Source organism: Streptococcus sp. FSL W7-1342 (genome assembly GCF_037966635.1).
GTDB lineage: Bacteria > Bacillota > Bacilli > Lactobacillales > Streptococcaceae > Streptococcus > Streptococcus salivarius_D.
Window position 1 is genome coordinate 691,006 of the sequence record NZ_CP150200.1, and the last position, 115,343, is coordinate 806,348.

Consider the following 115,343-nt stretch of genomic DNA (forward strand, 5'->3'; position numbering starts at 1 on the left):
TGACAGTGAGACATCAAGTAGTCAAGTTACTGCTACGAGCCAGACGGGGTCTGAGAGTGGTGCAGACTCAATGCGTTCAGAAGACTTAGATACCAATGAGACATCACGTTCGTCAGATTTAACAACAAGAGCGTCAGTACCGACAGTCTCAGTACAAGCAGCAGAGGTTACCTCAGAAGCTACAGCAGTAGCTAATACTGCTGTGGCGGTGAGTATTGAGGCGGATAAGAAGCGTCAAGAGCAAGAAGCCAAGCTTAACTCACTGTCTACTGAAATTGGAACTTATCTAGGAAGACTAGGCAATCGTGAAGGGGCGGAAAGTGCCCTTCTAAAAGGAAAGACTACGATTGAAGCGATTCAAAATGCTTTGACAGATCCAAACGCTGACCTCAACGCCCTTATCTCTGAAGCTACTAGAACACGTAATACTGTGGTCAATACAGTGTTACGCGCAAGTTCTGGTGCTCGTGATTACCGGAATGGAGCACGGATTACTGCTGCCAATACCTTACGTGCATCCTACGATACAAACGCTTCACTGGGAAATGCAACCTATGATCCTAAGGCGCATTTGATTGTAACCAATAAGAATCAATCCACCTACTTTAAAACAACTGGAGATGCCTCTTTAAGTAATGGGATTTTGACCTTGACGCCAAGTGCGCCAAGTCAGGCAGGTGCCTATACCCTGAACACGAAGATTGATATGAACGAAAGTTTCACTCTCACAGGAAAAATCAACCTCGGAGAGGCTTATGAAGGGCGCCCTAAAAACGGTCATGATGGTGGCGATGGAATCGCTGCGGTATTCTCAACAGGTGCCATCGGAGAAATCGGAAATGCCAACGGTAATGGATCAGGTGCCAGTCTTGGGATGGGAGGAGATAACCTCAAAGGTTCTTTCGGTTTCAAACTAGATACTTGGCATAATACGGGTAACCCATTACCGAATAATAAAGCTTCAGCCGATCCTAAGTATTCAGGGTATCAAAAGGGAGCTTTTGGAGGCTTTACTTATAACTATAATGGATCTAGAAATGATGCCAAGGGTTCTGTTTACCCTGTTATCCGTACCATTAAGAAGCTAAATGGGGAAGGCCCAACAGATAATTCATTGAAGGACTATAAGGTTGTCTATGATGGGGATACCAAGGTGATGACGGTCACCTATAATGGACAAACTTGGTCTATGAATCTAAACTATGATTCCATAGCTGTTAATGGTGACATGGAAGTTCTTGGACATCCAAATGCAAGTGTCATAAAAAACGAGAATAAGAGCAGAAGCCTCTTGCAAAATGCGGGTTATCCTGATGAAATGGCCTTTGCCCTCTTTGGGTCGACGGGTTCCGGTTATAATTTACAGCAATTCCAGTTGGAGAAGTTTGATTATTCAGCTCAGGGTGCCTACATTACAGTGAAATTCATCGATGCAGACACTGGGGAAGAGATTCCTGGAAAAGATGAAGTGTTGATTCAGAAAACTCCTGGAACAAATGTAGATTTGGGAGAATACCTTGCTATTAGTGGTTATACTCTAAAAGCGACAAACGTTTCTACGGCTAAGGGCTATCTTTTTGGTAACACTGTGAAAGTTGTTACGGGTAACCAAGGAATTACCTATGCTTTCCATAAAATCAGACAAAACGAAATTTACACAGCCTCTGCCAAAGCAACAACTGTGTACACGTTGCAGGGTGAAACAGCTTCGGATCTTTCTGATGTAAGTAAATTTGTGACGGTTGCTTCAAATGAAAGTACAACACCTGCTGCCTCTGGTTATAGTCTGGTTTGGTCAACACCGATTTCAACGACTACTTCGGGGAATCAAACAGCTGTTGCAAAAGTAACCTATTCAGACGGTTCTGTGCAAACCGTTAATGTGAATTATAAGGTTTTACCTAAGATTGAGGCTAAAACACCTATTTATGATTTTAAAGGTCAAAATCTTCACAATGGTTCAAATGCAGATGCGTATCTCTCATCTGATGTGACAGACCAATCTTACACAACCAAATGGACCAATAACTCTACATCTGAAACAACGACAACTCTACCATTGTCAACAGCAACGGCAGGTGAATTTAACTATACGATTACCCGAACCTATGATGTTGGTCGTTATGGGACAACTTCAAATAGTTCAGAGTTGTTGGTGAGTACAACTACTCTTAAACATAAAGTTATTGAGGTGAAGGGTGTTTCTCATACATTTGAACAAGATGTTGATGATGAGGATTATTATAATAGCTATACGCCAAGTGAATGGTATAGTGCAGATTCGGTTTCACAATCGGCCATCTTATCTGCAAATTTTGTCAGCTCAGACTTACCAGATATTAGTACTCCTGGACAATTCACTTATTCTGTTAGATTTACAACCTTACCTGACGGGACAGGCCTAAGTAGCACTTATGAATTGGAGGTACCCTATACAGTTACCCCTAATAGGGATAGTATGTCAGCCTCAACCAGCGCCAGTGAATCCGCAAAAACATCAGCATCAATGAGTGCCTTAGCGAGTGCCTCGGAATCAGCAAGTACCAGTGCTTCGGAAAGTGTGTCCACAAGTGAATCGGAAAAAACCTCTGAAAGTGTTTCAGCTTCACACAGCGCATTAACGAGTGCAAGTGAGTCCGCCAGCACGTCGGCGTCACAAAGTGCCTCAACCAGCGCCAGCGAATCTGCAAGTACGTCAGCATCGCAAAGTGCATCAACGAGCGCCTCAGAGTCCGCAAGTACGTCGGCATCCATGAGCGCTTCAACAAGTGCGAGCGAATCCGCAAGTACATCAGCTTCCATGAGTGCTTCAACAAGTGCATCTGAATCAGCCAGCACTTCAGCATCGCAAAGTGCCTCAACTAGCGCATCAGAATCGGCAAGTACCTCGGCCTCAATGAGTGCCTCAACGAGTGCTAGCGAATCCGCAAGTACCAGTGCGTCGATGAGTGCTTCAACAAGTGCTTCAGAGTCCGCAAGTACCAGTGCATCGATGAGCGCTTCAACCAGCGCCAGCGAATCAGCAAGTACGTCGGCATCCATGAGTGCTTCAACAAGTGCTTCAGAGTCAGCAAGTACTTCAGCATCCATGAGTGCCTCAACAAGTGCCAGTGAATCGGCAAGTACTTCAGCGTCACAGAGCGCCTCAACAAGTGCGTCAGAATCCGCAAGTACGTCAGCATCGCAAAGTGCATCAACGAGCGCCTCAGAGTCCGCAAGTACGTCGGCATCCATGAGCGCTTCAACAAGTGCGAGCGAGTCAGCAAGTACCTCGGCCTCAATGAGTGCATCAACGAGTGCATCTGAATCAGCCAGCACTTCAGCATCGCAAAGTGCTTCAACCAGCGCCAGCGAATCAGCAAGTACGTCGGCATCCATGAGCGCTTCAACAAGTGCTTCAGAGTCCGCAAGTACGTCGGCATCCATGAGCGCTTCAACAAGTGCATCAGAATCCGCAAGTACATCTGCGTCACAGAGCGCCTCAACAAGTGCGAGCGAATCGGCAAGTACGTCTGCATCGATGAGTGCCTCAACAAGTGCTTCAGAGTCAGCAAGTACTTCAGCATCCATGAGTGCCTCAACAAGTGCTTCAGAGTCAGCAAGTACTTCAGCATCCATGAGTGCCTCAACAAGTGCCAGTGAGTCGGCAAGTACTTCAGCGTCACAGAGCGCCTCAACAAGTGCGTCAGAATCCGCAAGTACGTCAGCATCGCAAAGTGCATTAACGAGCGCCTCAGAGTCGGCAAGTACGTCGGCATCCATGAGCGCTTCAACAAGTGCGAGCGAGTCAGCAAGTACCTCGGCCTCAATGAGTGCATCAACGAGTGCATCTGAATCAGCCAGCACTTCAGCATCGCAAAGTGCTTCAACCAGCGCCAGCGAATCAGCAAGTACGTCAGCGTCCATGAGTGCCTCAACAAGTGCGAGTGAGTCAGCAAGTACGTCAGCGTCCATGAGCGCTTCAACGAGTGCGTCTGAATCCGCAAGTACGTCCGCGTCACAGAGTGCCTCAACCAGAGCTAGCGAATCTGCAAGTACAAGTGCTTCCATGAGCGCTTCAACCAGTGCATCAGAATCAGCCAGCACTTCAGCATCGCAAAGCGCTTCAACGAGTGCCAGTGAATCAGCAAGTACATCAGCATCCATGAGTGCTTCAACAAGTGCCAGTGAATCGGCAAGTACGTCAGCATCCATGAGTGCCTCAACAAGTGCGAGCGAATCGGCAAGTACGTCCGCGTCGATGAGCGCCTCAACGAGTGCGAGTGAGTCAGCAAGTACGTCAGCATCCATGAGTGCTTCAACCAGCGCCAGTGAATCGGCAAGTACATCAGCATCCATGAGTGCTTCAACCAGCGCCAGTGAGTCCGCAAGTACATCAGCATCCATGAGTGCCTCAACAAGTGCGAGTGAGTCCGCAAGTACATCAGCATCCATGAGTGCCTCGATGAGTGCCTCAACGAGTGCGAGCGAATCCGCAAGTACCAGTGCCTCGATGAGTGCCTCAACAAGTGCAAGTGAGTCAGCAAGTACGTCCGCGTCCATGAGTGCGTCAACCAGCGCCAGTGAGTCCGCAAGTACTTCAGCATCGATGAGCGCTTCAACGAGTGCTTCAGAATCTGCAAGTACATCTGCATCGATGAGCGCTTCAACGAGTGCTTCAGAATCTGCAAGTACGTCAGCGTCGATGAGCGCTTCAACAAGTGCAAGTGAATCTGCAAGTACTTCAGCGTCAATGAGTGCCTCAACCAGCGCCAGTGAATCGGCAAGTACCTCAGCGTCCATGAGCGCCTCAACCAGCGCCAGTGAATCCGCAAGTACGTCTGCATCGATGAGTGCTTCAACGAGTGCGAGTGAATCAGCCAGCACATCAGCATCGATGAGCGCTTCAACAAGTGCGAGCGAGTCAGCAAGTACATCGGCCTCAATGAGCGCCTCAACAAGTGCTTCAGAGTCAGCAAGTACGTCAGCATCGATGAGTGCTTCAACAAGTGCCAGTGAATCGGCAAGTACGTCCGCGTCACAGAGTGCCTCAATAAGTGCGAGCGAATCTGCAAGTACAAGTGCTTCCATGAGTGCTTCAACCAGCGCCTCAGAGTCAGCAAGTACTTCAACATCGATGAGTGCCTCAACAAGTGCCAGTGAATCTGCAAGTACTTCAGCATCGATGAGCGCTTCAACCAGTGCAAGTGAATCTGCAAGTACTTCAGCGTCACAGAGTGCGTCAACAAGTGCTAGTGAATCCGCAAGTACCAGTGCCTCAATGAGTGCTTCAACAAGTGCATCAGAATCAGCCAGCACTTCAGCATCGCAAAGTGCATCAACAAGTGCGAGCGAGTCAGCAAGTACTAGCGCCTCCATGAGTGCATCAACCAGTGCTTCAGAATCCGCAAGTACGTCGGCTTCCATGAGTGCGTCAACGAGTGCGAGTGAATCAGCAAGTACGTCCGCGTCAATGAGTGCCTCAACGAGCGCATCAGAATCTGCAAGTACCTCAGCATCGATGAGCGCTTCAACAAGTGCTTCAGAGTCCGCAAGTACCTCAGCATCGATGAGCGCCTCAACGAGTGCAAGTGAGTCAGCAAGTACGTCGGCTTCCATGAGCGCTTCAACGAGTGCTTCAGAGTCTGCAAGTACTTCAGCGTCACAGAGTGCCTCAACAAGTGCGAGCGAATCCGCAAGTACGTCAGCATCGATGAGTGCTTCAACCAGCGCTAGCGAATCGGCAAGTACTTCAGCGTCCATGAGCGCTTCAACGAGTGCAAGTGAGTCAGCAAGTACGTCTGCCTCAATGAGCGCCTCAACAAGTGCAAGCGAATCCGCAAGCACAAGTGCATCCATGAGCGCCTCAACAAGTGCGAGTGAATCCGCAAGTACCAGTGCTTCCATGAGTGCATCAACAAGTGCGAGCGAGTCAGCAAGTACGTCCGCGTCCATGAGTGCGTCAACCAGCGCCAGTGAGTCAGCCAGCACGTCCGCATCGCAAAGCGCCTCAACCAGCGCCAGCGAATCAGCAAGTACGTCTGCCTCCATGAGCGCCTCAACAAGTGCGAGTGAGTCAGCAAGTACATCAGCCTCCATGAGTGCCTCAACCAGCGCCAGCGAGTCAGCAAGTACATCAGCGTCCATGAGTGCGTCAACCAGCGCCAGTGAGTCAGCCAGCACGTCCGCATCGCAAAGCGCCTCAACCAGCGCCAGCGAGTCAGCAAGTACGTCAGCATCGATGAGTGCTTCAACAAGTGCCAGTGAATCGGCAAGTACGTCAGCGTCCATGAGCGCCTCAACAAGTGCAAGTGAATCTGCAAGTACTTCAGCGTCGATTAGCGCCTCAACAAGTGCGAGCGAATCAGCCAGCACATCAGCGTCGATGAGCGCTTCAACAAGTGCAAGTGAATCGGCAAGTACTTCAGCGTCACAGAGTGCGTCAACCAGCGCCAGTGAGTCAGCCAGCACGTCCGCATCGCAAAGCGCCTCAACCAGCGCCAGCGAGTCAGCAAGTACGTCAGCATCGATGAGTGCTTCAACAAGTGCCAGTGAATCGGCAAGTACGTCAGCGTCCATGAGCGCCTCAACAAGTGCAAGTGAATCTGCAAGTACGTCAGCGTCCATGAGCGCCTCAACAAGTGCGAGCGAATCAGCCAGCACATCAGCGTCGATGAGCGCTTCAACAAGTGCCAGTGAATCGGCAAGTACTTCAGCGTCACAGAGTGCTTCAACGAGCGCATCAGAATCCGCAAGTACCAGTGCTTCAATGAGTGCCTCAACCAGTGCGAGCGAATCGGCAAGTACGTCAGCATCGATGAGTGCTTCAACAAGTGCCAGTGAATCGGCAAGTACGTCAGCGTCCATGAGCGCCTCAACAAGTGCAAGTGAATCTGCAAGTACGTCAGCGTCCATGAGCGCCTCAACAAGTGCGAGCGAATCAGCCAGCACATCAGCGTCGATGAGCGCTTCAACAAGTGCCAGTGAATCGGCAAGTACTTCAGCGTCACAGAGTGCTTCAACGAGCGCATCAGAGTCCGCAAGTACGTCGGCATCCATGAGCGCTTCAACAAGTGCGAGCGAATCGGCAAGTACGTCAGCATCGATGAGTGCCTCAACAAGTGCCAGTGAATCGGCAAGTACGTCGGCATCCATGAGCGCTTCAACAAGTGCAAGTGAATCTGCAAGTACTTCAGCGTCGATGAGCGCCTCAACGAGTGCGAGCGAATCAGCCAGCACTTCAGCGTCGATGAGCGCTTCAACAAGTGCAAGTGAATCTGCAAGTACTTCAGCGTCGATGAGCGCCTCAACCAGTGCGAGCGAATCAGCCAGCACATCAGCGTCACAGAGTGCCTCAACAAGTGCGAGCGAATCCGCAAGTACGTCAGCGTCGATGAGCGCTTCAACAAGTGCGAGTGAATCCGCAAGTACGTCAGCGTCGATGAGTGCTTCAACAAGTGCGAGTGAATCCGCAAGTACCAGTGCCTCGATGAGTGCCTCAACAAGTGCAAGTGAGTCAGCAAGTACGTCTGCATCGATGAGTGCCTCAACCAGCGCTAGCGAATCTGCAAGTACAAGTGCTTCCATGAGCGCTTCAACCAGTGCATCAGAATCAGCCAGCACTTCAGCATCGCAAAGTGCTTCAACGAGTGCCAGTGAATCAGCAAGTACTAGCGCCTCCATGAGTGCGTCAACTAGCTCATCAGAATCAGCAAGTACTAGCGCCTCCATGAGTGCATCGACAAGTGCGTCAGAATCGGCAAGTACGTCAGCGTCCATGAGTGCCTCAACCAGCGCTAGCGAATCTGCAAGTACCTCGGCCTCAATGAGTGCCTCAACGAGTGCATCAGAATCAGCCAGCACTTCAGCATCGCAAAGTGCTTCAACGAGTGCCAGTGAATCAGCAAGTACTAGCGCCTCACAAAGTGCCTCAACAAGTGCGAGCGAATCGGCAAGTACATCGGCCTCAATGAGCGCATCGACAAGTGCCTCGATGAGTGCCTCAACGAGTGCGAGCGAATCCGCAAGTACCAGTGCCTCGATGAGTGCCTCAACAAGTGCAAGTGAGTCAGCAAGTACGTCAGCATCGATGAGTGCCTCAACCAGCGCCAGTGAATCCGCAAGTACCAGTGCTTCCATGAGTGCATCAACAAGTGCGAGTGAGTCAGCAAGTACCAGTGCCTCCATGAGCGCTTCAACGAGTGCATCAGAGTCCGCAAGTACGTCGGCCTCAATGAGTGCATCGACAAGTGCGAGCGAATCCGCAAGTACCAGTGCGTCGATGAGTGCCTCAACGAGTGCGTCAGAATCAGCAAGTACGTCAGCGTCCATGAGCGCTTCACAAAGTGCCTCAACCAGCGCCTCAGAGTCAGCAAGTACGTCAGCATCGCAAAGCGCCTCAACCAGCGCCAGCGAATCGGCAAGTACGTCGGCTTCCATGAGCGCTTCAACGAGTGCGTCTGAATCCGCAAGTACGTCAGCGTCAATGAGTGCATCAACAAGTGCGAGTGAGTCTGCAAGTACGTCGGCATCAAGCTCAGTTATCACAAGTATGGGAGAACCTGCGATCCACTCCCTTGACAGTGTTGATATTAATAGTGTTATTGTTTCTGATTCGATTAGTGTGTCAGTATCGGCCTCGATTTCTCTATCAGTAAGTGCTTCAACTTCAGCAAGTATCAGTGCGTCACAGAGTGCCTCATCCAGCGCTAGTGAATCGGCAAGTACAAGTGCATCACAAAGTGCATCAACAAGTGCATCAGAATCCGCAAGTACATCAGCGTCACAGAGTGCCTCAACGAGTGCAAGTATCTCTGCATCTCAAAGTGTGTCAATCAGTGCTAGTGATTCATCACCTACGTCTGTAGCTAGTGCTTCAAGCTCTGAAAGTATGTCTCCTAAGGATCATACTGAAGCCAAACAACTTCCGAAGACTGGAGAAACTGAATCGTCGTTAGCTACACTCTTCGGTGCCTTAGCGACGGCAACTGGTCTTGCCTTTCTTGCCAAACGGAAGAAAGATGAAGAAGAGGACGAAGATTATTAGTATTTTAGGATTGTAATAGTCTTTACAATGCTCAGATAAGCACAGTAAAAAACACCTTCATGTTAGATATGCAGTCTAGCTAGGAGGTGTTTTTTGATTTGGAGATGTTGTGAAAGTTTCAAAAACAAACAGCAACAATAAAAAGGAGGTCAGCTTTAACTGACCTCCTAATTTAGTATTACATTTTACCTGGATGAGCGACGTTGTTGCTCTGTTAGAATGACTTCAAATAACAAGTTTCCAACCAAATTGAACATCTAATGCGAACGCAGATTTTCACGTTTTTTGGGGCATCATAGACAAAAATCATGTGATCACTGATTTTAGAAAGTAGGTGATTGCCTAAAGTAGTAATAGTTAAGACAGTTGCCCCATGTCTTTTGGCTTGTAAGATACTGTTATTGACATCCTTGCTTTTTCCACCGAGTGAGAAGACGATAATGACGTCCTGAGGTGTCACAATAACTTTAATACGTTCAATACTGAATTGTTCAAAATAATCGTTGGTCCAAATGTTGATCAGTTTCAATTTGCGGTTGAAGTCGGTCATAGGCATGTAACTAGATCCCACGCCGATACAGAAAATACGTCTAGCCTCAAGAATCTTATCTGCAAAGCTTTGGAAATCTTGCTCTGAGAGGATGGATAAGGTATGTTCGAACTCGACGTGGAGTTGTTCTTTGAGTTGTTCAAAGGAGTTATGTTCTAATTTGGCTTGATTCTTCTTAAGTTCTTTTGATAAACGCAGGTCATACCGTAGTTCATTATAGGTCTGGTAACCTAGTTTCTTGCAAGCACGGATAACAGTAGAAGAAGAAATAAAGAGTTCATTGGCAATAGCCTTGAGGGTAATATTTTCAACCTCTTCCTGACGCATGAGATAATCTATAACTTCCTCTTACAGCTCGTAAGTAGTGAATGGCTTAGATAGTTAGAATTTATTTTCAGTATGAGAAATTATCCTAAAAAAGACATCATCTCTACAGCCTGATATATTGCTTAAGTTAGTGTTTTTAAGTGTTTCAAGAGGAGAAGTCTTAAGAATCTGGTCTTTTTCCATTAGATTCTCTTGGATTAAGGTTAAAAGCAAAAAAGCTTATCAAGAATAATTCTAAATAGCTATAGTTTCCCAATTCTCTTTCCCTCAACGATAAAAAATGAATATTTTATATTTCTAAATACTCATCAAAAACTAATATTATTAAAACAACAAAAGGACTTTTCTAAAAAATATGAAAATTTATCGAATCTTATTGAAAAAAAGCTTTCAATGATTTAGAATGAAGCTATAAATGGGAAAAAGGAGTCTTTTTATTATGGACAAAAAAGTACATTATAAAATGCACAAAGTTAAGAAACAATGGGTAACCATCGCAGTGACAGGTTTGTCTCTCGGTGCAGTCTCAGCGGTTTCTTTAGGAACTAACGACGGTGTCGTTCAGGCAGACGAACATACGGATGCTACTGTAGCCATCCCCGATATTACTGTTGATACGGGTACTGTATCTAACGATACAACGGCTGCTCAGGATCCAACTACAGCAGTTGCAGCGACAAACGATGTCGCAACTGACCAAGCAACTCCAACAGCAACTTTCGATTTGACAACTGATACAACAAATACAGTTGCAGCGAATGCTGTTGATACGGTAGCGACTGTCGGTACTGATCGTGCGGCAACTACAAACGATACAACAGCAACCAATGATACAGCTGTTGATACAACAAATAACAATACTACAACTGACACAACAACAGTTACTGATCGCGCAGCGACAACTGAACGTCGTGCGACTGGTGCTCGCCGTGGTCCTACAGGAGGCCGTCGTGCTACCCCAGTTAACGGCAATACAAATAATGCCAACAATACTGTCACAGTAGTAAATAACGACCTTCCAGCAACTAATAATGTCGTAACTGATGGTCCAAGCCACATCAAAACTATTAATGGAAAACAATACTACGTTGAAGATGATGGCACTATTCGTAAGAACTATGTTCTTGAACGTATCGGTGGAAGCCAATACTTTAACGCTGAAACTGGTGAATTGTCTAACCAAAAAGAATACCGTTTCGATAAGAACGGTGGAACAGGTTCATCAGCTGACAGCACAAACACAAACGTTACTGTAAATGGTGATAAAAATGCCTTTTACGGTACAACTGATAAAGATATCGAACTTGTTGATGGTTACTTCACTGCCAACACATGGTACCGTCCAAAAGAAATCTTGAAAGATGGTAAAGAGTGGACTGCCTCAACTGAAAATGACAAACGTCCATTGCTTACAGTTTGGTGGCCAAGCAAGGCTATCCAAGCGAGCTACCTCAACTACATGAAGGAGCAAGGTCTCGGTACCAATCAGACCTATACGTCATTCAGCTCACAAACCCAAATGGACCAAGCAGCACTTGAAGTTCAAAAGCGTATTGAAGAACGTATTGCGCGTGAAGGTAACACTGACTGGTTGCGTACAACTATCAAAAATTTCGTGAAGACCCAACCAGGTTGGAATTCAACTTCTGAAAACCTTGATAATAATGACCACTTGCAAGGTGGTGCCCTTCTCTATAACAACGATAGTCGTACAAGCCATGCTAACTCAGATTATCGTCTTTTGAACCGCACACCAACTAGTCAAACAGGTAAACACAATCCTAAGTATACTAAGGATACAAGTAACGGTGGTTTCGAGTTCTTGTTGGCAAATGATATTGACAACTCAAATCCAGCGGTTCAGGCTGAGCAGTTGAACTGGCTCCACTACATCATGAACATCGGTACTATTACTGGTGGTTCTGAAGATGAAAACTTCGATGGTGTTCGTGTCGATGCCGTGGATAATGTCAATGCTGACCTTCTCCAAATTGCTTCAGATTATTTCAAAGCTAAATATGGTGCTGATCAAAGTCAAGATCAAGCCATTAAACACTTGTCTATCTTGGAAGCATGGTCTCACAACGATGCCTATTACAATGAAGACACTAAAGGTGCCCAATTGCCAATGGATGACCCTATGCACTTAGCATTGGTATATTCACTCTTGCGTCCAATTGGTAACCGCTCAGGGGTTGAACCACTCATTTCAAATAGTTTGAATGACCGTTCTGAAAGTGGTAAAAACTCTAAACGCATGGCTAACTACGCCTTTGTTCGTGCTCACGATTCAGAGGTACAATCAATCATTGGTCAAATCATCAAAAATGAAATCAACCCTCAATCAACAGGGAATACCTTCACGCTTGATGAAATGAAGAAAGCCTTTGAAATCTACAACAAAGACATGCGTAGTGCTAACAAGCAATACACACAATATAACATCCCATCAGCATATGCCTTGATGCTTACGCATAAGGACACTGTGCCACGTGTTTACTATGGAGACATGTACACAGATGATGGTCAATATATGGCTCAAAAATCACCATATTATGATGCTATCGAAACCCTCTTGAAAGGCCGTATCCGCTATGCAGCCGGTGGTCAAGATATGAAGGTTAACTACATCGGTTATGGTAATACTAATGGTTGGGATGCTGCAGGTGTCTTGACATCTGTACGTTATGGTACAGGGGCTAACAGTGCTTCTGATACTGGTACGGCAGAGACACGTAACCAAGGTATGGCAGTTATCGTTTCAAACCAACCTGCCCTTCGTTTGACAAGCAACTTGACAATTAACATGGGTGCGGCTCACCGTAACCAAGCTTATCGTCCATTGCTTTTGACAACAAACGATGGTGTGGCTACTTACTTGAATGACAGCGATGCTAACGGTATTGTTAAATACACTGATGGCAACGGTAATTTGACATTTAGTGCAAATGAAATTCGTGGTATCCGTAACCCTCAAGTTGATGGTTACCTTGCCGTTTGGGTACCAGTAGGTGCTTCTGAAAATCAAGACGTGCGTGTAGCACCAAGTAAAGAAAAGAACAGCAGTGGTTTGGTTTACGAATCAAATGCTGCCCTTGATTCACAAGTTATCTACGAAGGTTTCTCTAACTTCCAAGACTTCGTTCAAAATCCATCACAATACACTAATAAGAAGATTGCTGAAAATGCAAACCTCTTCAAATCATGGGGTATCACATCATTCGAATTTGCACCACAGTACGTTTCAAGTGATGACGGTAGCTTCCTTGACTCAGTAATCCAAAATGGTTATGCCTTTACAGACCGTTATGATATTGGTATGAGTAAGGACAATAAGTACGGTTCATTGGCTGACTTGAAAGCAGCTCTTAAATCACTCCACGCTGTAGGTATCTCAGCGATTGCTGACTGGGTTCCAGACCAAATCTACAACCTTCCAGGTGATGAAGTGGTTACTGCAACTCGTGTTAATAACTATGGTGAAACTAAAGATGGTGCAATCATCGATCATAGCCTCTACGCTGCTAAAACACGTACCTTTGGTAATGACTACCAAGGTAAATATGGTGGTGCCTTCCTTGATGAATTGAAACGTCTCTACCCACAAATCTTTGACCGTGTTCAAATCTCTACTGGTAAACGCATGACAACTGATGAGAAGATTACAAAGTGGTCTGCTAAATACATGAATGGTACTAACATTCTTGACCGTGGCTCAGAGTACGTACTTAAGAATGGCCTCAACGGTTACTACGGTACAAATGGCGGTAAGGTTAGCCTTCCAAAAGTAGTAGGAAGCAACCAATCAACAAATGGAGATAATCAAAATGGTGACGGCAGTGGTAAGTTTGAAAAACGTCTCTTCTCTGTAAGATACCGTTATAACAATGGCCAATATGCTAAGAATGCCTTCATCAAAGATAACGACGGAAATGTTTACTACTTTGATAACTCAGGTCGCATGGCAGTCGGAGAAAAGACTATCGATGGTAAACAATACTTCTTCCTCGCTAATGGTGTGCAATTGCGTGATGGTTATCGTCAAAACCGTAGAGGTCAAGTATTCTACTACGACCAAAACGGTGTCTTGAATGCAAATGGTAAACAAGATCCAAAACCAGATAACAATAATAATGCATCAGGCCGTAACCAATTCGTACAAATTGGTAATAACGTTTGGGCATACTATGATGGTAATGGTAAACGTGTGACAGGTCACCAAAACATCAATGGTCAAGAACTCTTCTTCGACAACAATGGTGTCCAAGTTAAAGGGCGCACTGTTAACGAGAATGGTGCTATCCGTTACTATGATGCTAACTCAGGTGAGATGGCTCGTAACCGATTCGCAGAAATCGAACCAGGTGTTTGGGCTTACTTCAATAATGATGGTACGGCTGTAAAAGGTTCACAAAACATCAATGGTCAAGACCTCTACTTTGATCAAAATGGCCGTCAGGTCAAAGGTGCTTTGGCAAACGTAGATGGCAACCTTCGTTACTATGATGTAAACTCAGGTGAGCTTTACCGTAATCGATTCCACGAAATTGATGGTAGCTGGTATTACTTCGATGGTAATGGTAATGCTGTCAAAGGCATGGTTAATATCAATGGTCAAAACCTCCTCTTTGATAACAATGGTAAACAAATCAAAGGTCATTTGGTTCGCGTGAACGGTGTTGTTCGTTACTTTGATCCAAATTCAGGTGAAATGGCTGTCAACCGTTGGGTTGAAGTGAGTCCAGGATGGTGGGTTTACTTTGACGGTGAAGGCCGAGGTCAAATTTAATCGTTTCTAAACTGTATGAACCGAGACAGTAGTCTCGGTTTTTATGGCATGTTTGGATTTCGTTAAGGATTTGGTGATGACTGAAACTAGTGATTTTAAAACTATTTTGAGTTAGTCATAATAGTCTGACAGTGGTCGTTACATCTGCAATCCCTTGAATAAGTCATCATGCAAAAAAAGTTATTAATTATTTACAACTTAATACGTGAAAGTTGAGAAACTAGGGAGTCTCATTAAATGGTTCCAATCTATTGATGAAGCATCAAAGTCATTCTATACTAAAAGCAATACTAGTTAACTCTTAGCATTTCATAGTTGAGGGCCAGGTACAGACTTTTTCTGTGCCATTCTCTTAGGTTCTTTCCTTATAAACTAAGGTAAGGTTCTAGCCTTTCAAAGATGAGAAGTAGTTGTGATAGTTTATAGTGTATTTCTTAAGAGAGTGTCTTTAGGGAGAAAAAACTCCATTAAAGACTCGTCATTTATCATATCGGTGTAGTCTCATTTTGATGCCACTTTCGTAAATTATTTGATAGATATTACACATTAAAACGCTATTTTTTCACTTAGGGGTTAAAATGATTAAAGTTCTTACACCTTACTTGTAAAAATTCGATTCTCGTATTATAGTATATATAAGAGATATCAAAAAATTTAATTTTTTGATAAAAGCTTGTTAGCTTCTCTGAGGGAAAATGGAATCTTAATAGAAAAGATTTCGATGAGAACTTAGCAAGTATAGGATTTTATTTCTCATAAAAAGAAGAAAGGGGGAGTATTTTTGAGAGCCTATAGGGAAGATGCGACCGAAGCAGCAGCAAGAACTGCCGAAGAGCATGTCGCACACGGATCAGGGAATACTGATTTAGTTGATACTATAGATCTTTCTAAATTATTGACTAGACCAAAACGTCACTCTGACCACCGTGCCCCCTCTCCATTAGATTTTGCTAGAGCTGATGAAGCTCTCTTTGATAATCATGCTCAATCGGAAACCGTGAGGATCCCATCTAAGCAAGAGATTATTTTTCAAGGAGCGGATTCGCAAACTCCAGATTCTGAAGTCATGGAAAAACATGTCTTTACGGGAACTAGAGATAGGAAGACTGGTTTAATCGAATGGGACAAGGACAGTTATACCTATCCTAAGATACCGGTACCAGTTGTCCAGGGCTATTTCGCTGACCAAAAGGAAGCGGGTTTTAACGTTGTCACACCCTATGTGCCAACGGTAACGGAACATGTGACCTATAGGAAATTGGGACGCATTATCCCTGTGACAGAAGATGGGGAATATATTCCAGGTGCTTTGACTAAGCAGTATAACAATAACAAAAAAGATCCACGAAAGGCGGGTGAGACAGCAACACCAGCTGTTCAAGATTATATGACAGATATTAAAAGTGTAGTACCGAACAAACCAGGAGGGGATACTCCGGTTGTGTATCGTAAAATTTTCAAGAAAGCCAGCATCACTTATATTGATGAAACTACCGGAGCTTACTTGGTTAGTGACCAGTTGACCGGTGAATTGGGTGAAGCGATTGAATACGGAACAGCAACACGTATCAAGACTTTCAAGGACATGGGATATGACTTGATTCAGGACGAATTCCCTAAAGATGCCATTTTTGATGACAAGGATATTGATGATCAAGAGTGGTTTGTCCTCTTGCAACACGATGTTGCCAAGGTAGGGCCTGACCATGAACAAGTCCCAGATACTCCAATCAATCCTAATAATCCAGATGGACCTAAGTGGCCATCTAAGTATGCTTACGAGAAAGAAGTAAGCTTCACAGTCTTTTACAAGAGTACAGATGGCAATGCGGATTTGCCAGATGCTGATGTGCAAAAGGCTTATTGGGTCCGTACCCTTACCTTTGACAAGGTCACAGGTGAGCTTGTTGATGAGACAGAGTGGTCACCAAACAAGACCAAGTATTATGACATCTATGCACCAGTTGTTTTAGGCTATTTTGCAGATAGAGTAGAAGTAAAAGGTAGAGAGGTTACTGAAGATAACATCGAAGAAACCATTACCTACGTTCCACTTGGTAAGATTATTCCTATTGATGCGAATGGATGCTTGATTCCAAACGTTCCAACGCCGACCTTCAACAACGATGCCAATAACCCAACTAAGGTTAGTGAGACACTTGTTCCCCACATTCCGGGTTACCGTCCAATGCAACAAAGTGTCATGCCTGAGAGCTTGACAGACGATATTCTTGTTGAGTACGCTCCAATCCTTGAAGATGTAACGCAACCAACCTTGCAAACGGTCTTCTTCAAAGGAGCTGGCGAAGCAACACCGTCTGTTAATATTCAGTCTGACTTCACCTTCACTGGTAAGTACAACCAAGCAGAAGACACTTACACTTGGGATCAAGACAGCCATACCTTTGCTAAGGTTAATGTCCCAGTTATCGAAGGTTACTATGCGGACAAGGCAGTGGCTGGTATGCAGGTCGTTACACCTGATAAACCAGAAGCAACAGACAGTGTTGTCTATAAAGAGCTTGGTAAGATTATTCCTGTTGATACCTTTGGTAATCCAATTGCGGATGCAGAGCCAGTTCATTATGCGAATGATCCTCATGATGCTACGCAAGTTATTGAAACACCAGCACCACAAGTTGCTGGCTACCAAGCTGAAAGTGAATTGGTATTGCCAATTGACCTCAGCATGGACCAAACCTTGGTTTACGAACCAATCTTGGATGATATCACGCAAGATACGAAACAAACGGTTACCTTCCAAGGTGCAGGCTACAAAGATCCAGTTATCAACATTCAAGATAGCTTCAGCTTCCACGGTAAGTTTAACCAAGTGGAACAAACAAGCACTTGGGATCAAGACAGCTTCACTTATGATGTTGTAGAAGTTCCAGTAGTTGAAGGCTTCTATGCAGATAAACGTCAAGCCGGTGGACTTGAAGTTCGACCAGACCTTCCAGAAGTGGAAGATACAGTTATTTACACAGAACTTGGTAAGATTATTCCAGTAGATGAGTATGGTACACCAATCGAAAATGCACCTACTCCAAGCTATAACAATGATCCAGAAGATCCAACCATGGCTATGGAAACAGTCGTTCCAGATGTTCTTGGTTACATTTCTGAAAAGACCTTTATTACTCCAGAACACCCAGGTCAAGATACCAACGTGGTTTATGCCAAGGATGAGCAAAAAGCTATTATCCTTTACATGAATGAGCTTGATAAGTCAGAATTGACTCGTGATGTTGTTGTCGGAAGCTCAGGTGAGAAGATTGACTACTCTACTGATGAACAAATCGCAAACTTGCTCAAACAAGGTTATGAACTTGTCAACGATGGTTATGCAGAAGCCTTTGACCACACTTACAATGGTGACTCTGACTTTGACCAAGTCTTCGAAGTGGTTCTTCGTGAACGTTTGGTTCTTATCGACCCAGATATGCCAGCACCAGTTGCAGGTGAAGTCGTAGATCCAAATGATGTGAATAGCCCAGTTTGGCCAAATAGCGTAGAGATGCTTGAAAACCGTGCCGATGTGACACGTACTATCCAGTATGTCTTCGAAGAAGGCGGCTTGGCTAGCGACGACTACGTTGAAGTTCTTGATTTCAAACGTTTGGCAAATGTTAACCTTGTGACAGGCGCTATCAATTATGAAGCATGGTCAAGTACTCAAGCAGGCTTCTCAGCAGTTCCTTCACCAGAGGTTGTCGGATTCACACCAGACCGTATGGAAGTCGCTGAAATGACAGAGGTTTCTGTAGAAACACCTGAAATCATGGAAGTGGTTACTTACCTCAAGGATGCTCAGAAAGCTACAGTTACTTATGTTGATGGTACAACTCGTAAGAAACTTGAAGTGGTCGACTTGCTTGGTAAATCAGGCGAAGTGATTGAATACTCAACAATCGAACGTATCAAGTACTATAGCGACCGTGGTTATACCCTCCTTGCTGATGGCTTCACAAACGGTGTAATCTTTGATGGCGATTCACATGTTGACCAAAACTTCATGGTTACCCTTCGTCATGGTACCGTTCAAGTAGGTCCAGATAACATCCAAGAAGCTGGTACACCAATCAACCCAGCAAATCCTGATGGTGCCAAATGGCCAGAACGCGAAAGCTACATCAAAGACGTAACCTTCACAGTTCTCTACACATCTAGCGATGGACAAGCAGAACTTCCTGCCAATAACATCCAAACTGCTCAATGGACACGTAGTTTGACTATTGATAAGGTTACAGGTGAAGAGCTTGGTTCAAGCTACTGGACTTCAAATAAAGGTCAGTTTGAAACAGTTATCACCCCTGAAGTAGAAGGCTACAGTGCTGATAAGGACAAGGTTGAAGGTAAGACAGTAGGTCAACGTAACCTTGAGGAAACCGTTGTTTATATCCCATTAACAGGCGATATCAATGGTAAACCTAAGAAAGACAAGGCAGACGATATCGTTGTTGAAGAAATCCAAGACCTAGAAGTTCTCGACCAAGTCGAAGAGCAAGTGGAATCTCATGATGGACCAGTTACTTATGGACCAGGCGATGACTTTGAAGCACCTGTTTCAAGTCAAGCTGAGGGTAAAGGCTCTAAACACAAGATGCCAATTAATCTCTCAAATGAGGAAGAAGCAAGTAAAGGTAAGATTGAAGAAACCATCAATATCGCTGGCTTCACCGTATCGGTAACAGGTCTAGGACTTGGCCGCAACGGACGTAAAAAGAAAAATAAAAAAGATCACAAAGATCAAAAGGACAAATAATATAAAGCCCTGAATGACTCAGGCATGCCCAGACAGAAAGAAAATCTCAAGTTGCGTTGTGCACTTGGGATTTTTTTGTGGATTACCTAACCGAGGTCTGTGGAAACTAAGTATTTTAAACGTAAAAGAAGGTGTCGAACATACGCTGCTATTGATAAAAGTGATGATAAAAACTATAATCTAGTTACAGGAGCTATGTACTAAAATGCTCATTCCATTGTTGTTAATGACTAGTTTTTCAACTTGTCGCTTATTTTAAAAAAGAGGTACTATGTCTATTTCGTTTACTTATTGTGGCGTTGCATGTGGCGTCATTTCCATTGATAATCAATTTCATATTGGAATTGATCCTGACTTATCTCCTAAGGGAACTTTAGTTCAGTTTAAAGGATTTGTCTCCGAGAAACAAACTGATGTTTATAAGGATGAGTCTCTTCTTAGCAAAGTTGATGTATGGCTAATTACTCATGGGCATCAAGATCATTTGGATGATGTAGGGAAAGATTATCTGAAAGAGAAGATGGTCATTTCTCCTAATAGGAAAATTTTAGATGGGGTGCCATGTTTAAATAATAGTGTTTTAAGATGGGGAGAAGGACAAGCATTTCAAGTCGCTGACTATTGTATCACCATAAAAGCATTACCGGCTTATCATGCCAGTAATTACATCATGCGAAAGATAGTTGGTAAGGTAAATGGCTATCAACTAACAATCACCAGTTCGTCAGAAACTAAAGTTATTTATTTTACCGGTGATACTGTTTTGTACCCAGACTTAACCCAAAATGTCCCTAAAAAAATAGATGCTATTTTTGCTAATTTAGGTGCTGTAAAATCAGGTTCATTTGGTGGCCCATTTACCATGGACTTAAAAATGTTAAACCGAATGAATAATCTCCTTCAACCTAAAAGGATTTATCCCATTCATATTGATGATTATAGTCATTACAAGACAACTAAAAAAGAAGTTGAATCAGCAGGTTATAGGGTTTTAGCTGTTGGTGAGACCATCGATATATAATTAAGTAGAATAAAGACTTTACATACTTTTGTATGGGAGTCTCACTTGTGGTAACATCACTTCTATACTACAATATAGGAAAACAATCATAAAAGGAGTATGCCATGTCAACTGAATATGAAAAGATGATTGCAGGTGACTTTTATAAACCTAGCGATCCTAAGTTACGTGCCCTAGCAGCCAGCTCAAGAGAAAAACAATGGGCCTTCAATGCTGAGCCTGACCGTCTCAAAAGGGCAGAGATTGTCAAATCTTGGTTTGGTTCGACTGGTGAAAATGTTGCCATGAATCCTCAGTTCGTTACGGATTACGGTGTTAATATCCATATCGGTGAAAATTTTTACTCTAACTGGAATTTGACCATGCTGGATATCTGTCCTATCACGATTGGTGACAATGCCATGATTGGCCCTAATTGTCAGTTTTTGACGCCCTTGCATCCGCTTGATCCAACCGAGCGTAATTCAGGCATTGAATATGGTGCTCCAATTACGATCGGTGATAATTTCTGGGCCGGTGGAGGCGTGACTATCCTCCCAGGAGTGACCTTAGGGGATAATGTAGTTGCTGGAGCAGGAGCCGTTGTGACCAAGTCCTTCGGTGACAATGTGGTTCTAGGTGGGAATCCGGCGCGTGTGATTAAGGAAATTCCTGTAAAGAAAGACTAAATATAGCAACTCAAGGATTCGAGGTCCTTGAGTTTTCTATTTTTTGAAAGAATCTATTGACTTGAGCTAATAATTCTTCTATACTGCTAGTTAGCTAACAATATAGTTAAGGAGTCATTTTTTTGGACCATTTTGGACGCTTGTTAAAACAAGCCAATAACAGTATGATGCGTCATTTTGACCAGTTTGCTAGGCAATATGATTTGACTGGAAATCAGATGGCTGTCATTGATTTTATAACCAATCATGCGGATCAAGAAGTCTTTCAACGGGACATTGAGCACGAATTTGAGATTCAGCGTTCGACAACGACAGTGCTCTTACAGCGAATGGAGAAGAAAGGCTTAATTGAACGCCACACATCTTCAAAAGATGCTAGGCAAAAGGCGGTCGTTTTAACGGATAAAGCCCTTAATATCGCTTCTGCCTGTCAATCTTATCTTCGAAAAGAGGAAGAAGAGTTTGCCCAGCAGTTTTCAGCTAAAGAGAGAGAAGTCTTTCTCAAAATCTTACAACACTACCGCAATATTTAAGTTTATCTAGGAGGAATAAATACTTATGTCAGAAGAAAAAATCTCCACCAAGGTCCTGTGTGCCATCTTTGCGACAGGAATCCTTTCATTTTGTGGAGTAGCTGGTGAAACAGCTATGAACATTACCTTTCCTGTATTGATGAAGGCATTCTCAGTCAATACGTCAACCGTACAGTGGGTTACAACCATTTATCTCCTAGTGGTCGCTTGTGTGGTTCCCCTATCTGCCTATCTCAAGCGCTCGTTTAAGATGAAAACCATCTTTCTGGTCGCCAACCTATTGTCTATTTTAGGTGTTCTCATCGACTTTATAGCCCCTAGTTTCGGCTTTGTTGTTTTGGGACGATTGGTTCAAGGGATGGGTGTTGGTTTTGCCCTACCTCTCATGTTTAACATCATTTTGGAGCAGGTACCAAGTCGTAAGATTGGTCTCATGATGGGAGTTGGGACACTAATTACAGCCGTTGCTCCAGCCATTGGGCCAACTGTTGGTGGTCTCTTGACAGCGCACTTTGGTTGGCGTTCTATCTTCCTCGTCCAGTTTCCTATTCTCTTGGCTTCACTGATTGCAGGGATTCGCTCAATTGAGCAAAAGAGTGAGGTGCAACGTGAATCTTTAGATTTCCTCAGTCTACTAGCTACTATCTTTCTTTTCTTGGGTTTGATTTTAGGTCTTCATGGGGTTGCTGACCATGCTTTCGTTAGTTTCTCAGTTCTTGGTTGGCTTTTGATTGGTATCTTAGGTCTTGTCCTTTTGATTTGGCGTTCAACAACATTGGACAAGCCTATTATCAATCTCTCCATTTTGAAAAATCGTAAACTGACAGGTCATATCATCGCTTTCTTCTCTTTCCAATTGGGATCCCTTGCGATGAGTTTTCTCTTGCCAAACTATGTGCAATTGGTTAACCACTCGAATACAACTTCTGCAGCTTTAATGTTGCTTCCAGGTGCTATTATCGGTGCAGGATTCGCTCCATTCTCAGGTATCATTTTAGATAAGATGGGAGCACGTAAACCGATTCTTATTGGGGCTACCCTTATCGTACTCGCTCAGTTGTTATTTAGCTTGTTTGGTCTCTCTCTTTCCAATACGTTGATCCTCGTCTTTTACATGATTTTCATGACGGGGCTTGGCGTTTCCTTTGGTAATGTCATGACCAATGGACAGAAACAACTGTCGCTAGATCAACGTGCTGATGCCAATGCCATCTTTAACACGCTCCAACAATTTGCAGGAGCAGTGGGAACAACCCTAGCATCTCTAATTGTTGCTATGAGTCAAGCTAATCACAAGGTTGACTTTGCACAAGCAACGGCTCAAGGTAGTCGAAATGGCTTTATGGTCTTATTTGCTCTATCCATTTTCCAACTCCTTGTCTTAGTTAGCGTTGTCAAAAAGAACGATTAATAACATGTTTAAAGCAAAGGAAACATGCTTTCCCTTGCTTTTTCTTTCCTTAAATGAAATACTAATCTTACTGCAAATTTTAGTGTTACTTTAAGGTTTATGACTTATAATAACCTTAAAAAATGAAGCAGTCTTCGATGAAGATACTAGAAAGAAGGGAAGGACCATGTCTTTACTTAAGAAAATTCATCCTGAGCAGCCGCTCAAGGAACTGAGATGGTTTGATATCAGTATTGTTACGCTGATTATGTTCGGTCAGTTTATTGTTCGTTCGACACAGATGTATTTGGCCAGTTTGTCTCCAAGCCTTTCTACAGCAATCAGTGAGACATCAACGAATACAGCCAGTGAAGGAGCAGCTTACTCTAGCAATTTCACCTTGCAGATTATTCTCCTAGCTTTAGCGATTATTTATCTGTGGATACGCCATTTTGACTTTAAACAATTACCTATACGTCTAAAGTGGTCTGTTCTCTTTTGGGTACCCTTTATTTTCGCTATCATGGGCTTATTTGCTGATATTGTAAGTACTTTGTCAGGACAATATAATTATTTTAGTCCTCAAGTTCTAGCCTTTATTAGCCCTATGGCTGTGATTGATAAGTTTATGGCTTTGTCACCTATGGCGATTGCTTATGGGTTGCTCAACGGTTTCTACGAGGAATTTTTCTTCCTAGGACTCTTGACCTCGGTTAAGGACAAGTATAAGTGGTTGGTCTTACTCTTTTCAACCATTGTTCGTGTGTCCTTCCATACCTATCAGGGCATGCTATGGGCTCTGGTTATCGGTGTGGCCTTTGGTCTCCTCTATTATTTCCTTTATAAATACAAGGTTAAAAACTTGCTTCCATTTTTCCTCGTTCATGCCTTAGCAGATATGTTTGGCTCGAGCTTAATTTATCTCTTGGTAAACTGGAATTATTAGTCAAACAACTCCCTTCGTTTAAGTACGAGGGGAATTTTTGTGCTCAATTAACCCAAGAAAAACTCTAAACGACTAGCTGATTGTAATGATTATTGATTAGGAAATGATTTGATTTTTATTAAAAATATGAGATAATAGGTTTGGACTAATTTTTAAACAGCAATTTTAGAGGGAGACAATGATGTCAAAACGACTATTTTCGGATGAGCCGAATGCCCCCAAACCCCTTAAGGAGCTTTTCTGGGAAAATGCAGAAAAAGCTCGTATGGGGGAATTTTGGAAAGACAAAAAGAGTTACAGAGAGCTCTCAGAAGCCACGGGGATTCCGTCAGGAAGCCTTCGGATGCTCTTTATGAACAAGCCTAAGGGAAATATTCCAAAGATTGTGACCATTACTAACGGTCTGGCCAAGGTGACTGGGAAAAACATTACACTTGGGAAGCTCTTAGCTCGAGACAATCAGCATGAGGTTTTTGAGTTTCCAAGAGATCCTGAACAGGTCACCGAAAACTTGTGGCACAACATTCGCAAGAAGCTGGAAATCACGGAAGATATGGATGAGGGGGAAGTCAGAGAACGCATGACAGTCTTTGTAGTCTCATCTGGTATGGCTCAAACCAACTATAACCTGATCAATCAAAGAGGAACGGTTTCGCTTGATACTTTAGAAAAATTTTCAAAAAGACTTAGAGTTGAGCCTTATGAATTGTTGGCTACCATCAGACGAAGGGAGATTATTGATAGGGATGACTTCACTATTCCTAAGGAAAATGTTAGCGACTACCACATCGATATTGGTAAGCTCAATACTTTCATTAAGCTCCAACCCTACTCGCCCAACGGTCAAGAGGTAGCCTCTGCAGACTTAAGCCCACAGAATCTTTATCATTATTATTCAAAGGGAACTATCGGAGATATGCCCATAAAAACGGCCTATAAGTTTAAAAGACTTGTGGATATCTATGAAGCAGAATATGGTCCCCTTGAACCTTCAAGTCGAGTTTTAGATGTCAAGGAACTAGAAAGATTCCTTTATAGTGGTATGATTACTGGTTATGCCATTGCTAAGACAGGGTTGATGAATGCGACCAATGGAAATCTCTATATCAGGGGCAAACGTCCTATCGAATCCATGCAACTGGATCGTGCCTTCGGTCTCTATAAACACCTAAAAAGACTGAAAAAGGACCAATAAATTCTTTACCTAACAAAAAGCCAAAATCAGAATGCTGATTTTGGCTTTTTGTTTGTTTTTTTATCTGTAAGACTAGTAAGAATAATTTTAGTCAATTTTCGGACTTATTTTACAATTGTTTCGCACGTCCATTTTCATCAAAGTGATAAGTCACACCATTGATGGTACGTGTTTGGTTGGTTACGAGCTCACCAGAGTTTTCATCGTAATAACGAGTACCCTTGTAGTCTGTAACGAAATTGCCTTTAATTTGCTTACCTTGATAATCAAAGTAGAGGTGTTGACCATTGATGACTTGATCAAAGATAAGAGCCTTTCCATCGTTACCGAAGTAGTACCAATTGCCCTTCCAATTGAAGAATTGATTGGTTACAGCAGCCCCAGTCTCAGCGTCGAAGTAGTAGACAGGATTGTCATAGGGTGAACGGTTATAGTTGAAGAAACTATAAGGTTTCACCAGCTCTCCTTTAACTTGTTCGCCCATTCGGTATTTTGTTGCGACGGGATTACTGAAATAGTAGAGATTACCATCTATTTTGGCAAGTCCTAATACTTTATTTCCTTCATCATCTAGGTAGTACCAGTTACGTCCAGATTTAACAAAACCTCTTTGTCGTACAGCAGCCCCAGTCTCACTATCATAGTATGGTTCGTAACCGTAAGGTCCGAATTCTCCTCTTAAAACTTCCCCATATCCTGTAATAAAATAATCCTTACCGTCAATTTTTTTATAACCAGAACTTATCTTATTATCATCGTCAAGATAGTATAATTTACCACCAGCCTTTATAAATTGCTTACGAGGGGCTTCGTGACGAGCACCAGAGTCTTTATCGTAGTAGTAGCCTTCTGCGATTGCGTCTTTAGCTTGTACACCATTATAGTCAAAGTAAACGTGTACCCCATCGATGGTTTGTGAGCCTTTAAGGATATTACCTTCTGCATCTGCATAGTACCATTTACCATCATGGCTAAAGTATTGACCTTTTACAAGAGCTCCAGAATTTTTATCATAGTACTTAACTGGGCTAGTATAGGAGTTTGCTTTAACCGCATGCCCATTACTATCGGTAAATTCTCCTTTAATTTGATTACCATAATATGGATCAAAGTGAACCTGTACCCCGTCGATGGTTTGATCGCCTTTAAGGATTTTTCCTTCTCCATTAAGATAGTACCAGTTATCGTTGATGTAAACGTAGCGATTGGTACCAAGGTCTATTTTAGCACCAGAATCTTTGTCGTAGAAGTAGCCGTCATTACCAAAGACACCTTTGGCTTGTTTACCATCATAAGGGTCAAAGTATACAGGAACATTGTTAATGGTTTGAGAACCTTTAAGCCGTTTACCGTCATTGCCTACGTAGTACCAGTCTTTGTCGACTTGGACATAACTATTGATTACGAGAGCACCAGTAGTACTGTTATAATATTTTTTGTTACTTGCGAAATTTCCCTTAACCTGAGCGCCAGTTTTTTCGTCAAAGAAGTATTCAATGTTGTCGATGACGGTCGCTCCTTTAATAGCCTTACTATCTGCTCCAATGAAGTAGGTCTTGTCATTAACGGTAACGAAACGATTAGTAACTAGATTTCCAGAGTCTTTATCGTGAAATTGATTTTTATAGTCAAAATCTCCTTTAACTTGTTTACCTCCATATTCAAAATAAACGTGAGCTCCATCAATAATGTGTTCACCGGTTAAAATTTTTCCATCGTTACCGACATAGTACCAATTGTCTCTGATTTGAACATAACGATTGGCACCAAGATCAACACGATTACCGTCCTGATCGTAAAAGTAACCATCATCGCCAAAATTGTCGAAAACTTGGCATCCCTCGTATTTATCAAAGTAGACTTGTTTACCATCAATTGTTTGAGGACCAGTTAACCGAACTCCTTGGTCGTTAACATAATAACGTTCATTTCTATGTCTGTAGGGGTTGTAGGCAATGATATATTGGTTAGTAGCTAGAGCACCAGAATCTTTATCATAATAGCGTTCATTATTGTCAGTACTATCTTTAACAAAATAGCCTTTAACTTGAACACCTCCTCGGTCGAAGTAAACCTTAACGCCATCGATGGTTTGTGGTCCCTTTAAAATAGCACCATCATTTCCAGCATAGTACCATTCCCCGTTTAATTCGAAATAGCGGTTTGTCCCAAAATCAACTTGTTTACCGTTTTCGTCGTAATAACGGTTATCAGAAGCAAATCTACCCTTAACTTGTTCACCATACTGATTAAAATAATGCCATACCCCATTAATTTCCTTGGGTCCGATTACTTTATTTCCATTTTCATCTAGGTAATAGGTGCTACTGTAACTATCAACGAATTTATTAGTAACAAGAGCACCAGAATCTTTGTCATAATAGTGACCGTCCCAGGTAAATTCTCCTTTAACCTGAACACCACCTTGGTCGAAGTAAACCTTAACGCCATCAACAGTTTGTGGTCCAGTCAGGTCTTTACCGCTAGCATCTTTGTAATGCCAATAGCCGTATTCGTCTCTATAGTATTGACCACCTGTGATATTAGTTTCACTGTTCGAAGTTTCGTTAACTGAAGCTGTCTCACTGGCAGCTCGGTCTGTAGATACAGCTTCGCGTGTTTGGCCTGTGGCTGATTCTGTTGGAGCTTGACTTTCACTTGCAGTTGTTGAGGCGGTTTCACTGACAACTTCAGAGCTTGCTGTAGAAGTTGTGGCTTGTTCTGAGACATTTGTGGTGTTTTCTGTGCTAGCCACATTTTCAGTAGTAACAGGTGCTTCAACAACCTTTGTTTCGACAAGGTCTGCGGTAGTTTCCACATTGGCAGTGGTAGCAGCAGTCACATCAAGGTTTGTTGAGCTATCAGCTTTAGCTTCCTCAGCGAAGGCAGGCTTTGCGATGAGGGTAAAACCTGCAAGAGCAGTTGCACATGAGAATGCAATCAGACGTTTTTTGGGCTTAGATCCAGTAAAAGTAGAATGTACTTTCATACTTTTTCCTCCATTTCCTAAGTCCTATTATAGCGCTATTTTAGAGACTTTCAAGAAAATATAAGAAATTTAGACAAAAATAAGAAAACGATTACATGAAAAAGCGACTGAATGGAAATGTCACAATTTTAGCAGTCATAAGAGTTTAAAAAAATCCAGGACTTGAGTCCTGGATTTTAGGAGATTATGAAAAAGAAAAGTTTTAGGATGATTATAGTATATAGAGGAGATCCTAAAGTTTTCTTAAAGTAAGGGATACCTTAAACTTTAGTCGCATTACCATTTTCATCAAAATGATAAGTTACACCTTTGATAGTACGTGTTTGGTTGGTGACGAGTTCACCAGAGTTTTCATCGTAGTAGTGACCATCTGGTGCAAAAGCGCCTTTAACTTGTCTACCATGATTTGTATCGAAGTAAAGTTTTTGCCCATTAATTTGAACGGCACCGGTAGCTGCTGTACCATCGCCGTAGAAATAGTGCCAAGCTCCTTCCGTAAAGACAAAGCGGTTTTTGGCAGCCTTACCAAATTGATCGAAGTAGTAGATCTTACCATCAATGTAATTAATGCTGTCTTGCCACATGTCACCTAGTTGGGTGTATTTATAGGCACCTCCTTGACGGAAGTAATATAAGTCACCATTGATTTCATGAAGTCCAAGGACTTTTTCACCTTTCTCGTCAAGATAGTAAGTTAAGCCTCTGTTATCTTTGACAAACCCAGCTTTGGTTACTTTGCGACCATTATCTTTATCGTAGTAGTACTCAGGCATATATACGCCATCTCGACCAAAATCACCTTTGGCTTGTACCCCTCGATAGTTGAAGAAGACATCTTGTCCATCGATATTTCGAGGTCCCTTGACTGGTTTACCATCTTTACCTACATAAAACCAATTACCCATGAAGTCAATATAACGATTGGTTACAAGGTTTCCTGAATTAACATCGTAGAATGCGTATAAATCACCGTAAGAATTACCATAAGCCCCTTTGACCTGTTGACCGTTGTCACGGAAGAACACTTTTTGTCCATTGATAATTTGAGCTCCAGTAAGGTTGTCTCCATTTGCGTTTTTATAATACCAGTTTCCGTTATCATCACTATAATAACCATTTGGGTTAGGAGCATCCGTACCGACACCATTTTCATCAAATCGATAGGTCATACCATTAATTGTTAGAGTGGTGTTAGTGACGCGTGCTCCAGAATTAGGATCATAGTAGCGAAGAATACCATTGTCGAGAACAAGCTCTCCTTTAGCCTGACGACCATTGGCATAGAGGTAAACGATTTGACCATCTATATTGGCTTCACCATTCTGAGGACGAATAGCATTTCCATCTTCACCATAGTAGTACCAGCCATCATTTTCTTGGACATAGCGGTTTTTAACGGCTTGACCAGTAACTGAGTCAAAATAATAGCGACGTGTAATATTAATAGGAGTACCATAACCGTAAGAACGTGGTGAATTTTGACCTTCTTCTAGTAAAATACTGATTCCCTTTTGTAGGACGCCGGTATCAACAGGAGAGGCAGCTTCACGTGCTTTGAAATAGTAGATGTTACCATCAATTTCACGTATTCCTGTAAATTTAGAACCATCGTTCTTGATGTAGAAAGTTTGGCCTTTTTTATTCTGAACTAGACCTTCTTTTCGGACCCTTGCACCAGAGTTAGGGTCGTAATAGAAGGTTTGATCTGGATAACTATAAGATTCTCCACTAAAGTCACCTTTGATTTGAATACCATCATTATTAAAATAAACTTCTTGACCATTGATAGTTTGTTCGCCTGTTAGTGGTCGTCCAGTAGCATCTAAATAATACCAATTGCCCTTGTATTCTAGGTAACGATTGGTTTGAAGTTGACCAGAATTATCATCGAAATAACGACGTAGATCACCAGACCAATAGAAATCTGGCCCTTTAATTTGTTTACCATCTTCGCGGAAAGAGACACGTACACCATCAATGGTTTGGTCTCCAGTAAGGTTTTTACCGCTGGCATCTTTATAGTACCAGTTGCCTTGGTCATCACTATAGTACTGACCACCAGTGACGTTTGTTTCATTAGGTACTGAAGCAGTTTCACTGGCAGCTCGGTCTGTAGTTACAGCTTCTCGTGTTTGGCCTGTGGCCGATTTTGCAGGTGCTTGGCTTTCGCTTGCAGTTGTTAAAGCCATTTCACTTGCAGTTTCAGAGCTTGTAGCAGAAGTTGTAGCTTGTTCTGAAACATTTGTGGTACTTTCAGTGCTAGCTACATTTTCAGTAGTAGGAGGAGCTTCAACAACCTTTGTTTCTACGAGGTCTGCTGTAGTTTCCACATTGGCAGTGGTAGCAGCAGTCACATCAAGGTTTGATGAGTTTTCAGCTTTAGCTTCCTCAGCGAAGGCAGGTCTTGCTATGAGGGCAAAACCTGCAAGGGCAGTTGCACATGAGAATGCGATCAGACGTTTTTTGGACTTTTGTCCAGTAAAATTAGAATGTACTTTCATACTTTTTCCTCCATTTCCTAAGTTCTATTATAGCGCTATTTTAGAGAGTTTCAAGAAAAAATAAGAAATTTAGATAAAAATAAGAAAACGATTACATAAAAAGAGAGTGAATGGCAAATGTCATAATTTTAGCAGTCACAAGAGTTTAAAAAACAAAAAAATCCAGGGCATAGGCCCTGAATTTAGGAGATTATGAAAAAGAAAAGTTTTAGGATGGTTATAGTATATAAATTAAATCCTAAAGTTTTCTTAAAGTGGTAGAAATATTTTGTCTTTCCTTTTTAATTCACTTTCTCAGTAGCCACACCATTTTCATCGATGATATAAGTCTTGCCGTCTTTTTCGAGAGTGGTATTCGTCCACATAGCCCCACTGTCTTTGTCAAAGTAGTAAGTTTTACCATCAATCTCTACTAGGCTACCTTTGACTTGCTTACCATTTTTATCAAAGTAGAGTTGAACACCATCAATGGTTTGACGGCCTGTTAGGAGTTTGCCCTCTTTGTCGTAGTAGTACCAGTTCCAGAAATCATCACGAACAAATTGGTTTTTAGCCGTAAATTCAGTCACAACTCCCTCATTATCAATTGTGTAGGTCTTATCATCGACTTTCAAAGTGTCGTTAGTAAGGATAATAGTGGTGTACATACCAGCATATCTTTCTGTTCGATATGATTTTGTTAGACGATAGCGCTTGCCATCGATTTCTTTCCATGTAGGCTTATCAACACTTTTTACCTCAGGTTGGAAGTAGTGCAGTTGACCATCAGAGCCTCGTTGGATGCCCTCGAGGAGGACACCGTTTTTATCAGTTCCATAGATTCCAGAGAAACTAGGCCCGCCCCAAAATGTTTTTTTTGAAAAAAGGGCTCCAAAATAGTTTTTTTCTATTTTACTATCTGTGACTAGATAAAGTTTGCTGTCATAACCTATGATACCATCAACAACTTGACCCTTTGAAGCAAAGATATATTCTTTTCCATCGATAATTTGTTTACCAGTTAAGACTTCGCCGTTAGCATTGGTACGGTAGGTAGAAGTGTTTGCATGGAACATTGAAGGAGTTTCAACAATGCCATATTTGTTCTTGACCAATTGTCCTTGGTAATCAAAAAGATAAATCTTCCCATCAATTGTGACAGTATCATTTTTAGCCAAAAGTCCATCAGGTTTGAAATAATAACGTTTACTGTCAATGGTATGCCATCCAATAAATGCAGCACCATCTTCGCCTAAGTAATTAGTATAAGTTGTATATTGAGGTTCTGTCCTATAGCCATTGAAAATTGAAGTGTGATGCCACTGATTCGTTAATAGAGAGCCATCATTCTCATCGAATCGATAGTATTTTCCACCAATCTCTCGTTCTTGTCCTTTGACTTGTTTGCCATCTTTATCAAAATAAAGGATGACACCATCAACATTTTGCCAACCAGTCAATTTTTCACCGTTGGCAGTGTAGTAATACCAATCTTTTTGGTTGTCAGATTGGAAATGACCACCCGTCACGACCTGAGTAGGTAGTTGTGTTTTTTCGGTAAGGATACCATCGGCATCTGCTAAATAGGTTTTACCGTCTACTTCAATACTTGTATCAGTTACTTTACGTCCATTATCTTTATCGTAGTAGTAATCCTTGCCATCAATGGTTACCTTTTCACCCTTTGCTTGGATGCCATTGTTATGGAAGTAGAGGTTAAAGCTATCGATGGTTTGTGGGCCAGTTAGTTTGTGGCCCTCGCTGTCTAGGTAATACCAGTTACCTTGCTCATCAGAAGTGAATCTGCCACCTTGTGAAGGTGTTTCCTGTGAAGTAGTTACGTTATCGCTTGTTTCAGATGAGGTTTCAACACTTCTATCGGTTGTAGCTGTCTCACCAGATTGAGCGGCTTCAACCTTTTTATCAGTCTCGTTAGCAGGCTGTGTAGTAGTCGTTTCTGTAGGCTGACTAGTCGCATTAGTATATGCAGTGTCAGAAGATACTGCTTCACTAGAAGCTTTCTCAACAGTAGTGCTTGCTGGAGCTACTTCGGTTCTTGTAATGAGGCTAGCACTTGTCTCAAGATTGCTGTCAGAGACGACATTTTCAGGACTGGTAACGGCAGTCGTTTCAGGCTTGACTTCATCAGCTCCGACCTGTCCTAGTCCAATTAGTGAAGCCCCGATAGCCAAACTTGAGGCAGCGATTGTGATCCAATGTTTCTTAACTTTATGAAGTTTGAAACGAACTTTGTTTTCCATAATTTTCCCCCTTGTATGGTGACTTGGTAAATTCATGCTGTGACATTTAAAACAACATGAACACCAAAAATTAATTTACGATTATATTTTAATCCTATTTTCTAATAACTTCAATAGAAAACTCATACATACTCATAGTTTAAATTAATAGTGCAATAGAGACGTTTGAGAGAAGTAGATGTTTGCACAAAAAAATCCAGGACCTGAGCCCTAGATTTAGGAGATTATGAAAAAGAAAAGTTTTAGGATGGTTGTAGTATACAAAGCGATTCCTAAAGTTTTCTTAAAGTGGAAGAAATTTTTTTCTTTCCCCATTAATTCACTTTCTCAGTTGCCACACCATTTTCATCAATGACATAGGTTTTGCCATCTTTTTCAAGGGTTGCATTGGTTGTGATTGGAGAACCGTAAAGATGTTTCTCTAATGAAGTTGATTTTTCGAAGTGATAGAGCTTACCGTCAATTTCCTTCCAAGTTGGTTGGTAGTCAGAAATTACTCTTGGCTCAAGATAGCATAGGTAGCCTTTATCAGTGCGGTAGAATCCTGTTCGAACGATTCCATTTTCGTCTGAAGCATATGCGTAATTAGTGTCATTACGCAATAATTCCGCGTAAGAACCGAAAAGATAGGTCTTACCGTCTATAGATGCTGTTCTATTATAGTAGTAGTGCTTTTCGCTTGGATCTAGGTAATAGGTCTTACCGTCAATTTCTCTCCACCCGGATAATAATTTTCCTTCTGAATCTGCAAGATATAAACTATTATATGATTTAGCGGAACCATTAACAAGAAGTTGGCCATCTTGATTGAAATAATAATAATTTCCGTCAATTAAAAGGACATTATCTTTAGCTTGTAGACCGTCTTCTTTAAAGTAAACACGGTGACCGTTTATTGTGTACCAGCCGAAAACTTGTGCTCCATCATTGCCAAAGTAGTGAATATATGAACTAAAGGAATGGAATGCATTACGAAGGAGTTCGCCACTGTTCTTATCGAAATAGTAGTATTTTCCATCTATAAGGATACGCTCACCTTTGATTTGTTTCCCAGTGCCATCAAAGTAGAGTTGAATACCATCAATAGTCTGCCATCCGGTAGCTACTTGTCCTTTATCTTTGAGGTAGGTCCAGTCACCATCTTTATCTTGAACAAAGGTATTTCGAAGTGACGATGTCACACGTCCTTGGTCATCAATTTCGTAGGTCATTCCATTGAGAGTTAGACTACTATTGGTCCACATAACCCCACTATCCTTGTCAAAGTAGTAAGTATCACCATCAATGTCTACTAGGCTACCTTTGACTTGCTTACCATTTTTATCAAAGTAGAGTTGAACACCATCAATGGTTTGACGACCAGTTAGGAGCTTGCCATCAGTATCGTAGTAGTACCAGTTCCAATTGTCATCACGAACAAATTGGTTTTTGGCCGTAAACTCAGTTGCAACTCCCTCATTATCAATCGTATAGGTCTTGTCATCGACTTTCAAAGTATCGTTAGTGAGGATAATAGTGGTGTACATACCAGCGTGGTGTTCAGGAAGATACCATTTTGTTAGACGATAGCGCTTGCCATCGATTTCTTTCCATGTAGGTTTATCAACACTTTTTACCTCAGGTTGGAAGTAGTGCAGTTGACCATCTAAGCTTCGTTGGACGCCCTCTAGGAGGACACCGTTTTCATCAGTTCCATAGATTCCAGTGAAATTAATTCCACCCAAAATTTCGTTTTTAGAAAAGAAGGCTCCAAAATAGTTTTTTTCTATTTTACTATCTTTGACTAGATAAAGTTTCCCGTCATAACGTACAACACCATCGACGACTTGACCATCTGAAGCAAAGATATATTCTGTTCCATCGATAATTTGTTTACCAGTTAGGACTTCTCCATCTGCATTAGTTCGATAGGTATATTTTAATCTCACTTTAGCCCCTGGCTTATCAACAACGCCATAAGCATCTTTGACTAATTGTCCTTTTTCAAATAGATAGTTTTTACCATTGATTGAATAGATGCCATTAGAAGCATAGATACCGGTATCGGTGAAGTACAAGTGTTTTCCATCAATATCTTGCCAACCAGTCACAGCAGCGCCATCATTTCCGAGATAGTATGAACGGTAGTCCTTTGATGCAGGACTAATTCCACCAACATTGACTGAGGCCCATTGATTTTTAACCATACGTCCATTGTTTTTATCAAAGTAATAGGTTTTACCATCAATCTGAACGATTTTATCTTTTGCTTGACGACCGTCTTTATCGAAGTAAAGTTGGTAACCATCAATGGTTTGAAGTCCCTTAACAGCGTGGCCCTTTTCATCACCATAATAAAAATTAACATTTTCAGGGAAGGTGAAATCTACCTTATCCCAAATAAAGGATTTTCGAGCTAGACGTCCTCTCTCTCCAAAGACATAGGTTGTGCCCCCTACATTAACAGCAACATTCTTAAGCAGTTCGCCATTTTCATCAAAATAGTGAATGAAACCAGCTGCTGTTTTAACGAGACCTGTGGCACGTATGCCATCTCGGTTGAAGTAACTAGTATGGTATATGTAGTTTGTTTTATACCGTGAGATAATCTGTTTTTCAGACCAATTGCGGTAAGAATTTTTGAGAAGGGCACCGGTGTTTTGATCTAAGTAATAGGTTTTTCCATCAACTGTGATTTCTTGACCTTTGAGTTGTTTCCCATCTTTGTCAAAATAGAGTTCAACACCGTCCACATATTGGAAACCAGTCAATTTTTCACCTTGTTCAGTGATATAAGACCATTCCCCCTTATCATTGGCTTCAAAATGTCCACCAGTAATGTTTGTAGGCAGTTTAGTTCTCTCTGTCACAACCCCATTCTCATCTATTTGATAATGTTTTCCATCTTTATCGAGGTAGCAATTGACTAGGAGCATACCAGTATGGTCATCTAAATAATAGTTCTTTCCATTTACCTCAACAAATTGGCCTTTGACCTGTTTTCCATCTTCTTGGAAATAGTATTCGCGATCTTCTACATTATTCCATCCAGTGAGATTTTTTCCGTCCTTGGTATAGTACCAATTGCCTTGATCGTCGGATGTGAATTTACCTCGAGTGATAGAGATTTCTTGTCCTGATAATGGATGCTCACTAACCTCAGTAATCTCTGACTTATTTTCATTTGTATTTTGCTTGTCGGTGACAGGTTCAGCACTTCTATCAGCAATAGTTGTCTCACTAGATTGAGCGGTTTCAACCTTTTTATCGGCCTCGTTACTAGGCTGTGTAGCAGTCGTTTCTGTAGGCTGACTAGCGACATTAGTAGATGTAGTGTCAGTAGAGACTGCTTCACTAGAAGTATTCTCGACAACAGTACTCGTTGGAGCTACTTCGGTTCTTGTAATGAGGCTAGCACTTGTCTCAAGATTGCTGTCAGAGACGACATTTTCAGGACTGATAACAGCAGTCGTTTCTGGTTTAACTTCATCGGCTCCGACTTGCCCTAGGCCAATCAGTGAAGCCACGATAGCCAAACTTGAAGCAGCGATTGTAATCCAATGTTTCTTAACTTTATGAAGTTTGAAACGAACTTTGTTTTCCATAATCTTCCCCCTTGTATGGTGACTTGGTAAATTCAAGTTGTGACATTTAAAACAACATGAATACCAAAAATTAATTTACAATTATATTTTAATCTTATTTTCTAATAAACTCAATAGAAAACGGATACAAAAACGCCATACTCTTATAAAAAGATACTTATTTTTATAAGAGTTATAGTCTATAAAATAGTTTTCCTAATTTATTTATTTTTTCGTCTATAGATATGATTTAAAGAATAATTGTCCCCATACAGTTTGGGAAAAAGACTCTTTTTTTAAAAAATTATCCTGTGTAAAATAAAGGACATAAAAACATGAGAGGTGATTGCAATGACAAATCGTTATGACTTAAATAAAAATTTGGCACAGATGCTTAAGGGGGGCGTCATCATGGACGTTCAAAACCCTGAGCAGGCACGTATCGCTGAGGCAGCGGGAGCCGCTGCGGTCATGGCCTTGGAACGCATTCCGGCTGATATCCGTGCAGTGGGTGGTGTATCACGTATGAGTGATCCTAAGATGATTAAGGAAATTCAGGACGCTGTTAGTATTCCAGTGATGGCCAAGGTGCGTATTGGTCATTTCGTGGAAGCACAGATTTTGCAGGCAATTGAGATTGATTATATCGACGAGAGCGAGGTATTGACACCAGCCGATGACCTTATTCATGTGGATAAAACCAAATTTGATGTGCCTTTCGTCTGTGGAGCTAAGGACCTTGGTGAGGCTCTTCGACGTATCTCAGAAGGGGCATCTATGATTCGTACCAAGGGTGAACCTGGTACTGGTGATATTGTCCAGGCTGTTCACCACTTGCGACTCATGAATCAAGAAATTCGCCGTATTCAAAATCTTAGAGAAGATGAACTCTATATTACTGCTAAAGACTTGCAGGTGCCGATTGATTTGATCCGTTATGTCCACGAACATGGCAAGTTGCCGGTTGTCAATTTTGCGGCAGGTGGTGTAGCGACGCCAGCGGATGCTGCGCTTATGATGCAGCTGGGTGCTGAAGGTGTCTTTGTTGGTTCGGGAATTTTCAAGTCTGGAGATCCGAAAAAACGTGCGGAAGCTATCGTCAAGGCAGTGACTAACTATAATCGTCCAGATATTTTGGCGCAAGTGTCAGAAGATTTGGGTGAAGCCATGGTTGGTATCAACAAGGATGAAATTGACATCTTAATGGCAGAGCGAGGAAAATAGATGACAAAAATCGGAATACTGGCTTTACAAGGAGCTTTTGCAGAACATGAGCAGGTCTTGAACGGACTTGGAGTTGAAACAGTTCAAATCAGAAATCGACAGGATTGGGAAGCACACGCTGATTTAGATGGGCTCATTCTACCAGGGGGAGAGTCGACAGTCATGGGAAAACTCTTGCATGATTTAGACTTGTTTGAGCCGATAAAGGCGAAAATTGATTCGGGCTTACCTGTATTTGGAACCTGTGCAGGTCTGATTTTGTTAGCCAAAACCATAGTAGGGGACCAAAGAAAACATTTGGCAAGTATGGACATCACTGTAGCCAGAAATGCCTATGGTCGCCAATTGGGCAGTTTTGTCACAGATGCTGAATTTAAAGGAATAGGGGAAATCCCAATGGTCTTTATTCGTGGGCCAATTATTGAAGCTGTTGGAGCAGAAGTGGAGATTTTAGCTCAAGTCAAAGGGGCAATTGTGGCAGCTAGAGAAAAGCAGATGTTAGTGACCTCTTTTCATCCAGAATTAACGGGTGACGAAAGGGTACATGCTTATTTCCTAGATATGATTAATCCGGCAAAAGAAGAAAAGCTTTGATTCAAATTTCATAAATTCATTTACTTCTCCTTCACGCAAAAAAATCCAGAACCTAGGCCCTGGATTTAGGAGATTATGAAAAAGAAAAGTTTTAGGATGGTTATAGTATATAAAGCAAAGCCTAAAGTTTTCTTAAAGTGGAAAAAAGTTTACTTGTGATATGAAAAAGGAAGTTGACAGTTGGTCGACTTCCTTTTTAGCGATTCCTAAATCAAAGTAATTATGAGATATCAATAGTTGTTATTTGAATTATTTTCTTATACTTCATCAGGTCCCATCAAATGTCCATTACCGTCAGCATCGAATTTGAAGGCACCAGTGTTTGTTCTAACAATGGTATTTTCAGCGCGTGCCCCATTCTTAGCATCGTAATAGTGGACAGTTCCGTCATCGTCAAATTTGAATTCACCTCTAAGTTGTTTACCGTTTTGGTCGAAGTAAACATGGATGCCGTTTAAGGTTTGAGGTCCTGTCAGTTTATCCCCTTTAGCATCAACATAGTAGTAGAAATCTTCACGATCTAAATCTTTACTTTCTCTTGGGTACTGTCCATCCTGATCTACGAGATCATTTCCAGGAATGGTAATAGTGAAGTGGAAGATGCGATCACCATCGAGATTTCGGTAATTCCAGTTGTAGACATGAACAAAGCTATCAGTGACGAGAGCACCAGAGTCTTTATCATAATAGTGTCCATCAGGGGCGAAGCGTCCCTTGACTTGTGCGCCATTAGGAAGGAAGTAAAAGCGACTATTTCCAAAGGTTTGAGGTCCTGTTAATGGCTTACCATCAGCATCGAGATAGTACCAGGCAGTAGTATAGACATTTTGATTGTTGATGTCATCACGACCAATATAAGTTAAGATTTCTTTAAAAGCATTGGTTACGAGAGCACCAGAATCTTTATCATAGTATTTACCATTTGGTGCAAAATGTCCCTTGACTTGTATACCAGTGAAATCATCAAAGTAGACTTTAACACCATTGATAGTTTGTTCTCCCTTGAGTTTATCACCTTTATCATTGACGTAAACCCAGTTGCCATCTTCAGTTTCAAGATAGCGTTTTGTTACAAGTGCACCAGAGTCTTTATCAAAATAGCGACCATCCTCTGCAAAACGTCCTTTGACTTGTTTGCCATCCTTGTCAAAGTAGACTGGAATGTTGTCAACGAAGTTGAGACCGATGAGGTTTTTACCGTTTGCATCCTTGTAGTACCAGTTGCCCTCGTTATCACTATAATAGTGACCACCAAAAACTCGTGGTGCCTTGTCTAGGGAGATTGTAGGAGTGACGGGAGTGTCTGTTTCTTCACCAGGTCCCATCAAATGTCCATTACCATTTGCATCGAATTTGAAGGCACCAGTGTTGGTTCTGACAATGGTATTTTCAGCGCGTGCACCGTTTTTTGCATCGTAATAATGAACGGTACCATCTTCGTCAAATTTGAACTCACTTCTAAGTTGTCTACCATTTTGGTCGAAGTAAACATGGATGCCGTTTAGGGTTTGAGGTCCTGTCAGTTTATCCCCTTTAGCATCAACATAGTAGTAGAAATCTTCACGATCTAAATCTTTGCTAGAAAGTGGGTAATGACTCATATCAATAAAGTGTGATTTACCGTCAGATCCTATAGCAGAGTCGTTCGGAATAGTAAGCATAAATTTAAGAACACGATTTCCGTCTTGATTTTGGAAATTCCAGTTATAAATATGAACAAATCTATTAGTTACAAGCGCACCAGAATCTTTGTCATAGTAATGTCCATCAGGAGCAAAACGTCCCTTAACTTGTGCCCCATTAGGGAAGAAGTACATGTTTGTACCACCAAGATTTTGAGGACCTTTAAGTGGCCGTCCGTCGGCATCAAGGTAGTACCAATCAGTAGTATAAATGTTTTGACCGTTGATATCATCACGACCAATATAAGTTAAGAGTTCTTTAAAGGTCTTGGTTACAAGAGCACCAGAATCTTTGTCATAGTATCGGCCATCCTCTGCAAAACCACCTTTGATTTGAATACCGTCTTGGCTAAAGTAAACAGGAACATTATCCACATAGTTCAGACCGACAAGATTTTTGCCGTTTGCATCCTTGTAATACCAGTTACCATTATCATCACTATAATAATGTCCACCAGAAATATGAGGTGCATTTTCAAGTGTTACAGAAGGTGTGACTGGCTTTTCATTTTCATCGATTGGGGTAGGTTGTTCACTGTTTTTTGTAGGTGTTTTTGTTTCTTCGACAGGAACAGGTTCAGTGGCTTTTTCTACCGAAGTTTTTGTAGCAGAGGCTTCTGAAGTTGCTGTTTTAATTGGTGTAGTTTTATTTGCCTGATTATCTTGATTGCTAATTTCTTGTTCAGAAGTGATTTCTACTGGTGATTCGCTTGCTAATTCAGATGATGCGACTTCACTGCTAGGAGCTTCACTAAGAACTGTACTTGTACTAGTAGGTAGCTCAGTATTAGTTGAGATAGGATTTGTAGTAGGCGCTTTGACCTCTACATTAGTTACTACAGTTTCTTGTGCAGGTGCAAGAATCTCAGTTGGTTGACTAGAAGTTTCAGGTGTTTTCGCTTCATCCGCAAATGCAGGTCGTGCGACTAAAGTAAAAGTAGCTAGAGCGGTTGCGCAGGATAAAGCAACAAGGTGTTTCTTTGGGTTAGTCCTTTTCGTAATCATGATAAATTCCCCTTCATCTTAAAATCTTTTCAGTTTAAAAACTGAAATAATGCAAAAATAACTTAATTACAATTGATTGATGACTTAAATCTCTGTAAGGTAGCCGTTTTCATCAATATGATAATTTTTTCCATCAATATTGGCATTACGATTACGCCACATTTGACCATTGTTTGGATCGAAGTAAAGCTTATGTCCCTTGTAGTCTACAATTTCTCCCTGAACTCTTATTGGGAGACCAGCTGCATCACGGAAGTAGTAGTATTCACCCCAAACTTGTTGAAGTCCAGTTACTGCAATACCGTCTTTATCGAAATAGAGCCATCCAGGAATATAACCATGTGAATATTCAAAAAGCATATTCTTGTCGTTATAAATCATACGATTTTTGACAAGTTCACCAGTATAAGGTTCAAAGTAACGGATACCTTCTGGGAACCTAATAAATTGCCCCATAACATTGGTTTGGCTGTCATTGTTGTTGAATCCGATTCCTCGAGCTTGCCGTCCGTATTCAAAATAATAATATTCTTTTTCGCCTTTCTTTTGCCAGCCTGTAACGTATTGTCCATCATCGCCGAGGTAAAATGTTCCGAAATCCATGCTCTTATAGCCACCAGGAATTCCCCCTAGAGATCTGACATAGCGGTTTCGCCAAAGTTCACCATCATGTCCAAAGTAGTATGGCTTGCTATCAATGTAAACTTTATGGAAGTCATCCCAATCTCCTTGGTACCAAGGAATGGAGACTCTATACGCAGTGTCAGGATAGAAATAGTAACGGTTTCCATTAATATCTTGCCAGCCTGTTACAGCTACACCATATTTACCAAAGTAACGGTATTCATCGTGAGGAAAATCAGCTACCTTGACAAACTGTTCAGTTATCCTATGCCCTAGATTCTGGTCGTAGAAATAATAATGGTTATTACGTTGGACAGACTCACCTTTGGCTTGTTTACCATCTTCATGGAAATACACGTGCTGATTGTCAACAACGTGTGCGCCTATAAGGTCTTTACCGTCTTTTTTGTAGTGCCAACTACCTTGTACGTCACTATACCATTGACCACCTGTAATATTTTCTTCAGGATCTTCGTCTTGAATTTCTGTGTTTTCATCGTTATTGAAGGAAGAAACATCAGTCTTAAGTCGATTTTCTGAGATGTCCTCATATCTAGCGTTTTCCATACTAGCAGTTTCACTTACTGTAGCTCCTGTTTTAGAAGTAGGTATTTCTGATCTTGTTGAATTTGTTTCAGAGATAACTGTACTTGAAGCCTCTGAAGAGGGTTTAGCTGTTTCAGGAATAGCTGTAGTATCAGTGGTAACACTTGTAGCTTCGCTATTGATAATGCTTGTGCCTGTTGGTGCATCTGTTGTAGTTGCTGTTGGATTTTCATCAAGTGTCTTAGTCTCAACAGTAGCCACTACATTTTCTATAGCAGGTGCGACAACTTCGGTCTTAGCATTCGTATCAGATGCTTTTACTTCTTCCGCAAATGCAGGGCGAGCAACTAGGGAAAAAGCAGCTAGTGCGGTTACACAAGAAAGTGCCACAAGGTGCTTCTTGTACACGTGCCATGGATAATTCATTTCAGTATTCATAATAGACTCCTTTCATAAAATGAACACCGATGTTTGGGTGGTTATAAAGGAGCTCGCCGTTAAAATAGTGTTAAAAGTAGGCAAATCTGTTAAAACGACTGAGTCCCATATCTAAATCTCTCATGTCATGATCATAAGAAGATTTTATAGGGGAGCACGTCAAACGTGTGGCAAGGAGAATATGCTTATGCTGTGTAATTCATATCTAGAAACAAGTGTCTTCACTTATTTATCCTAATACTTTTATTTCTCTCCTTTCGTTTTATTATTGAATCCAGCCTATGGCATATGTCTTTAAATACAAAAAACTAGAACTTTTAGTTTGAAACATTCTCTCTAAAGCTCTAGTTTTGTATTATAGACAGATGTGTGTATGAAAAGAGCCTTAGATTATCATGCCAAAGTGCCTAAGGACCAGTTTTCATGCATAAAAAATTATTTTGACGTTAGAATTCTAAAGCCAAGTTCCTAATCCTAATCCCTCTGTAGTACACTTTCAACGTTTTAGTAAAACGCTTACATGCTCACCTATCTTTATTATAATACTTTTTTAATTACAAACAAGTTTTTTTACAAGATAATCGTAAATGTTAAAAAAATGTCATAATTGGGTTCTGTTTGAATGACAGTGATTGATTATATGAAAAAGGAAGTTGACCAACTGTCGACTTCCTTTTGTGTGAAATAATTGAAATCCATAGTCACTTGTAAATGACTATCGAAGGATATGGCCAACCCCGTCATTATCGAAGTAATAAGTAACGTGATTGATTGTCAAGGTTACATTATCAGCACGATTACCAGAGCCAGGAAGATAATAGTAAGTCTTACCACCTAAAATGATGAGTTTATCTTTAGCTTGTATACCCTTATATTGTCCGTAATCATCATCGTAGAAGTAGACATGCTTTCCATCGATGACTCTTCTACCAGTCAGAATATTTCCCTTACTATTTGCATAATACCAGTTATTCTTATGTTCGAAGTATTTTCCGGTTACAAGGGCACCAGTCTCTTTGTCATAATAATGATCACCACGGTATGGATAATTAAACTCACCTTTCACTTTTTCGCCGTATCTAAAATAGTACTGAATTCCGTCCAAATATTTAGTACCGTGAAACTTCTTTCCTTTTTCATCAACATAAAACTCTTTGCCGCCATCCTCAACCAATCTATCTGTTACTAAAGCACCGTTATCTTTATCGTAATAGTGATTATCAGGAGCAAAATGGCCTTTGTATTGGACACCATTGGTGCCGAAATAAACGTTGACGTTATCAATGGTGTGGGCACCAAGGAGGAGGTAACCCTTGTCATTGACATAGTACCAGTTACCTTCGGAATCACTGATATAGCGGTTTCGTTCAGTTGATTGACTTTTAATGCTGAGGACACCAGATTGGTCTGCCACATAGGTCTTACCATCGAAATCAAAAGTTGTATCTTTGACTTTTCGACCGTTATCTTTATCAAAATAGTAAACCCTTCCATCGATATCAACGAGCTCTCCCTTAGCTTGTCTATGAGTTCCTAAATGGAAATACATGTCGTAGCCATCAATAGTTGCAGGGCCAACGACAGGAAATCCATATTCATTATAGTAACGCCAGTATCCATCTTTATCTTGGACAAAATAAGCAGTCTTTTGTCGAAGGTCCTTAAAATCACTAGAAATGAATTTACCAACCCCATCATTATCAAATTCATAGATATTTGGAAATTCTCTCGTAATATAGTGTGTAGGAATATTCAATCGTTTATTTCTAGCAATAGTTCCATCATTGTAGAAGTAATAGTTATTGAAAAATCTGTGCACGACCATATTTCCATCATCTTGGAAAAAGTACTTATTACCATTGATGGTTTGCCATCCTGTGACTGGTAGGCCATCGGCACCAAGATAATACCGTTCGAGTTCAGGATGTTCATTGTTATCATAATTTGCATAAGGAGCAAAGTCAAATCTTATTTCTTTAGCATAGTTTTCTTCAGGAATGAATCGTCCAGCTTTGAAGGTGACGAGGCGGTTCGCCACAAGGGCGCCGTTATCTGGGTCGTAAAAATAGGATTTACCATTGACCTTACGGCGTTCCCCCTTGACCTGTCTACCATTTGAATCAAAGTAATAGGTCAAACCATCAATAGTTTGTGGTCCAGTCATAAGTTTTCCATCTTTATCCATATAGTACCAGTGATCACCATTATCTTGTAGAAAAGCGGGATGGTTATTTGCCACTGTAACGATACCATTAGGATCAATATTGAGTTTGAAATCACCGTTGTTGAGATGTGTGTCTTTAACTAATTGTCCTGCATTTTCTTTGCCAGCATCTCCAAACAGATAGAGCTTGTCACCAACCACGTTCAAGCCGTAGCTAAGTTGGCCGTTTCTATCAGGATTAAAGTAATAGGTTTGTCCTTTGATATCTTGTAAGCCAGAAACTCGCACGCCATCGCTACCTAGATAGTAAGTTTGACCATTTTCTTCAACAAATTCATCATGGAGCATACGTGCACTATCTGTAAAGTAATAGAGTTTTCCATCAATGGTTTCGAAACCAGGATGTTCTCGCTCTTTTTTGAAATAATAGCGTTCTCCATTAATATCTTGCCATCCCATAAGCTTATTACCGTTGTTATCGTAGTAATAAGTTACGTAATAAGGATGTCTTGTGGTAATAAGACTACCTAAATAGTTTTCTGTTTCAATGCGTTCTTCTTTTTCGGTAACAAATCCATTCCTTTTTTCAGTAAAGGCAGAACGGTCAGTTCCTCTTGTGGTATTTTCGATTGGGATATCACCGACAGGTGACGCATTCTCAGCTGTAACACTCTCACTAGTCGTTGCAATTACCTCAGAATGTGCAGTTTCAGAATGCGCTACTTCCGAACTAGCTGTACTTGTCACTTCAGAGCTTGGTTTTTCAGAGACTGTTTCTGTTGAAGCCACTTCAGAGGTAGCTACTGGTGCTTCTGATACTGTAGCAGTCTCGCTAGAAGGGGTAGCAGGTGTATTTTCTGTAGGTTTAGCTGTGGCTTCACTAGTCGCTGGAGCCTCAACGTCAATAGCACCTTCTTTGATGATGGCTTCAACAGTTGCTTCATTAACAGGGGTAGGTTGTTCTTCAGCTGAAGCGTAGCTGAGGCTTGCAAAACTCAATCCCAAAGCAAGTCCTGTCACTGCAATAGTTACCCAATGTTTTTTAACTTTGTGAAGTTTAAAATGTACTTTCCTTTCCATGATAATTCTCCTTTCATTGAAAGATAAATTGGAATTATATGTGTGAAATAAATATTATTCGTAAATATATTTAATAACCCTTCCATCACCGTTTTCATCGAAATGAACAACCTCAGCTTTCACCTTGTAACGAATTGAGTGATTAAAAGTAATGTCAACATTTTTAACACGTTTTCCAGTTTTTGGGTAATAATAATGGTAGTAGTAGTCATTTCCCGCCCAAATTGTTCGCAATTCATCGTAGCCTAGTCTACCATCATCGTGAAAATAGTAGTAATCATCTCCAATCTTTTGTTCACCCTTATAACATTTACCATCACTACCAACATAGTAACGATAACCGTCAATGTCAACGAATTTGTCACGTCCTAAGTCAACAAGTTCACCAGTATTCTTGTCATAGTAATAACCATCATCAGCAACAATACCTTTAGCTTGTTTACCATCTTTATCAAAGTAAACCTTTACATTATCGATAGTTTTGTGCCCAGTTACCTTTTGACTATTTTCATCGACGTAGTAACAACTATTAGAATATTTTTTACCAAAATATCTAGTAATTGCACCAGTTGAGGTGTCTGCTAGACTAGGGTATCTATCGAATTGAAATACTTGAACATAATTATGGTCAATAGGCTCATTACCTAGGTCGGTGATAAAATGCCAAGGTTTTATTTGAACATAACGTTTTGTGACTAAAGCTCCGGTGTCTTTATCGTGATATCTACCATCTGGTGCGAAATCCCCTTTTAATTGTGGTCCATCAGGGTAGAAGTAGTAGTCCTCACCGTTAATAGTCTGATAACCTGACACCTTGTAGCCACTATTATCTAGGTAGTAGCGGAATGTAGTTGAGATACCATTAGCACGCCATTCACGAGCGATTCTTACAGTACGCTCTCTGAAAGTATTTCTTGCTAAGTTACCTGTATGTTTATCGTAATATTTACCGTTTTTTGCGAAACCTCCTTTTACTTGCTCTCCATTTTCATCGAAGAATACTGTTTCACCATTAATAGTATGCTCCCCTTTTAAAGCGATTCCTTCGGAACCAAAATAGTAAAATGGTTTTGTATCGTCGCTAAATCCATTGTGTTTAGAAGGAACGTATAAGTTCCTAGCTAGATGACCATTATCATTCATATAATGGATATTGTGGTAGTCATCATAGAACAGTCCATTTTTTTTGATATCATCTTTCTTTTCAGTAATGACACCTTCTTGATCTGAAATATAAAGTTTATCGTTCACTTCAAAAAGTGTTCCAATGACACGCTCACCATCAATTTTATCGTAGTAGTATTTGTTTCCTCCTTGTTTAATAAACTCACCTTTAGATCGCTTTCCGTTATGGTCAAGATAATACCATTTACCATTTATCATAACTGATTGGTTGACTCCTAAATTAACACGAGCACCGGTATCTTTATCATAATAGTAACCATCGTCTGCGAACTGGTCTTTGATTTGTTCACCATAGACATTGAAATAAACAGCAACACCATTTATCGTTTGGGGACCGTGAAGGAATTTTCCGTCATACCCTGCATAATAGGTGACTTTTTTAATTTTAGGGTTAAGATAGTCATTCTCTAGGTGATAGATAGTAACGTATTGATTTTTGACCATCATTCCTTGGTAGTCATAATAATAGCTGTTTTCAAATTCGTCGGTAACAATTTGGTTGCGATAGTTTAAAGCATATGGTACTTCAGAGAGTTTACCTTCATTATCAGCTTTATAGGTCTTACCATCGATTTGAATAAGAGAGTTGATAACCATTTGTCCATTATGCAAATCATAGTAATGTTTTGGTAGACCTGAATTTGAGTAGCTAGCTTCACCTTTTAGTTGACGACCATTACCGTCAAAACAAACATGATAACTATCGACAATTTGGTTTCCAATGAGTTTTTGACCATTTTCATCGACATAGTACCAGTTTCCATTGTCTTCTACATAAGCATTGGTAACAAGTTCACCACTATCCTTGTCATAGAAGTGACCATTCGGAGCGAAGTGTCCTTTAACTTGGACTCCACTGTCCTTAAAGTAAACTTTGACGTTATCAATGGTTTGTTCGCCAATGAGTTTATTGCCATCGGAGTTGTAGTAATACCAGTTGCCTTTATCATCGCTGACATATTGGTTATGGAATCTAGAATCACCTTGGATAGTAATGTTACCCTCTTTATCTGCGATATAATGGATACCGTTTAACTCAAAGGAAGTGTCCTTGACTTTACGGCCATTGTCTTTGTCAAAGTAGTAGATTTTATTATCAATATTAATGAATTCGCCTTTAGCTTGATGTCCTTCTGGACGAGATGATTCATGGAAGTAGAGTTCAAAGCCATCAATAGTCTTAGGTCCAGTGACTGGAAATCCGTCTTTGTTGAAGTAATACCAACGACCTTCGTAGTCCATCATAAATTGATTTTTTGGATATTCTATATTATTTTCTGAAGGAAGAGTATAGTAAATTGGGAACGGATAAGTCACAATGTTTAGTTGTTTATTGAGATAATCAGCCACCCCATTGTGGTCTGAATAAAATACATATGGCATAGACTTCCGAAGACCCTTTTCGATGATAGGAAATTGTTTGTTTTTGGCTAAGGCCCCTTTGTCATCAAAGTAGTAGCGTTTGTGATCTAATTCCATTAGTCTATGAACAGCAACTTGGCCATTGTCATAGATGTAATAGTCATCACCTAAAATTGTCTGACGACCTTTCTCAAGTGTGTTACCATTTTTATCGAAATAGTAACGTTCTAATCCAGGCATTACATAATAGTTTGGTTCGATATAAGCAGGTTCATTGAAGTAAACAACTTTACTATAGTTTTCTTCTGGAATATAGTGGCTGTCTTTGAATGTAATAAAACGGTCTGTTACTAGCTTGCCATCGTTTTCATCGTAAAAGTGGAGTTTATCGTCAACTTTCCTAAGTTGCCCTTTTACCATAGTGCCGTCATTGTTAAAGTAATATTGGAAACCGTTGATTTCTTTTGGTCCAGTAACCAGCTGCCCTTTTGTATCTACATAATAGGTAACACCATTTGCATCTGAAACGAAACTCTCTCTTTTATCTGTCTTTTTTGTGATACCTTCCGCTTCAACAGTGATGGTGAAATCGCCATCTTTTTGTGAGGTATCTAAAGTTGTTTTATCAGGAGAAGTACTTATGATGAGGTTTTCGTTGTTTGTAGGTGTATTTGTTGCACTTACCTCAGAATGAACAGTTTCAGAATTAGATGCTTCCGAACTAGCTGTGCTTGTGACTTCAAAGCTTGGTTTTTCAGAAACAATTTCTGTTGAAGCCACTTCAGAGCTAGCTACTGGTGTTTCTGACACTGTGGCAGTTTCGCTCGAAGCGGTAGCAGCTGTATTTTCTGTAGGTTTAGTTGTGGCTTCATTACTTGCTGGAGCATCGACGTCAATAGCGCCTTCTTTGATGGTGGCTTCAACAGTTGCTTCATTAACAGGGGTAGGTTGTTCTTCAGCTGAAGCATAGTTGAGACCTGCAAAACTCAATCCCAAAGCTAGTCCTGTCACTGCAATAGTTACCCAATGTTTTTTTACTTTGTGAAGTTTAAAATGTACTTTCTTTTCCATGATAATTCTCCTTTCATTTTAAACTGTCATTATTGAGAAGGAGTCTTTATAACTTCATTAACTAATGAGTGTTCCGTTTCCATCAGCATCAAAATGATAGGTTTCCCCTTTAATAGTAATGTCAATATTTGACAAACGGGCACCTGAGTTAGCATCGTAGTAGTGGATTTTACCATCGACGGTGACTAGTTCACCTTTGGCTTGTTTACCGTTACTGTGGAAGTAGACTGGAACATTGTCAATGGTTTGTTCACCGGTCAAGGCGTACCAGTTTGGAACAAAGTAATACCAACTACCTTCCCATTCATGGTATTGATTTTTAAGAGCAGCGCCTGTTGCTTCATCCAGATAGTAGATGTGGCTACTGTTAGGGATAGTATCACTGTAATACGCATAGATGAGCTCACCTCTACTTTGCATTCCGTAGTAGTATTTACGAGTAGGAAGTCCAAAGTAGTAGAGTTCGCCATCGATAACTTGAACGGAGACTAATTTGTTTCCCTTACCGTCTAAATAATACCAGTGATTATCTTTGGTTTTAACGAAACCAGCTTTTGTGACTTTTTTACCATCAAATCCGATATAGTCTCCACTATCTCCGTGGCCTGTGAATTCTCCGAAGGCCTGATGACCATCTCCAACGATAAGATTCACTTCTTCACCATGAACAATATGTGTTCCTGAGTAAACTTTTCTACCATCTTGACCAACATAATAGCGTTTGCCATCGACTTCGACGATTTGGTCTCGGACAGCAGCACCTGTGTCTTTGTCATAAAAATGATCAGCATTGGCAAAAATACCTTTGGCTTGGACACCGTCTTTATCAAAATAGACTTCTACACCACCTATAGTTTGAGCACCAATTAATTTATCGCCCTTATCATTGACATAGTACCATTTGCCATCTTTTTCGACATAACGGTTGGTAACGAGGGCTCCACTATCTTTATCATAATAATGGCCGTTTGGCGCAAAGTCCCCTTTAACTTGAGAATAGTCATCACGGAAGTAGACATTGACATAATCTATCACTTGTTCACCCTTTAAAGGATAACTAGATTTATCAACATAGTACCATTTACCTCCAGCAGTAACATAACTATTTTTGGCTGTAACTGGAGTCAATTTACCATTTTCATCTGCAATTGATGTTGGGTATCTATCATCTACAGCAATAAAAGTGAAAGCATTGGTGAGGATAGCACCTCTTACGCCGTTAATGTATTTAGAAAACTGAGCATAGTACCAGTTTCCATCAACTTGGAACAGTGGGTTTGGGCTGCCAGGGACATCATCTCTTAGTGAACCAGATTCATCAAAATAGTAGAGTTGTCCATTAATACGCTTGAATCCATGAACAACATGTCCATTTTCATCAGCATAAACGGAAGGTGTCCAGAGGTATCCTCTCAGGTACATGTATCTGATTTTACCCCAGCCATTATAGACTTTTTGTCCCTGTTCATTGTAATAACTTTCAGTACCATCAGGATTCTTGAATTTAGAATAATAGACCATGTCTGGTTGGAAGTAGTACTCTTTACCGTCGATGGTTTTAGGGCCAGTGTAAATATTACCGTCATTGTCATAGTAGTAATAAATGTCGTCGCTGGTTCCGTTAATGTAGCGAGTACTATGGTAGAGGGCAATCTTATTATTCCAAAGTTCGCCATTTTCAGGATGGAAATAATATCCTTTTCCATCAACAACCACTCTTTGTCCTTTTGTTTGAAGCCCCTTGTCATTAAAGTGGTAAGTTTTGTCTCCAATTTCTTGAAGGCCAGTCACTTTTTCACCTGTCTTATCTACATAATACCAGTGGTTATCGCCAGTAGTAACAAAAGATTCAGTTGTTAGATGTCCAAGTTCACCATCATAATAATGTCCATCTTGGGCAAAGTTTCCTTTGACTTGTTTACCATCCTTGTCGAAATAGACATGCTGTCCATCAATGAGGTTTGGACCAGTCAGATCCTTGTCATCTTTTTTGTAATGCCAATTGCCTTGATCATCACTATACCATTGACCACCCGTGATATTCTTTTCAGCAGAAGGAACTTGAGAATTAGGGGTATCAGTATCACTAGTTGTTGGTGACACATTCTCAGGTGTAACACTCTCACTAGTCGTTGCACTTACCTCAGAATGTGTAGTTTCAGAATTAGCTACTTCCGAACTAGCTGTACTTGTGACTTCAGAGCTTGGTTTTTCAGAAACAGTTTCTGTTGAAGCGACTTCAGAGCTAGGTGCTGGTGTTTCTGACACTGTGGCAGCCTCGCTCGAAGCGGTAGCAGCTGTGTTTTCTGCAGGTTTAGCTGTGGCTTCATTACTTGCTGGAGCATCGACGTCAATAGCGCCTTCTTTGATGATGGCTTCAACAGTTGCTTCATTAACAGGTGTAGGTTGTTCTTCAGCTGAAGCGTAGCTGAGTCCTGCAAAACTCAATCCCAGAGCAAGTCCTGTCACTGCAATAGTTACCCAATGTTTTTTAACTTTGTGAAGTTTAAAATGTACTTTCTTTTCCATGATAATTCTCCTTTCATTTTAAACTGTCGTTATTGAGAAGGAGTCTCTATAACTTCATTAACTAATGAGTGTTCCGTTTCCGTCCGCATCAAAATGATAGGTTTCCCCTTTAATAGTAATGTCAATATTTGACAAACGGGCACCTGAGTTGGCATCGTAGTAGTGGATTTTACCATCAACGGTGACTAGTTCACCTTTGGCTTGTTTACCGTTACTGTGGAAGTAGACTGGGACATTGTCAATGGTTTGTTCACCGGTAACTTTATCACCATTGACATCAACGTAATAGAAATAGTCCTCACAATCGAAGTCTTTGCTTGAAAGTGGGTAGTGACTAATGTCTACTGGTATTGTGTTATCATTGAGACCAAAAATAAAATTATGTGGGTACTGGATAAAAAAGTTATCGACAGGATTACCGTATTTATCTTGAAATTTCCAGTTATAGATATGGACGTAACGGTTTGTTACAAGTGCACCAGTATCCTTATCATAGTAGTGTCCATCAGGAGCAAAACGTCCCTTAACCTGTGCTCCATTAGGGAAGAAGTACATTTTGACATAATCAAGTGTTTGAGGTCCTTTTAGTGGTCGGCCTTCCCTATCAAGGTAATACCAGTCCTTTGCATATAAAATTTCGCCATTTATGGTACTACCAACGGAAGTCAATACTTCTTTAAAAGTATTGGTCACTAGTTCACCAGAGTCTTTGTCATAGAATTTACCGTTTTGAGCAACCCTTCCTTTGGTCTGAAAACCCCAAGGATTATCAAAGTATAGTTTTTGACCATTAATTTCAACTTCTCCTGTTGCAGCTGTACCATCTTTTGTAAAATAATACCAAGTTCCAGTTCCATTACGTTCGAAAAAGCGATTTTTCAAGATTTTACCACTATGATCAACATAATAGACCTTATTATTTTCATAGATAAAACTATCTCGTAACATTTCTCCAATGTCATAGTGTTTATACGTATTTTCTGGACGGAAGTAATAGAAATCGCCATTAATTTCCTGAAGCCCAAGAACTATTTGTCCTTTATCATCAAGGTAGTAGGTTGAATCATTTTCATTAACAAAGCCTGCATGGGTTACTTTGCAACCATTGTCTTTATCATAGTAGTACTTAGGCATGTAATAATATTTGGAGATAAACTTCGGATCTCTTACAAATCCTCCTTTAATCTGTTTACCATCATGGGGATCGAACATAACATCTTGTCCATCAATAATGTAGGCCCCTTTTAGTGGGCTACCGTATTTATTAACATAGTACCAATTACCATTAACTTCAACGTAACGATTGGTTACGAGATTTCCTGTATTGATATCGTAGTAACCTTTAAGGTCATTATATATATCTAAATAGGCCCCTTTGACTTGTTGTCCATTATCCCGGAAGAATACTCTTTGTCCCTTAATGATTTGGGAACCGATAAGGTTTTCTCCGCTTGCATTCTTATAATACCAGTTACCTTGTTCATCGCTATAGTAGCCGTTAGGGTTTGGAGCATCTTTACCAATCCCATTTTCATCAAAGTTATAAGTCATCCCATTGATCGTTAGGCTTGTATTTACAACACGAGCTCCAGAATCAGGATCATAGTAACGGAGGACCCCATTATCAAGAACAAGCTCTCCTTTAGCTTGACGGCCGTTTGAGTAGAGATAGACGATTTGTCCATTAATAAGGGTTTCCCCATCTTTAGGACGAATAGCATTTCCATCATCACCGTAGTAGTACCATTTATCATGTTCTTTAATTGTTTGTTTTTTGACTAACTGACCGGTTTCTGAGTCAAAATAGTAACGACGTGTAATGTTTGTGGGTGTTCCATATTTATTAGAAGTTGGAAGAGTCTTTCCATCTTCTAGCTCTATGCTGATTCCTTTTTGCATGACACCAGAGTCGATTTCGAAATAATAAAGATTACCATCAATCATACGAGTTCCTGTATATTTAGAACCGTCATTATTGATAAAAAATGTTCTTCCTTCTTTATCTTGAACGAGACCTTCTTTTCTAACCCTAGCTCCGGTGTTAGGGTCATAATAGTGCATCTTATCAAGATTACCGGAATACTTTTCACTAAAGTCTCCTTTGACTTGAGTTCCGTCATAATCAAAATAAACTTCTTGCCTATCAATGGTTTGTTCCCCCTTGAGAGGAATACCATCCTTGTCAACATAGTACCAGTTTCCCTTATATTCTAGATAACGTTTGGTTTGTAGTTGACCAGTATTATCATCAAAATAACGGTATAGTTTGTAATTTACGATTTGTGGTCCTTTAATTTGTTTTCCGTCCTCCCAGAAGGAGACTCTTACGTTATCAATCGTTTGATCTCCAGTAAGTTTTTTCCCATTAGCATCTTCATAGTACCAATTCCCCTGTTCATCACTGTAGTAGTGACCGCCAGTGATATTATTTTCAGCAGAGGGAACTTGAGAATTAGGGGTATCAGTATCACTAGTTGTTGGTGACGAATTCTCAGTTGTAACACTCTCACTAGTCGTTGCACTTACCTCAGAATGTGTAGTTTCAGAATTAGCTGCTTCCGAACTAGCTGTGCTTGTGACTTCAGAGCTTGGTTTTTCAGAGACTGTTTCTGTTGAAGCCACTTCAGAGCTAGCTACTGGTGTTTCTGACACAGTTGCAACCTCGCTCGAAGCGGTAGCAGCTGTGTTTTCTACAGGTTTAGTTGTGGCTTCATTACTTGCTGGAGCCTCAACGTCAATAGCGTCTTCTTTGATGATGGCTTCAACAGTTGCTTCATTAACAGGTGTAGGTTGTTCTTCAGCCAAAGCGTAGCTGAATCCTGCAAAACTCAATCCCAAAGCAAGTCCTGTCACTGCAATAGTTACCCAATGTTTTTTAACTTTGTGAAGTTTAAAATGTACTTTCTTTTCCATGGTAATTCTCCTTTCATTTTAAACTTTTTACATACTGCAAAATAAGGGCTGTCATGAGAGTTTATGAAAAGTGAGCATTGGGTAGAGTCCCTAACGATGTAAGTTAATCTTTTTATGACAATCCTTATTTCTCCAAGTCTCCTCAATTTCGGTATTACGAGACTGTTCAAGGCAAACATGAGTTCTGACGAAATGATTCTAGAAAAACGAGAGCCGTTCGGAATTTTCCTCCTTTCTAAGCATGGAAGATCTCGTTTATTTTGGGCTTCTAAGACACAAAAAACTAGAGCTTACTAGTATGAGGCGTCCCCTCTAGAGCTCTAGTTTGAAATGATGCTGTATTCTTTTTATGAGCCCTAGTTTGATGGTTCAAAGTGACTCAGGAATGGTTATCCTACTATAATCCTTAGTTAGGCATTAGGTAACTAATGTCAATCTTTTAGATAATCCCCCAAGTGTCCTTTAAAGCAAAATTAAAACGCTTACATATTCACCTAGCTTCATTATAATCCTTTTTTAAGAATAAACAACAGAAACTAACGGAATTATCAAAAATGTTAAAGAACTGACATAAAAGATTCTATATTTAGTTTCGTTAGTCAAATAAGAATTCACCTGTGTAAATCATTTATATTTTTAATTTTTGTTCCTCATAGACAGGACCTGGTCTTAGCCAGATGAAAAACTAGAGTCTTTCTATCTAAAATTTTCTTTTCAGAATTGTCTTTTTTAGGGCTGCTTCTCTCATAGTTTTGCTATCTCTTAAGCTTAATTGAAGCTTGCTTTAATGTTGAAAAGCCTTTGAAGATAAGCGCTTGAAGGAGTTTGAGAAGCAAAAAAACTCTATTTAGGACCTTACATATGGTGTAAGGTCTCATTTTTACTAATCAAAGTTAATAATAGGAAGCGTCCGGCAGAGATTTATGAAAAGAAGATGACTTTTTCCTATTTGTAATTTGTCTGAATATATCATAGAGTAGAGTCAACAACAGAAAAAGGATGATTGATATAGATGGAAAATAAGGTACGTTTTAAACTACACAAGGTTAAGAAAAACTGGGTAACTATCGGGGTGACCACTCTCTCAATGGTTGCCTTGGCAGGCGGAAGCCTCCTAGCTCAAGGTAAGGTAGAGGCCGATGAGACAAGCACGCCAAATGGTGATGGCTTGCAGCAACTGAGTGAGGATGGGACTGCCAGTCTAGTGACGACAACAACTGTTACTGAGCAAGCTAGTGCTCAAGCAAGTGTGTCAGCAGTAGAAACAGCCAGCGTAAGTCACGAAACAAGTTCTCAGGTGTTAGCAAGTGCAGTCAGCCAAGAGGCAACTGTCCAAGCACAAAACAGTCAAGTTATCGGTCAAGAAGTGGCAGTTTCTTCGCAAACTCAAGCTAGTCCCCAAGAGACACAGACTACGGAACAGGTGTCACAAGGTCAGACATCAACTCAAGTAGCTGGGCAAACAAGTGCTCAGTCTACTCCAAGTGTGACAGAACAAGCAAGACCTAGAGTCTTGACCAATGCTGCACCAGCAATCGCCACACGCGCTGCTGACAGCACTATTCGTATCAATGCTAACCGCAACACTAACATTACGATTACGGCCAGTGGTACGACACCAAATGTCACCATTATCACTGGGCCAAACACTCCTAAGCCAAACGTGACGGTGACAAGTCCAAATGGCACAAGACCAAATGTGACCATTGTAACGCAGCCAAATCAACCAAACAAACCTGTTCAACCAAGTCAACCGTCTCAACCTAACAAGCCAGTCCAACCAAGTCAACCAAGTCTTGACTATAAACCAGTAGCTTCCAACTTGAAGACGATTGATGGCAAGCAGTATTATGTTGAAAATGGCGTTGTGAAAAAGAACACAGCGATTGAACTTGATGGTCGTCTTTATTATTTCGATGAGACTGGGGCTATGGTGGATCAAAGTAAACCTTTGTATCGTGCCGATGCTATTCCAAATAACTCTATCTATGCGGTTTATAACCAGGCTTACGACACGTCAAGCAAGAGTTTTGAACACTTGGATAATTTCTTGACGGCTGATAGTTGGTACCGTCCAAAACAGATCTTGAAGGACGGGAAAAATTGGACAGCTTCAACTGAGAAAGATTATCGTCCCCTTTTGATGACTTGGTGGCCAGACAAGGTGACACAGGTCAACTACCTCAACTATATGAGTCAACAAGGCTTTAGTGATAAGACCTATACGACCGACATGATGAGCTATGACTTGGCAGCTGCTGCCGAAACGGTTCAACGAGGAATCGAGGAACGTATTGGTCGCGAGGGCAATACCACTTGGCTTCGCCAGTTGATGTCAGATTTCATCAAAACACAGCCTGGCTGGAACTCTGAGAGTGAGGACAATCTCTTAGTTGGTAAAGATCACTTGCAAGGAGGAGCACTGACCTTCCTCAATAATAGTGCGACAAGTCATGCCAATTCAGACTTCCGCCTCATGAACCGCACACCGACTAACCAAACGGGGACACGCAAATATCATATTGACCGTTCAAATGGTGGTTACGAGTTGCTCTTGGCAAACGATATCGACAACTCTAACCCAGCTGTTCAGGCTGAACAACTAAACTGGCTCCACTACATCATGAATATTGGTTCTATCCTTGGCAATGATCCAAGTGCCAACTTTGACGGTGTTCGTATCGATGCGGTGGACAATGTGGATGCGGACCTCTTGCAAATTGCTTCTGACTACTTCAAGGAAAAATACCGTGTGGCTGACAATGAAGCCAACGCCATTGCTCACTTGTCAATCCTTGAAGCTTGGTCCTACAATGACCACCAATACAACAAGGATACCAAGGGTGCTCAGTTGTCCATTGACAATCCACTACGTGAAACGCTTTTGACAACTTTCTTGCGTAAGAGCAATTACCGTGGCAGCTTGGAGCGCGTCATTACTAACTCTCTTAACAATCGTTCAAGTGAGCAGAAACACACGCCACGTGATGCCAATTATATTTTCGTGCGTGCCCATGATAGTGAAGTGCAAGCTGTTTTGGCCAATATCATTAGTAAGCAGATTAATCCAAAAACAGATGGTTTCACCTTCACTATGGATGAGCTCAAACAGGCTTTTGAAATCTACAATGCGGACATGCGCAAGGCTGATAAAAAGTACACCCAGTACAATATCCCAGCTGCCTATGCCACAATGTTGACCAACAAGGACAGTATCACTCGTGTTTACTACGGTGACCTCTTTACCGACGATGGCCAATACATGGCTGAAAAATCACCGTACTATAATGCCATCGATGCCCTGCTTCGTGCTCGCATCAAATATGTAGCAGGTGGTCAAGACATGAAGGTTACTAAGCTTAATGGCTATGAAATCATGTCATCTGTGCGTTATGGTAAGGGTGCAGAAGAAGCCAACCAACTTGGTACTTCTGAAACACGCAACCAAGGAATGCTCGTCCTTACAGCCAACCGACCAGATATGAAGTTGGGAACAAATGACCGTCTAGTGGTCAATATGGGAGCTGCCCACAAAAATCAGGCTTACCGTCCATTGCTTCTCAGCAAATCTACAGGACTTGCGACCTACCTCAAGGATTCTGATGTGCCAGCTGGATTGGTTCGCTATACGGACAATCAAGGGAACTTGACCTTCACAGCAGACGATATTGCTGGTCATTCAACCGTTGAAGTTTCTGGTTATTTGGCAGTTTGGGTGCCAGTGGGTGCTTCAGAAAACCAAGATGCCCGCACCAAGGCTTCGAAGACTAAGAAGGGTGAGCAGGTCTTTGAATCATCAGCAGCTCTTGACTCACAAGTCATTTACGAAGGCTTCTCAAACTTCCAAGATTTCGTTAAGACACCAAGTCAGTACACCAACCGTGTTATTGCTCAAAATGCCAAACGCTTCAAAGAGTGGGGAATCACTTCCTTTGAATTTGCGCCACAATACGTGTCTAGCCAAGACGGCACTTTCTTGGATTCTATCATTGAAAATGGCTATGCCTTCGAGGACCGTTACGATATTGCCATGAGTAAGAACAACAAATACGGTTCACTCAAAGACCTCATGGATGCTCTTCGTGCCCTTCACGCTGAAGGTATCTCAGCCATTGCTGACTGGGTTCCAGATCAAATTTACAATCTCCCTGGAAAAGAAGTGGTAACAGCTTCACGTACCAACAGCTACGGCACACCACGTCCAAATGCTGAAATCTACAATAGTCTCTATGCAGCTAAAACACGTACCTTTGGAAATGACTTCCAAGGCAAGTACGGAGGTGCCTTCCTTGATGAATTGAAGGCAAAATACCCAGCTATCTTTGAGCGCGTGCAGATTTCAAACGGCCGTAAATTGACTACAAATGAGAAAATCACGCAATGGTCAGCCAAGTATTTCAATGGAAGCAATATCCAAGGTACAGGGGCTCGCTATGTCTTGCAAGATAACGCAACAAACCAATACTTCAACCTGAAAGCAGGTCAAACCTTCCTTCCTAAACAAATGACAGAAATCACAGCAACTGGTTTCCGTAGGGTGGGAGATAAGGTCCAATACCTCTCAACGAGTGGCTACCTTGCCAAGAATACCTTCATTCAAATCGGTGCCAACCAGTGGTATTACTTTGATAAGAACGGTAACATGGTCACAGGTGAACAGGTCATTGATGGCAAGAAATACTTCTTCCTAGACAATGGGCTTCAGCTACGTCATGTTCTTCGCCAAGGCAGTGATGGTCACGTCTATTACTACGATCCTAAAGGGGTTCAGGCCTTTAACGGATTCTACGACTTTGCAGGTCCTCGCCAAGATGTTCGCTATTTTGATGGTAACGGTCAAATGTATCGTGGTCTCCACGACATGTATGGCACAACCTTCTATTTCGATGAAAAGACTGGTATTCAAGCTAAAGACAAGTTCATCCGCTTTGCGGACGGTCGCACACGTTACTTCATTCCAGATACAGGAAATCTCGCAGTTAACCGTTTTGCGCAAAATCCTGAGAACAAGGCTTGGTATTACCTCGATAGCAACGGTTATGCCGTGACAGGCCTCCAAACCATTAACGGTAAACAGTATTACTTTGACAATGAAGGTCGTCAGGTTAAGGGACACTTTGTCACTATCAATAACCAACGTTACTTCCTTGATGGCGATAGCGGTGAAATTGCCCGTTCACGCTTTGTGACGGAAAACAACAAGTGGTACTATGTCGATGGCAATGGTAAGTTGGTTAAAGGTGCTCAAGTCATCAATGGAAATCACTACTATTTCAACAATGATTATAGCCAAGTCAAGGGTGCCTGGGCCAACGGCCGTTACTATGATGGTGACTCAGGTCAGGCCGTAACCAATCGCTTTGTCCAAGTCGGTGCCAACCAATGGGCTTACCTCAACCAAGATGGTCAAAAGGTAGTTGGTCTCCAGCATATCAATGGTAAACTTTACTACTTTGAAGGCAATGGTGTCCAAGCCAAGGGTAAACTCCTTACCTATAAAGGTAAGAAATACTACTTTGATGCCAATAGTGGTGAAGCTGTGACCAATCGCTTTATCCAAATTTCTCGTGGTGTTTGGTATTACTTTAACGCCTCAGGCCAAGCCGTAACAGGTGAGCAAGTCATCAACGGTCAACACCTCTATTTTGACGCTTCTGGCCGTCAGGTCAAAGGCCGTTACGTCTGGGTTAAAGGCCAACGCCGTTACTATGACGCCAATACTGGAGCTTGGGTCAGAAAACGATAAGTAGGCAGAAAAAAAGTATTTTTGGGACTATCCCAGAAGCTTATAGATTGAAAATCAGTAGTTTTCCACATAATTTCAAAACTTTTAAGTACTTGAAGTATTTTCTTTCAAGTACTTTTCTTTTATCATTTTCCCTCGAAATGTCTAGTGGATTGTAAGTAAACAATGAGTTTGATTAATAGAATCGTCAATAAACTACTTACTTTCGTTTTAAACTATACTCAGTCTTTAATGAGGGAGGCGTTAAAATTGCTAAAAGTTGCGATTTCTGTGTGAATTTAAGAAAATCCGAACGTTTTTTTGGTAACGTTTTCTAACATATAAATGCTATAGGCATATATCTTAGGCTTGTTTCTTCAAATGGATTATGGGTAGAAGGTTAGTCTTATGAGACTAGGGTTATGCATCTGTAATTGTATTCGCTTCCAAAATCCCTTAACATAGTATAGAGAAATAAAGTTATATTGAAAGGTGTATGTTATGGAAAAGAAAGTTGGATTTAAGTTGCACAAGGTCAAGAAAAACTGGGTGACTATTGGAGTTAGTACGCTGTCGATGGTTGCACTTGCGGGTGGAGCACTTTTAGCGGACCAATCGGCACAAGCAGACGAAGTGTCACTTCCTAATGGAGATGGTTTTGAACAAACAGATGCAGGCATTGAGTCAAGTGCTTCATTGATTAATGAAAGTTATTCGCCAACCTTGACAGAAGATGCCGGCCATTTGTCAGCAGTATCATCTAACTATGGCAGTCAAACAAGCTCAAGCTACGAGTCTTCATCATCTGCCTCAACAGGAGGCTCATCACAGACTGTGGTAGGTGGTGGAGCTGGTCAAGTGAGCTCGTCACAATCTTCTCAAGTAGTAGGAACACAAAACTCTAATTCATCACAAACGGGTTCTGCTTACCAATCAAGTAGCAGCTCAGCATCAGTAAGTGCTAGTGCGTCAAGTTCGTCAAGCTCATCAAGTTCAGCTTGGTATTCTTACTCGTCGTCATCATCTTGGTCATCATCATCGTCAGCTAGCGGTTTTGCGACAATTACGACAAGTTCGTCTGACTCAAACGGCATTCATTGGAATGGTGGTCGAAACACGACGATTACCATCACGGCTTCAGGAACAACTCCGAATGTGACTATCGTTTCGAACTCTAATAAACTGTTTCCAAATGTGACAGTAGGTCAATCAAACGGTTCAAATGCTAATGTCACTATCATTTCACAAGGAAATCAACAAAATAACTCAGGTTACCAAATCATCTCAGGCGAGACTAAGCCAAGTGTTGATTCGAACAATGCCAAGTCTTCATTTGTCCGTGTAGGCGAGAACCAATGGTATTATTACGACCAATATGGCCAAAAGGTCAAAGGTGAAAAGGTCATCGATGGTAAGGCTTATTACTTCCTTGAAAATGGTCTTCAAGCTCGTGACTCACTTGTTAAAGGTAGCGATGGCTACACTTATTATTACGATAAAAATGGTGTGAAAGCTATCAACGGTTTCTACGATTTTGCAGGTTACCGTAAGGATGTCCGCTATTTTGACTGTTATGGTCACATGGCTACTGGTCTCCTTGAAATGGGTGGCACAACCTTCTACTTTGATACACAAACAGGTATCCAAGCTAAAGACAAGTTTATTCGCTTCTCAGATGGCCGTATCCGTTACTTCATTCCTGATACTGGTAATATGGCTGTAAATACCTTTGTTCAAAATAAAGAAAACCAAGCTTGGTACTACCTAGATGAACATGGTTACGCTGTGACAGGAAAACGTATCATCAATGGTAAAGAATATTGCTTTGACTCAGAAGGCCGTCAAATCAAAGGTCAGATGATGCAACAAGGCAACAAGCAATACTACATTTCTGCCCAAACTGGTGAAATGGCTGTTTCACGCTTTATCTTTGAAAATAACAACTGGTATTATGCGGATGCTTTTGGTTGCCTCGTTCAAGGTGCAAAAGTGATTGATGGTAAACTCTATTACTTCAACAAAGACCACAGTCAGTTAAAAGGTGGCTGGGCTGAAGGACGTTACTATGATGCCGTCACTGGTCAAGCAGTAATCAACCAATTCATTCAAATTGCGGCTAACCAATGGGCTTACCTTAACCAAGATGGTCACAAAGTAACAGGTCTTCAAAATATTAACAATAAAGTTTACTATTTTGGTAGCAATGGTGCTCAAGTCAAAGGTAAATTGCTCACTGTCCAAGGTAAGAAATGTTACTTTGATGCCCACACAGGTGAGCAAGTGGTAAACCGCTTTGTCGAAGCTGCACGTGGCTGCTGGTATTACTTTAACTCAGCTGGCCAAGCAGTGACTGGACAACAGGTCATCAATGGTAAACAACTTTACTTCGACGGTTCAGGTCGTCAAGTTAAAGGACGTTATGTTTATGTTGGTGGTAAACGACTCTTCTGCGATGCCAAAACTGGTGAATTGAGACAGCGTCGCTAATTAATATGTACTTTAAAAATCTAGAGCGAATTTTTCCTTTTCCTATATAAATTACTATTATTATTTTCCTATCAGAACTCTAGATGATTAAATAGACAAAAAAGCCAGCATTAGCTGGTTTTTTTAGTGAGGATAGCGTTTTGCTGTTTGTTTAGGTGATTTTTCACTCTTAAATCCTAATAATTTTGTCCCTCTCATATTCAAAAGATGGAGCCATAGCCGTGTTATAATGGGTATTATATTTGTATGTAGAAAATAGAGTTATGGGGAACTATCTTCGTTTAACTCGAGGTGTAAGTGACTTCTTAAAGGAGAGAAATCATGCTTATCTTGGCTTGGATTATCATTGTCATATTATTTCTTTTAATTTCGAATTATTACTTTTATAAAACAGATTCCAGAACACGTAAAAAAGCATTCCTCTATGCAATTATTGAGACCATAGGTGCCTTTTTTACTAGGTGGTAGTACATGGAAAATAATTAAAAACACCAATCAAGAGTTTTTCGGACTACCAAACATGGGAAGCAGGTAACCTCCTAACCCATTAGCCACACATACTTTCACAGTCATTCGCTAATGCCTCCTACCAAAGCCTTTATTTCATCTTAGAAATAAAGGTTTTTTTATTTAAAAATAAATTAAGATTGTTGGGGTGCAAGGAGTGCTTGGAGGGGCTATAACCTAATGATACCGTTAGTTACCAATTCCTCGTTTCGTCTACCATTCATTTGAGCCTGATTTCTTAGAAAACCAGGGGCTATACATTAAGCTGACATTATAGTTGTGTAATTGTATTCCCTTGTCAAATAGCTTATGATAGAAGTAATATAAGGGAAAAAGGTATATAATATGGAACAAAAAGTACGCTTTAAAATGCATAAAGTGAAGAAGAATTGGGTGACAATTGGGGTAACAGCACTCTCAATGGTTACTGTTGCTGGTGGAACCTTGTTGGCGGATCAACAGATTCAGGCCGATGAGCAAAATCCTGCGAATCAGTCGGGTGATAGCAGTCAGGATTTGCTTCAAGAAACACCTGCCACAACTAATGATGCAGCAACTACGGTAGCACCAACTATCGCGGCAGATGCCAATACTGCTAGTGTCAATATCCCTGTCGCAGACGCCACTAGCACGACAACAGCTGTTACAGATAGGGCAGCAGCACCTACCACAAACGCAGCGACAGTTGACACCAACTCAGATCAAGCAGCACCAAGTACAAATGTACAACCAGCTGCAACTGATACGAGTGCTACAACTACAGATACAACTAACAATACTACAACAGCCACTACAGACCGTGCAGCAACAACGGATACGGAAAATACAGAAGCCCATACACGTAGTCGTCGTGCCTTGGTAGAAACTCGTGAAGCCAACACAAACACATCGACTGGTATCCAATGGATTAACGGCAAACAATACTATGTCAATAGTGACGGTAGTGTACGTAAAAACTTCGTTTTTGAGCAAGATGGTAAGTCTTATTACTTTGATGCTGAAACAGGGGCACTTGCGACTAAGTCTCAGGATGAATTTTCAACAGAACCTATCAAGGCAACCGTAGATTTTTCATCTGGAAACCAGCTCTACAAAAACGATGACAAGTCTTTGGACCAACTCGACACCTTCATCACAGCGGATGCTTGGTACCGTCCAAAGAGCATTCTCAAGGATGGTAAGACTTGGACAGCTTCAACTGAAGCGGACAAACGTCCTCTATTGATGGTTTGGTGGCCTGACAAGTCTACTCAGGTCAACTACCTTAACTACATGCAAAATCAAGGTCTTGGAGCAGGGTCATTTTCAACCAACTCTAGCCAGGAAAGTCTAGACCAAGCTGCCAAGATGGTTCAGACTAAGATTGAAGAACGTATCGCTCGTGAGGGCAATACCAACTGGTTGCGTACAAGTATTGACCAGTTCATCAAGACTCAGCCAGGTTGGAATAGTAGCACTGAAAATAGTTCATATGACCACTTGCAAGGTGGACAGTTGCTCTTTAACAACAGTAAGGGTGATACTGGCAACCGTACCAGCCACGCCAACTCTGACTATCGTTTGCTTAACCGCACACCGACTAACCAGACGGGTACACGTAAGTACTTCAAGGACAATTCTATCGGTGGTCTTGAGTTCTTGCTTGCCAACGATATTGATAACTCAAACCCAGCTGTTCAGGCAGAGCAACTTAACTGGCTCCACTTTATGATGAATATTGGAAGCACCATGGCCAATGACCCAACAGCTAACTTTGATGGTTTGCGTGTCGATGCCTTGGACAATGTGGATGCCGACCTTCTCCAAATCGCATCAGACTACTTCAAAGCAGCCTATGGTGTGGACAAGTCTGAAGCCAATGCCATCAAACACTTATCATATTTGGAAGCTTGGTCTGCCAACGACCCATACTACAACAAGGACACTAAGGGAGCACAACTTCCGATTGATAATGCCCTTCGTAACGCCCTTACCAACCTCTTGATGCGTGATAAAAATACACGTATGCAGCTTGGGGACATGACTGCCTTCATCAATAGTAGTTTGAATCCACGTGGTGCCAACGATAAAAACGGTGAACGTATGGCTAACTATATTTTCACTCGTGCCCATGATACAGAAGCTCAAACCATTATTCAACGTATCATTCGTGATCGTATTAACCCAAATTTGTTTGGTTATAATTTCACTCGTGATGAAATCAAGAAAGCCTTCGAGATTTACAATGAGGATATTGATAAGGCTCACAAGACTTATGCGTCATACAACTTACCATCTGTCTATGCTCTCATGTTGACCAATAAGGATTCTGTAACACGTGTTTATTACGGAGACCTCTACCGTGAAGATGGTCACTACATGGCTAAGAAGACACCGTACTTTGATGCTATCGACACCCTCTTGCGTGCTCGTATCAAGTATGTAGCTGGTGGTCAAGACATGGAAGTTAAGAAAGTCGGAAATGACGGACTCTTGACATCTGTTCGTTATGGTAAAGGTGCCAATAATAGAACTGATTGGGGAACTTCGGAAACCCGTACGCAAGGTATGGGTGTCATCATGACCAATAACTATGATTTCCGATTGGGTAGCAATGAAACCGTAACGATGAACATGGGTAGAGCTCACCGTAATCAGCTTTATCGCCCATTGCTTTTGACGACAAAGGATGGTATAGCAACCTACCTCAACGATTCTGATGTGCCTAAAAACCTTCTTAAACGCACCGACTGGAACGGGAACTTGACTTTCAATGCCAACGATGTTTTTGGTGTGGAAAATGTCCAAGTCTCAGGTTACCTCGGTGTCTGGGTACCAGTCGGAGCTAAGGCTAATCAAGACGCACGTACACAGCCAAGTAACCGTACAAATAGTGACGGTCAAGTTTACAAGTCTTCAGCAGCCCTTGATTCTCAAGTTATGTATGAAGCCTTCTCAAACTTCCAAGCCTTTGCGGACGATCAACCAGAACTTTACATGAACCGTGTCTTGGCTAAGAACACTGACTTGCTCAAAGCTTGGGGAATCACGTCAGTCGGACTTCCACCACAGTATGTTTCAAGTAAAGATGGCACTTTCCTTGACTCAACGATTGACAATGGTTATGCCTTCGATGACCGTTACGATATGGCCTTAAGTCAAAATAACAAGTACGGCTCACTTGAGGATCTCCTTAACGTCCTTCGTGCCCTCCACAAAGACGGTATCCAAGCCATTGCTGACTGGGTGCCAGACCAAATCTATAACCTCCCAGGAAAAGAAGTGGTTAATGCGACTCGTGTTAATGGTTATGGTAACCACCAAATAGGCTACCAAATCATTGACCAAGCCTATGTGGCTAATACTCGTACAGATGGTACAGACTATCAAGGTAAATACGGTGGTGCTTTCCTTGATGAGCTTAAAGCTAAGTACCCATCTATTTTCAACCGAATGCAAATCTCAAATGGTAAGCAGTTGCCTACGAATGAAAAGATTACCAAGTGGTCTGCTAAGTACTTCAACGGAACTAACATCCTTGGACGAGGCATCAACTATGTCCTTCGTGATGATAAGACCAACCAGTACTTTAATACTTCAGCCAACGGCCAACTCTTGCCAACACCACTTCGTAACACTGGTGCCATCACAAGCACTCAAGTCTTCCAACGTCGTGGACAAGACGTTTACTTCCTTCGTGATAACCAAACCGTTAAGAATGAATTTGTTCAAGACGGAAACGGTAACTGGTATTACTTCGGTGGTGACGGTAAGATGACCAAGGGTGCCCAAAACATCAATAACAAGGATTACTATTTCTTTGACAATGGTATCCAATTGCGTAACGCCCTTCGTCGTGCTAGCAACGGCTATACCTACTATTACGGTCTAGACGGCGCAATGGTTAAGAATGCCTTCGTTGATTTTGATGACAAACATAAGCAGGTTCGTGCCTTTACGACTCAAGGAACAATGGTAGTGGGTAACCTTCATTGGAGTGGCCACCATTTCTACTTTGACCGTGAAACTGGTATCCAGACTAAGGATCGCGTTGTTCGTACCGATGATGGCAAATTGCATTACTATGTTGCTGAAACTGGTGACATGGGACGAAACGTCTTTGCGACAGATAGCAGCACAGGTAAACGTTATTACTTTGACGCTGACGGTAATACTGTGACTGGTTCACGTGTCATTGATGGTAAGACTTATTACTTTAACCAAGACGGTAGTGTCGGTACGGCCTACAGCAATCGTGCAGATTCTATTATCTTTGAAAATGGTAAGGCTCGCTACATCACACCAGCAGGGGAAATCGGACGTAGCATCTTTGTTTATAACCCAGCAACTAAGGCATGGAACTACTTTGATAAAGAAGGTAACCGTGTCACAGGACGTCAATACATTGATGGTCACCTCTATTACTTCAAGGAAGATGGTAGCCAAGCTAAGGGCGAAATTATCGAGGAAAACGGCATTAAGTATTACTATGAGCCAGAATCAGGTATTCTTGCTAGCGGACGCTACCTCCAAGTTGGTGATGACCAGTGGATGTACTTCAAACAAGACGGTTCACTGGCTATCGGCCAAGTTCGTGCTGATCATGGATACCTTAAGTACTTTGATAAAAATGGTATCCAAGTTAAGGGGAAAACTGTTGTCGAAGATGGTAAGACTTATTACTATGATGCCCACAGTGGAGCTCTTGTCACAAGCAGCTTTGCTGAGATTGCACCAAACCAATGGTCTTACTTCAATACTGATGGCCAAGCCCTTAAAGGCAAGTGGACGATCAATGGCAAGGAATACTACTTTGACGAAAATGGTATCCAATACAAAGGCAAGGCCATTAAGGTCGGTAGTCGTTACAAGTACTATGACGAAAACGACGGTCAACCTGTAACTAATCGCTTTGCTCAAATCGAGCCTAACGTCTGGGCATACTTCGGAGCAGATTGCTATGCCGTAACAGGCGAACAAGTCATCAATGGCCAACACCTTTACTTTGATGAAAATGGTCGCCAAGTTAAGGGTGCCTACGTTACAGTCAACGGCCAACGCCGTTACTACGATGCTAACACTGGCGAATATGTCCCAGGAAGATAAGCAGTAGTAGCTCATGTGACTGACCAGAGAACACACAGCCGAGAATGAGGGAAAATTCTCAAGAAGAAAGATCGTGAAAACGGTCTTTTTTTGTATCCCTATTTCGATTTTTTTCGAAATAGCCTTGACAGTGCTTTCAGAAAAGCGTAGAATCTATTTCGAAAAGTATAGAAATAGGTATTCTGACCTAAGTCGTATTGATGCTCCGTTTCAATGAAAGGATAAATCAAATGGAAACATTCCTTTTTATGGCAATTCTTACCATGTTGGTTATCGCCGTCATTAGTTTTATCGTTCTGAAGAAAAGATGGCAATTTTCAATCAAGCTCTTTTTAGGCGGTCTGATTGGTTTTGCCTTACCTGTCATGATGATTGAAGGACCTATCAATGCCCTAGTTCTTTCAAGCTTTGGTCACTCTTCTAAATGGTTCACCATTATTTATGGAGGGCTTATGGCTGGCCTTGTTGAAGAAACAACTCGCTATTTGGTTTTTAAGGTACTTGCAAAGAAAAGAAGTTTGATGACGTCTGATATTGTAGCCTACGGTTTTGGACATGGTCTTAGTGAATTTATCTTCCTTGGAGTGATGGGCTTACTCACTAACATCATTGTTTTGCAGGCCATCCATTCAGGTCAGGCCAGTCAGTTACCTTCAACTCTTGTTAGTCAGGTAAACCAATTAACGGGCTTTGCTGTGGTTATGTCTCTCTTTGAAAGACTAGTTGCCTTGGTGTTACAAGTCTTGCTTACAGCTTGGGATTTTCTAGCAGTCACTAAGCATAGGCTTTCATTCTATTTCTGGGCGATTATACTCCATGCTGCCATTGATTTTTTGGCAGGTGCTTATCAGCTAGGGATAGTCAGCAATCTCTTACTAATCGAACTTATTTTAGCTATTTATGTGTTAGGTATTGGACTTCTGACACGTCGGATTTGGAGAAAGGAGGAAACTCATGGGCTTATCTGAAACCTTAAAAGCCATCTCTGCCCCTGTGAGGAGAGAAATTTTAGACTATCTAAAGTCTGGACCAAAGTCCGCTGGTGAAATCAGCCAGCAGTTTGACTTGGCTCCCGCAACAGTTTCCCATCATTTGTCTACCTTGAGAAAAGCGGGACTTATTGAAGAAGAAAAACAGAAGAATTTTATCTACTATAGTTTGAACTTGACCGTTTTTGAAGAAATTTTAACTTGGATTCAATCACTTGGAGGAAAAGAAGATGAAAAATAATATGCAAAGAGTCATTGGTAATATAATGATACTTACACCGGTTATTATCGGACTAGTCTTTTACAAACAACTACCAAATCAGATTGCAATCCACTTTAATGTGGAAGAGCAAGCCAATGGTTTTATGAATCGCAATTTAGCAATTGTTGCACTTCCTTTTCTTGCGTTAATCATATATAATCTCTGTTTTTCATTCTTTAAACAAATAACGATCCCATTCTTAAAAGAGTTTATGCTATGGTTGGTCCCAATTTCTGCTGTGCTTATCCAAGGTCTTATATTGACTGTTGCCTTAGGAGGTCATGTTCAAGTTCGCTTAACTGTGATTTGGTTAGTGGCACTTATTTTTCTAGTGATTGGAAATTATCTTCCTAAAAGAATAGGTCTGGCTACAAAAAATCATAACCAGAGCAGTAAATCAGTAGTGAGAAAGTTGGGATACCTAATGGTTGCGATGAGTCTTGTCTTGCTAATAAGTCTCTGCTTTAATCCCTATACTACAATTATGATTTTAGGCATTTTTATAGTTCTTATCTTGAGTATCTTGTTACCCAATTTTCGCAGTTTAAGAAAGTAATCGTCTGATTACTTTTTTGTCCGTTTGTGTCATATATTGGACAGTATATGGCAGAAAGATATTTTTGCTCTTGAATTTGATATGCTAGATGTGTATAATGATGTCACAGCGAACTATTAAAGGAGGTCGGTGCTCATGACAATACAAAAATTAACCAATTTAATTCACTTGCTCGACCTTATCTTGCTACAGATTATTGGAGGTAATTTAGTTGACAAAAAGCAATAACACGCAAATTACGGATATCTTAAACACTATCTATAATCTTATTGTAAATCCAGAAACAACTGAAAATGAGAGAGAATTGCTCGTAACGTTTAAAATTGAAATAGAAGTTGGAAAGAAGGATAATGATGAACTTCTTGCAGAATTATGCAGAGCTATTCAAGTTCTAGCAGTCCGCAATCTTTCTAAAGGGATTTCACTGAGTTCAGGAGTGAGTGACTTGAGTAAGACTCTCACAGAATTCCAAGAAAAATCAGAGCGTAACATTAATCTAGCAATAGGATTAACATCACTCGGCAGTTTGTCTTTTAAATGATTTATCTGCTTGTGATGATTAGTAAAATGACCAAAAAGATCAACTAAATTCAACCTGCTAAGTTGGATTTAGTTGATTTTTTATTGTTCTTATCTTGAGTGTCATGATATTTAATTTTAGCAGTGTAAGAAAATACAGAGAAGTAATCGGCTGATTACTTCTTTTTGTCTCCCAAAAACATCTTGCTAAAATCGGTGTTCTAATGATATAATACAAGTATATTAATCTAATTTTCTAAGGAGTATCTATGAAAAAGCGTAAGAAAATTATTCTTGGTTCCATAACGGGAGTCTTGGCCTTGGCTCTTGCAGGAGGTGGTTTTTGGGCCTATAAAACCTTTGTCCCACAAGAGACACCGATTGACAAGAATGCTACGATAGCCTCAAATTTTTATCAGGCTGTCAACAAGGAATGGCTCCTAAAAGCAAAAATTCCTGTTGATTCTCCAAGCATTGATAATTTTTATACTTTAGATGAAGATATCAAAGGAAAGCTAAAGAAGGATATCAAAAATTTAGGGGAGGGCAAGGAAACGTCGGATATTACAGGAATGTCTGAGTTTATCACCTTCTACAAGGCTGCTAGTGATTACAAACAACGTGAGAAAGATGGCCTTGAACCTCTCAAACCTTATCTAAAAGAAATTGAGGATATCAAGGATCTGAATGATTTGGCCAGTAAATCTGCTAGCTTGACTGATAAAGGGATTCCTCTTCCATTTGGTTATGACGTAGGAACTAACGCAGAGAATACCAGCCAAAAACAAATCCAATTGAGTCCCCCAAGTATCTTATTGCCAGATGTGTCTATTTATAAAGACGAGGCCAGCAAGAAACAATATTTGACTCCAATTGAAACAGCCACGCAAAAAGCCTTGGAAATGCTTGGATATAGCGAAAAAAATAGTAAACGGATTGTCAAAGAAGCACTGGAGTTCGACGAAATCATTGCTAAGTACAGTCTCAGTAACGAAGAGATGTCTGAAAGTAAGAATTTGGTTCACCCTAAAACAGCAGAAGAGATTAATGCCTACTCTGGTTCCTTCAAATTATATGATGTCATTAAAGGCATTATGGGACGTGATTTAGAAACCATCAATGTCCCTAATACCAAGTATTTTGAGAATTATAGTAAGGTCGTTAATCAGGATAATTTTTCTAAAATCAAATCATGGATCTTGGTGCAAGAAGCTATGGCAGCGTCAAATTCTTTGACAGAAGATTACCGTTTGAATTTTGCATCGATTAGCATGGCTATTATGGGTACACAGAAGCCAGTTTCTAAGGAAGATACGGTTTACGAGATGAGTGTCCATCTGTTTAGTGATGTCATGAGTGTCTATTATGGACGTAAATACTTTGGTGAGGAAGCCAAGACTGATGTGACAGGCATGATTGATAAAATCAAAAATGTCTATCGTGGCCGTCTCCAAAAGAATAATTGGTTGACGGAAGGTACACGCAACAAGGCCATCGAAAAGTTGGATAAAATGAAGGTTTTCGTAGGTTATCAGGAAGATGTCGATCCTGGTACTAAGGAACTACATCTTGACCCTAACAAGTCCTTCTTTGAACTGTCAGAAGATATTGCCCAGTTCGGAAAACGTTATACCATTGATCATTTTGATGATCCTATTGATAAGAATAAATGGTCTGGTTCTGCTTTTGATATCAATGCCTATTACAACCCAGAAAGTAACAGTATCAACTTCCCGGCTGGTATTTTGCAAGCTCCGTTTTATGACAAAAACCAAAGTACTGAAAAGAACTATGGTGGTATCGGTGTCGTGATTGGACATGAAATTACCCATGCCTTTGACTCCAATGGAGCCGATTATGATGAGAATGGTGACATGCATAACTGGTGGACAAAAGCAGATACTAAAGCTTTCGACAAGAGGATCAAAGCCTTTGAAGACCAGTGGAATGGTTTGGAAATTTACGGGACTAAGGTAAATGGAAAACTCACAGTCACTGAGAATGTCGCAGATGCTGGTGGTCTCTCATCCACACTACAAGTTCTCAAAACAGATATGACAAAACCTAACCTCAAGGATTACTTTGAGAACTACGCAGATATCTGGAAACAAAAGGCTAGCCTACAGTACAACAAATATACCATGGTGCAAGACGTCCACGCACCAAATGAGCTACGTGTTAACCAACAACTTAAAAACCTTCCTGAGTTCTATGAGACCTACCCTCAAATCAAAGAAGGGGATGACATGTACTTGGCACCAAGCAAACGCATTAGTTTGTGGTAAGATGTGTTGCTATTTTGTAAATCAACAAGAAGAGAATTTGGAATGGAAACATCCCAGGTTCTCTTTTTATGTTGTCGTTTTGGGGAATCATTTTCTAGTGTTATAATGGTGCTATTAAGGAAAGGATTCAAGAATGAAGCATAAAAGGAATCTGATAGAAGATAATAAAAGAGGTGAGAATCAGAGCTTTCTCTACTTCCTACACGAGGAGAAAAAATTTGACGTAAAAGCACTTGATGATTTGTGTCACTACATCATAGAACTGGATACAATCAGTCTAGAGCAGTTGAGAGATATTCATTATATTGAAAATCAAATACTACGCCATCTCGTGTATCATTTTGATGAAAATGATTTAAGTAAAATCTCAAATCTCCCTTTTGACTATTGGGAGTATATAGAGCCCTTTGAACGCTTGGTGGCATGTTTGTATGAGGGTGAAGGTAAGGAAGAATAGTTGATGTTGTATTAGTTTTAACTTAATAGACCATCAGTGAAGGAGTATAGATGAAACATCGTATTGCAATTTTGTCAGATATTCATGGAAATACAACAGCTCTTGAGGCAGTTATTAAGGATGCTCAAGAGTTGGGTGCGACAGAGTATTGGTTAATGGGGGATATTTTGTTACCTGGACCAGGTAGAAATGAACTCTTTGAACTTCTGTCTTCTATTCCTCTAACAGCCACTGTTAGAGGAAATTGGGATGATTGCGTTTTGGAGGCTTTGGATGGGGAGTATGGTCTGGAGGACCCTCAAGAAATTCAGCTCTTGCGACTTACCCAGTACTTGATGGAAGAACTGGATACTGAATATGTTGATTGGATACGTTCTCTACCTCTGGTTGTGAAAAAGGAAGTCAATGGGATTCGTTTTTCTCTGACGCATCACTTACCGGAGAAAAACTACGGAGGTGAGTTACGACCAGCTAACGATACCAGTCATTTTGATCAGTTGCTAGATGATCAAACAGATATGGCGATTTACGGTCATGTGCATAAGCAATTGCTTCGCTATGGTAGTAAGGGGCAACAGATCCTTAATCCTGGTACGATTGGGATGCCCTATTTTGACTGGTCACCCCTGCAAAATCATAGGGCCCAGTATGCCTTAGTCGATGTAGAAGAAAATGGTCTTACTAATCTCCAATTTCGGAAGATTGCCTATAATTATGAGGCAGAGTTGCAGTTAGCCAAAGACAAACAGTTGCCCTATATCGAGCTTTATCAAGAGTTACGAAGAAATGACACTTATCCAGGTCATAACAAAGACTTAATTGAGCGTTTAAACCAGCAGTATGGCTATGCTAAAGATGTTAAGGAATATTTTGATTTGAAGTAGATTTTGCGAGGTAGCTTTTTTAGGGCTACCTTTTTTGGTGTCAATTACTAATCGAAACACCAAAAAAGCCACTGGCATACAAAACCAATGGCTTTTAACAATTTATTTCTTCTTCCCTAGTACAAAATAACGGCTAGGAATTTGTTGTGTCAGGCTGACTGCGATTGCGATGGTAAATGAGGCCAGGAAACAAGCCCGTAGGAAGCTTAGGCCTAGGTGAGAATTTCCAATCAAGAGGAAGTAGACCGCACGGTAGAAGCTCATCCCTGGAATGAGTGGGAACATGCTTGAGGCTAGGAAGACTGTAGCTGGGCATCTACGGTAGTGGGCCAAAAAGCGTGAGGTGAATGTGACCAGAAGGGCTGGAAAGAGGATGGCAAGGACCTCGTGATGGGTATTGTTCCAAATCAAGAGGTAGAGGAGCCATGAGCCTGCACCTAGGGTTCCGAGGTCTAAGAAGTATTTCTTTGGTACTCGGTAAAGCACGGAGAAGGCTGCTGTCCCTAGTCCTGCCATGAAGGTCTGAATCAAAACCTCTTGCCATGAGGTGGATGGTGTTGAGAACATGCCTGATAATTGTTCCGCAAAGGGAAGAAGTGAAATCATGGCAAGGACACCGACAGAGATAGACAGACAAGTGGAGACCCCTGACAGCATTAGGGCCAGACCACTGTAGTAGTTGTTCTGGGTGAATTCTCGTATGGCATTAACAAAGTAGGCCCCAGGAATCAGAATCATCAGGGTTCCTAGGATAATCACACTGCGATGTTGCCCAATTCCTAGATAGTAGAGAACATTGGCTGATAAAGCAGCGATGGCACTTGAGAGGATAATCTGCAAGAAACTGGTATGAATAAAACGTGAAAAGAGCTGCATACCAATCCCCACAAAAAGTCCCGATATAGCCGCAGCAGTTCCATCAATCCAGCTACTGCCCAGAGCTAGCGAGAAGCTCCCAGCACCAATGACACAGGCTATAATGTCCTCTAAAGGACGATAGAAAGTCTTCTGCTCAATGGTTTTCAGCTTTTGGAAAATGCTAGAGACAGGTTGATTGGGCTGCTCTGCCAGTTCGCGAGACAGGCGGTTCACTTCCTCGAGTTTTCCCAGATGGATAGAAGGAGCTGAGGTAGCTAGGACACGAGACTCCTTAAGACCTGAGCGGTTGAGTCCGGAGATCATGACCCCTCGATTGACCACGTAAGTGGAAAAGTCTCTGATACCAAGAGACTTGGCCATGTGTCCCATAGTGTCTTCAATACGGTAAATCTCAGCACCGCTCTCCATAAGGACACGGCCAGCCTGAAGGACGGCATCCATTTCGTTTTTAGTTTCTGTTTCTGTCTCTCTTTGGAAATCGATGGTCATTTGAACCTCCTTATCGCTTAATTCGTCATTCTATTATAAGGTTTGAATGGTGGTTTTTCAATAGCTTTGGCGACTAAAATAGGACTTTCTATGAGATTTTTCTTCTACTTAATGATAGAAGTCAGGAAAATGGAGGTCTTGCCTTTTGCCTTGCTATTGATAGAGGCAAATGCTACAATTAAATTATAAAATGTATGCGTTTACATATTTTTACGCTGTCTTTCTCAAAAAGCCTTGAAGTCCTTTATTTATAGGGAAATGAGCAATCATAGAAGGAAGCCAATGTAAGTGCAAATAGTTGATACCTTTGAAAAGGAGGCAATCCCATGAAAAAAATTATCAATAAACCTGAAAATGTTGTGACAGAGATGCTAGATGGCTTGGCTTATGTTCACAGTGATTTGGTGCATCGTGTTGAGGGTTTTGACATCATCGCAAGAAATGAGAAGGCTACTGGTCAGGTTGGTCTCATTTCTGGTGGCGGAAGTGGTCACGAGCCAGCCCACGCTGGTTTTGTAGGTGATGGTATGCTTTCGGCAGCCATTGCAGGTGCTGTCTTCACGTCCCCAACGCCAGATCAGATTTTGGAAGCTATCAAGGAAGCGGACCAAGGGGCTGGTGTCTTCATGGTTGTTAAAAATTACTCTGGTGACATCATGAATTTCGAGATGGCTCAAGAATTGGCTGAGATGGAAGGGATTGAAGTAGCTAGCGTTGTTGTTGACGACGATATTGCTGTGGAAAATAGCCTTTATACACAAGGTCGTCGCGGGGTTGCAGGTACTATTTTCGTTCACAAAATCCTAGGTCATGCGGCTCGTGAAGGCAAGTCTCTGGCTGAAATCAAAGACTTGGCTGACAAGATCGTTCCTAACATCCACACCATTGGTTTGGCCCTTAGCGGTGCAACGGTTCCTGAGGTTGGTAAGCCTGGTTTTGTCCTAGCTGAGGATGAAATTGAATATGGTATTGGTATTCATGGTGAGCCTGGCTATCGTAAGGAGTCTATGCAGCCATCTCGCCAGTTAGCTGAAGAATTGACAGGGAAACTCCTTGAAGCCTTTGAGGCTAAGGAGGGTGAACGCTATGCCCTACTCATCAATGGTATGGGTGCGACACCTCTCATGGAGCAGTATGTCTTTGCTAACGATGTAGCAAGCATTCTTGGAGATGCTGGACTAGATGTAGCCTTTAAAAAATTAGGTAACTACATGACATCGATTGATATGGCAGGTCTCTCATTGACGCTCATGAAGATTGAAGATGACGCTTGGCTTGAGGCTCTGGAGAGTCCTGTTAAGACCATCGCTTGGTAATCTGACATGAAAACTAGAAATTAGGTATATTATGGATAAAACAGTTGCAGTAAAATGGATGCAAGGCTTTGATCAAAAAGTTGAAGCAGAAAAAGACCACTTGTCTGAATTAGACGGTCCTATTGGAGATGGTGATCATGGTGCTAACTTGGCGCGTGGCATGGCGGCAGCCATTGAGGCTATTAACAGCACTGAACCACAAAGTGCAGCAGAAGTGTTCAAGGCGGTGTCTATGGCCTTGATTAGTAAGGTTGGTGGTGCCTCAGGTCCACTTTATGGGTCTGCCTTTATGGGCATGATGAAGGCTGAACAAGCTGGTCAAGATTTGGCAGGAGTGCTTGAGGCAGGTCTCGAGATGATTAAAAAACGTGGCCATGCAGAAGCCGGTGAAAAGACCATGGTTGATGTTTGGCATCCGGTTGTTGAAGCTGTCAAACAAGGACAACTCACCAATGATGTCATTGATCAAGCTGTTCTTTCAACCAAGGAAGTTGCAGCTACCAAGGGTCGTGCCTCTTATGTAGGTGAGCGTTCAATTGGTCACATTGATCCAGGCTCTTATTCGTCTGGGCTACTCTTCAAAGCCTTGCTAGAAGCGGAGGGCTAGGATATGCCAGAACTTGGAATTGTGATTGTGTCCCACTCTGCGGATATTGCTAAAGGTTTAGTGAGCCTGATTCGAGAAGTCGCTCCAGATATCCCTTTGACGGCTACAGGTGGTCTGGAAGATGGTGGCTTGGGATCTAGTTTTGACCATGTGCAAGTGGCTGTGGACAGTCAGCCAGCCAACCGACTCTTGGCTTTTTACGACTTGGGCAGTGCACGTATGAATTTGGAAATGCTTGAGGAATTTTCAGACAAGGAAATCCTTATTCAACAGGTACCTCTCATAGAGGGGGCCTATGCGGCTGCAGCCTTGCTTCAGGCAGGAGCGAGTGAGGTTGAAATCTTATCTCAGATTAATGAATTGACTATTCAAAAATAGAATAAAGGAAAACTATGACAAATCAAATTAAGTACAACTGGGCTAGTCTTGGAACTGGCGTTATTGCTAACGAATTGGCACAAGCCTTGGGAGCTCTTGGCGGGAAACTCTATTCCGTTGCCAATCGTACCTACGACAAGGGAGTAGCCTTCGCTGAAAAATATGGCATTGAAAAGGTTTATGAAGAGATTGACCAAGTCTTTGAAGACCCTGAAGTGGATATTATCTATATCTCAACGCCTCACAATACGCATATTAATTACCTTCGCAAGGCCCTCGCAGCTGGCAAGCATGTCCTCTGTGAAAAATCCATCACTCTAAACAGTGAGGAATTGGCAGAAGCTATTCAACTCGCCGAAGAAAATCATGTGAAACTGGCAGAAGCCATGACCATTTTCCATATGCCTATCTATCGAAAACTCTCTGAAATCGTGGAAAGTGGTAAGCTAGGACCTCTCAAGGTCATCCAGATGAACTTCGGTTCTTATAAAGAATATGACATGACCAACCGCTTTTTCAATCGTAATCTGGCTGGTGGAGCTTTACTTGATATCGGTGTCTATGCCCTTTCCTTTGTACGTTGGTTTATGACGTCGCAACCGACAGAGATGGTCTCACAGGTCAAGCTAGCTCCGACTGGTGTTGATGAACAAGCGGGTATTCTCCTTACCAATGCAGAAGGGGAAATGGCGACGGTGACGCTAAGTCTTCACGCCAAACAGCCTAAACGTGGCACCATCGCTTATGACAAGGGCTATATCGAACTTTATGAATACCCACGTGGGCAAAAGGCGGTCATCACCTATACGGAAGATGGCTCACAAGAAGTCATTGAGGCCGGAGAAACCGCTAAAGCCCTCCAGTATGAGGTCCTCGATATGGAAGCAGCTGTTGCAGGCGAGGATGATCATACCTACCTCAATTACAGCCGAGATGTCATGGATCTCATGACACAACTCCGTAAAGACTGGGGTTTGACCTACCCAGAAGAAGAGTAGGAGTTTTGAAAACAGAGTAAAAAATTAGACTTATGTACTGACTCCAAATAGATATGCTGTCAATTAAAGTGAGTTTTTAGCTCTATATTCCATAGAACTAAGGTCGTTTAATTGATTCTATATAAATACATTTATGTCAAAGGAGAAAGACTATGAGAAATTTTGCAAGTCCGTCGCGTTACATTCAAGGTGAAAACGCCTTATTTGAAAATGCAAAAACCATTTTGGAACTAGGAAGTCATCCTGTACTATTGTGTGATTCAGTAGTTTATGACATTGTGGGTCAACGTTTCGAAGAATACCTCGTTCAAAATGGACTTACAGTTGTTCCAGTCTTCTTTAATGGTGAAGCTTCAGATAATGAAATTAATCGTGTGGTAAGCCTGGCCAAAGAAAAGGGCTGTAATTTAGTCATTGGACTAGGTGGCGGTAAGACTATTGATAGTGCTAAAGCCATCGCAGATCTTCTAAAATCACCAGTAGTGATTGCTCCTACCATTGCATCTACAGATGCTCCGGTTTCAGCCTTGTCTGTTATCTATACGGACGAGGGTGCCTTTGAACGCTACATCTTCTATTCTAAGAACCCAGAATTGGTTTTGGTTGATAGTAAGGTTATCTCTCAAGCACCAAAACGTTTGTTAGCATCTGGTATTGCAGATGGCTTAGCAACTTGGGTAGAAGCTCGAGCAGTTATGCAAGCAAATGGTAAAACCATGCTAGGCAAACACCAAACACTTGCTGGTGTTGCCATTGCTGAACGTTGTGAAGAAATCCTTTTTGCGGATGGTCTACAAGCCATGGCTGCCTGTGAAGCAAAAGTGGTAACGCCAGCCCTTGAAAACATCATTGAAGCCAATACCCTTCTCAGTGGTATCGGATTTGAAAGTGGTGGCTTGGCTGCGGCTCACGCCATCCATAATGGTTTCACAGCCCTCACTGGCGATATTCACCATTTGACTCATGGTGAAAAAGTAGCCTACGGAACTCTTGTACAATTGTTCCTAGAAAATCGTCCAAAAGAAGTTTTGGATAAATACATTCGTTTCTATCAACAAATTGGCATGCCAACCACTCTTAAAGAAATGCATCTAGAAAATGCAAGTTACGAAGATCTTCTCAAGGTTGGTCAACAAGCAACAATCGAAGGAGAAACTATTCATCAAATGCCATTTGAAGTGAAGGCTTCTGATATTGCTCAAGCCATCGTTGCTGTAGATGCTTATGTTCATGGATTAGCCTAAGTAAATTTGGTCTTTTGTAGGGGAGGTGCCACTATTCCCGTATAGGAATATTATCCCCCTCTGGCACTTATCCAAACAGGATAGACAAATTCTTATAGGAAAGGGTTCAGTTCTATATCTGATAGGACTGAGCACTTTTTACTATTTAAAATCCAATAATTTAAAAGTTCCTCAAAGCGGTTTAAGAACTTTTGAAAACATAAAACATTTTCAAGAAATCCTGATTTAACAGTCATTTCACTTGTGTAAGCGTTTCAAAAAGTGTATACTATAAGTAGAAAGATAGGAAAAGGAGATGGCTAGTGGCTAGTATAACAATTGAAGCGAGCAAGGTAGCTAGAAAGAGTCCTATTCGTGTAGACAGTAGTCTTGTGGGGACAGTTTCTGGGGTGGAAGCAGTGAATGTTTCCCTACCATCATCAAAAGCTCGTTTAAGTGTTGGAAAATTGGGTTACAAGTCTAACACTATTACTGTAGAGGACGGACAAACCGTTCGTGTTACTAGCAATTTTCTAAATCGTTTCATAGCGATAGCGCCATTATTACTCTATCTTGTTGGAGGCCGTTACCTCCCACTTGTTGCAGTCCTATCTACTATAATTTTGCTTTTTAGCTTACCTTTTCTCAAGTTAGAAATCGTAGGCTGATTAGAATCGGGAGTGGCTTAGCCCTCTGTTTGATACCTTTAACTCACTTTTTCATAATAATGCTAGGCCACTCCCTTTTCATTGGGAACGGGTCGAGAGGAAAGAGTGGGTTATCAAAAAGGGAACTCGATAGAGTCTCCCTTTTTTCTTTCTCCAGCTAAATGCAATTCTAAAAGACCTCAGTTAGTAAAACTGAGGTCTTTGATGTTTCTAGTGATCTATTATTTACGATACAATTTGTCGTATTGATAGTAAGGGTCGAAGGTCACATTGATACCAAGCTTACGGAGAACATTTTTATCTTCATCAGTAAGGATGATGGTTGAGTGGGCTTCAGAACCCTTGAGGTTACCAAGTTCCTCCATGGCACGCGCTGCATCCGCATTGTTAGCAGCTGTGATAGCCAAAGCAATGAGGATTTCGTTTGAGTGGAGGCGAGGGTTACGGCTACCTAAATGGTTAATTTTCAGACCTTGGATAGGTTTAACCACTTCAGGCTCGATAAGTTTAGTATCCTTATCAATACCTGCAGAAGTCTTGATAGCATTGATCAAAGCAGCCGCAGTTGGACCAAAGAGTTCTGAATTTTTACCAGTGACAATTTGGCCATTTGGCAATTCAAGGGCAAGAGCAGAACCACCTGTTTCTTCAGCCTTAGCGCGTGCTGCAACGACCACTTGGCGATTTTCAGGAGTGATGCCAAGATCGTTCATGAGCAACTCAATTTTCTTGACAGCAGTTTCAGGAACACGTTCATTTTTGAAATCAAGAATAGTTTGATAGTAGCGACGGATGATTTCTTGTTTAGAAGCTTCTTTGGCGGCCTCATCATCCGTAATGGCAAAACCAACCATGTTAACACCCATATCTGTAGGTGAAGCGTAAGGTGACTCACCAAGGATGCGTTCAAGCATACGTTTGAGGACTGGGAAAATCTCGATATCACGGTTGTAGTTTACCGTAGTCTTGCCATAAGTTTCCAAGTGGAATGGGTCAATCATATTGACATCATCAAGGTCTGCAGTGGCAGCTTCATAGGCCAAGTTAACTGGATGATGAAGTGGCAAATTCCAAACTGGGAAGGTTTCAAATTTAGCATAACCTGACTTGATTCCATTGATTTGGTCGTGGTACATGTTAGACATACATGTCGCCAATTTACCAGAACCAGGACCAGGAGCAGTAACGACGATAAGGTTACGGCTAGTCTTGATATAGTCATTTTTCCCCATACCCTCAGGAGAAATGATATGGTTCATATCCGTTGGATAGCCCTTGATAGGGTAGTGGATGTAAGACGTAATGCCATTTTTTTTCAATTGGTTACGGAAAGCATCAGCTGCAGGTTGACCAGAATACTGCGTAATAACAACAGAACCCACATAGATATTGAGCTCGTTGAATTTATCAATCAGACGAAGCACCTCTTGGTCGTAGGAAATGCCAAGGTCACCACGAGCCTTAGAGTGCTCGATATTGCTTGCATTGATGGCAATGACCACTTCAACCTGATCTTTGAGCTCTTGAAGGAGCTTGATTTTATTGTCAGGTTCGTAACCAGGAAGGACGCGGGCAGCGTGGAAGTCTTCCAACATCTTACCACCAAACTCCAAGTAGAGCTTGCCGTCAAACTGGTTAATGCGCTCCAAAATATGGTCGCGTTGCAGATTCAAATACTGTTCAGAACTAAAAGCTTGTTTCTTCATAAATAAAAATACCTCTGAGAAAAATTATATCAAATGCCGAGGGTAAATGCTATTGGCGAGAGACGATTTATGGGAGAAAAAGAGGTGAAGTCAATCATGAAACGTATTTTTTTATGATAGTCCTTTAGAGTTATTATTTAATTGGAGTTTTCATCTCAGCAGTTAGATTTTTAGATAACAATCACTTTAGAATATTGAATTTCATAAAGGTTTCACATTTGTCGTCTATAATTAGGATAAGAAAAATGAAGAGTCCTCATTTATCTTTGGTGTAGCTGAGGGCCAATGTCTTAAATGGAGGTGGAAGATGGTTCTCTTACAACAGGCAGTTGCTTATATTTTCCGCAAAAAAACGCGGAATTTTATCCTTTTTCTTATTTTATTTTTGATATTATCTTGCTTGTATTTTTGTTTTTCTCTTATGCAAGTTGGTGGAGGAATGGAGGCACAAATCAGGAAGTCAAGTGGGGCAAGTTTTGATCTGGTAAGTAAAGAAAGAGGGAGTGCCTTTTCCTGGAAAGAGGGGGCAAAGATTAGTCATCTATCTGATGTGATTTCAACGATACCTCAATATGTAAGTCCGGTGCGACTTATCGATAAGAAGGTAGTTACAGGAAAACAAACGGTGGAACGTGATGATCTTGATAATGAGGCTAATCAAGCCTTAGGAGCCACTTTTACTAAGGAAACAGGCCAAAGTGTTGATTTTAGGAGTGGTGCTTTTCAACTCATTAAGGGGAAGCACATATCTGCTAAAAGGCAAATTATGATTCATGAATCGCTTGCTAGGAAAAATAAGCTAAGCGTCGGAGATAAGCTGACCTTGTCCAATTTCCAGATGACTGAAAGTGGAGCTAGGGAAATGACCTTTGATATCGTTGGTATTTTTTCTGGCAAGAAGGAGGAGACATTTACTGGAATGTCCTCAGATTTAAGTGAAAATCAAATCTTCCTCCATTATGACGATAATAGCCAACTGCTTAATTTGACTGATAAGTTAGTGACAAAATTATCCTTTGGTATTAAGAATCCAGATAGAATCAATCAAGTCATTAAACAAGTGGAACAATTGGATATCGATTGGAATCGTCTACGTTTAGACGAGGACCGTAAGGCTTTTGACTCCTTGAAGGAATCGTCTAAAGCGCTACAAGGAATCGTCAGAACGATGATGATTAGTTTAATTGTTACAGGAGCAGGGATCCTCTCATTTTTAATGGCACTATGGACGCGTGAGCGAAATCATGAGATAGGTATTCTTTTAGCAATTGGGAAGAGTAAGGGACGCATTTTTGCTCAATTTCTTATGGAGATATTGTTGGTGTCCCTTATGTCTTTGCTACCTGCCCTTGCTATTGGACGGCTACTAAGTCGACTGTTTTTGCAAGAATTTATAGGACAGCAAGGACAGCAGCAGACTCTTCAGTTATTAGATCAAATACCTCAGGGACTACCTTTAGGCCAATCTTATCTAAGTCTTCTAGTCTTGGTAATATTATCGCTCGGTGTGACAACAGGTCTCATTTGGCGCAAAACTCCAAAAGAAATCTTATCTAATATGAGTTAAGGAGAAAGGAACACTATGTTAGAACTCAAAGATGTTACGTATAGTTATCAAAATAAAAGTGAAGCTATCCTCTCGAAGGTGAATTATCGTTTCGAGAAAGGTAAATTTTATAGTATTATTGGGCAATCTGGAGCGGGAAAATCGACCTTACTTTCACTTTTGGCAGGTCTTGATTATCCCAAGAAGGGGCAGGTTTTGTTTAATGGAGAAAATATCAAGAAAAAAGGCTCTAGTTATCACCGTAGACACCATGTTGCGCTTGTTTTTCAAAATTACAATCTCATTGATTATCTTACACCTTTAGAAAATGTACGACTTGTTAATAAAAATGCCGATAGGAAGATACTTTCTGAATTGGGATTAGATGAAAAACAAATTAATCGAAATGTCCTGCAACTTTCAGGTGGGCAACAACAACGTGTAGCTATTGCGCGGGCTTTGGTTTCAGAGGCTCCAATTATCTTAGCAGATGAACCGACTGGAAATCTAGACGAGGAAACTGCGAAGGATATTATTGCTATCCTTAAAAGAATGGCCTTAGATCGCCAAAAATGTGTCATAGTTGTTACGCACAGTAAGGAAGTTGCTCAGGCATCTGATGTGGTTTTAGAGTTGAAGAAGAAACAACTCATAGAAAAGAAAAAATAAAGAAAGGACTCTTATGTTTCGAAACGCTTTTGCATATATTACACGAAAATGGTCAAAGTCACTATTACTGTTAATTATTATTCTTTTGATGAGTACTCTTAGTTTGTTAGGACTTGCTATGCGAAGTGCAACCCAAGAAGCTGCATCCAAGAGTCTAGGGTCAATTTCCAATAGTTTTTCAATGCAGATTAATCGTAACACGAATCCTGGAACTCCTCGTGGGGCTGGAAATCTTAAGGGAGAAGATATTAAAAAGATTAGTGAGACTAAAGGGATTGTTTCGACTATAAAACGGATAAATGGTATTGGTGATTTACTAGATCATGAGATTATCGAAACAGAGCAAACGCTACAAAATCAGTCGCCAGAACGTGCTAAAAATTTTAAGTCTACCTTGATGTTGACAGGAGTCAATGACTCATCAAAAGAAGACAAATTTGTTTCAGGTGCTTATAAACTAGTTGAAGGAGAACATCTAACCGATAAGGATCATAATCAAATCTTGATGCACGAAGATTTAGCTAAAAAGAATGGTCTTAATGTAGGAGATAAAGTAAAGCTTAAATCTAATCTCTATGATGCTGATAACGAAAAAAGGGCTGATGAAACAGTAGAAGTGACTATCAAAGGTTTATTTTCTGGTCAAAATAAAGCAGCCGTTACCTATGCTCAGGAGTTGTATGAAAACACCCTCATCACTGATCTAGATACAGTAGCAAAACTCTATGGTAATACCGTAGAAACTGCCACTTATGAGGATGCCACTTTCTTTGCTAAAGGTGATCAAAATATTGATTCCTTGATAGCAAAGATTCAAAAGTTGGACATTAACTGGACCCTCTACGATCTTGTTAAGAGTTCATCAAACTACCCTGCTTTACAGGAATCTATTCTTGGGATGTATCGTGTGGCAAATCGTATGTTTATTGGAAGTCTCATTTTTACAAGTTTATTGCTAACCCTTCTGTTGATTTTATGGTTAAATGCTCGTCGTAGAGAAGTTGGTATCTTTTTGGCCTTGGGACTTAAAAAGACACAGGTTGCGGGTCAATTTTTAATGGAATTACTGATGATTGCCTTACCAGCCTTTCTTTTATCATATGGTTTAGCGAGTTTCTTTGCCGAAAAAGTTGGTAAAACAGTCCTTTCCAATGTTACGGAAGGTATCAATAAGCAAATGACAAAAGAATCTCTAGCTGCAAATCTCGGTGGAGGGGCTGAAGCAGAGAGCTTCAGTAAGACTCTGACTCAGATTCATATGACAGTCCAACCTAAGCAACTTTTGGTAGTCATTCTAGTCGGTGGCTTTATCTTAAGCTTGGTATCCTTGATTTCTTCTCGCTGGCTTCTTCACAAGAAACCCAAAGACCTCTTAGTTGATGTTGAATGATAAGTTTGCTGCACCTATAAAAAACGGTATAATGAAAGAAAGCGACTATATATAGATAAAAAGGAAAGTGTATGAAGATACTAATCGTAGAAGATGAAGTCCTGATTCGAGAAGGGATGAGCGACTATCTCATGGAATGTGACTATGAGGTCTTTGAAGCAGGCGATGGACAGGAGGCCCTGGACCTCTTTCACAGAGAGGCGCCAGATCTGGTCTTGCTGGATATCCAGCTCCCTATCCTCAATGGCTTGGAAGTACTCAAGACCATCCGAAAGACTAGCTCAGTCCCTGTCCTGATGCTGACGGCCTTCCATGACGAGGACTATAAGTTGACAGCCTTTGGAGAGTTGGCAGATGGCTACCTGGAAAAACCCTTCTCCTTGTCCCTCTTGAAGGTCCGTATCGAAGCTATTTTTAAAAAGCTCCAGCCTTCCCGGGTCTTCACCTATGGAGAGGCACGGGTAGATTTTGAGAGCTACACAGCCAGCCTAGCAGGCCAAGCCATTTCCATGAATGCCAAGGAGTTGGAAATCTTGGAATACTTGCTCCAGCATGAGGGCAAGGCCCGGACCCGCTCTCAGATCCTCGATGCCGTCTGGAAGGAGACGGAGGAGATTCCTTTCGACCGGGTGATCGATGTCTATATCAAGGAACTACGAAAAAAACTGGAGCTGGACTGTATCGTTACGGTACGCAATGTCGGCTATAAATTGGAGAGACCATGACCAAACGGAGTATCTTTGCAAAAATCTTTCTGATCACCTTTGCCCTTTTTAGTAGCTTAGTTATCCTTCTCCATGCTTCGGTTTACTTTATTTTTCCATCGACCTATATCGAGTCCCAGCGCCAGACGATTTTGAAGAAATCGCAAGCACTGGCCAAGAGTTTCCAGGGTCAGGAAGAAGGGACCATTGAGTCGGTCATCGACCTTTATTCCAAGACTAATGATATCAAGATATCTATCAAGGGCAAGGAAAAACAAAATGCCATAGAGGTCAAGGATGACCTACTCGTAAACCCTGACAGCCAGAATAATTCCCTGGTCATTGAAGAGCGAAAGATTCAGACCAAGGAAGGGAAAGACTTAACCTTGCAATTCTTAGCGACTGTCGATTCGCAAAAGGAAGCGCGGGACATCAGTCTGGGCTTTCTTCCCTATAGTCTCCTTGCTTCCTTTGTTCTATCGCTGATTGCCTCCTATCTCTATGCCCGCATGATTTCCGCTCCGATCCTTGAAATCAAGCAGATGACCAAGCGGATGAAGCGGCTGGATCGGACAGCCAGTCTTCCCATCCATTCGCAGGATGAGATCGGCGTCCTCAAGCAACAGATTAACGATCTCTATCACCATCTTTTAGAGGTGATCGACAATCTAGAGCAGCAGAAACAGGAAAATCTGAAGTTGGAGCAGATGAAGGTCGAATTCCTACGGGGGGCCTCGCATGAGCTCAAGACGCCTCTAGCTAGCTTGAAGATTATCCTAGAAAATATGCGAGATAAAATTGGTCGCTACAAGGATCGGGACCGCTACCTATCGGTCTCCCTCGACATCGTCGATGAGATGAACCAGATTGTCCTAGAGATCCTGTCTTTATCTTCTGTTCAAGAATTAGGTGGTGATAAGGAGTGGATTCAGTTAGATGATGTGGTAAATCGGATACTCACTCAAAATCAAGTGTTGGTTGAGAATCGCTCCCTATCAATTGACAATTATCTTCCGGCAACTAGTATTTTCATGAATTTAGCTATTTTGAAATTGGTTCTCTCAAATATCATCAGTAATGCAGTCAAGCATTCTGATAAGGGTGGAGTGATTCGAATAGGTTTAGAAAATGAAGGAACTGATTTTGTCATTGAAAATACGAGTGTATCTAAAGAAAATATTTCAACTAAAGCTCAGTCTAAGAAAGAAGGAGGATTAGGCCTTTTTGTGGTCAAATACCTTTTAGAGCATGAGGAACTTAGCTATAGATTTGAAGAAAGTTCTACGGGGAGGCGCTTTGTTATGGTCTTGCCCAAAAAGTAAAAAGCGATGGTTAAGGTATTAACCATCGTTTTTTGTATTGTTAAAATAAGCAAAGGCTAACCTTACATTTCAACTCTATTATTTTTCAATATTACCAAAAGTTTAAGGAGTCTGGAGTATAGGTTATTGAAATGTTTTAAACAACAAAAGAAAACGCTTGCATAACTTCTAGAAAAACGTAAAATAGAACTATCAGACTCACGATAATAATAACTACGAGGAGTAGAATTATGCAAAAATACTGGTGGCACAAGGCTACGATTTATCAAATTTACCCCAAGTCATTCATGGATTCCAACGGTGATGCCATCGGTGACCTCAAGGGGATTACAAGTAAGTTAGACTATCTTCAAAAGCTAGGAATTACAGCTCTTTGGCTTTCTCCTGTTTATGATAGCCCAATGGACGACAATGGTTATGATATCGCTAACTATGAGGCTATTGCGGACATTTTTGGGGATATGAACGATATGGATGAGCTTTTGGTGGAGGCCAAGAAGCGTGATATTCAAATTATCATGGATCTGGTGGTGAACCATACTTCTGATGAGCATGCTTGGTTTATCGAAGCGCGTGAAAATCCAGAAAGTCCTGAACGAGATTTCTACATCTGGCGAGACAAACCTAATGAGTTAGTGTCTATCTTTAGTGGCTCCGCTTGGGAATATGATGAGACCTCAGGGCAATATTATCTGCATTTCTTTAGTAAGAAACAGCCAGACCTCAATTGGGAAAATCCACAGTTGCGCCAGAAAGTTTATGACATGATGAATTTCTGGATTGATAAGGGAATCGGTGGTTTCCGTATGGATGTGATTGATATGATTGGTAAGATCCCAGATCAACTGATTGATACAAACGGTCCAAAACTTCACGATTACATCAAGGAGATGAACCAGGCAAGCTTTGGAAAGCACGACCTTCTAACCGTTGGTGAAACCTGGGGAGCAACACCTGAAATTGCTAAACAGTATTCAAATCCAGATAATCAAGAACTTTCCATGGTTTTCCAGTTTGAACATATTGGACTTCAGCATAAGCCAGATAGTCCTAAATGGGAGTATGAGAAGGAGTTGGATGTTACAGCGCTTAAGGCTATTTTTAATAAATGGCAAACCGAGTTAGAGTTGGGACAAGGGTGGAACTCACTTTTTTGGAATAATCATGATCTGCCTCGTATTCTCTCAATGTGGGGAGATACTGGTGTCTATCGTGAGAAGTCAGCTAAGGCCTTGGCTATCCTCCTTCATCTGATGAGGGGAACACCTTACATTTATCAGGGCGAAGAAATCGGCATGACCAATTATCCATTTAGAACTTTGGAAGAATTGAATGACATTGAATCTCTCAACTATGCCAAAGAAGCTCTCGAAAAAGGGGCATCGATAGAAGTTATCATGGACCAAATCCGTCAGGTGGGTCGTGACAATGCTCGAACACCAATGCAATGGGATACTTCTAAAAATGCTGGATTTAGCATATCGGATAAGACTTGGTTACCTGTTAATCCAAACTATAAGGACATAAATGTTGAATCAGCCCTTGCCAATCCAGAATCGATTTTCTATACCTATCAGAAGCTCGTTGCGCTTCGTAAAACTCAAGATTGGTTGGTAGATGCTGACTTTGAACTCTTGGAGACAGCTTCAAAAGTATTTGCTTATATTCGTAAGACTAAAGATAGTAGCTATCTGGTTGTAGTCAATTTATCAGACCAAGAACAAGACTTCTGTTATGATTTCGAAAGAGCAGAAGTTGTCATTGCAAATACCGAATTAGAGCCAATTACAGACCAAGGCAAACTCCAAGCCTGGGATGCCATTTGTGTGAAGATGAAATAAAAAGTGGTTGTCAACCTACAGTTGACGACCACTTTTTAGTCTATTGAGTAATCATGGGTTAGTTGGCAGTTGGATTGTCTTTTCCTTCGTACTACCCCTTAAGGTTAACTTCGTACCCAACATGGTAAGAGTTGGAATTTCTCGTGGGGACAAGACTTGCTTATTGAGGACGTCCATGGCAGTTCGCCCCATTTCTTCAGTGTAGACAGTGACACAAGATAGGGGAGGAAATACCTGTTTTGCCATGATTGTATCGTTAAAAGAAATGATTTGAATCTGATCTGGAACAATGAGGCCAGCTTCTTGAAAAGCTTTGAGTGCTCCAATAGCTAAGCTATCACTTGCGGCAAAAAAGGCATCTGGAAGTTTCTCCTCTGTCTCCAGTTTAGCTTTGATAAGTTCATAACCAGATAGCGCACTAAAGTTTCCTGTCAAAATGAGATTAGCGTCGTAAATTCCCTCTTCAATACAAAAATTGCGATAGGCACGCCGACGTGAATCAGGAATAATTTCTTGCAAGTCGGTTGTCTTCTCCTCACCTGTTAAAAGTCCGATTGATTGACACCCTTGTTTTTTTAAATATTGGAGGGCAGTCTGAACAGCATTTTCAAAGTCAGTTGTCACACAAGGATGTCCCTGAAGTAGGGTATCACTATCTACAAAGACCAGTGATTTACCCAATGATTCCAATTCAGTAATCTGTTCACGACTAAACTTTCCGATACAAAGTATACCTATGACTTCTTCAGCGAGACTAAAAGGAATGTCATTGAAATAACGTAGAATCTCGTAGTCGAGTTCCTGAGCCCTTTTTTCAATGCCGAGTCGAATATTATAATAGTAGATGTCATCTAATTCGTCTTCTTCACTGACCCATTGGATAATGGCAATCTGGTGTTTCTCTTTCTTAAAATTACCGCTTTTTTGGTGTCTAGTGTATCCCAATTCATCTGCCGCAGTTAAAATACGGTGCCTGGTTTCTTCAGTAACGGAAAGGCTTTCATCTTGGTTGAGAACACGTGAAACAGTCGCGATTGAGACCTCTGCTAATGAAGCAATGTCTTTTAATGTAGCCATATTGTTCTCCTTTCATCCAAAGTATATCATAAATTCTAAAATTTTACCTATTTTTTACTAAAAAAACAGTAAAAATATTGATTTTCCTTGTGAAAGGGGTTACACTGTTAGTGTAAAAAAGAATAAGCGAGGAAAATTCTATGAAAACAACACAACTAAGAGAAGCTTTTAAAGAAGTCTTTGGAGTAGAAGCAGATCATACTTTCTTTTCACCTGGTCGTATTAATTTGATTGGTGAGCATACGGACTACAACGGTGGTCACGTCTTTCCAGCAGCCATTACCCTAGGTACTTACGGAGCAGCCCGTAAACGTGATGATAAAGTTTTGCGTTTCTTCTCAGGTAACTTTGAAGATAAGGGCATCATCGAAGTACCACTTGAAAATCTTCGTTTTGAAAAAGAACACAACTGGACAAACTATCCAAAAGGTGTTCTTCATTTCTTGCAAGAAGCTGGGCATACAATTGATTCAGGTATGGATATTTACGTTTATGGTAACATTCCAAATGGATCAGGTTTGTCATCATCATCATCTTTGGAATTATTGATTGGTGTTATTGCTGAAAAACTATTTGACCTTAAATTGGAACGCCTTGACTTGGTTAAAATCGGTAAGCAAACGGAAAATGACTTTATCGGCGTAAACTCTGGTATTATGGACCAATTCGCTATTGGTATGGGAGCTGATCAACGTGCGATTTACTTGGATACCAATACTTTAGAGTATGACTTGGTGCCGCTTGACCTTAAAGACAATGTTGTAGTTATCATGAACACTAACAAACGTCGTGAATTGGCAGATTCTAAATACAATGAACGTCGTGCTGAATGTGAAACAGCTGTATCTGAACTTCAAGAAAAACTTGATATCCAAACACTTGGTGAATTGGAGCTCTGGACATTTGATGCATACAGCTACTTGATTAAAGATGAAAATCGTATCAAACGTGCCCGTCACGCAGTTCTTGAAAATCAACGTACACTTCAAGCTCGTAAAGCTCTTGAAGCAGGAGATTTGGAAGGCTTTGGTCGTCTTATGAATGCTTCTCACGTATCATTGGAACATGATTACGAAGTTACAGGTCTTGAACTTGATACTTTGGCACACACAGCATGGGAACAAGAAGGTGTTCTTGGAGCTCGTATGACAGGAGCGGGATTTGGTGGATGTGCCATCGCACTTGTAAATAAAGATAAAGTTGAAGATTTCAAAAAAGCAGTTGGTCAACGTTATGAAGAAGTCGTTGGTTATGCACCAAGCTTCTATATTGCTGAAGTAGCTGGTGGTTCACGAGTACTTGATTAATGAGAAAGAAGTAGAGATTATGGCTGAAAATTTAGTAAACGCTTTTGTAACTTTGGTTATTGAAAACAGTGACTATGAGGAATTAGACCGTATCTATTTGACAAACAAAGTTTTTGCTTTGGTTGGAGAGGGAGTTGCTGATGTTGAAACTGAAAGCTCTGAATTGATTGACCTTAAAGACCAGTTGCTTCAAGCAGGTGTTAAAGCTGGTTCTGTAGGTGAACTTAATGAAGAACAAGATATCATCGGTGCTCAACTCATGGACTTGATTACATCAAGCCCTAGTGCTGTCAATCGTAACTTCTGGGATACCTATAAATCAAACCCAGAGCAAGCAATTGCTGACTTTTATGTACAAAGTAAACGAAATGATTATGTAAAAGTTAAAGCTATTGCACAAAACATTGCTTATAAAGCACCTACTAAATACGGTGACTTGGAAATTACGATTAACCTTTCAAAACCTGAAAAAGATCCAAAAGCCATCGCTGCAGCTAAAAATGCGGTAGCTTCTGATTATCCAAAATGCCAACTTTGTATGGAAAATGAAGGTTATCTAGGTCGCATCAATCACCCAGCACGTAGTAATCACCGTGTTATTCGTTTCCAAATGGAAGGAAATGACTGGGGCTTCCAATATTCACCATATGCTTACTTTAATGAACATTCTATCTTCTTTTATGGTAAGCACGAACCAATGCACATCAGTCCATTGACGTTTGGTCGTCTCCTATCAATTGTTGAAGCATTTCCTGGTTACTTCGCAGGTTCAAATGCCGATCTTCCAATTGTAGGTGGTTCAATTCTTACACACGAACACTATCAAGGTGGTCGCCACACTTTCCCAATGGAAGTAGCAGGCATTAAAGAAAAAGTTAGCTTTGATGGATACTCTGATGTTGAAACTGGTATTGTTAATTGGCCTATGTCAGTTCTTCGTTTAAGAAGTGAAGATAAGGAAAGACTTATTGCTCTTGCAACCAAAATTTTAAATTGCTGGCGTGGTTATTCAGACGAAAAAGCTGGAGTCTTAGCTCAGTCTGATGGACACCCTCACCACACCATTACCCCAATTGCTCGTAGAAAAGACGGCAAATTTGAATTGGATTTGGTTCTTCGTGACAATCAAACTTCTGAAGAACATCCAGACGGTATCTACCACCCACATAAAGATGTTCAACATATTAAGAAAGAAAACATTGGTTTGATTGAAGTTATGGGATTGGCCATTCTTCCTCCTCGTTTGAAAACAGAACTTAAAGATGTTGAAGATTATCTATTAGGTCAAGGTAACCAAGTTGCTCCAATTCACCAAGAATGGGCAGATGAACTCAAAGCTCAAAATCCGAATGTTACGGCTGAGGAAGTGACAGAAGTTGTTCGACAATCTGTTGCAGATATCTTTGCTCGTGTACTAGAAGATGCAGGTGTTTATAAGACTAATAGTGAAGGCTTAGATCAGTTTAAAGCATTTGTAGATTTTGTAAATTTAGCTGATTAATTGTTTTTTCTGAAGAAAGGAGATAAGAAATGGCAATTTTAGTATTAGGTGGAGCTGGTTATATCGGTTCTCACATGGTTGATCGCTTAGTTGAAAAAGGTCAAGAAAAAGTAGTAGTAGTAGATAGTTTGGTAACCGGTCACCGTGCTGCCGTACATCCAGATGCTATTTTCTACCAAGGCGATCTCTCTGATCAAGATTTTATGAGAAAGGTCTTCAAAGAAAATCCTGATGTTGATGCCGTTATTCACTTTGCGGCCTATTCATTGGTTGGTGAATCAATGGAAAAACCACTCAAATATTTTGATAACAATACAGCTGGAATGGTTAAATTGCTTGAAGTTATGAACGAATGCGGTGTTAAATACATTGTCTTCTCATCAACAGCAGCAACTTACGGTATCCCAGAAGAAATTCCAATTCTTGAAACAACACCACAAAATCCTATCAACCCATATGGTGAGAGCAAGCTTATGATGGAAACCATTATGAAGTGGTCAGACCAAGCTTACGGCATCAAGTATGTCCCTCTTCGTTACTTTAATGTGGCGGGTGCCAAACCTGATGGTTCTATCGGAGAGGATCACGGTCCTGAAACCCACCTCTTGCCAATTATTCTCCAAGTAGCTCAAGGTGTTCGTGAAAAAATCATGATTTTTGGTGATGACTACAACACTCCTGATGGAACAAATGTTCGTGACTATGTTCACCCATTTGACTTGGCTGATGCTCACCTCCTTGCTGTTGAATATCTTCGTAAAGGTAATGAATCTACAGCCTTTAACTTAGGTTCATCAACAGGTTTCTCAAACCTTCAAATTCTTGAAGCCGCTCGTAAGGTAACTGGTAAAGAAATTCCAGCTGAAAAAGCTGATCGTCGTCCTGGTGATCCTGATACATTGATTGCTTCATCTGAAAAAGCACGTACAGTTCTTGGATGGAAACCACAATTTGATAACATCGAAAAAATCATCGCAAGTGCTTGGGCATGGCATTCTAGCCATCCAAAAGGGTACGATGATCGAGGATAATTAAAATAATAAACAAAGGGTCAAAGAGTATATATAATTATTGTACTCTTTGTTTTTTGAGGAAATAATATGAAAATAAACTGCGAAATTATTGGAAAAGTTGATTCAGGCGATGTCAGTAAAATTTCAATGGAAAATAATAATGGTGTTGTCATTTCCACACTCACAACAGGTGCCACACTTCAGGAGTTTTTGGTTCCAACGGAAACTGGTGCTCTTAAAAATATAGTACTTGGTTTCAGTGATTACGAGGATTACTATAAGAATAATTTATGTGCCTGCCAGTCCATTGGTAGGGTTGCTGGAAGAATTGGGAAAGCTTCGTATACTCATAATATGGTTCTTTATAGCCTTCCTAAGAATGAGGGAGAAAACTGTTTACATGGCGGTCCAAAAGGAATGCAGGTTCAAAATTGGAACTATGTCACAAACCTGAATGATGAATATGTTGAGACAAAATTTATTAGAAGACTTTATTCAAGTGTAGATGGCTTTCCTGGTGATGTTACAGTCTCTATTAGTTATAGACTTAACAATAATAACCGCTTAACAATACTCTTTGAAGCCTTCGATGTTACAGAGTCAACAGTCTTTAATCCGACAAACCATGTTTACTTTAATCTTAGCGACAAACAGGATTTATCAAGTCATGAGTTACAAATCTATTCAGACTATCGTTTAGAGTTGGATTCTGAGTTAATTCCAACAGGACAAAAAATTAATGTAGATGGAACGAATTATGATTTCAGAAAGACAACTGACTTGCTACCTCGAATTGAAGCAAATAATGGTTTTGATGATGCCTTTGTAGTTGGAGGGGAAACTTGTGATCATGTGAAAGAAGTAGCTGTTCTCCATGATAAAGAGAGTGGAGATGGTATCGAAATCTTCTCAAACAGAAATGGTTTAGTTATTTATACTATGGATATTATAGAGGATAATATTTACTTTGCGAGAGATCGAGGAACAATTGCAAAAGGACGAGAAGCTATAGCTATGGAAGCTCAAACACTCCCAGATGCCGTTAATCATACAGATTTTGGAGATATCATCTTGGAGGAGGGTCATAGTGTAAGCTATGAAATCGGTTTCCAATATTTTAATTCATCAAAATAACCATATTTTAGTAAAAGTTTAGTAAAAAACCACTAAAACTATTGACGATTTAAACTAATACTTATATAATGTAAGCGTATTCAAAAAAAAAACAACTAACAGGAGGTTTTCGTAATGGGAAAATCTAAAGGTCAAATGAAGTCTCGTCTATCCTATTCAGCTGGTGCTTTTGGTAACGACGTCTTCTATGCAACGTTGTCAACATACTTTATCATGTTTGTGACAACTCACTTGTTTAACACAGGTGATCCAAAGCAAAATAGTCACTACGTACTATTAATTACTAACATCATCGCTATTTTGCGTATCTTGGAAGTATTTATCGATCCATTGATCGGTAACATGATTGATAACACTCATACTAAGTATGGTAAATTCAAACCATGGGTAGTTGGTGGTGGTATCATCAGTTCTATCGCCTTGTTGCTTCTCTTCACCGATTTAGGTGGTTTGAATAAAACAAATCCTTTCTTGTACCTTGTACTTTTCGGAATTATCTACCTTGTAATGGATGTCTTCTACTCAATTAAAGATATCGGTTTCTGGTCAATGATTCCTGCCTTGTCTCTTGACAGTCATGAACGTGAAAAAATGGCAACTTTTGCCCGTATTGGTTCTACGATTGGTGCCAATATTGTAGGTGTTGCCATCATGCCAATCGTTTTGTTCTTCTCTATGACGAACAGTAGTGGTTCTGGAGATAAATCTGGATGGTTCTGGTTTGCATTTATCGTTGCTCTCATTGGTGTGATTACATCAATTGCTGTTGGTATTGGTACACGTGAAGTTGAGTCAAAACTTCGTGATAACAAAGAAAAAACTAGCCTTAAACAAGTCTTTAAAGTTCTTGGTAAAAACGACCAATTGATGTGGTTGTCTCTCGGATATTGGTTCTATGGTCTTGGTATTAATACACTTAATGCTCTTCAACTTTTTTACTTCACATTTATCCTTGGTGATCCAGGGAAATACTCAATCCTTTACGGATTGAATACAGTTGTTGGTTTGGTTTCAGTTTCACTCTTCCCTAGCCTAGCTGGTAAATTCAACCGTAAACGTTTGTTCTATGGATGTATTGCAGTAATGCTCGGTGGTATCGGAATCTTTAGTATTGCAGGAACATCACTTCCAATGATCTTGACTGCTGCTGAACTCTTCTTTATTCCACAACCTCTTGTGTTCCTTGTTATCCTCATGATTATCTCTGACTCAGTAGAATATGGTCAATGGAAATTGGGACACCGTGATGAATCACTTACTTTGTCAGTTCGTCCACTTGTTGATAAACTTGGTGGTGCGATGTCAAACTGGCTTGTTTCTACAATTGCCGTAGCTGCTGGTATGACAACAGGTGCCTCAGCATCAACAATTACAACACATCAACAGTCTATCTTTAAGCTTAGCATGTTTGGTTTTCCAGCAGCAGCAATGCTCATCGGTGCCTTCATTATTGCTCGTAAAATCACTTTGACTGAAGCACGTCACGCTGAAATCGTCGAAGAATTGGAACATCGCTTTAGCGTAGCAACTTCTGAAAATGAAGTTAAAGCTAACGTCGTATCTCTTGTAAACCCTACAACTGGTCATTTGCTTGACCTCTCAAGTGTTAATGATGAACACTTTGCTTCAGGTAGCATGGGTAAAGGTTTCGCCATTAAACCTACTGATGGAGCTGTCTTTGCACCAATTAGTGGTACCATTCGTCAAGTTCTTCCTACTCGCCATGCAGTTGGTATTGAAAGTGAAGATGGTGTCATTGTTCTTATCCACGTTGGTATCGGAACAGTTAAACTTAAAGGTGAAGGATTCATTAGTTACGTAGAACAAGGTGATCGTGTTGAAGTTGGACAAAAACTTCTTGAGTTCTGGTCACCAATTATTGAGAAAAACGGTCTTGATGACACAGTACTTGTCACTGTAACCAATTCAGAAAAATTCAGTGCTTTCCATCTTGAACAAGAAGTTGGAGAAAAGGTAGAAGCTTTGTCTGAAGTTATTACCTTCAAAAAAGGAGAATAATCTATGAACACGACTGAAAAAATTCAAACTTACTTAAACGATCCAAAGATTGTTAGCGTTAATACTGTTGACGCTCACTCAGATCATAAGTATTTTGAATCTCTTGCAGAATTTTCTGAAGGGGAGATGAAGTTAAGACAATCTCTTAATGGAAAATGGAAAATTCACTATGCTCAGAATACAAATCAAGTTTTAAAAGACTTTTATAAAACAGAATTTGATGAAACTGATTTGAATTTCATCAATGTACCAGGTCATTTGGAACTTCAAGGTTTTGGTTCTCCACAATATGTGAATACCCAATATCCTTGGGATGGTAAAGAATTCCTTCGTCCACCTCAAGTTCCTCAAGAATCAAATGCTGTTGCATCATACGTTAAACATTTTACCTTGAATGATGCTTTAAAAGATAAAAAAGTATTTATCTCATTCCAAGGGGTTGCCACTTCCATCTTTGTATGGGTCAATGGTAACTTCGTAGGATACAGTGAAGATTCATTTACACCTAGTGAATTTGAAATCAGTGATTACCTTGTTGAAGGTGATAACAAGTTGGCGGTAGCTGTTTATCGTTACTCTACAGCAAGCTGGTTGGAAGACCAAGACTTCTGGAGACTTTACGGTATTTTCAGAGATGTTTACTTGTACGCTATTCCAAAAGTTCACGTTCAAGATCTCTTTGTTAAGGGAGATTATGATTACCAAACAAAAGCAGGTCAATTGGATATTGATTTGAAGACTGTTGGTGATTACGAAGATAAGAAAATTAAATATGTTCTTTCAGATCATGAAGGCATCGTTACAGAAGGTGATGCATCTGTTAATGGTGACGGTGAACTATCTGTAAGTCTTGAAAATCTGAAAATCAAACCTTGGAGTGCTGAAAATCCTAAACTTTACAATTTGACCCTTCATGTTTTGGATGATGACCAAGTTGTTGAAGTCGTTCCAGTTAAAGTTGGATTTAGACACTTTGAAATTAAAGATACACTCATGCTTTTGAATGGTAAGAGAATTGTCTTTAAAGGGGTTAACAGACACGAATTTAACGCTAGAACAGGACGTTGTATCACTGAAGAAGATATGCTTTGGGATATCAAAGTGATGAAACAACATAACATCAATGCTGTTCGTACTTCTCACTATCCTAACCAAACACGTTGGTATGAATTGTGTGATGAATATGGACTTTATGTTATCGATGAAGCCAACCTTGAAACACACGGTACATGGCAAAAACTTGGTCTAAGCGAACCTTCATGGAATATCCCAGCTAGTGAACCAGAATGGTTGCCTGCTTGTTTGAATCGTGCCAATAACATGTTCCAACGTGATAAGAACCATGCTAGTGTTATCATTTGGTCTTGTGGTAATGAATCATATGCTGGTAAAGATATTGCTGACATGGCTGATTACTTCCGTAGTGTTGACAATACTCGTCCAGTTCACTATGAAGGTGTTACATGGTGTCGTGAATTTGATTACATTACAGACATCGAAAGTCGTATGTATGCGAAACCAGCTGATATTGAAGAATACCTCACTAACAATCCTCAAAAACCTTATATTTCATGTGAATACATGCACACAATGGGTAACTCTGGTGGTGGATTGAAACTCTACACTGACTTAGAGAAATATCCAGAATACCAAGGTGGATTTATTTGGGACTTCATTGACCAAGCTATTTACAAACCACTTCCAAATGGTAGCGAATTCCTATCATATGGTGGTGACTGGCATGATAGACCTTCTGACTACGAATTTTGTGGAAATGGTATTGTCTTCGCAGATCGTACCCTAACTCCAAAACTTCAAACAGTTAAACATCTTTACTCTAATATTAAGATTGCTGTTGATGAAAAATCAGTAACTATCAAGAATGATAATGTCTTTGAAGATCTTTCTGCTTATACTTTCCTAGCTAGAGTTTACGAAGATGGTAGAAAAGTTAGCGAAAGTGAATATCACTTTGATGTTAAACCAGGTGAAGAAGCAACATTCCCAGTAGAATTCGCTGTTGGAGCTTCAAATGCTGAACGAATTTATGAAGTTGCTTGTGTTCAGAATGAAGCAACTGAATGGGCTCCAAAAGGACATGAAATTGTTCGTGGTCAATATGTTGCTGAAAAGATTAGCACTGAAACACCAGTTAAAGCACCTTTGAATGTTGTTGAAGGCGACTTCAACATCGGAATTCAAGGACAAAACTTCTCTATCTTGCTTTCACGTGCACAAAATACGCTAGTATCTGCTAAGTATAACGGTGTTGAATTCATTGAGAAAGGTCCTAAACTTAACTTTACTCGTGCTTACACCGACAACGATCGTGGTGCTGGATATCCATTCGAAATGGCAGGCTGGAAAGTTGCTGGAAACTATAGTAAGGTTACAGATACTCAAATTCAAATTGAAGATGACTCTGTTAAAGTGACTTATGTTCATGAATTGCCTGGCTTGTCTGATGTCGAAGTTAAGGTGACTTATCAAGTTGATTACAAGGGTCGAATCTTTGTTACTGCAAACTATGATGGTAAAGCAGGTTTGCCAAACTTCCCTGAATTTGGTCTAGAATTTGCTATCGGTTCACAATTTACAAACCTAAGCTATTATGGATACGGTGCAGAAGAAAGCTACCTTGATAAACTTCCTGGTGCCTATCTTGGTCGATATGAAACATCTGTTGAAAAGACATTTGCTCCATATCTAATGCCACAAGAATCTGGTAATCACTATGGTACTCGTGAATTTACAGTATCTGATGATAACCATAATGGTCTTAAATTCACCGCACTTAATAAGGCATTCGAATTCAGTGCTTTGCGTAACAGTACTGAACAAATTGAAAATGCTCGTCATCAATATGAATTGCAACAATCTGATGCTACATGGATTAAAGTTCTTGCTGCTCAAATGGGTGTCGGTGGTGACGACTCATGGGGTGCTCCAGTTCATGACGAATTCTTGGTTAGCTCAGCAGATAGCTATCAATTGAGCTTCATGATTGAACCACTCAACTAAAGTATTATTGGACTTTGCCTCCAACGATATATTTGATAAAGGAAACTCGAAAGGGTTTCCTTTTGTCATGGTTTGAAGTAAGAAAAAAGGAAACAGACCTCTGTTTCCTTTTAAAATATAACTCAGTTTTCAATTCCCTTAAAAATGGGGGTGGTCAAGTAAAATTATGAAAAAGTGAGTTAAAGTTATTGATATAGAAAAGGGACTAAACCACTCCCAAGACATTAATGATTTTTTGTAGTTCTAAATGAAACTTGAAGATTATGCCTTGATGTTAATCGTCCAATGGCACTCTATCTAATATAAGTATACAACTTTGAGTTTAGATGTTCAAAAAGAAGACTCTATGGATTCTTATCTGGATTGTGATTGGCGTCTATTCTTGTCAATAAAAATTTAAGAGGTTGTTGATTTCACTTAGAATATAGTAATGTTCTATGAAAACGTATACAATAGTAGTTAGAGAAATAAACATAGATTGGAGAAGATTGATGACATCATCTTTTGAAGATTTCACAAAAAAAGCAGAAGCATTCTTAGAAGAACATATTACAGAGTATCTCAGTGTGGACATGGCTCTTGAAGATTTTGCAAGACAATACAACCAAGGGCTTTTTGATGAGATCACTTCCTATGATTCAAAGCAGGAGAGAGCTTGGAAACTCATTGAAGAGGCTTATCATTATCACGAGGAAGATCCTTCGAGAAGTCAGGAATTTTTGACAGAAGCTTTAAAACTAGATCCTGAAAATCTTGATGCTAAGCAGATGCTCTTAACTTTTCAAAGTCCACTTGAACATCTAAAAGGCCTAATTGCTTTAGAAAAAGAGCAAAGGTCCAAGTGGGATCAAGGTCCAAAAATGGGCTGGGCTAATCTTGACGAGCGTCCTTATTTGTCTTTGAAGTATAATCTTGCTAAATTTTATTTAAGCAACAGTATGAAGCGGTTTGCTATTAAGGAATTTGAAGAGATTCTAGAGATAGATGTTCAAGATCACATGGGAGTCCGTTACGAATTGATGGCTACCTATTGTAATCTGGAGGACTATGATAAGGCTAAAAACTTTTTCGAATGTGAGCAAATGGAATATCACGAAGAAGATTTGATGATAGTACCAATGATGACGGTCTCTCTAATGACGGGACATATTGAGGATGCGGATTTCTATTTTGATCTTCTCTATGCAAAAAATCCAGAGTTCGAAAATTATTTAAAAATGATTGAACAAGGTGATGAAGAGCGTCTAGTTGCCGAAACGCTTAAAGTCAACCCTATCTTATTTGAAGCCAATAGTATGCAAAGTCTTTTGATGGTTTTTAATCAAGTCGTTGATCTGTCCCAGTCAGAATATTATTTTACTTGGTTAATCGAAAAATATCGTGCAAAACGTCCACAAAGACATGTTGCGAAAAAGAAAAATCCAGAATTGCACAAACTAATTAGAGAATTGGAAAAAAGTATAGAACCAAGCAAAGCCCTCCAAGGTCTTTCAATAAGTGTGGAGCGTATACTTCGTAAACATGGCTTAATAGAATTTAAAGATTTTAAAAAGAAAACGGAAGAGGAAGTAGCAGCGATTAGAGGAGTTGGAAAGGTGAGCATGGAAATCCTTAAAGAAAATGGTGTTGTCTTTAAAAAGAAGCGGAAAAAGAAGTAAGGAACTATTCATCAAACAAGCCGTAGCAAATCTTTGCATTTTTATCTGATATCTTTTAAGATAATTCTGTTACAACTTGAAAAGGAGAACAGGATGGAAACATATACACTTTCAAATGGCATTACGATTCCTAAAATTGGTTTTGGGACTTGGCAGATTCCAGAAGGGGAAGAAGCTTATAACAGCGTTAGTTTCGCACTTAAGGCGGGTTACACACATATTGATACGGCGCAAATCTACGGTAACGAGGTTTCTGTAGGTAAGGCGATTGCAGATAGTGATGTGGCGCGTGAGGATATTTTCCTAACGACTAAACTCTGGAATGACAAGCACGATTACGATTTGGCTAAGGCCTCTATCGACGAGTCTCTTGAAAGACTAGGTGTGGATTATTTAGATCTTTTGCTCATCCACTGGCCTAATCCAAAGGCTCTTCGTGAGAATGATGCTTGGAAGGTTGGCATTGCAGGTGCTTGGAAGGCAATGGAAGAAGCCTACAAAGATGGTAAGGTACGTGCTATCGGTGTGTCTAACTTTATGCAGCATCACCTTGATGCTCTCCTTGAAACGGCTGAAATTGTGCCACATGTCAATCAAATTCTTTTGGCTCCAGGTTGTGCCCAAGAAGATTTGGTTGCCTATTGCCAAGAGCGTGACATTCTTCTTGAAGCCTATAGCCCACTGGGTACTGGTAGCATTTTTGGAAATGAAGATGTTGAAGCAGTTGCTGAACGAAACGGAAAATCTGTTGCTCAAGTTGCCTTACGTTGGAGCCTTCAAAAAGGTTTCTTGCCACTACCTAAGTCAGTGACACCAAAAAATATCGAAGCCAACTTGAATATTTTTGACTTTGATTTGTCAGAGGAAGATATGGCAGTATTGGATAAGATTCAAGGTATTAAAACTCAGGATGATCCTGATACAGTTAATTTTTAATAGGATTTTAAGCAACTCGTAAGGGTTGCTTTTTGCTTGTTTTTGTTGATTTGCTATAATGAAACTGTCATTTTTTTATTTATAGATGGGAGTTACGTAATGGAGTCTCGAAATCTTTTGCCTCAGAATACACGTATGATGGCTAATTTGCTCAGTTTTTCAGGGGGAGCTTTGGATGTCTTTTGTCATATGTATTACCATAGTTTGGTTGCCACTCAGACAGGGAATATTCTCCTGTTAGTTGCTGACTGGCGTAGTAGTAGCATGTACCATAACATGTTACGATGCTTTTCCATTTTTTTCTTTACCTTAGGTTTTCTTTTTGGCATGTGGTTTAAAGACCATCGTAAGAATGCTTATTGGCGTGTTTATGGTTTACTTCCTCTTTGTGTGATGACTGCCATTTTACCATTCTTAACGCCAAATGCTCTATTGGAGCTTCCGATTATTGCTTTTTCTGCAGGTGTCATGATGAAGACTTTTACCGGTAGTCAGATTGAAAATCACCCCTTTGTGATTTTTATGACTTCAGGTAATTATCGAAGGATGCTGACGGCACTTTACTATGTTATTCAGGGAAGCGATGATCAGAAAGAATATCGTCGTCAGGCTGTCAATTATAGCTTTGTCGTAGGAAGTTTTGTGGTTGGTGCTGTTGTATCAGCTCTTCTAATGCACATCATTTATATTAAGTCAATCTGGCTAATTACACTCAGCCTCATTACCATCATGGTTTATTATTCATCTGAAGTGAAACGACTAGGACTCAAGGAAACCAATCTTTAAGCACTTATGTAGCAATTATTTTTGATAAAAAATCTCCTATGTTATAATCTTGATTATATTAATTTTTTTTAACCCTGAATAAAGGAGACATAAGATGCCTGTAATAAGTAATGATTTTTCAGATATTGTGTATAACCGTCGTTCCATTCGTAACTTTGATACTTCTGTCAAGATTCCACGAGAAGAAATGTTGGAAATCTTGGACAAGACTGTTACAGCACCATCATCAGTGAACATGCAACCCTGGCGTTTTGTTGTCGTTGATAGCGAAGAAGGCAAAGAAAAATTGAAACCCTTTATCAGCTACAATGGTGTACAAAATGAAACGTCATCAGCCATGGTTCTCATTTTTGCCGATTTGAAGAGTCAAGAAAGAGCAGAAGAAATCTATGGTAAGGCCGTTGCGCAAGGAAAAATGCCCGAAGAGGTCAAGGAGAAACAACTATCAAGCATTGTACCAATGTATGAAAATGCTCCTTTCGAAGTGATGAATGAAATTGTTCACATCGATGCTAGTCTGGCTGCTATGCAATTGATGTTGGTCGCTCGTTCATACGGCTATGATACCAATGCCATCGGTGGCTATAAAAAAGAAGGTCTTGCCAAAGCGTTCGGACTTGATGCTGACCGTCATGTGCCAGTCTTGCTCATTGCCCTTGGGAAGGCCAATGAAGAAGGTTTCGAATCTGTTCGTTTGAATGCTTCTGATGTGACTACTTTTGCTTAATAAATAATTGACCGTAAGTCTCGAAAATGGGGGCTTACGGTTTTTGTATGTGATGATTAAAGAGGGTTCAAAAAACTAAAAATAAATAAGAAAGTGATTGCTAGGAGTATTGAGAAAGTGATGATTTTTGCTTTAACCCATGATTAAGGTAAGTCCCTTTCCTTTGTGCTATAATGATAGTGAATGTTTAATACAAGGGCGAGTGTGGCCTTTTTCTAGGAGTCTTTTATGACAAACTATTTGATCCGAAGTTTTCTCTGGTTTCGTGAGCGTGGCTTTGTTCAGATTACACAGAAAACTTTGGTTTCGCTATTCCCCTTTTTACTATTTTCAGGGATTATTCGGGTGATTTCACTATCTGTTTTTTCTGAGATGGGGTATATTAACCAACTTTTTTCAGTTTCTGATTGGCTTCCGGCCTTTAAGACGTCAGGTCAGGTGCTTATTAATCTTTCTAGTTTTCTCGGTGGATTAGCAGGTCCCTTATCGACTTATTTTGCTGGAAAATACACGGCTGGACATTATGGTAGAAGTACTGGTACGGCTGGTGTGACTTCCCTTTTGGTCAGTTTGATTATAGGGTCGCAAGAGTTACTAATGTCTCCACTAAACGATGGCGATTTGACACGTATCAATTTACCGGCTTCGATTAATATTATGTTGGCTATCTTCGTGGGTTATCTGGTTGGTCAGATTTTTCGATTTTCTAGAGCCAGTGATGACCAAATTGTGGATAAGAACTATATTTATCAGCCTAAGACGGTTCGTCCCATTTTTTTGTCCTTAATTTTGGCAATTGGACTTAATATTCTATTGGTTATTGGTGAACGGGAAAATATCTTTCAGTCTATTAGACAGTTTACATCGACCATTACTGTCACTGGTAATCATCTTTTCTCAACCTTTATGATGGGACTTTTGAGTACTTTTTCTGCTTGGATTGGGAATAGTCAAGCCTTCGCTCTCAATTCTATAGCTGAAGATAGCTTTGCTTTGGAAAATCTGACTTATGCGGTTTCCCATCATACGACGACAGGGCTTCCCCATCTTTTTACTCTGACAAATCTTTATCACAGTTATGGTTTGGTTGCTGGCGTTGGATCAGTCTTGGCTCTCTTGGTAGCCCTTCTTTTAACCTCAACCAGTTATAAGGACAAGAAAGTCAGTCTTCTTAGTGTTTTCCCTAGTCTCTTTAATAATGGCGCTCCTTTGATGGTGGGTGTACCAGTTTTGCTTAATCTGGTTTATCTTGTTCCCTTTCTGTTAGCACCAATGGTCAACATGGGAATAGCAGCAATTGCTTTAGCGCTTCGTCTTATGCCGGCGGCAGTTTATCCTGTACCAGATGGTACCCCTAGCCTGCTCTATGCTTTTATCGGTACTGGTGGTAGCCTTCGTGCCTTGTCTGTAAGTCTGTTTTGTTTTGCGGTTGATGTCGCTATCTTTATTCCTTTCGTAAGACTTTCTAATAAGGTACAACACGGTTTAAAAGAGGAAGGAGAAACTAATGAAGCTCAATAAAAAAATGAAGTTAGTCTTTATTTTGGTTGCTGTCTTTCTCATCGGCTTAGCTGTGCCTTCTTATAGCTGGACCAAAAAAAATGTCAAGGAAATTGAGACTTTCTACAACTCGAAATTGTCTCCTATTATCATGATTCCGGGGAGTTCCGCTACGGAAAATCGTTTTGATGGTCTAGTGCGTAAGCTTAATCAAGATCGTCGTGGGGCCAAGCACAGCTTGCTCAAGGTCAAGGTTTGGAATAATGGGCGTATTACCTTTGAAGGAAAAATCAAGAAAAATGACAATGAACCTATTATTGTTATCGGATTTGAAAATAACAACGACGGCTACAGCAATATCAAAAAACAAGCCAAAATGATGAATCAGGCCTTTGAAGCCCTGCAAAATAAATATAATTTTAATAATTTCAAAGGCCTAGCACATTCAAATGGTGGTCTTATTTATACAGCCTTTATTGAAAATTATCTTAGCGACTACGATGTCAAGATAAATTCTTTGATGACTATCGGAACGCCCTATAATTTCACTGAAACTAATATCAAAAATAAATCGGTGATGCTGGCGGATTTCATAGCAGCCAAGAAAAATATCCCATCAACCTTACATGTCTATTCGGTAGCAGGTACTATCACCTATGACTCGGATGAGTTGGTTCCTGATGCTAGCGTTTCAGCTGGGAAGTACATCTATCAGAATCAAGCAAAGAGCTATACCGAAATCACTGTTACGGGCGAAGATGCCCAGCACTCGGACTTACCAACCAATGATGAAGTTGTGGAACTTGTCAAACAACATATCGAAGGGCAAGGTGTCCGTAAGAAGCAAAAAACTAAGCTAGAGCCACAGTGAGAATCGTATTATTAATGCTTTAGTTACAAATGAGAACTCAAAAAAACAGATAGGACCGTGAAAGGATATCTGTTTTTTAGGTTAAATTGAGAGGATTTTATATGTTGTAACTCATTGATTTACAACTTAATTTCTGTTATAATCAAGAAAATCATACAATTAAATGGGAGGTTTATGTTATGCAAATTCCAAGTCGCTTTACCATTGCTGTTCATATTTTGACCCTTATAGCACAAAACAAGGGAAATGAAACTAAGCTAACCAGTGATTTAATGGCAGGTAGTGTGGGGGTTAATCCAGTTATTATTCGCAAAACCTTGTCGCAACTGAAGAAAGCAGACTTGATTTCAGTTCAAAGAGGCACAGGTGGAGCCACACTAGTCAAATCACCAGAGGAGATTAACCTTCTACAGGTTTACCATGCTGTTGATAGTATCGGACCAAGCGGTCAACTTTTTAGCTTCCATGAACATCCTAATCCATCCTGTCCAGTAGGACGTAATATCCATGGGATTTTGGATCAGAGCCTAGAAGACGTTCAAATGGCAATGGAAAAAGAACTCGAAAAGAAAACTTTGGCTGGTATTTTAAAGGATGCTAAGGCCAACTGGAAAGAAGCTGGAGCTTGATTTTTAGGCATGAGACTCCAAGAAATCGAAAGTTTTTCGGTTTCTTTTTTTTGTGGCCAAGATGTCATAATTGACATTACAATAAGAATAAATATAATGTAATATATATAATTACAACAAAGGAGAAAGAACATGGTTTACGCATATAATAGTAAGATTTATTTAGCAGAGGCAGTTTTAAATGTGAAGGACTTGGCTGGTCAAGTGGCCTTTTATACACAGATTATTGGACTTGAAATTCAAACCCAAACGGAAAGGGAAGTTATTTTAGGAGCTGGAAACAAACCTTTGGTCCATCTGATTCAGACCAATCGTGAGGAAGCGGTCAAGTCAAGTTATGGTCTTTACCATATGGCAATCTTGTTGCCGTCTCGAGAGGATTTGGCAGATGTTTTCAAACATATTGCCGAGCTGGACTATCCTTTTGTCGGGGCTGCTGACCATGGTTATAGTGAAGCCCTTTATTTGGAAGACCTTGAAGGTAATGGTATTGAGCTTTATAGAGACAAGCCGGTTGCTGAATGGGATATTCGTGAGGATGGTCGCATCGTTGGTGTAACTGAAGAACTATCAGCTCAAGAAATTTACGAGATGGGACGCAAGGTTGAGCCTTTTGTGCTAGCTAAGGATACTCGCATGGGGCATATTCATTTATCGGTCAAAGATAGTCAGCTAGCAAGGACTTTCTATCAGGATGTTTTGAAGCTAGCGGATAAGTTTACCATTCCAAGTGCTAGTTGGATTGCTTCAGGTGATTACCATCATCACTTGGCTGTCAATGAATGGGGTGGGAAAAAATTAGCCAAACGTGATAAAGATATGCCTGGATTAGCCTATTATGTTGTTGAAGTGGAAGAGAAGGAAGATTTGATTGGCATTGTAGAACGTGCTAACAATCGTGGAGCGAAGGTCAAATGGTTATCTTCTAATGAGTTAACAGTAGAGGATAAGGATGGTATTTTGACACGCGTAAGAAAAAATATTAATAATTAGTGATTTTTTGAGTCGTAACTATTGACATTACATTCAAAACGGCTATAATGGTTATTGTAATCAAAATTATTACAAAACAGCTTAACAATTTTAACAATTACTATTTATCATAAAGAAAGAGGGAATAACTATGACCTACTTTACAGACTTACAAACAAAACGCCGTTCAATCTATGCTTTGGGAAAAGACCTTGAGCTCTCTAACCAAGAATTGATTGAAACCATTCAAGGAGCTGTCCTTAACACACCTACAGCCTTCAACTCACAAACATCACGTGTGGTGATCTTGCTGGATGAAGAATCAGATGCTTTCTGGAATGAGATCGCTTATTCAGAGCTTGAAAAAGTAACGCCAGCAGAAGCCTTTGAGGCAACAAAAGAACGTTTGGCAGGTTTTGCTCAAGCTAAGGGAACAATCCTTTTCTACGAAGAGCAAGATGTAGTGAAAGGTCTTCAAGAGCAATTCCCACTATACGCTGAAAATTTCCCAATTTGGTCAGAGCAAGGTCATGGAATCGCCCTTTATGCAACATGGTTGGCTTTGGCTGAGAAGAATATCGGCATGAACGTACAACACTACAATCCACTTGTTGATGCACAATTAGCTGATAAATATGACATTCCGGCTAACTGGAAACTCCGTGCTCAAGCACCATTTGGTCAAATCGTAGCACCAGCAGGAGATAAAGACATCCAAACAGAAGGTCGTTTCAAAGTTTTTGGCGACAAGTAATCACTTTAGCTCAGGCAGTCAGTTTGGCGATTGGCTGTACTATGACTAAAGAATTTCAAAATGATAAGACAAAAAAGTAGCAGGATTGAGAAATCTTGTTATTTTTCTATCTCAAAAATTGTAATACCCAAGGAAACTTATAGCTTGAAATTAAAAACTTTCCTTAGATGATAGCGAATGTCAGCGACCTTCAAAGAAGTTCCATGAGTAAGGTTTGGCTCCCTCGATTTTTAATTTTTAGGCTTAGGTTAAGACAATTCTCCAAACTTCCAAGTACTTGTATTCACTACTGGTCTTTTTTTGAATTGACCGGATTAATTAATGATTTATTATCGCGGTAGCATGCCCATTAATTTTTTAAAATCTTTCCCACTAAATTGGCGAACTGAATACTAAAAAATCTGCTAGGTCTTGATGGTTGATTTTAAGGATTTGTTTTAAGAGGTGAAGTTGAAATGTAGATTCTTCTAATTAGTTTATCGAAGGAGGGAGACTACAAAAGATTTCGAAAAAAGGTGCTATTGATATCTTATTTTTAATAACTTTGACAACATTCTTTTTATTTTTGACAAAGATGCTTGTCAAAAATAAAAAGAAGCGTTACAATGGTTTTAGATAAAGAAGGAGAGGTATTCTTATGGGAGGCATGTGGATTTTATTTATCCCTTTTCTGATTCTAATTTATACGGACTCAGAAAAGAAGATAAAAAGGTTGAACAAACGCATCAGACGATTAGAAAAACAAGTGAAAGGAAATCAAGACATGTCTAGACTTTTAGAAGAATTGAAAGGCCAAACGGCCACTGTTACAGTAGATGGTGGTGGATTTGAGTATGAAATTATAGATATCGATGAAGATTGGGTCAAACTGACTCGTGTGAATCATAAACAACAGAGGGAAACCAAGTTAGTTCGCATCGAAGATATTCAGGGTATTCAACTATAAGGGGGCGAAAGCCATGATCTTAAAAAATCGACTGAAAGAGCTGAGGGCGCGTGATGGTCTCAACCAATCCGAGCTAGCCAAGCTAGCAGGGGTCTCGCGCCAGTCCATCAGTCTCTTGGAACGTGGTGAGTATACACCTTCTGTCATTATCGCTATGACTATTGCCCAGGTCTTCAATGAACCAGTGGAGAATGTCTTTAGTTTAGTAGAGGGAGAGGAATAATATGAAAAAGCGACAACAAGAACGATCCGCTCGTTACCGGTTTTGGAGAAATGTCGGAATCATCACAGGTTCCGGCTTGATTGGAGGAGTCATTGGTTTTTTGACAGGCATGTTCGGATCCGAAAAACTCCTTGAAATCCAATCCTTCTTTAGTAAAGAAGGACTCCTTTGGGGTTCAATACTTTTGTTTCTTATCGTGTTTATGGTCACGATAGCCTTACTAATAAGCGCGAGAAAAGTCCATCAAAAAATGCTCCAGATAGAAGACGAAGAGGAAGCCTATCACTATGACATCCAGAAGAAAAAACTGTTTGGGTTAGCGACCATTTTTAAAGGAGTCATGATCTTGCCATACTTTTTAGTCATCATCTTTTATAGTCAATGGGTGTATATGGATAGACCTTCCACAGGGCACTTAGCTTTTATCTTTGGAACATTTACCATGCTCTATCTTTTTCTTGTCTTGATTGTCCTATTTTTCTTATCAGATATCTTCTTTCGCAAGACCTTCCATATGCTTTATGGAAAACCGATTCCTCGCAACGCCAATACCAAGGAAGTGCGTGAATTCACGATGAGTATGATGGATGAAGCAGAAAAACAGATTAGCTACGAGGAAAATTTCGAAGTGGTCGTCAAGTTAAGCAATTATGTCTTACCGCTTTCCTTAATTGCGATATTCTTAGTTGGCATTGCTTTCCATACAGATATCTTGTTAGCATTAGTAGTGGTATCACTGATTTATGTCTATATCTTGGTCTCTCAGTACAAGATTACCAAACGTTATTATAAAGAGTAGAGGAGTCATCTATGTTAGAAATCAGAAATTTAGAGAAGAGCTTTGGCAAGAAGCAAGTCTTGTTCGGGATTGACTTGACTGCGAAAAAAGGGTCTATCTTAGGTTTGATCGGGAAGAACGGATCAGGGAAGACCACCATCTTCCATAGTATCCTCCGCTTCCTTGACTACAGTGGTGATATCCAATTGGATGGCAAAGCAATCAGTCAAGAAACCTATAAGGAAATTGGCTACCTGCCAGAAGAGCGGAGCCTCATGCCCAAGTTGACCGTCTACGAACAAGTCCGTTACCTTGCTAATCTCAAAGGCATGTCAACTGCTGAGGTCAAGAAGAAACTTCCAATCTGGATGGAAAAACTCCAAGTAAAAGGGAGATTAACTGATAAGATTAAGAGCCTCTCAAAAGGGAATCAGCAAAAGGTTCAATTGATCATTACTATGATCCATGAGCCAAAATTGATCATCTTGGATGAGCCGTTTAGTGGACTGGATCCTGTCAATACAGAAGTCCTCAAGCAGGTCATTTTTGAAGAAAAAGAACGTGGGGCGACCATTATCTTCTCTGACCACGTCATGACCAATGTGGAAGAACTCTGTGATGAGTTGGTCATGATTCGTGATGGATCTGTAATTCTCTCAGGTCCTGTACAAGAAGTTCGCAATAGCTTCGGGAAGACTCGTCTCTTTGTATCCAATGACTTCAGTAAAGAGGAGTTGGAAGTATTGCCTCATGTGACCAAGGTGACCATGACCAAGCAAGGCCTTTGGAAGTTGGTATTGGATGATGAAACAGCAGGTCCAGTCCTCTTTGATCAGTTGACCAAGGGTCGCTATCTGGCAACCTTTGACCAACAAGCCCCAACCATTGATGAAATCTTTAAACTAGAATCAGGAGTAGAAGTATGAAACAAATGCTGATTGTTATCAAAGAAACTTATCTACGTCAAGTGAAATCATGGAGTTTTTTCCTGATGGTTCTTTCTCCCTTTCTCTTTATTGGATTGTCGATTGGTTTGAACTACTTCGTTGGCTCATCTACATCTGCGAAAAGCAATATCGCCTTGATAACAGATCAAGCTCCTGTCAAGGAAGGCTTGAAAGGAACCGATGGCTTGACCTTTGACTATAAGGATGAAGCAGCAGCTAAGAAGGCCATGAAAGAGGAAGAGATCAAGGGAATCCTCACAGTTGAAGAAAAGGATGGCCAGCTAGAGGCTCGCTACCAAAGTGAGGATGCCATGAAGCCAGATTTCAAATCAGTCCTTATGGCTAAATTGAGTCAGGTCCAACAAATGCTCAATGTTTCTAAGGCGGATTTAAGCCAAGAGCAGTTAACAGCCCTCTCTCAACAGGTCTCATTGACTGAAAAAATTGATGAGAAGAAAGAAGGACTGAAAATGGTGCAGACCATGGTAGCTGGAGGTATCGGTTTTCTTCTTTACATAATTCTGATCTTTTATTCAAGTATCACTGCTCAAGAGGTAGCCAGTGAAAAAGGAACCAAGATCATGGAAGTGGTCTTCTCAAGCATTCGTGCAACTCACTATTTCTATGCTCGCATGATTGGTCTTTTCGGAGTGATTTTTACCCATATTGGTATCTATGCAGTTGGCTTGGGAGGCGTTTGGATTTTTAGAGATTCCATTCCTCTTGTGAAAGATATTTTATCTCCAGACTCACCTATCACCCAACATATTGGACAATCCATTTCCTTGAATACCTTCTTCTTTATCATTCTTGGAATCTTCATGTACGTCGTTCTTTCAGCTTTCCTAGGGTCAACAGTTGCTCGTCCTGAAGATACAGGAAAGGCCATCTCTCCTCTGATGATGTTAGTGATGGTTGGATTCTTTGGAGTGACTGCCTTGGGTAGCGCAGGAGATGTCCCTCTATTGAAGATTGGATCCTACATTCCATTCATTTCAACTTTCTTCATGCCATTCCGTACCATCAATGGCTATGCAAGTGGACTTGAATCATGGGGGTCATTCGGAATTGCCTTGGCCTTCACGCTCCTCGGCACCATGATCATTGGAAAAATCTATTCTAGTCTCATCTTACAAACAGATGATCTAGGTTTAGTCAAGACTGTTAAAAAAGCTTTAAGCTATCGTTAAAAGAGACACCTTCAGTGGATACTGGAGGTGTTTTGCTTTGTGAAATCATTGCTGTTTGGTCTTCTTTACTTTATAATGAAAGTAGAATGAAAAGGAGGCGGACATGAACTATATTGAGTTTGCTGAAAATGAGCGTCTGTCCACGATTGTCCTTGGGATGATGCGTATTAGCGAATTGAGTGAAGATGAGGTAGAGGACTTGGTGGAGGCAGCCCTGTCGATTGGAATCAACACCTTTGATCTGGCGGATATTTATGGAAATGGACAGTGTGAGGTCCTGCTGGGCAAGGTTCTCAAGCGTCGTCCGGATCTTCGGGACCAGATGTGGATCCAGTCTAAGTGTGGGATTCGCAAAGATGGCTTTACCTATTTTGATTTTTCTAAGGACTATATTTTGGACTCCGTTGATGGCATCCTCGAGCGTTTGCAGATTGAACGCTTAGATAGTCTTCTCCTTCACCGACCGGATGCCCTCATGGAGCCTGAAGAAGTGGCAGAAGCCTTTAATCACTTGGAGCAAGCTGGCAAGGTCCGTCATTTTGGGGTGTCCAATCAAAATCCTATGATGATGGAATTGCTCAAAACTGTTGTCAAACAACCTCTCAAGGTCAACCAGTTGCAGTTGAGTGCTGCCTTTACACCGAGTTTTGATGCAGGTTTTCATGTCAATATGGAGGGGCCGAAAGCAGCTGTGAGAGATGGCAGTGTCTTTGAGTATTGTCGCTTAAACGACACGGTGATTCAGGCCTGGTCTGTCCTCCAGCATGGCTATTTCAAGGGGAATTTTGTCGGCAATGAGGCGTTTGCGGCCCTAAATCACGTCCTCAATGACTTGGCAAAAAAATACCAAGTCACTCCGACAGCCATTGCCCTTGCTTGGGTCCTTCGCTACCCAGGTAAGATGCAGGCAGTCATTGGAACGACCAAGCCACAACATGTCCTT

The 115,343-nt window shown here is 40.7% G+C and carries 68 protein-coding genes (2 of these 68 only partly in view); 54 read left to right on the top strand and 14 right to left on the bottom strand.

Translation table 11 applies throughout. The features are described 5' to 3' along the window. Positions 1–9,025 carry the 3' portion of an accessory Sec-dependent serine-rich glycoprotein adhesin gene (locus NSQ79_RS03175; RefSeq protein WP_339313979.1) on the top strand. It extends 644 nt beyond the left edge of the window, so 9,025 of the gene's 9,669 nt are visible here — the last part of the coding sequence; the start codon falls outside the window, past its left edge; its stop codon occupies positions 9,023–9,025. Between the two features lie 214 nt (positions 9,026–9,239). On the opposite strand, the gene NSQ79_RS03180 is transcribed toward NSQ79_RS03175, so the two are convergent. Further along, positions 9,240–9,902 (bottom strand): MurR/RpiR family transcriptional regulator, encoded by a 663-nt coding sequence (locus NSQ79_RS03180; RefSeq protein ID WP_013990283.1) that lies wholly within the window; start codon positions 9,900–9,902, stop codon positions 9,240–9,242. 439 nt (positions 9,903–10,341) lie between these two features. On the opposite strand from NSQ79_RS03180, the gene NSQ79_RS03185 reads away from it, so the two are divergent. The 8 genes from NSQ79_RS03185 to NSQ79_RS03220 all read left to right on the top strand — a co-directional run bounded on the left by NSQ79_RS03185 (position 10,342) and on the right by NSQ79_RS03220 (position 25,209). Next, the gene (locus NSQ79_RS03185) at positions 10,342–14,691 is read left to right on the top strand and encodes a glycoside hydrolase family 70 protein (RefSeq protein WP_118057980.1); all 4,350 of its coding nucleotides are present in this window, start codon (positions 10,342–10,344) and stop codon (positions 14,689–14,691) included. Between the two features lie 781 nt (positions 14,692–15,472). Beyond that, positions 15,473–19,456 (top strand): hypothetical protein, encoded by a 3,984-nt coding sequence (locus NSQ79_RS03190; RefSeq protein WP_155164779.1) that lies wholly within the window; start codon positions 15,473–15,475, stop codon positions 19,454–19,456. A gap of 271 nt (positions 19,457–19,727) precedes the next feature. Beyond that, positions 19,728–20,477, top strand: a complete 750-nt coding sequence (locus NSQ79_RS03195) for an MBL fold metallo-hydrolase (protein WP_155164778.1) — start codon at positions 19,728–19,730, stop codon at positions 20,475–20,477. A 104-nt stretch (positions 20,478–20,581) separates the two neighbouring features. Next, entirely contained in the window at positions 20,582–21,145 is a 564-nt protein-coding gene (locus tag NSQ79_RS03200) for a sugar O-acetyltransferase (protein WP_049529212.1), read from the top strand. 122 nt (positions 21,146–21,267) lie between these two features. Next, on the top strand, positions 21,268–21,678 hold the full coding sequence (locus NSQ79_RS03205; RefSeq protein WP_049529211.1) for a MarR family winged helix-turn-helix transcriptional regulator: 411 nt from the start codon (positions 21,268–21,270) through the stop codon (positions 21,676–21,678). 25 nt (positions 21,679–21,703) lie between these two features. Continuing rightward, on the top strand, positions 21,704–23,089 hold the full coding sequence (locus NSQ79_RS03210) for an MFS transporter (protein WP_164332095.1): 1,386 nt from the start codon (positions 21,704–21,706) through the stop codon (positions 23,087–23,089). 166 nt (positions 23,090–23,255) lie between these two features. Further along, positions 23,256–24,014 carry a CPBP family intramembrane glutamic endopeptidase gene (locus NSQ79_RS03215; RefSeq protein WP_045768450.1) on the top strand — a complete coding sequence of 253 codons (759 nt, stop codon included), beginning with the start codon at positions 23,256–23,258 and terminating at the stop codon, positions 24,012–24,014. A 181-nt stretch (positions 24,015–24,195) separates the two neighbouring features. Next, positions 24,196–25,209, top strand: a complete 1,014-nt coding sequence (locus NSQ79_RS03220) for a hypothetical protein (RefSeq protein ID WP_164332094.1) — start codon at positions 24,196–24,198, stop codon at positions 25,207–25,209. A 109-nt stretch (positions 25,210–25,318) separates the two neighbouring features. Here the strand turns inward: NSQ79_RS03220 and NSQ79_RS03225 are convergent, their stop codons facing one another. The 4 genes from NSQ79_RS03225 to NSQ79_RS03240 form a co-directional block, all read right to left on the bottom strand. Further along, entirely contained in the window at positions 25,319–28,198 is a 2,880-nt protein-coding gene (locus tag NSQ79_RS03225; RefSeq protein WP_339313838.1) for a glucosyl transferase, read from the bottom strand. Between the two features lie 260 nt (positions 28,199–28,458). After that, on the bottom strand, positions 28,459–30,699 hold the full coding sequence (locus NSQ79_RS03230; RefSeq protein WP_175062631.1) for a glucosyl transferase: 2,241 nt from the start codon (positions 30,697–30,699) through the stop codon (positions 28,459–28,461). A 281-nt stretch (positions 30,700–30,980) separates the two neighbouring features. Then, positions 30,981–32,939: a KxYKxGKxW signal peptide domain-containing protein gene (locus NSQ79_RS03235; RefSeq protein ID WP_004182215.1), complete on the bottom strand. Its 1,959-nt coding sequence runs from the start codon at positions 32,937–32,939 to the stop codon at positions 30,981–30,983. Between the two features lie 314 nt (positions 32,940–33,253). Then, positions 33,254–36,523 (bottom strand): KxYKxGKxW signal peptide domain-containing protein, encoded by a 3,270-nt coding sequence (locus tag NSQ79_RS03240; protein ID WP_045768454.1) that lies wholly within the window; start codon positions 36,521–36,523, stop codon positions 33,254–33,256. A 330-nt stretch (positions 36,524–36,853) separates the two neighbouring features. Between NSQ79_RS03240 and pdxS the strand changes: the two genes are divergently transcribed. Continuing rightward, entirely contained in the window at positions 36,854–37,726 is an 873-nt protein-coding gene (gene pdxS / locus NSQ79_RS03245; RefSeq protein WP_045768455.1) for a pyridoxal 5'-phosphate synthase lyase subunit PdxS, read from the top strand. Continuing rightward, positions 37,727–38,320, top strand: a complete 594-nt coding sequence (pdxT, locus tag NSQ79_RS03250) for a pyridoxal 5'-phosphate synthase glutaminase subunit PdxT (protein WP_045768456.1) — start codon at positions 37,727–37,729, stop codon at positions 38,318–38,320. Between the two features lie 257 nt (positions 38,321–38,577). Here pdxT and NSQ79_RS03255 read toward each other — a convergent pair whose 3' ends face one another. The 6 genes from NSQ79_RS03255 to NSQ79_RS03280 form a co-directional block, all read right to left on the bottom strand. Further along, complete coding sequence (locus NSQ79_RS03255) at positions 38,578–41,007, bottom strand: glucosyl transferase (protein ID WP_339313841.1); 2,430 nt, start codon at positions 41,005–41,007, stop codon at positions 38,578–38,580. Between the two features lie 84 nt (positions 41,008–41,091). Beyond that, positions 41,092–42,615, bottom strand: a complete 1,524-nt coding sequence (locus NSQ79_RS03260) for a glucosyl transferase (protein ID WP_045768458.1) — start codon at positions 42,613–42,615, stop codon at positions 41,092–41,094. A gap of 715 nt (positions 42,616–43,330) precedes the next feature. Then, positions 43,331–45,859, bottom strand: a complete 2,529-nt coding sequence (locus NSQ79_RS03265; protein ID WP_164332091.1) for a KxYKxGKxW signal peptide domain-containing protein — start codon at positions 45,857–45,859, stop codon at positions 43,331–43,333. A gap of 54 nt (positions 45,860–45,913) precedes the next feature. Then, the gene (locus NSQ79_RS03270; protein ID WP_045768460.1) at positions 45,914–49,477 is read right to left on the bottom strand and encodes a KxYKxGKxW signal peptide domain-containing protein; all 3,564 of its coding nucleotides are present in this window, start codon (positions 49,475–49,477) and stop codon (positions 45,914–45,916) included. A 57-nt stretch (positions 49,478–49,534) separates the two neighbouring features. Beyond that, the gene (locus NSQ79_RS03275; protein WP_339313843.1) at positions 49,535–52,006 is read right to left on the bottom strand and encodes a KxYKxGKxW signal peptide domain-containing protein; all 2,472 of its coding nucleotides are present in this window, start codon (positions 52,004–52,006) and stop codon (positions 49,535–49,537) included. Positions 52,007–52,063: 57 nt separating this feature from the next. Next, positions 52,064–54,919 carry a KxYKxGKxW signal peptide domain-containing protein gene (locus tag NSQ79_RS03280; protein ID WP_339313845.1) on the bottom strand — a complete coding sequence of 952 codons (2,856 nt, stop codon included), beginning with the start codon at positions 54,917–54,919 and terminating at the stop codon, positions 52,064–52,066. A gap of 1,012 nt (positions 54,920–55,931) precedes the next feature. On the opposite strand from NSQ79_RS03280, the gene NSQ79_RS03285 reads away from it, so the two are divergent. From NSQ79_RS03285 to NSQ79_RS03330, 10 genes are all read left to right on the top strand, one after another. Further along, entirely contained in the window at positions 55,932–60,665 is a 4,734-nt protein-coding gene (locus tag NSQ79_RS03285) for a glycoside hydrolase family 70 protein (protein ID WP_049554048.1), read from the top strand. A gap of 480 nt (positions 60,666–61,145) precedes the next feature. Next, the gene (locus NSQ79_RS03290) at positions 61,146–63,131 is read left to right on the top strand and encodes a KxYKxGKxW signal peptide domain-containing protein (RefSeq protein WP_049554049.1); all 1,986 of its coding nucleotides are present in this window, start codon (positions 61,146–61,148) and stop codon (positions 63,129–63,131) included. Positions 63,132–63,983: 852 nt separating this feature from the next. Continuing rightward, a complete protein-coding gene (locus tag NSQ79_RS03295; RefSeq protein WP_339313848.1) occupies positions 63,984–68,723 on the top strand; it encodes a glycoside hydrolase family 70 protein in 4,740 nt (1,579 codons plus the stop codon). Between the two features lie 230 nt (positions 68,724–68,953). Then, positions 68,954–69,691, top strand: a complete 738-nt coding sequence (locus NSQ79_RS03300) for a YhfC family glutamic-type intramembrane protease (protein WP_339313850.1) — start codon at positions 68,954–68,956, stop codon at positions 69,689–69,691. Then, positions 69,678–69,953 carry an autorepressor SdpR family transcription factor gene (locus tag NSQ79_RS03305; RefSeq protein ID WP_002891308.1) on the top strand — a complete coding sequence of 92 codons (276 nt, stop codon included), beginning with the start codon at positions 69,678–69,680 and terminating at the stop codon, positions 69,951–69,953. The genes NSQ79_RS03300 and NSQ79_RS03305 overlap by 14 nt, the downstream gene beginning before the upstream one ends. Continuing rightward, positions 69,943–70,530: a DUF1648 domain-containing protein gene (locus tag NSQ79_RS03310; protein WP_339313852.1), complete on the top strand. Its 588-nt coding sequence runs from the start codon at positions 69,943–69,945 to the stop codon at positions 70,528–70,530. The genes NSQ79_RS03305 and NSQ79_RS03310 overlap by 11 nt, the downstream gene beginning before the upstream one ends. 211 nt (positions 70,531–70,741) lie before the next feature. After that, entirely contained in the window at positions 70,742–71,071 is a 330-nt protein-coding gene (locus NSQ79_RS03315) for a bacteriocin immunity protein (RefSeq protein ID WP_164332089.1), read from the top strand. 247 nt (positions 71,072–71,318) lie between these two features. After that, positions 71,319–73,334 carry a M13 family metallopeptidase gene (locus NSQ79_RS03320; protein ID WP_339313855.1) on the top strand — a complete coding sequence of 672 codons (2,016 nt, stop codon included), beginning with the start codon at positions 71,319–71,321 and terminating at the stop codon, positions 73,332–73,334. Between the two features lie 133 nt (positions 73,335–73,467). Beyond that, a complete protein-coding gene (locus NSQ79_RS03325; RefSeq protein WP_339313857.1) occupies positions 73,468–73,791 on the top strand; it encodes a hypothetical protein in 324 nt (107 codons plus the stop codon). Positions 73,792–73,841: 50 nt separating this feature from the next. Continuing rightward, positions 73,842–74,675, top strand: coding sequence for a metallophosphoesterase family protein (locus NSQ79_RS03330; RefSeq protein WP_070849501.1), 834 nt, complete (start codon positions 73,842–73,844; stop codon positions 74,673–74,675). 102 nt (positions 74,676–74,777) lie between these two features. Here the strand turns inward: NSQ79_RS03330 and NSQ79_RS03335 are convergent, their stop codons facing one another. After that, a complete protein-coding gene (locus tag NSQ79_RS03335) occupies positions 74,778–76,043 on the bottom strand; it encodes a threonine/serine exporter family protein (protein WP_070847237.1) in 1,266 nt (421 codons plus the stop codon). Between the two features lie 326 nt (positions 76,044–76,369). Here NSQ79_RS03335 and dhaK point away from each other — a divergent pair, with 326 nt between their 5' ends. The 6 genes from dhaK to NSQ79_RS03365 all read left to right on the top strand — a co-directional run bounded on the left by dhaK (position 76,370) and on the right by NSQ79_RS03365 (position 81,233). Beyond that, positions 76,370–77,359, top strand: coding sequence for a dihydroxyacetone kinase subunit DhaK (gene dhaK / locus NSQ79_RS03340; protein ID WP_049554056.1), 990 nt, complete (start codon positions 76,370–76,372; stop codon positions 77,357–77,359). 31 nt (positions 77,360–77,390) lie between these two features. Further along, on the top strand, positions 77,391–77,966 hold the full coding sequence (gene dhaL / locus NSQ79_RS03345) for a dihydroxyacetone kinase subunit DhaL (RefSeq protein WP_045768541.1): 576 nt from the start codon (positions 77,391–77,393) through the stop codon (positions 77,964–77,966). A gap of 3 nt (positions 77,967–77,969) precedes the next feature. After that, entirely contained in the window at positions 77,970–78,344 is a 375-nt protein-coding gene (gene dhaM, locus NSQ79_RS03350; RefSeq protein ID WP_021143900.1) for a dihydroxyacetone kinase phosphoryl donor subunit DhaM, read from the top strand. Between the two features lie 14 nt (positions 78,345–78,358). Then, positions 78,359–79,342, top strand: coding sequence for a Gfo/Idh/MocA family oxidoreductase (locus NSQ79_RS03355; RefSeq protein WP_070849495.1), 984 nt, complete (start codon positions 78,359–78,361; stop codon positions 79,340–79,342). Positions 79,343–79,494: 152 nt separating this feature from the next. Further along, positions 79,495–80,586, top strand: a complete 1,092-nt coding sequence (locus tag NSQ79_RS03360; RefSeq protein WP_004182244.1) for a glycerol dehydrogenase — start codon at positions 79,495–79,497, stop codon at positions 80,584–80,586. A gap of 302 nt (positions 80,587–80,888) precedes the next feature. Continuing rightward, positions 80,889–81,233: a hypothetical protein gene (locus NSQ79_RS03365; protein ID WP_045768544.1), complete on the top strand. Its 345-nt coding sequence runs from the start codon at positions 80,889–80,891 to the stop codon at positions 81,231–81,233. Positions 81,234–81,454: 221 nt separating this feature from the next. Here the strand turns inward: NSQ79_RS03365 and NSQ79_RS03370 are convergent, their stop codons facing one another. Beyond that, entirely contained in the window at positions 81,455–82,939 is a 1,485-nt protein-coding gene (locus tag NSQ79_RS03370; RefSeq protein ID WP_164332087.1) for a DUF1846 domain-containing protein, read from the bottom strand. A gap of 307 nt (positions 82,940–83,246) precedes the next feature. Between NSQ79_RS03370 and NSQ79_RS03375 the strand changes: the two genes are divergently transcribed. The 6 genes from NSQ79_RS03375 (at position 83,247) to NSQ79_RS03400 (ending at position 90,411) form a co-directional block, all read left to right on the top strand. Continuing rightward, the gene (locus NSQ79_RS03375; protein ID WP_164332086.1) at positions 83,247–84,506 is read left to right on the top strand and encodes an FtsX-like permease family protein; all 1,260 of its coding nucleotides are present in this window, start codon (positions 83,247–83,249) and stop codon (positions 84,504–84,506) included. Positions 84,507–84,521: 15 nt separating this feature from the next. After that, a complete protein-coding gene (locus tag NSQ79_RS03380) occupies positions 84,522–85,154 on the top strand; it encodes an ABC transporter ATP-binding protein (RefSeq protein WP_002885283.1) in 633 nt (210 codons plus the stop codon). Between the two features lie 13 nt (positions 85,155–85,167). Then, positions 85,168–86,544, top strand: a complete 1,377-nt coding sequence (locus NSQ79_RS03385) for an ABC transporter permease (protein ID WP_045772293.1) — start codon at positions 85,168–85,170, stop codon at positions 86,542–86,544. A gap of 71 nt (positions 86,545–86,615) precedes the next feature. Continuing rightward, positions 86,616–87,269 carry a response regulator transcription factor gene (locus tag NSQ79_RS03390; RefSeq protein WP_045772294.1) on the top strand — a complete coding sequence of 218 codons (654 nt, stop codon included), beginning with the start codon at positions 86,616–86,618 and terminating at the stop codon, positions 87,267–87,269. After that, the gene (locus NSQ79_RS03395; RefSeq protein ID WP_149561403.1) at positions 87,266–88,570 is read left to right on the top strand and encodes a HAMP domain-containing sensor histidine kinase; all 1,305 of its coding nucleotides are present in this window, start codon (positions 87,266–87,268) and stop codon (positions 88,568–88,570) included. Before NSQ79_RS03390 ends, NSQ79_RS03395 begins: the two co-directional genes overlap by 4 nt. Positions 88,571–88,800: 230 nt before the next feature. Beyond that, positions 88,801–90,411: an alpha-glucosidase gene (locus NSQ79_RS03400; protein ID WP_339313861.1), complete on the top strand. Its 1,611-nt coding sequence runs from the start codon at positions 88,801–88,803 to the stop codon at positions 90,409–90,411. 51 nt (positions 90,412–90,462) lie between these two features. Here the strand turns inward: NSQ79_RS03400 and NSQ79_RS03405 are convergent, their stop codons facing one another. Next, complete coding sequence (locus NSQ79_RS03405) at positions 90,463–91,488, bottom strand: LacI family DNA-binding transcriptional regulator (protein WP_045772297.1); 1,026 nt, start codon at positions 91,486–91,488, stop codon at positions 90,463–90,465. 140 nt (positions 91,489–91,628) lie between these two features. Between NSQ79_RS03405 and NSQ79_RS03410 the strand changes: the two genes are divergently transcribed. The 21 genes from NSQ79_RS03410 to NSQ79_RS03510 all read left to right on the top strand — a co-directional run. After that, positions 91,629–92,795, top strand: coding sequence for a galactokinase (locus NSQ79_RS03410; RefSeq protein ID WP_045772298.1), 1,167 nt, complete (start codon positions 91,629–91,631; stop codon positions 92,793–92,795). Between the two features lie 19 nt (positions 92,796–92,814). Next, entirely contained in the window at positions 92,815–94,296 is a 1,482-nt protein-coding gene (galT, locus tag NSQ79_RS03415; RefSeq protein ID WP_049528011.1) for a UDP-glucose--hexose-1-phosphate uridylyltransferase, read from the top strand. A gap of 29 nt (positions 94,297–94,325) precedes the next feature. Beyond that, on the top strand, positions 94,326–95,327 hold the full coding sequence (gene galE, locus NSQ79_RS03420; RefSeq protein WP_014632921.1) for a UDP-glucose 4-epimerase GalE: 1,002 nt from the start codon (positions 94,326–94,328) through the stop codon (positions 95,325–95,327). A 69-nt stretch (positions 95,328–95,396) separates the two neighbouring features. Next, positions 95,397–96,443, top strand: a complete 1,047-nt coding sequence (locus NSQ79_RS03425) for a galactose mutarotase (protein ID WP_014634731.1) — start codon at positions 95,397–95,399, stop codon at positions 96,441–96,443. Between the two features lie 114 nt (positions 96,444–96,557). Further along, positions 96,558–98,462, top strand: a complete 1,905-nt coding sequence (locus NSQ79_RS03430) for a PTS sugar transporter subunit IIA (RefSeq protein WP_049528013.1) — start codon at positions 96,558–96,560, stop codon at positions 98,460–98,462. 3 nt (positions 98,463–98,465) lie between these two features. Next, positions 98,466–101,483, top strand: a complete 3,018-nt coding sequence (locus NSQ79_RS03435) for a glycoside hydrolase family 2 TIM barrel-domain containing protein (RefSeq protein WP_301356811.1) — start codon at positions 98,466–98,468, stop codon at positions 101,481–101,483. Between the two features lie 491 nt (positions 101,484–101,974). Further along, complete coding sequence (locus tag NSQ79_RS03440; RefSeq protein ID WP_241003666.1) at positions 101,975–103,141, top strand: hypothetical protein; 1,167 nt, start codon at positions 101,975–101,977, stop codon at positions 103,139–103,141. A gap of 93 nt (positions 103,142–103,234) precedes the next feature. Next, positions 103,235–104,077 (top strand): aldo/keto reductase, encoded by an 843-nt coding sequence (locus NSQ79_RS03445; protein ID WP_164332084.1) that lies wholly within the window; start codon positions 103,235–103,237, stop codon positions 104,075–104,077. Positions 104,078–104,176: 99 nt separating this feature from the next. Further along, positions 104,177–104,863, top strand: coding sequence for a YoaK family protein (locus NSQ79_RS03450; protein ID WP_084871265.1), 687 nt, complete (start codon positions 104,177–104,179; stop codon positions 104,861–104,863). A 94-nt stretch (positions 104,864–104,957) separates the two neighbouring features. After that, entirely contained in the window at positions 104,958–105,590 is a 633-nt protein-coding gene (locus NSQ79_RS03455) for a nitroreductase family protein (RefSeq protein WP_045772302.1), read from the top strand. A gap of 228 nt (positions 105,591–105,818) precedes the next feature. Continuing rightward, complete coding sequence (locus NSQ79_RS03460) at positions 105,819–107,111, top strand: PTS sugar transporter subunit IIC (RefSeq protein ID WP_149561399.1); 1,293 nt, start codon at positions 105,819–105,821, stop codon at positions 107,109–107,111. Then, a complete protein-coding gene (locus NSQ79_RS03465) occupies positions 107,098–107,961 on the top strand; it encodes an alpha/beta hydrolase (protein ID WP_049528023.1) in 864 nt (287 codons plus the stop codon). The genes NSQ79_RS03460 and NSQ79_RS03465 overlap by 14 nt, the downstream gene beginning before the upstream one ends. Before the next feature lie 179 nt (positions 107,962–108,140). Next, positions 108,141–108,590, top strand: coding sequence for an Rrf2 family transcriptional regulator (locus tag NSQ79_RS03470; RefSeq protein WP_049528026.1), 450 nt, complete (start codon positions 108,141–108,143; stop codon positions 108,588–108,590). Positions 108,591–108,722: 132 nt separating this feature from the next. Beyond that, positions 108,723–109,583, top strand: a complete 861-nt coding sequence (locus NSQ79_RS03475) for a VOC family protein (protein WP_049528030.1) — start codon at positions 108,723–108,725, stop codon at positions 109,581–109,583. A gap of 130 nt (positions 109,584–109,713) precedes the next feature. Continuing rightward, a complete protein-coding gene (locus tag NSQ79_RS03480; protein WP_049528032.1) occupies positions 109,714–110,316 on the top strand; it encodes a nitroreductase family protein in 603 nt (200 codons plus the stop codon). Positions 110,317–110,953: 637 nt separating this feature from the next. After that, complete coding sequence (locus NSQ79_RS03485; RefSeq protein WP_049528035.1) at positions 110,954–111,262, top strand: hypothetical protein; 309 nt, start codon at positions 110,954–110,956, stop codon at positions 111,260–111,262. A gap of 13 nt (positions 111,263–111,275) precedes the next feature. Continuing rightward, entirely contained in the window at positions 111,276–111,485 is a 210-nt protein-coding gene (locus NSQ79_RS03490) for a helix-turn-helix transcriptional regulator (RefSeq protein ID WP_080610656.1), read from the top strand. A gap of 1 nt (position 111,486) precedes the next feature. After that, positions 111,487–112,284: a DUF3169 family protein gene (locus NSQ79_RS03495; protein ID WP_080610655.1), complete on the top strand. Its 798-nt coding sequence runs from the start codon at positions 111,487–111,489 to the stop codon at positions 112,282–112,284. A gap of 11 nt (positions 112,285–112,295) precedes the next feature. Beyond that, positions 112,296–113,189, top strand: a complete 894-nt coding sequence (locus NSQ79_RS03500) for an ABC transporter ATP-binding protein (protein WP_049528044.1) — start codon at positions 112,296–112,298, stop codon at positions 113,187–113,189. Then, positions 113,186–114,400: an ABC transporter permease gene (locus tag NSQ79_RS03505; protein ID WP_049528047.1), complete on the top strand. Its 1,215-nt coding sequence runs from the start codon at positions 113,186–113,188 to the stop codon at positions 114,398–114,400. Before NSQ79_RS03500 ends, NSQ79_RS03505 begins: the two co-directional genes overlap by 4 nt. A gap of 103 nt (positions 114,401–114,503) precedes the next feature. Next, on the top strand, positions 114,504–115,343 hold the 5' portion of the coding sequence (locus tag NSQ79_RS03510; RefSeq protein WP_049528050.1) for an aldo/keto reductase. The gene runs 84 nt beyond the window's last position; the window shows 840 of its 924 coding nt (coding positions 1–840); it begins with the start codon at positions 114,504–114,506; its stop codon lies off the right edge, out of view.

Bases quoted from the DNA above. Each gene is read 5' to 3' on its own strand.
- NSQ79_RS03180 (WP_013990283.1), bottom strand. From the start codon at position 9,902: ATGCGTCAGGAAGAGGTTGAAAATATTACCCTCAAGGCTATTGCCAAT.
- NSQ79_RS03185 (WP_118057980.1), top strand. From the start codon at position 10,342: ATGGACAAAAAAGTACATTATAAAATGCACAAAGTTAAGAAACAATGG.
- NSQ79_RS03195 (WP_155164778.1), top strand. From the start codon at position 19,728: ATGTCTATTTCGTTTACTTATTGTGGCGTTGCATGTGGCGTCATTTCC.
- NSQ79_RS03200 (WP_049529212.1), top strand. From the start codon at position 20,582: ATGTCAACTGAATATGAAAAGATGATTGCAGGTGACTTTTATAAACCT.
- NSQ79_RS03210 (WP_164332095.1), top strand. From the start codon at position 21,704: ATGTCAGAAGAAAAAATCTCCACCAAGGTCCTGTGTGCCATCTTTGCG.
- NSQ79_RS03215 (WP_045768450.1), top strand. From the start codon at position 23,256: ATGTCTTTACTTAAGAAAATTCATCCTGAGCAGCCGCTCAAGGAACTG.
- NSQ79_RS03220 (WP_164332094.1), top strand. From the start codon at position 24,196: ATGTCAAAACGACTATTTTCGGATGAGCCGAATGCCCCCAAACCCCTT.
- NSQ79_RS03225 (WP_339313838.1), bottom strand. From the start codon at position 28,198: ATGAAAGTACATTCTACTTTTACTGGATCTAAGCCCAAAAAACGTCTG.
- NSQ79_RS03230 (WP_175062631.1), bottom strand. From the start codon at position 30,699: ATGAAAGTACATTCTAATTTTACTGGACAAAAGTCCAAAAAACGTCTG.
- NSQ79_RS03235 (WP_004182215.1), bottom strand. From the start codon at position 32,939: ATGGAAAACAAAGTTCGTTTCAAACTTCATAAAGTTAAGAAACATTGG.
- NSQ79_RS03240 (WP_045768454.1), bottom strand. From the start codon at position 36,523: ATGGAAAACAAAGTTCGTTTCAAACTTCATAAAGTTAAGAAACATTGG.
- pdxS (WP_045768455.1), top strand. From the start codon at position 36,854: ATGACAAATCGTTATGACTTAAATAAAAATTTGGCACAGATGCTTAAG.
- pdxT (WP_045768456.1), top strand. From the start codon at position 37,727: ATGACAAAAATCGGAATACTGGCTTTACAAGGAGCTTTTGCAGAACAT.
- NSQ79_RS03255 (WP_339313841.1), bottom strand. From the start codon at position 41,007: ATGATTACGAAAAGGACTAACCCAAAGAAACACCTTGTTGCTTTATCC.
- NSQ79_RS03260 (WP_045768458.1), bottom strand. From the start codon at position 42,615: ATGAATACTGAAATGAATTATCCATGGCACGTGTACAAGAAGCACCTT.
- NSQ79_RS03265 (WP_164332091.1), bottom strand. From the start codon at position 45,859: ATGGAAAGGAAAGTACATTTTAAACTTCACAAAGTTAAAAAACATTGG.
- NSQ79_RS03270 (WP_045768460.1), bottom strand. From the start codon at position 49,477: ATGGAAAAGAAAGTACATTTTAAACTTCACAAAGTAAAAAAACATTGG.
- NSQ79_RS03275 (WP_339313843.1), bottom strand. From the start codon at position 52,006: ATGGAAAAGAAAGTACATTTTAAACTTCACAAAGTTAAAAAACATTGG.
- NSQ79_RS03280 (WP_339313845.1), bottom strand. From the start codon at position 54,919: ATGGAAAAGAAAGTACATTTTAAACTTCACAAAGTTAAAAAACATTGG.
- NSQ79_RS03285 (WP_049554048.1), top strand. From the start codon at position 55,932: ATGGAAAATAAGGTACGTTTTAAACTACACAAGGTTAAGAAAAACTGG.
- NSQ79_RS03290 (WP_049554049.1), top strand. From the start codon at position 61,146: ATGGAAAAGAAAGTTGGATTTAAGTTGCACAAGGTCAAGAAAAACTGG.
- NSQ79_RS03295 (WP_339313848.1), top strand. From the start codon at position 63,984: ATGGAACAAAAAGTACGCTTTAAAATGCATAAAGTGAAGAAGAATTGG.
- NSQ79_RS03300 (WP_339313850.1), top strand. From the start codon at position 68,954: ATGGAAACATTCCTTTTTATGGCAATTCTTACCATGTTGGTTATCGCC.
- NSQ79_RS03305 (WP_002891308.1), top strand. From the start codon at position 69,678: ATGGGCTTATCTGAAACCTTAAAAGCCATCTCTGCCCCTGTGAGGAGA.
- NSQ79_RS03310 (WP_339313852.1), top strand. From the start codon at position 69,943: ATGAAAAATAATATGCAAAGAGTCATTGGTAATATAATGATACTTACA.
- NSQ79_RS03320 (WP_339313855.1), top strand. From the start codon at position 71,319: ATGAAAAAGCGTAAGAAAATTATTCTTGGTTCCATAACGGGAGTCTTG.
- NSQ79_RS03325 (WP_339313857.1), top strand. From the start codon at position 73,468: ATGAAGCATAAAAGGAATCTGATAGAAGATAATAAAAGAGGTGAGAAT.
- NSQ79_RS03330 (WP_070849501.1), top strand. From the start codon at position 73,842: ATGAAACATCGTATTGCAATTTTGTCAGATATTCATGGAAATACAACA.
- NSQ79_RS03335 (WP_070847237.1), bottom strand. From the start codon at position 76,043: ATGACCATCGATTTCCAAAGAGAGACAGAAACAGAAACTAAAAACGAA.
- dhaK (WP_049554056.1), top strand. From the start codon at position 76,370: ATGAAAAAAATTATCAATAAACCTGAAAATGTTGTGACAGAGATGCTA.
- dhaL (WP_045768541.1), top strand. From the start codon at position 77,391: ATGGATAAAACAGTTGCAGTAAAATGGATGCAAGGCTTTGATCAAAAA.
- dhaM (WP_021143900.1), top strand. From the start codon at position 77,970: ATGCCAGAACTTGGAATTGTGATTGTGTCCCACTCTGCGGATATTGCT.
- NSQ79_RS03355 (WP_070849495.1), top strand. From the start codon at position 78,359: ATGACAAATCAAATTAAGTACAACTGGGCTAGTCTTGGAACTGGCGTT.
- NSQ79_RS03360 (WP_004182244.1), top strand. From the start codon at position 79,495: ATGAGAAATTTTGCAAGTCCGTCGCGTTACATTCAAGGTGAAAACGCC.
- NSQ79_RS03370 (WP_164332087.1), bottom strand. From the start codon at position 82,939: ATGAAGAAACAAGCTTTTAGTTCTGAACAGTATTTGAATCTGCAACGC.
- NSQ79_RS03375 (WP_164332086.1), top strand. From the start codon at position 83,247: ATGGTTCTCTTACAACAGGCAGTTGCTTATATTTTCCGCAAAAAAACG.
- NSQ79_RS03380 (WP_002885283.1), top strand. From the start codon at position 84,522: ATGTTAGAACTCAAAGATGTTACGTATAGTTATCAAAATAAAAGTGAA.
- NSQ79_RS03385 (WP_045772293.1), top strand. From the start codon at position 85,168: ATGTTTCGAAACGCTTTTGCATATATTACACGAAAATGGTCAAAGTCA.
- NSQ79_RS03390 (WP_045772294.1), top strand. From the start codon at position 86,616: ATGAAGATACTAATCGTAGAAGATGAAGTCCTGATTCGAGAAGGGATG.
- NSQ79_RS03395 (WP_149561403.1), top strand. From the start codon at position 87,266: ATGACCAAACGGAGTATCTTTGCAAAAATCTTTCTGATCACCTTTGCC.
- NSQ79_RS03400 (WP_339313861.1), top strand. From the start codon at position 88,801: ATGCAAAAATACTGGTGGCACAAGGCTACGATTTATCAAATTTACCCC.
- NSQ79_RS03405 (WP_045772297.1), bottom strand. From the start codon at position 91,488: ATGGCTACATTAAAAGACATTGCTTCATTAGCAGAGGTCTCAATCGCG.
- NSQ79_RS03410 (WP_045772298.1), top strand. From the start codon at position 91,629: ATGAAAACAACACAACTAAGAGAAGCTTTTAAAGAAGTCTTTGGAGTA.
- galT (WP_049528011.1), top strand. From the start codon at position 92,815: ATGGCTGAAAATTTAGTAAACGCTTTTGTAACTTTGGTTATTGAAAAC.
- galE (WP_014632921.1), top strand. From the start codon at position 94,326: ATGGCAATTTTAGTATTAGGTGGAGCTGGTTATATCGGTTCTCACATG.
- NSQ79_RS03425 (WP_014634731.1), top strand. From the start codon at position 95,397: ATGAAAATAAACTGCGAAATTATTGGAAAAGTTGATTCAGGCGATGTC.
- NSQ79_RS03430 (WP_049528013.1), top strand. From the start codon at position 96,558: ATGGGAAAATCTAAAGGTCAAATGAAGTCTCGTCTATCCTATTCAGCT.
- NSQ79_RS03435 (WP_301356811.1), top strand. From the start codon at position 98,466: ATGAACACGACTGAAAAAATTCAAACTTACTTAAACGATCCAAAGATT.
- NSQ79_RS03440 (WP_241003666.1), top strand. From the start codon at position 101,975: ATGACATCATCTTTTGAAGATTTCACAAAAAAAGCAGAAGCATTCTTA.
- NSQ79_RS03445 (WP_164332084.1), top strand. From the start codon at position 103,235: ATGGAAACATATACACTTTCAAATGGCATTACGATTCCTAAAATTGGT.
- NSQ79_RS03450 (WP_084871265.1), top strand. From the start codon at position 104,177: ATGGAGTCTCGAAATCTTTTGCCTCAGAATACACGTATGATGGCTAAT.
- NSQ79_RS03455 (WP_045772302.1), top strand. From the start codon at position 104,958: ATGCCTGTAATAAGTAATGATTTTTCAGATATTGTGTATAACCGTCGT.
- NSQ79_RS03460 (WP_149561399.1), top strand. From the start codon at position 105,819: ATGACAAACTATTTGATCCGAAGTTTTCTCTGGTTTCGTGAGCGTGGC.
- NSQ79_RS03465 (WP_049528023.1), top strand. From the start codon at position 107,098: ATGAAGCTCAATAAAAAAATGAAGTTAGTCTTTATTTTGGTTGCTGTC.
- NSQ79_RS03470 (WP_049528026.1), top strand. From the start codon at position 108,141: ATGCAAATTCCAAGTCGCTTTACCATTGCTGTTCATATTTTGACCCTT.
- NSQ79_RS03475 (WP_049528030.1), top strand. From the start codon at position 108,723: ATGGTTTACGCATATAATAGTAAGATTTATTTAGCAGAGGCAGTTTTA.
- NSQ79_RS03480 (WP_049528032.1), top strand. From the start codon at position 109,714: ATGACCTACTTTACAGACTTACAAACAAAACGCCGTTCAATCTATGCT.
- NSQ79_RS03485 (WP_049528035.1), top strand. From the start codon at position 110,954: ATGGGAGGCATGTGGATTTTATTTATCCCTTTTCTGATTCTAATTTAT.
- NSQ79_RS03490 (WP_080610656.1), top strand. From the start codon at position 111,276: ATGATCTTAAAAAATCGACTGAAAGAGCTGAGGGCGCGTGATGGTCTC.
- NSQ79_RS03495 (WP_080610655.1), top strand. From the start codon at position 111,487: ATGAAAAAGCGACAACAAGAACGATCCGCTCGTTACCGGTTTTGGAGA.
- NSQ79_RS03500 (WP_049528044.1), top strand. From the start codon at position 112,296: ATGTTAGAAATCAGAAATTTAGAGAAGAGCTTTGGCAAGAAGCAAGTC.
- NSQ79_RS03505 (WP_049528047.1), top strand. From the start codon at position 113,186: ATGAAACAAATGCTGATTGTTATCAAAGAAACTTATCTACGTCAAGTG.